Genomic DNA, 115,343 nt, shown 5'->3' with positions numbered 1-115,343 from the left:
GCGGCTGCTGTTCTTCCCCCACGTCAAGCCGCAGACCCGCTACGTCGTGCGCGTGATGGCCGGCCTGCCGGCGAAGAACGGCAGCACGCTCGACGCCGAAGCACGCTTCTCGATCCGCATGGGCACGGTCGCCCCGGCGTTCTACTTCGCCAGCCGCGGCATGGTCCTTCCCGCGGGGCAGAACGGCGGCCTGCCGGTCACGACGGTGAACGTGCCCGAGGTCGACATCCAGTTCCTCAAGGTCAAGGCGGAGCGCCTGTCCGAATTCCTCGACCAGGTCGTGGCCGGCCAGGCGACCCGCGATACCTCCGCCGACACCGAGGACGGCGAGTCCTACGCCGAGGAAGCCTACTACTACGGCGATTCGCGCACGCGGCTCAAGGGGGCCGTCGACGGCTGGCAGCTCGACCAGCTGCACCGCCTCACGACCAGCGCCTTCATCGGCCGCTTCGTCACCGAACAGAAGCCCGACCGCCGCCGCGTGACCTTCATTCCCGTCGAGGACATCCCCGCGCTGCGCGAACCCGGCGTGTACGTCGCGGTGATGTCGCAGCCGAACCGCTTCCGCCACGAGTTCCAGACCACCTACTTCTACGTCAGCGATCTCGGCCTGCACGTGCGCCAGTACGCCGCCGGCGCCGATGCCTGGGTGAGTTCGCTGGCCAGCGGCAAGGCCGTGAGCGGCGCCGAGCTGAGCTGGATCGACGGCGAAGGCAAGACCCTGGCGCGCGGCGAGACCGACGGTGACGGGCGCGCGCACTTCGCCGAACGCCCGAAGGGCGCACGCGTGCTCACTGCACGCAAGGACGGGCACCTGTCGCTGATCGCCCTGAAGGAGCCGGCGCTCGACCTCGGCGAATTCGACGTCGCCGGCACGCCCTTCGTCCCGGTGCGCCTGTTCGCCTACAGCGGACGCAACCTGTACCGCCCGGGCGAGCGCTTCGACGTGTCGGTGATCGCACGCGATGCCGACGGCCGCGTCGTGCCGCCGCAACCCATCCAGGCCGCGCTGCGCCGGCCGGACGGCAAGCTGCAATGGACGCGGACGTGGAAGCCGGTGGAACTCGACCCCGGCTACTACACGCAGGCGATCGAACTGCCGGTCGACGCGGCAACCGGCTCGTGGGCGCTCGAGCTGCGCACCGACCCGGCGGCGAGCACGGCCGCGGCGGTGATGCGCTTCGGCGTCGAGGAATTCCTACCGGAACGGATGAAGCTCGAGCTCACGAGCAGCGCGGAAATCCTCGCCGACGACGCGAGCTGGCGCATCGACGTGAGCGGGCGTTACCTGTACGGCGCCCCCGCTGCGGGCAACAGCCTGGTCGGCGTCGTCAACACCGAGCGCAACCGCAATCCGCTGGCGCAGAAACTGCCCGGCTTCGTGTTTGGCGATGCCGACGAGGACACGGTCAAGTCGCGCACCGAACTGTCGGAGAACACACTCGACGACGCCGGCAAGACGAACATAGCCGTGGATCTCGAGGCGGTCGCGGGGCGGCGCTCGCCCTTCACCGTACGCGCCACCATCGGTCTGCTCGAGAGCGGCGGCCGTCCGGTCATCCGCAGCATCGAGCGCGTGCATTGGCCCGCGCCGGTGCTGGTCGGCGTGCGACCGATGTTCGTCGGCGCCTACGCGCGCGAAGGCGCCGCGGCGGAGTTCGAAGTGGTGCGGACCGATATCGCCGGCACCCTCAAGGCGGGCACCGCGCTGCCGGTGCGGCTGTTCCGCGAGAACCGCAACTACTACTGGCGCTTCGACGACCAGCGCGGCTGGAACTCGGGCTTTACCGAGACCGACGAACTGGTCTCGACCACGCAGGTTTCCATGCCCGCCGGCGGCCGCGGCAAGCTCGCGCTGCCGGTCAAGTACGGCCGCTACCGGCTCGAAGTGTTCGACCCGGAAACGCAGCAGACCGCACGCTACCGCTTCTACGCCGGCTGGAATGCACAGGACGACGAAACCCAGGGCGTGCGCCCGGACCTCGTCGCGCTGAAACTGGACAAGTCGGGCTACGCGGACGGTGAGACGGCGCACCTGACGATCACGCCGCCGCACGCCGGCGAGGCGCTGGTCACCGTCGAAGGCGACAAGGCGCTGTGGGTGCGCCGCCTGTCGATCGGCGCCGACGGCACGACGATCGACATCCCCGTGGACAAGGACTGGAAGCGCCACGACCTGTACGTGTCGGTCATGGTGCTGCGTCCGGGCAGCAGCGGCGAGATGATCACGCCGGCACGCGCACTCGGCCTGATCCACCTGCCGCTCGACCGCAGCCAGCGCAAGCTCGCCGTCGCGCTCGAAGCGCCGCAGAAGATGAAACCCGAGCAGCCGCTGAAGGTGCGCGTGAAGGTGCCGGAGGCCAGGGGCCAGAAAGCCATGGTCACGCTGTCCGCGGTCGATGCCGGCATCCTCAACATCACCGCATTCAAGAGCCCCGACCCGTTCGCCTTCTTCTTCGCCAGGCTGCGCTACGGCGCCGACGCGCACGACGTGTACGGGCGCCTGATCGAGAAGATGGCCGGCGACAAGGGACGGCTCAAGTTCGGCGGCGACGCGGCCCCCAAGCCGACCAAGAGCCTGCCGAAGAAGGTGCGCCTGGTCGATCTCTTCAGCGGCCCGGTGGCGCTCGACGACAAGGGCGAGGCGGAAATCTCGCTGCCGGTGCCGGACTTCAACGGCAGCCTGCGGCTGATGGCCGTCGCGACCAGCGGCGAGCGCTTCGGCATGCAGGAGGCCGAGGTCGTCGTGGCGGCGCCGCTCGTCGTCGAACTCGCGACGCCGCGCTTCCTGTCGGTGGGCGACAGCGCGGTGCTCGCGATGGACGTGCAGAACCTCTCCGGCGCCGCCCAGGACGTGCGCATCAGCGTGACGAACGGCGACGGCCTCGCCATCGGGGCGGGCGAGCAGCGGGTCGCCCTCAAGGACCAGCAGAAGCGCATCCTGCGCATCCCCATCGAAGCGGGGACGGCGCTGGGACTCACCGAGGTGCGCGTGCATGTCGAGAGCGAGGCGGTGAAACTAGACCGCAGCTTCCCGCTGCAGGTGCAGGCGCCGACGCCGCGCCAGTCGGTGCTGAAGCGCGTCGTGCTCGCGCCGGGCGAAACAGTGGAAGTGCGCGACGCCGAGCTGGGCGGATTCCTGAAGTCCAGCGTCGTGGCGACGCTGGCAGTGTCCGACAAGGCGCCGATCGACGTGCGCAGCGCGGTGCGCGGCCTGCTGACCTACCCCTACGGCTGCGCGGAGCAGACGACCAGCACCGCCTACCCGCACGTGTTCATCGACGACATCGCCGCGAAGCAGTTCGGCCTCAAGCCCTACACGCAGGCCCAGCGCGCCGAGATGCTGGAGAAGGCGATCGGGCGGCTCGCGGGGATGCAGGCGCCGAACGGCGGCTTCAGCCTGTGGGGCAACGTCGGCAACTACGAGTACTGGCTGTCGGCCTACGTCACGAACTTCCTGCTCGACGCGCGCGAGCAGGGCTTCAACGTCCCGGCCGAGATGGAAAAGCGTGCCGTCGAGTTCCTGTTGAAGGGCCTGCAGGAAGGCATCGCCGGCCTGCCGCGCGAAGCGGTGAAATACAGCGCGGATTCGGTGTGGACCGACCACCGCTACGCCGGATCGGGCCGCTTCGCGGTGCTCGCCTACGGCGCCTACGTGCTCGCGCGCCAGGGCAAGGCGCCGCTCGCGACGCTGCGGCAATTGCATGAATCGCAGGACGCGGCGCATTCCGGACTCGGGCTGGTGCAGCTCGGCATCGCGCTGAAGCTGATGGGCGACGAGGCACGCGCGACCAGCGCGCTCGAGGCCGGCATCCGCAAGAACCGTCCGGACAATTACTGGTGGGGCGACTACGGCAGCAAGCTGCGCGACTGGGCACTGATGTACGTGCTGCTCGAGAAGCACGGGCTCAGGCCGGAAGGCCGCGAGAACCTCGTGAACCTCGTCGCCGCCGAGCTGGACCACGGCCGCCATTACCACAGCACCCAGGAGAAGCTCGCGCTGTTCCTGCTCGGGCGCAGTTTCGTCACCGGAGAAGGCGGCAGCTGGACGGCCGACACCGCCAGCGCCGGCAGGACGCAGGCGATCGGCGGCAAGGGCACGCAGTTCCTGTCGCTGTCCGCCGAGGACGTCGCCGGCGGCGTGCGCCTCACCAACACCCATCAGGAAAGGCTCTTCGCCGAACTCAATCTCGCGGGCAACCCTGCGACGATGCCCGCGGCACGGCGCGATGCCTTCGACCTCAGGCGCGAGTGGTACACGCCGGACGGACAGCCGCTCGGCAAGCGGCCGCTGCGCGTCGGCGAGACGCTGATCGTGCGCCTGCGCGTGCTCACCACCGGCCGCCACAGCAACGGCCTGGTCGTCGACTACGTGCCGGCAGGCGTCGAGATCGAGAACGCCAACATCGTGCAGGGCGAGCAGTCGGCGATCAGCATCGCCGGCATCGATCCGCGCCAGGCAATGCAGGACGCCGCGATCCAGCACGTCGAGTTCCGCGACGACCGCTTCGTCGTCGCCGCGAAACTGCGCGGCGAGATGAACTTCTTCTACCGCGTGCGCGTCGTCACGCCGGGACGCTTCGTCGTGCCGCCGACCTACGCCGAGGACATGTACCAGCCGCACATCTATGGCATCGCCGGAGGCGATGAAACGCTGCAGATCACCGAGGGAAGTCGTGGCGGAAGCAGCGACGGGGCCGACGGCGGGCAATGAGCCGCCGCATGCGCCTCGCGCTCGCCGCGGTGCTGGCGCTGCTGCTTGTCGCCGACCAGCTCTTCCCGCCACCCCTGCCGGGGCGCGCAGCGCCGCATGCCCAGGTGGTGCTGGCGCGCGACGGCACGCCCTTGCGCGCCTTTCCCGACCGCACGCACATCTGGCGCCATCCCGTCCGCGCCGACGAGGTGTCGCCGCGCTACGTCGAGGCGCTGATCGCCTACGAGGACCGCTTCTTCCGCTGGCATCCCGGCGTGAATCCGCTCGCGCTGCTGCGCGCCGCGGGGCAGTGGGCGATGAGCGGCCGCGTCGTGTCGGGCGGCTCCACGCTGACCATGCAGGTCGCGCGCATCCTCGATCCGACCCCGCGCACGCTGCGCGGCAAGCTGCGTCAGATGGTGCGCGCGCTGCAGCTGGAATTGCGCCTGTCCAAGCGCGAGATCCTCGAGCTCTACCTCGGCTACGCGCCGATGGGCGGCGTGCTGGAGGGGGTCGAGGCGGCCAGCCGCGCCTATCTCGGCAAGCCCGCGGCGCGCCTCACGGAAGCCGAGGCCGCGCTGCTGACGGTGCTGCCGCAGGCCCCGTCGCTGCTGCGTCCGGACCGCTACCCCGAGCGCGCACGGGCTGCGCGCGACAAGGTGCTGGCGCGCATGACGACGTACTGGGGGGCGGAACGCGTGCGCGACGCACGCGAGGAGCCGGTGATCGCGCAGACGGTGCGCGAACCGCTGCTCGCGCCGCTGTTCGCCGAACGCGTGCGCCGCGAGCATCCCCGCCGGCCGCGCTTGGAGACCACGCTGGACGCGGGCATGCAGGGCATGGTCGAACAGCTCCTCGCGTCGCGGCTGTCGGTGCTGCCGCCGCGCGTGTCGATGGCGGCGCTGGTCGTCGACAACGCGACGCTGGAAGTGCTCGCCTACGCGGGCTCGGCCGACTTCGGCGACGAGAGCCGCTTCGCGCACGTGGACATGGTGCGCGCGGCACGCTCGCCGGGCTCGACGCTGAAGCCCTTCCTCTACGGGCTGGCGCTCGACGAAGGCCTGATCCATTCGGAATCGCTGCTGGCCGACGTGCCGCAGTCCTTCTCGGGCTACCAGCCGGGCAACTTCCAGGCAAACTTCAGCGGCCCGGTGAGCGTGTCGCACGCGCTGCAGAAATCGCTGAACGTGCCGGCCGTGGAGGTGCTGGACCGTCTCGGGCCGCAGCGCTTCGTCGCCCAGCTGCGCCGCGGCGGCCTCCGGCTGGAGCTGCCGCGCGGCGCGGCGCCCAACCTCAGCGTCATCCTGGGCGGCGCCGCGACGAGCCTGGAGAACCTGGTCGGGGCCTATTCATCGTTCGCGCGCGGCGGCATCGCCGCCCGGCCGCGCTACACGCGGGAGGCGCCGCTCGAGGAGGCCCGCATGATGAGCGCGGGCGCGGCCTTCATCGTGCGCGACATCCTCGAATCGGGCGGGCCGCTCGCGCGCGCGGTCGAAGGCGGCGTCGGCGTGCGGCGGGGCATCGCCTTCAAGACCGGCACGAGCTTCGGCTTCCGCGACGCGTGGTCGGTCGGCGTCAGCGACCGCCTGACGGTGGGCGTGTGGGTCGGCCGGCCCGACGGCACGCCCAACCCCGGCTTCTTCGGCGCGAACATCGCCGCGCCGCTGCTGATCGACGTGTTTGCCGCGGTCGACGGCGCGCAGCCCGGGCCACGCTTCCCGCCCGAGGGCGTATCGCAGGCGAAGATCTGCTGGCCGCTGGGCACCCGCGGCGACGAACTGCCGCCCGGGCTGTGCCACGAGCAGCGCACCGCATGGATCCTCAACGACGCCGCGCCGCCGACCTTTCCCGACCGCCTGCGCGGCGGCGCGGCACGCTACACGGATCACCGCGACGCGGACAGCGGCCTGCGCGTGCGTGCCGCCTGCGCGCCGGGCGAGATGCGCGCCGTCGAGATGGCGCGCTGGCCCGCCGCGCTCGAGCCCTGGCTGGATGCCGCAACCCGTCGGCACGCGCTGCCGCCCGCGTGGGCGCCCACGTGCAAGGACGCAGTCGCTCCCGAGGCGGGACTGAAGATCGTCGGCGTCACCGACGGCGGGACGATACGCCGCGCCGGCACCGGCCCTGCCCCCGAGCTGCGGCTGGAGGCCCGCGGCGGGCAGGATGCCCTGACCTGGCTCGTGAACGGGGTGCAGGTCGGGCGCGCGGCGGCCGGCCGGGCGTTGCTGTGGAAATTTCCCGTCGCCGGCCCATACCGGATCACGGCGATGGACGACGCGGGCCGCTTCGACAGCGTGGAAATCAGCGTCCGCTAGTGCCGAATCAGCCGTGCGCGCGCTGCGCGAAGTACGCGAGGTTCATGCGCGGGTTGAGGTAATCGACGATTTCGCGCGGCAGTGCGCGCGGCTTGAGCACCGCGTCGATCACGACCTCGTCGGAGTCGGCCAGGTTGAGCACCAGCGCGTCGCGGCGCGGCACGCCCGGTTCGTATACCAGCACCGTCGGCTTGAGCGTGTTGCCGCGCGTGACCGCGACGACGATGGCGATCGAGCCGGTCGACAGGCGCACGAAGGAGCCGGGCGGATACACCCCGAGCTCCTTGATGAAGGTCGACAGCATGAAGGCGTCGAAATGCGCCGACTCGCGCGCGAACATCTGCGACAGCGCTTCGGCGGGCGTCATGGCTTCCGCCAGCGAATGCGGATTGCACAGGTTGTCGTAGCGGTTCGCGATTGCGACCATGCGCGCGAGCGGATTGATGTCCGGGCCCTTGCGGCCGGCGGGAAAACCGCTGCCATCCACGCATTCGTGATGCTCGCGGATGATTGCGCACACCGAGGGCGAGACGTGCTTGCCGACGATCTGCAGCCCGTACTCGCAATGCATGCGATAGAGGGATTCCTCCGGGCGGCTGCGTTCCTTGGTGCGCAACACGATGGGGTTGATGCGCTTGGCGCCGATGTCGTGCAGCAGCGCGCCCATGCCGGCGGCCTCGAAGACTTCGCGCTTCAGCCCTAGCGCTTTCGCGAGGATCATCGTCAGGATCATCACGTTGAGCGCGTGCTGGTGCGTGGCATCGTCGCGCTTGCGCGAGGCGACCAGCATCACGGTCGCACCGGGGTCGTCGAGGAAGGTCGACACGAGCTCCCCGACCATGGCGCCGGCCAGTGCGGTGGCCGCCGCCGGTTCGCGCATGAGGTCGGCGATCAGGTTCTTCGTCGAGTCGACGCATTCCCCGTAGGCCTTCTCGCAGCTGCGGATGAGCTCGCGCTGTTCGGCCATGCGTGTCGCTTCGCGGCGCTTGGCCTCGATGCGGTGCTCGTCCGCGGGCTGGGGTGCGGCTGCAGGAGGCACGGGCGGGGCGCTTTCGCATTCGCGTGGCCCGACCGCCGAGCGCGCGGGGTCGTACGCGATGCGGGGCAGACCGAGTTCGCGCAATGCCCGCAGCTGCTTCTCGCTGCTGATGCGGAAGGAGTTGACCAGGAAGGGGTGGTCGAGCCAGGGCATGTCCAGCGACACGAACATGCCCACCTGCAGTTGTTCGACGCCGACTTTCGGCAGTGCGTCCGGCATCTCGTTACATCGGGTGACGGAGGGGAGGCGGCTGAATCCGCCAGCCGGATGCGGGAGCGGCGGCGACCGCAAGCCGGCCGCGCGCCCGGCCCGCATGATAAACCCATTCCATGGAACGGGCTTTGCTGACGGTTTACTTCAGCGCCGCGAGCGCCGCCGCGTAGTCGGGCTCGTCCTTGATCTCGCCGACGAGCTGCGAATGCAGCACCTTGTTGTCGGCATCGAGCACGACGACGGCGCGCGCGGTGACGCCGGCGAGCGGGCCTGAGACGATCTCGACGCCGTAGTCGTTCAGGAAGTTGCGCCCGCGCATCGTCGACAGCGTGACGACGTTTTCCAGACCTTCGGCGACGCAGAAGCGCTTGGCGGCGAAGGGCAGGTCGGCGGAGATGACCAGGACGACGGTGTCGGCGAGCTTGCTCGCCTCGGCGTTGAACTTGCGCGTGGAGGTCGCGCAGGTGGGCGTGTCGAGGCTGGGGACGATGTTGAGGACCTTGCGCTTGCCGGCGTAGTCGGCGAGCGTGACGTCCTTGAGGTCGGCGCCGACCAGCGACAGCGGCGGGACGGTGTCGCCCTTGTGCGGGAACTTGCCGGCGACTTCGATCGGGTTGCCACCCAGGGTCACGGTGCTCATCTGCTTGTCTCCTCTGTTGGTGCTCGTGCACAGGCCGGTGGGGCACCGGCTTTATCCGATCAGTCTAGTCGGGATCGCGCGGCAGGGGAACCGCGGCGCCATCAGGGACAAGGCAGGGTGCCGCGGAGGGCCGAAGCCCCCGCGGCGGGCAGGGCGCGGCGGATCAGGGGTGGCCCGAGCGCCCGGCCTTGACCTCGTCGTACCAGTGCTCGTGGTGCTCCTTCGCCCAGGTCTCGTCCACGTAGCCGGTCTTCATCGACTGGTAGGCGCCTTCGACGCCTATCGTGCCCATGTAGATGTGGCCCAGCGACAGGGCGATCAGGACGATCGCGCCGACGCCGTGGATGATGTTGGCGAGCTGCATGTCCGCGCGCGTCTGGCCGAAGTTGGGGAAGTCCATCACGAGGCCGGAGCCGGCGACGATCAGGCCGAGGAAGGTCACGCCGATCCAGAACCAGGTCTTCTCGCCGAAGTTGAAGCGCCCCGAAGGCACGTGCTCGCCGCTGGCGATGCCGCCGGCCTTGCGGATCCACACGCTGTCGATCGCCTGCCACACGTTGTCGCGCAGGAAGGCGAGGATCATCAGCAGCGTGAACACCGCGAACACCGGCCCGAGGTAGTTGTGGATGCCCTTGCCGGCCCACAGCAGGCCGCCGAGCGCGGCGTTGCCGAAGATCGGCTCGATGACGTGCTTGCCGAACAGGATGCATACGCCGGTGATGCCCAGCACGACGAAGCTGATCGCGGTGCCCCAATGCACGACGCGCTCGAACAGGTTGAAGCGCTGCATCCTGCGCCCGGTCGGCGCGCCGTGCAGCTTGACCGCGCCCTTGACCGCATAGAACAGCCCGATCGCGGTCGGCACGACCAGCAGCAGGATGCCGCCGTAGAAGGTGATCGGGCCGTTGCGCCACTGCCGCCAGGTCTGGCCTTCGCTCTGGATCAGCACGCCGGTCTCCGGGCCGCGCACGGTGGTGAAGTGCGACTTGCCCGAATCCACCTCGCGCCACACCGGGGCGTTGTTGAGCGGCTGCGTGTGCTGGCGCTCGACCTGCGCCGCAGCCGGGTCGGCCTGCGCCAGCGCCGCCCCGCTGCCCAGCATGAACAGCCACAGCACCAGCGCCAGCAGCAGGGCGAGCCCGCCGCGTTGTCCGAGGGTTGTGCTCATCGCCGACTCCTCACTCGACACGCTTGTACTCGTTCTGGCTGCGGATGCGGGTGCGCAGCGCCTGCTCCCACGCCCCCTTGTCGCCCTTGAAGGTGCCGCCCTCCCAAGGCCGCGTGTCGGGCTTGCCGGAGTACTTGCCATCCTTGTAGCTGGCGACCTGCGGCTGCTCGCCGCAGCCGGCCAGCAGCGCGGCCGCGAGCGTGGCGGCGATCACGTACGGAATGCGCGTTTTCATTTCGCTTCCTCCTTGTCCTTGCCGTAGGCGGTCATCCAGCCCCAGGCCTCGACGCCCTTGCCGCGGCGCAGGACGCGGTCGCGGAAGATGTCCGAAATCTCCGCCGAATCGCCGGCGAGCAACGCCTTGGTCGAGCACATCTCGGCGCACAGCGGCAGCTTGCCTTCGGCGATGCGGTTGCGGCCGTACTTGTCGAACTCGGCCTGCGAGCCGTTCTCCTCCGGGCCGCCGGCGCAGAAGGTGCACTTGTCCATCTTGCCGCGCGCGCCGAAGGCCGCCGGGCCGTTGGGGAACTGCGGTGCGCCGAAGGGACAGGCGTAGAAGCAGTAGCCGCAGCCGATGCAGCCGTCCTTGTCGTGCAGGACGATGCCTTCCTCGGTCTTGTAGAACACGTTGGTCGGACACACCGCCATGCACGGCGCGTCCGAGCAGTGCATGCAGGCGACGGAGATCGAACGTTCGCCCGGCACGCCGTCGTTCATCGTGACGACGCGCCGGCGGTTCACGCCCCAGGGCACCTCGTGCTCGTTCTTGCACGCGGTGACGCAACCGTTGCACTCGATGCAGCGCTCGGCGTCACACAGGAATTTCATGCGTCCCATTTAGTCTCTCCTCCCCTTATGCTTTCGAAACCCGGCACAGGGTCGTCTTGGTTTCCTGCATCATCGTCACGACGTCGTAGCCATAGGTGGTCGCATGGTTGACCGATTCCCCGCGCACGATCGGCGCCGCGCCTTCCGGATAGAACTCGAGCATGTCCTTGCCCGACCACCAGCCGGAGAAGTGGAAGGGCAGGAACACCGTGCCCGGCGCGACGCGCTGCGTGACCTGGGCGCGCACCTTGAGCTTCGCCTTGGTCGGCGACTCGACCCAGATGTAGTCGCCGTTGCGGAAACCGGCGTCGTTGGCGTCCTTGGGGTTCACCTCGGCGAACATCTCCTGCTGCAGCTCGGCGAGCCACGGGTTGGAGCGCGTCTCCTCGCCGCCGCCCTCGTACTCGACGAGGCGCCCGGAGGTCATGATGAGCGGATACTCACTGGAGATGTCCTTGACCTTCTCCTGCAGCGACTTGTAGAGCGTCGGCAGGCGCCAGAACTTCATCTTGTCGTCGTGCGTGGGGTACTTCTCGACGAGGTCCGGGCGCGGCGAATAGATCGGCTCACGGTGCAGCGGCACCGGGTCGGGGAAGTTCCACACCAGCGCGCGCGCCTTGGCGTTGCCGAAGGGATGCATGCCGTGGTTCTTCATCGCGACGCGGATGATGCCGCCCGAGAGGTCGGTCTTCCAGTTCTTGCCCTCGGCGGCGGCCTTCTCCGCGTCGGTGAGCTCGTCCCACCAGCCGAGCTTCTTCAAGAGCACGTCGTCGAACTCGGGGTAGCCCATCTGCAGTTCGGCGCCCTTGGAGGCGGAGCCTTCCTCGGCGAGCAGCGACACGCCGTCCTTCTCGACGCCGAAGTTGGCGCGGAAGTTGCCGCCGCCGTCCATGACGTGCTTGGACGTGTCGTACAGGTTGGGCGTGCCGGGGTGCTTCAACTCGGGCGTGCCGTAGCACGGCCAGGGCAGGCCAAAGTATTCGCCGTCGCACGGGCCGCCGGTGGCCTTCAGCGTCTTCACGTCGAAGGTTTGCATGTTCTGCATGTGCAGCTTGAGGCGCTCGGGCGACTGGCCGGAGTAGCCGATCGTGAAGGTGCCGCGGTTGATCTCGCGCAGGATGTCCTCGGGCACCGGCTCGTCCCAGCCCTGCTTGTCCTTCACCAGCGGGATGTTCTTCACGAGCTCGTCGGCGAAGCCGAACTTCTTCGCGAAGGCATACATGATGGTGTGATCGGGCTTGGACTCGAACAGCGGCTCGATGACCTTCTCGCGCCACTGCAGCGAGCGGTTCGATGCGGTGGCCGAGCCGGAGGTCTCGAACTGCGTGCACGCGGGCAGCAGATAGACGCCGTCCTTCCTCACCATCGCCGCCATCGACGCGGTCGCCGACGGGTAGGGGTCGATGACGACCAGGGTGTCGAGCTTCTTCATCGCCTCGACCATCTCGGCGCCGCGCGTCTGCGAGTTCGGCGCGTGACCCCAGTACACCACCGCACGCAGGTTGCCGTTGGGCTGATCGATGAGTTCCGGGTTCTCGAGCACGCCGTCGATCCAGCGCGACACGGTGATGCCGGACTTGGTCATAAGCTCCTCGGACTTGTAGCGCGCCTTGACCCACTCGTAATCCACGCCCCACACCTTGCACCAGTGCTTCCACGAGCCCGCCGCGAGGCCGTAGTAGCCGGGCAGGGAATCGGGGTTGGGGCCGACGTCGGTGGCGCCCTGCACGTTGTCATGGCCGCGGAAGATGTTGGTGCCGCCACCCGCGACGCCGACGTTGCCGAGCACCAGCTGCAGGATGCACATCGCGCGCACGTTGGCGTTGCCGACGGTGTGCTGGGTCTGGCCCATGCACCACACCACGGTCGAGGGCCGGTTCTTGGCCATCGTCTCGGCGACCGTGCGCACCTGCTCCTCGGGCACGCCGGTGACTTCCTGCACCTTGTCCGGCGTCCACTTCATGATCTCGTCCTTGACCTTGTCGAGGCCGTAGACGCGCTGGCGGATGTATTCCTGGTCCTCCCAGCCGTTCTGGAAGATGTGGTACAGCAGGCCCCAGATGAAGGGGATGTCGGTGCCCGAGCGCAGGCGCACGTAGTAGTCGGCCTTGGCCGCCGTACGCGTGAAGCGCGGGTCGATGACGATCATCTTCGAGCCGTTCTCCTTGGCATGCAGGATGTGCAGCAGCGACACCGGGTGCGCCTCGGCCGCGTTGGAGCCGATGAACATCATCGCCTTCGCGTTCTGCATGTCGTTGTAGGAGTTCGTCATCGCACCGTAGCCCCAGGTGTTGGCGACGCCGGCGACGGTGGTCGAGTGGCAGATGCGCGCCTGGTGGTCCATGTTGTTCGTGCCGAAGAAGGACACGAACTTGCGCATCAGGTAGGCCTGCTCGTTGCTGTGTTTCGACGAGCCGATCCAGTAGACGGCGTCGGGGCCGGACTCCTCGCGGATCTTCAGCAGGCGGTCGCCCACCTCCTGGATCGCCTGCTCCCAGGTGATCTTCTGGTACTTGCCGTCGACGAGCTTCATCGGGTACTTCAGGCGGTGCTCGCCGTGGCCGTGCTCGCGGATCGAGGCACCCTTGGCGCAGTGCGCGCCGAGGTTGATCGGCGAATCGAACACCGGCTCCTGGCGGATCCACACGCCGTTCTTGACCACGGCGTCGATCGCGCAGCCGACCGAACAGTGCGTGCACACGGTGCGGTGCACGCTCGCGTCGCCCGCGGCACCTGCCGCTTCGGGGCTGGCCGCGTCGGCGCTGCCGATCAGGTTGTAGGGCAGCTGCGCCGCCAGCGCGCCGGCGCCCACGCCGAGGCCCGAGCGCTTGAGGAAGGTGCGCCGGTCCATGGTCTGGCCGAAGTGCCGCGCCGCCGAGCTGCGCAGCTGACGGGCGGCGCCCGTCGCCTGGGTGGATTTCCTCGTAAGCATCGCCTGTCCCCCGCCTAGATGCGCGCAGTGCGGTAGTAATTGCGGGCGTGCTCGCTGACGCCACGCTCCGTCCCGGCTTCGCCCGCCGCCGCTGCCGACGGCACCGCGACCGCGGCGGGCTTGCCGGCGACCGTCGCGACGGCCGCCGCGGCTGCGGCGCCGCCGGCGCCCAGCGTCAGCAGGAAATGACGGCGCTGCAGGCCGGATTTCTTGTCTTCCATGGTCCTTCTCCCGTATCGGATCACTTGGCCGGCCCCAGGGACCGGATGCGACCTACTCCATTGCGAAAGCTTCGCTCTCGATGTCGAAAAACGCCCGCATCAGCGCACCGGTGCGGGCATAGAACCGTGCCTGCGGCGTCACGGCGAGCGCGTCGGCGAGACGCGCGTACCAGGGCTGCAGATGACGGATGAAAAAGCGGCGCTGCCTTGCGAGGCCGGCCTCGTCGGGGCCGGTGAGCACGAGGTGGCGCATGACCTCGGCGAGCGCGGCGATATGGTCCTCGGTCTCGGCCACCCCCGGGCGGCGCGCGAGGCCCAGCTCGGCGAGGTCGTCGCGCAGCTCGGCGAGCGGCTCCTCCATGAGGAAGCCGGCGAGGTAGAAGGAACCGAAGAGCATCACCTCGGGCCGGCCGACGCCGTAGAACAGGGCGTGGTATTCGTCATGCACCGCCGCCGCGTCGCTGTCCGCGGCGATCTCGCCGAGCCCGGCCCATGCGGCCGCGAATGGCGTGTCGCCGCTGCCCAGCACGCGCGCGGAAGCCACCAGCGCGGCGAGCAGCGGCGCTTCGGGCGCGCTGAAGAAAAGGTTGCCCAGCAGCGCGTAATGGTGCGCGCGCGCCCGGTCCTCGTCGGTGAGCACCGGCACGTCGCCGGGCGCCGGGTGCTGCGGCTGGAAGATCGTGGCAGGTGCGTTCATTCGGTCATGTTCCAGGCTTTGGTGCCGTTCTCGTTTTCCATCAGGTCGATCACGCGGCAGTCGGCGCACATGTGCAGGCGCCGTTGCTGCGCCTCGCTGGCGAACATCGAATGGCCGGCAAGGCGCGCGAACATCGCGTCGATCATCGGCTTGGCGCCCATCGCCGCGCCGCAGCGCACGCAATGGAAGATCTCGGCTTCCTTCAGCGGCACCACGCGGCGCGCAGCGTCGTCGAGCAGCAGGCGCGGCGTGAGCGCGACGGCGTTCTCCGGACAGGCGTTCGCGCACAGCCCGCACTGCACGCAACTCTTCTCGAGGAAACCGAGCCGCATCGCGTCGGTGGCGGCGCTGAGCGCGCCGGTCGGACAGGTGCCGACGCAGGACATGCACAAGGTGCAGGCGTCGCTCACTGCGACGGCACCGAAGGGGGCGCCGGCCTGCAGCGCGATTTCAGTGGCCGGCGCGGGCGCGAGCGCGTGCAGGTGGCGCAGCGCGAGGTCCAGCGTGTCGCGCTTCCGCGGCACGAGGCGGAAGCTCGCCGGGCGGCTCACTCCCTGCGCGGGCGCCCAGTCCCACAACGCCGCTTCGAGGGCCGGCCAGTCCTCGGCCTCGATCACGCGCAGGTGCTCGCCGGCGTAGCCCAGGCCGGCGAGAATGGTCTGCGCATGGGCGGCCTGCGCCCGCAGCGGCGCCGCGTCGTGCGTGCCGGCCGCGAGCACCGCGACCTGGCAGGCCCCGAGCGCGAGGCTGCCGAGCATCAGGTCGAGGCCCGCCGCATCGGCGCTCCAGAGCTCGAGCGGAATCACCCGCGCCGGCAGGCCCTTGCCGCGGCGTGCGAGGCGCTCGATCAGCGCGTGGCCGGCCTCGGCCGAATGGAACAGCAGGCAGGCATCCTCGCCGCCGGCCTCACGGTAACGCGCCAGCACCGTCTTCACGCGCAGGCCGAGGTCCTCGACGCGCGGATACTGCGACGCGAGCGCGCCGGTCGGGCACACCGTGGAACAGGTGCCACAGCCCTGGCAGAGATAGGGGTCGACGCGCACCACGTCGCCGGCGGAGGCGATCGCCTCGGCCGAACAGGCCTCGATGCAGTTGGAACAGCCCGCCTTGCGCGAGCGGCTGTGCGCGCACAGCCTCGCGTCCAGCGCGACGTAGCGCGGCTTCTCGAATTCGCCGACGAACTCGTCCAGCGTCTGCACCGCGAGCGCCTGATCGAGCGGGTCGCGGCCCGGCGCCGCATAGCCCTGTGGCGGCTCCACGCGCCTGAGCAGCGGTTCGGGCGAGAGATCCAGCACGAGGTCGAAGCGCCCCTCGCGCCGCGTGTCGGCGCGCGCGAAATCGATCGCGCCGACCGTGCCGCAGGCGCTCACGCAGGCGCGATGCGTGCGGCAGCGGGCGGCATCGACCTGATAATCCCAGCCGATCGCCCCTTCCGGACAGGCGCGGATGCAGGCGTTGCAGCGCACGCACAGGTCGAGGTCGATCGCGTTCTGCTGCGCCCAGACGGCGTCGAAGGCACCGAGGTGGCCGGAGAGCGTCACGTCCGCGCCGGACCACACCGGATAGCGCCGCTCCAGCGGCAGCTCGGCATCGCGGCTCGAGCCGGTGAACAGGACGGACACCTCGAAGCGCCCCGCCAGGCGCTCGGCCCAGCCCAGCGCGGCACCGGCCTCGCCGACGATCAGCAGGTTCCTGCCCGCCGCCAGCGTCACGCCCACGACCGGATCCGGCTCGGGCAGCGTCGCGGCGGCGATCAGCGCGGCCATCTTGGGTGTCGCGCCGCTGCCTTCGGCCGACCAGCCGGCGTTCTCGCGCAGGTTGAAGAAATCGATGCGCACCGCCGGACGCTCCGCTGCCACCTCGGCGAACAGCGCAGCCTCCTGCGTACAGCCGACGACGACGTCGCCGCACGCGAGCGCAGACTCGAACTCGCCGATCTCCCGCCGGCACAGTTCGTGATGGACTTTCAGCGGCCCGGGGATGCCCGCCGCAAGGGCTTTTTCATCGACTGCGAAACTGCGGTTGCAGTCGCACAGCCTGATCTGTCTCTCCACTTGGATGGTCTGCCTGCCTGATTAGTGTGATGCAGCCAAGCAGACGACGTACCAAAGAACAGGTAATAAAAGGGAGCAGAAATCCTCGATTTACCGTAGAAGAACACCACGAACGGGATCCGTCGGGACTAAAAGTCCCAGCGCCCCCAAAATGTCGCATTTCCTACGCGCGATGTGCGGGCGTGGCCGCGCCGGCATCCGGCGCCCAGGACGCGTGACCGTCGTCGTCGTCCTCGCCTGCGGACGTCGCCGTGGCGGGCGACGGACCAGGCTCGGTATCGGCGCCCCCCTGCGGCGGGGGCGGCTGCACGGCGCTCTCCTCCGCCTCCTCATCCTTGAGCAGGGTCTCGAACTGCCGCAGCTTCTGCAGCACGTCCGCCGGGATCGGATCGCTGACCGAATAATCGTCGATGTAGATGTCGAGCTTGTCCATGCGCTCGAAATGGAAGTGCGGATCGCTGAAGAGCTTGCGCAAGGCCGCGCGGCGCAGCGCTTCGCTGACCTCCTCCTTCATGAAGGCGCTGAAGTCCGCCGCGAGGTCCAGGCTGTCGATGGGCGGCAGCGCCGCTTCCGCAGGGGATGGCGGGATTGCGGCATCGGCCGCGGGCGGCACTGCGGGGGAGGCCGCGCCTGCGGCGCTCGGGGCCGCCGGCACCACCGGCGCCGCAGAGACGGGGGCGCTCGCCTCGCCGCGCTTCAGCCGCGACCAGCGTTCGAGGAAACGGGTCATGCCTGCCCCCGGTCCTGCGCCAGCGGATCGTTGCGGCGGATCTTTTTCCGCGGCGCCGGCTTGTAGTGCAGGTTCACGAACTCGCCCACCCAGTCCGCGATCTCGCGCGGCATCGCCACCCCGTCAACCTGCTCGCCCGAATCGAGCAGGCGCGCCGCCTCGCCGTAGCTCACCGTGACGGCGAGCGGCCGCGCGACACCGTCCTCCTTGCGCCACATCACGAACACCTTGGGCACCGGCGAACTCAGGTTGAGGAAGTAGTTGTCCGCCTCGTCGCGGAACAGCTCGAGCGCGAAACCGCCGACGAGGTACTGGTCGCGGTCGGACTCTGCGACCAGCTGGCGCGTCGCCGCGGGGTTGTCGCCGAAGGCCGGCACCACGCCGACCGCCTCCCACGCCTCGTCCACCCAGCGGCTCTGCAGGCGACGGCGCTCCATGATGACGGCGAGGGGAAAACGATCCATGCGGCAAACTCCGGGTGACTCGATCCTTCTTAGGATAGGCGAAGCGGCCGCTGGCGGCGAACCGCACACCGCCGACCATGTTCCCGTGGGAGCGGCTTCGGCCGCGAATGGGCGCTTCAGACTGCTGGCCGATGTCCGATTTTCCCCGTGGGAGCGGCTTCAGCCGCGAATGGGCCGCAATGCATGCGAAACCGCCGATTCGCGGCTGAAGCCGCTCCCACTCGCCCATCCCCTCCGTTACACGCACCGCGGTCCTTGGCGAATTTCCCGCGCGCCGCACTAGAATACCCCTTCGAAGCCACCCGCCCAATCCCATGCCCCTCGCCCCCGACACGCCGCGCCGACCGCTGCTCAGCCACGCCAGCCACCCGCTGACGGTGACGATCCCGGCCGTCGACGAGAACGGCGACAACGTGCCGACGCAGATCGCCGGCGAGTTCCCGCTGACGATCTATGTGGACAAACGCGAGATCGTCACGCTGATGACCCTGGGCGCCGCACCCGAGGCGCTGACGATAGGCTGGCTGCGCAATCAGCGCCTGGTCGCGAGCCTCGACGACATCGAGGCGGTACAGGTCGACTGGGAGGTCAACGCCGTCGCCGTGAAGACGCGCAACGGCCTCATCGACGTCGAAGAGCGCCTCGGCAGCCGCACCGTCACCACCGGCTGCGGCCAGGGTACGGTGTTCGGCGGCCTGATGGACGAGATCGAGGCGATCCATCTGCCGGCCGACCGCAGGCTCACGCAGGCGACCCTCTACGCGCTGATGGACGCGGTGCGCCACCACGAGTCGATCTACAAGCAGGCCGGCGCCGTGCACGGCTGCGCGCTCGCGCGGCCCACCGCCGACGGCTGCGAGATCCTGATGTTCGTCGAGGACGTCGGCCGCCACAACGCCGTCGACGCGATCGCCGGGCAGATGTGGCTGGACGGCCTCGACGGCGGCGACAAGATCTTCTACACGACCGGCCGGCTCACCTCCGAGATGGTCATCAAGACCGCGCAGATGGGCATCCCCTTCCTCGTCTCGCGCTCCGGCCTCACGCAGATGGGCTGGGAGATCGCGCGCAAGATCGGCCTGACGATGATCGGTCGCGCCCAGGGCAAGCACTACCTACTATTCACCGGCGAGGAGCGATTCACGCGATGAGCACGCGCGAAAGCATCACCGGCGTCATCCTCGCCGGCGGGCAGGGACGGCGCATGGGCAGCGTCGACAAGGGCCTGGTCGAGCTGCGCGGGCGGCCGATGGTGGCGCACGTGATCGAGCGCTTCGGCCCCCAGGTCGACGAGCTGATCATCAACGCCAACCAGAACGCCGGGCGCTACGCCGACTTCGGCTACCCCGTGTTCCCCGACGACATCGGCGGTTTCGCCGGGCCGCTCGCGGGGCTGCACGCGGCGCTCGCACGCGCGCAGCACCCGCTGGTCGCGACCGCGCCGTGCGATTCCCCCTTCCTCCCCGCCGACCTCGTCGCGCGCCTCCACGGCGGCCTCGCGGCAGCCGGCGCGCAGCTCGCCGTCGCGCGCACCTTCGACCAGCCCCACCCGGTGTTCTGCCTGTGCCGGCGCGACGTGCTCCCGCACCTCGACGCCTTCCTCGCCGGCGGCGGGCGCAAGATCGACTTCTGGTACGCGACGCTGAAGATCGTCGAGGTGCGCTTCGACGACGAGGAAGACGCCTTCCGCAACATCAACACGCGCGACGAACTCGACGGCGTGCAGCAATGAGCGCGCCCGAGCCGCCCGGCACGCCGGAGAGCCCCTGCCTCACCGCGAAGCAGGCGGCGGCCTACCTGCACCTCAACGAGAAGAAACTGTACGAGCTCGCCAACAGCGGCGAGATCCCGGCCGCGCGCGTCGGCGGCAAGTGGCTGTTCCCGCGCCGGCTGCTCGACGAGTGGCTGCTCGAACAGGCGCACGGCGGCGTGTTCACCGACCGCCTGCTGATCGCCGGGGGCGACGACGCGCTGCTCGCCGCCGCGGTGCGCCAACTCGCCGCCGAACTCGGCGCCGAGGCCTTCGTCGCCTATAGCCCGACCGCGACCCTGCCCGGCCTGGAACAGCTCGCCCGCCGCCGCGCCGACCTCAGCGTGGTGCACTGGGGCGACGTCGAGCACAGCGCCACCCTCCACGCGACGCTGCTGCGCGCCCATCCCGGCCACGCCCGCTGGACGCTGGTGCGCATCGGCCAGCGCGAGCAGGGCGTGCTGCTGCGCCCCGGCCTCGGCATCGACCAGCTCGACACGCTGGCCGCCTTCGACGTGCGCTGGGCGATGCGCGAAGCAGGGTCGGGCGCCGCGCACTTCCTCGCCTCGTCACTCAAGGCCCGTGGCCTGCGCGCGGACGACTGCAGCGCCGTCGCGACCGTGCATGGCGAACGCGAAGCCGCCGCCTTGCTCGTGCGCGACGCCGCCGACTGCACCCCTGGCACGCGCGCGACCGCCACGGAATTCGGTCTCGACTTCCTGCCGCTCGGCTGGGAAGCGCTGGACCTCGCACTGCCCAAGGAAATCTACTTCCGCCACCTCTTCCAGCGTCTGCTCGCGCGCCTCGGCAGCGCCGAGCTGCACGATCTCGCGCAGCAGCTCGGCGGCTACGATCTCACGGCGCTGGGACGGTTACTACCGCTGGGTTGAGCACTGCCCCGCCTGCAATCGCCGGACGCCCACCACCGATCATGTCGGTGTATGCGTCTCGAGCCAGTCGCGCAGCGCCGCATTCATGCGAGTCTGCCAGCCGGGCCCGCTGGCGCGGAACGCCGCGAGGATGTCGCGGTCGAGACGTATCGTCGTCGACTCCTTGTCGCTGCCCGCCGGCCGCCCGCGTCGTCTGCGGTCCGCCGCGATACCCGCCTGCATCTCTTCGCGCGTCAACGGCCTTTCGTCTTCGCTCTCGCCGTCCCACACGTAGGGCGCCACTGCGCGAACCTTCACCGCATCAGTCCTGCTCTCGCCCCGCGCGCGCGCAGCCCGCATCCGGTCGAGCGTCGTCGAAGTCGTTTTCGAGCCAGTCATGATATGCGCTCCTTTCTACCTCACTTGCCGGGCGGAAACTGACGATCCGCCGGGCATCGTCGCGTTGCACATGCACCACCGTGAGAACCGCCAGGACATCGAATACATAGGCGAACGATTGTGTCCTGCTCTCGCCGCTGCGCACACATTCCACGTCCAGGCGATAGGGGCTGTCCAGCACCAGAACCGCATCGAGGAAATCGAGGCCGTGCTTGTCGAGGTTGCCCTGCCGCTTGGCCTCGTCCCAGACGATGTGCGCTTTCATGTTTATTGTAGTAACAACAATTCCCGGCGTCAATATTTTTCGTTACTACGCAAATTTGCTGTACTTCATGTCAAGCAAGATAAAACAATAATGCGTATAACATATAAATACTCATTCCGGCCGGAAAATCCATGATGCTTTCCGCACTCGCCACCATCTGGATCCTGCACCTCGTCGCAACGGTGACGCCGGGCGCGAACACCGTCCTCGTGATGCAGGTCGCCGCCACCGGAATGCGCAGTGCCGCGGCGCGCGCTGCCGCAGGGATCGCCGCGGGTTCCACCCTCTGGGCGGCACTCGCGGTATCCGGTGTCGGTGCCTTGTTCGACGCATTTCCGGACGTGCGCACGGCGATACAGGCGGCGGGAGGTGCCTACCTGACATGGTTGGGCGGGAAGTTCTGCCTGTCCGCGCGCACGGCGCCGGATTGCGGCATCGGCCGGCACGACCGTGCCTTTCGCGTCGGCCTGCTGACCAATCTCACGAATCCGAAAGCCGTCGTATTCTTCGGCAGCATCTTCGCGGCGGCGTTTCCCGCCGATCCCCCGGACTGGCTGTCCGGCGCAGCGATCCTGATCGTCCTGCTGAACGCGCTGAGTTGGTACGGGCTGGTCGCCTACCTGTTCTCGCGCGAGGCGGTGCGGAGCTGGTACTCCGCGCACTCGCACCGGCTGTCCGCCGCGGTCGGCGTGATCCTGGGCGGCGCGGGCCTGAAGCTCGTCCAGCAAGCCTGCAGCGAGATGCGGCCCTGACCGGCCGCCCGCGCCATGACTAGGCCTGCACCATCCTGAACGCGTAATCGACGACGAAGTCCGCGACCGCCTGCGGGTCGTTGATGTCGAGCTGCGGCAACGCGGTGTCGAGCTCGACGTCGGTCGCGACCGCGACGATGTGCGGGTCCTGCAGGTAGAACGGCGCCTCGCGCACCTCGGTGCGGCGCACCTCGATCTTGGGAATCTGCGCGCGCTTGAAGCCCTCGACCAGCACGAGGTCGCAGGGCGAGAGTTTCTGCAGCAGCTCGTCCAACGGCAGCTCCGGATCGCCGCGCAGCTCGTGCATCAGCGACCAGCGCCGCCCCGAGCTGATCAGCACCTCGCGGCAACCGGCATTGCGGTGGCGCCACGAGTCCTTGCCTTCGTGGTCGATGTCGAAACTGTGGTGCGCGTGCTTGATCAGCGACACGTCGAGGCCGCGCCCGCTCAGCACCGCGACGACCTTCTCGATCAGCGAAGTCTTGCCGCTGCCGGACCAGCCGGCAAATCCGATCACTTTCAATGCTCTGTCCTGTCTCACAAGCGCCGGCGCGCACTCACGCGACCGACTCGCCCCACTCCGCGCACTTGCGCTCCAGCGTCTTGCGCGACACCCCCAGGCGCCGCGCCGCTTCCGACTTGTTCCCGCCACATGCATCCAGCATGCGCAGGATGTGGCGCTTCTCGACCTCGTCGAGCGGCAGATCCGTGCCGCCCGCAAGCACGTCGCCACGCGCGCCCAGCGCCTCCACCGGGAAGCCGCCGAGGATCAGCGAGCGCTCGATGAAGTTGCGCAGCTCCCTCACGTTGCCCGGCCAGCCGTAGGCCTCGAGGCGCGCGAACAGCGCGTTCGACAATGCTAGCGGCGGCACCCCCAGCTGCGCCGTCAGCTGCTGCATGAAGTGGCGCACCAGGTCCGGGATGTCCTCGACACGCTCGCGCAGCGGCGGGATCACGACCTCGACCACCGCCAGACGGAAGTACAGGTCCTGGCGGAAGCGCCCCGCGGCGACCTCCGCAGCAAGGTCGCGGTTCGATGCCGCGATGATGCGCACATCCACCGGCACCTCGCGCTCCGAGCCGACCGGGCGCAGCCTGCGCTCCTCCAGAACGCGCAGCAGGCGCGTCTGCAGCGCCAGCGGCAGCTCGCTGATCTCGTCGAGGAAGAGCGTGCCGCCGTGAGCATAGTAGAAAAGCCCGTTGCGCGTCTCGGTCGCGCCGGTGAAGGCGCCCTTCACGTGGCCGAAGAGTTCGCTCTCGATCAGCCCGGCGGCGATCGCCGGGCAATTCACCGGCACGAAGGGGCGCTGCGCGCGCGGACTCATGCGGTGCAGCGCGCGCGCCGCGACCTCCTTGCCGGTGCCCGATTCGCCCAGCAGCAGCACCGTGCTGGGCATCTGCGCGACGCGCCGCAGCACCGTGCGCAGCTCCTCCATCGCCGTCGAGTGCCCGACCAGGCCTTCGACGTCGGCCGAAAGGCCCGCGAGCTCGCGCCGCAGGATGAAGTTTTCGCGCGCGAGGTGGGCGCGCTGGAAGCAGTTCTTGATCGAATTCAGGATCTGGTCGACACGGAAGGGCTTGAGGATGAAATCCGAAGCCCCACCGCGCAGCGCATTGATCGCGGTGTCGAGGTCGGCGAAGGCGGTGATCAGGATCACGTCGCCGACGAAGCCCGACTCGCGCAGCTCGTGCAGCCAGTCGAGACCGGACTTGCCCGGCAGCGCGATGTCGAGGATCAGCAGGTCGAAGTGCAGGCGCGCCATCAGGCGCATCGCGTGCTCGGCGTCCGGCGCGGTCTCCACCAGGCCGCAGCGCGGCTTGAGCGCACGCTCGAGGAAGCTGCGCATGCCCTCCTCGTCATCGACGATAAGGATCGAATGCGCCTGCCAGTTGAATTCCGGAGTTCCGCCGTGGCCCGGCGCGCCCCCGTCCCGCTCATGCTGCATCGCTGTCCTTTTCACGAGTCGCTCGTCTCTGCGAATGCCCGGCCTGCAGTTACATTTTGATAATAACCGAGCATCCGCCGCCTGCGCCCCAACTTCGGCTCACCAGCGCCGCAAAAACCCCGGAGCGCTCGGGGTTTCGTCATAGCGCGCGTCGCGCCGCAGCCACAGCGCGAACTCCGTGCCCTCGCCGGGCCGGCTGTCGACGTCGATGCGGCCGCCGTAGCGCTCGACGATCGTATAGCTGATCGACAGGCCCAGACCGGTGCCGCTGCCCTTCTTGGTCGTGAAGAAGGGGTCGAAGATGTGCGTCAGGTCCTCCGGCGCGATGCCCTGGCCGGTGTCGCGCACGCGGATCACCGCACCCACCGCCGTGCCGTCCTCGCGCCAGTCCGTCGTCGCGAGACTCAGGCGGCCGCCCTCGGGCATCGCCTGCACGGCGTTCACGATCAGGTTGATCAGCACCTGCTGCAGCTCGCTACGGTTGATCTCGATGCGCTCGCCGGCGCCGAAGTCGGTCGCGACCTCGATCGCGCGGCGGTCGAAGTTGTGCTGCGTGAGGAACAGGCAGTCGGCCACGACCTCGTTCACATCCACCGCCTCCGCGTACCCCGCAAACTCGCCCGGGCGCGCGAACTGCAGCAGCTTGGTGACGATCTGGCGGATGCGGTCGGTCTGCTCGTGGATCAGGCGGATCTCCTGACGCACGGGCTCGGCGGCCGGCCCCAGCACATCGCGCATCACGTCCAGGTTGCCCTGGATCACCGCCACCGGATTGTTGATCTCGTGCGCGACGCCCGCCGTCAATTCGCCGATCGCCGCCAGCTTCTCGCTCATCACCAGCTGCTGCTGCGCGCGCCGCAAGGTTTCGTTCGCCTCGCTCAGCTCCGCGGTGCGCTCGGCGACCTTGCAGTCGAGCTCCTCGGCCCAGCGCTGCAATTCCTCGCGCTTGGCCGACAGCGTGTCGAGCAGGTGGTCGAACTCGCCCGCCAGCCGCCCCAGCTCGTCGCGGCTCGCCACGGCGCCGACACGCGCGTCCGCTTCACCCTGCTCGACGCGCTGGATCACCGCGTTCATGCGCTCGATCGGCCGGAACACGCTGCGCGCCCAGCGCAGGCTGAGGACCGCGCCGGCCGCGCTGATGGCGATGAACAGTGCGAACAGCGCCCCCATCGCCATGCGCCCCGCGCTGCGAAAGGGCTCCTCGAGGAAACCCACGTACAGCATCCCGACCCGCTCGCCGCGGCCGTCCGCGATCGGCTCGTAGCCCGAGACGTAATCGTCGTTCACGACGAAGGCCGTGCCCAGCCAGGTCTCGCCGCGCCCCAGCACGCGCTCGCGCACCGCCTGCGACACGCGCGTGCCGAGCGCCCGCGTGTCGCCGAACAGGCGCACGTTGGTGGCGATGCGCGTGTCGTCGAGGAACAGGGTGGCGGTCCCGCGACTGCCGAGCGGCAGCGAGCCGTCGCGATAGACGATGGCGTTGATGCGGTCGACCATTTCCAGATTGCCGTTGAGCAGCACGCCGCCCTCGAGCACGCCCACGAGGTTGCGCTTTTCGTCATACACCGGTGCGGCGGCGTGAATCACCAGTCCCCGGTCCTCTGCGGTGCGCGCATCGGGTGCGGCCGCACGCGTTTCCACCAGCGGCAGCCACGCGCGCTCGCGCAGCGCCGGGGACAAATATTGGAGCGCCTCGGGCGCGAATCGTTCTACCGTCGTCAACGCGGAGCCATTCAGCGCCGACGCCACCGCCGGCCAGACGAGGCGCGGGGTTGCCGCGCCCGCGAGCGGCTGCGACGCCGCCAGCGGACGGCCCTCGCGGTCGAGCAGCAGCAGGAAGTCCAGGCGCCGCGCCGGGGCGAGCTCCGCGAGCAGTGCCGGCAGCGCGGACGGTTGCGCGGCGAGCAGCCCGACCAGGCGGTGCGACTCGGCGAGCGCCTGCACGTCGCTCCCGACGCCGATGCGCACGCGATCGAAATACTCGTGCGCGGTGACGAGGTCGGAACTGATCTTGAAGTTCAGCAGGCGCTCGTAGCCCTCGCTGCCCCAGGTCCATACCAGCCCCAGCAGCACCGGCACCCCGGCCACCAACGGGGCCAGCACCAGCGCGAGCAGCTTGGCGCGGACCGAGCCGCGCAGCCGGTCGGTCCAGCGCGGACGCTGCGGCGCTTCACGATCCGCAGCGCGACCCGTCTGCGTGGGAGCGGCTTCAGCCGCGAACGGGACCGTTGCGCGGCTGAAGCCGCTCCCACCGGACAAGGATGGGAAGCCTAGCGACGCACCATCATCTCGCGCAGGCGGGCGACACGCTCCTGCGTGGACGGGTGGGTCGAGAACAGCCCGCGCAGGCCGCCGCCCGACAGCGGGTTCATGATCATCATCTGCGCGGTCTCGGGATGCGCCTCGGCGGCGTGCATCGGGATGCCACGCGCGTAGGCGTCGATCTTCGCCAGCGCGCTCGCGAGCGCCTCGGGGTCGCCCGAGATTTCCGCGCCGCCGCGGTCCGCGCCGAACTCGCGGGTGCGCGAGATCGCCATCTGGATGATCATCGCCGCCAGCGGGGCGAGGATCATCACGAGGATGGACAGCACCGGATTGGGGCGCTCGTCGTCGCGGCTGCCGCCGAAGAACATACCGAACTGCGCCAGCATCGAGATCGCGCCGGCCACCGTCGCCGAGATCGTCGAGATCAGGATGTCGCGGTTCTTCACGTGCGCCAGCTCGTGCGCCATCACGCCGCGCAGCTCGCGCTCGGACAGCATGCGGATGATGCCGCTGGTCGCCGCGACCGCCGCGTGGTCCGGGTTGCGCCCGGTGGCGAAGGCGTTGGGCTGGTCCTCGTCGATGATGTACACCTTGGGCATCGGCAGGCCGCCGCGCTGCGCGAGCCCGCGCACCATGTTGTACAGGTAGGGCGAGCTGGTCTCGTCGACTTCGCGCGCGTTGTACATGCGCAGCACCATCTTGTCGGAGAACCAGTAGGCCCACACGTTCATCGCGCCGCCGAACAGCAGCGCGATCAGCATGCCCTGCTTGCCGCCGAGCATGCCACCCACGGCACCGAACAGGGCGACGATACCTGCCATCAGGATCGAGGTCTTGAGCCAGTTGCCGAACATGTGCGTATTTCCTTCCTCAGTGATTGGGCTTGTATGACCCCATGTGGGGCCGAACGCCGCGGCTTCAATGCGGGGCGGGGATTTCTCCCCGCGCGCCCTCAGGCTCCGCTGCCGAAGCGTTCGCCTGCACTGACCGGGAATCCGCGCAGAAATTCCCCGACGGGCATGCGCCGGCTGCCCGGCTTCTGCAATTCGACGAGGCGCAGCGCGCCTTCGCCGCAGGCGACGACGACGCCGGAGTCGTCCGCCGACAGCACCGTACCCGGCTCGCCGGTTCCGGCGACGGGCTCTGCGCGCCAGACCTTCACGGCAACCTCGCGCAGCGTGCCGACCGCGCCCGGGAAGGGATTGAAAGCCCGCACCGCGCGGCCGATCTCGACCGCCGGACGGCACCAGTCGATCGCCGCCTCGGCCTTGCCGATCTTTGCCGCGTAGGTCACGCCGGCCTCGGGCTGGGGCTCGGCCTTGAGCGTGCCCTGCGGCAGCGCGCGCAACGCCTCCACCACCATCTCGGCGCCCAGCGCGGCGAGGCGGTCGTGCAGCGTCGCCGTCGTCTCGTCGGGGCCGATCGCCAGCGCACGCCTCATCAGCATCGCGCCGGTATCGAGGCCCTCGTCCATCTGCATGATCGTAATGCCCGTCTCGGCATCGCCCGCCTCGATCGCGCGATGGATCGGCGCCGCGCCGCGCCAGCGCGGCAGCAGCGAGGCGTGGATGTTGATGCAGCCCAGGCGCGGCAGCTCCAGCACCGCCGGCGGCAGCAACAGGCCGTAGGCCGCGACGACGAGGATGTCCGGCGCGCAGGCGGCGAGCGCCGCGCGCTGCTCCTCGGTGCGCAGCTTCTCGGGCTGGTCGACGGCGATGCCGTGCGCCAGCGCGACCTGCTTGACCGGGCTCGCGGTGAGTTTCATACCCCGCCCGGCCGGGCGGTCCGGCTGGGTCAGCACCAGCGGCACCTCGAAACCCGCGGCGAGGATCGCCTCCAGCGCCGCGGCGGCGAATTCGGGCGTGCCCGCGAAGGCAACGCGCAGCGGAGCGGCCGCGCTCACGCGGTGATCCGCGCTTTCTTCGCCAGCCGCGTCTTGATGCGGCCGAGCTTCAACGGCGACAGGTATTCGACGAAGACCTTGCCTTCGAGGTGATCGAGCTCGTGCTGGATGCACACCGCCAGCAGGCCGTCGGCCTCCAGCTCGAAGGGCTTGCCGTCGGCGTCGAGCGCCTTCACGCGCACGCGCTCGGCGCGACGCACACTCTCGTAGATGCCGGGCACGGACAGGCAGCCTTCCTCGCCGATGTGCTCGCCGGATTTCTCGAGGATCTCGGCGTTGATGAACACGCGCAGGTCGGAGCGATCCTCGCTGACGTCGATCACCACCACCCGCTTGTGCACATCGACCTGGGTCGCCGCGAGCCCGATGCCGGGCGCCTCGTACATCGTCTCGGCCATGTCCTTGACGAGCTGACGGATCGAATCGTCCACCTGCGCGACCGGGGCGGCGCGCGTGTGCAAACGGGGGTCGGGATAGCGAAGGATCGGTAGTAGCGCCATAAATGCTTGCCGGGTTAAGTCATTACGTGCAGAATTTCAAGTGCTTTGGCATGCTGTCGGGGTCGCCCCGGCATTCGAATCGAGTCTGCGGATTGGATCCTCGACCGGCGGAACGCGTTCCGGTAGCGGAAAATCCGGTCCGTTCCAATCGGAAGCGAGCGATGACCCGCATTATATTCCCTCTCCTCTTCAGCGTAGCGACCCTTCTCGGCGCGCCCGCGCTCGCGGCACCGGCCACGATCGCCGACGACGCCCCCGACAGCCACACGGTCGTGCGCGGCGACACGCTGTGGGGAATCTCGGGCAAGTTCCTCAAGGAACCCTGGCGCTGGCCCGAAGTGTGGCGGCTCAACCGCGACCAGATCCGCAACCCGCACCTGATCTACCCCGGCCAGATCATCGTGCTCGACCGCAGCGGCCCCTACCTGTCGATCGGCCGTCGCGTCGGCGACCAGAAACTGCAGCCGCAGGCCTATCACGAAGACCTCAGGGACGCCGTGGCCAGCATCCCGATGCAGGACATCGAGCCCTTCCTGACCAAGCCGCTGGTCGTTGACGAAGCACGCCTGGCCGACGCGGGCACCGTGGTCGCGACCGAGACGAGCCGCGTCTACATGGGCCCCGGCGACACGATCTTCGCCAAGAACATCAAGGAAGACCAGAAGGTCTGGCAGGTGCTGCGCCCGGCCAAGCCGCTCGTCGACCCGGTCACCAAGGAAGTCCTCGGTTACGAGGCCATGTACCTCGGCGCCGCGCGCGTCACCGAGAACGGCACGCCGGCCACGCTCGAGATCCTCAGCGCGGTCGAGGAGATCGGCACCGGCGACCGCCTGCTGGTCAGCGACAAGCCCGAGATCTTCTCGTACATGCCGCACGCGCCTGAGAGCCAGGTTGCCGGCCGCCTGATCGGCATCTACCGCGGCGTCGCCGAAACCGGCCGCAATCATGTGGTGACGCTCAACGTCGGCGCACGCGAAGGCATCGAGCGCGGCCACGTGCTGGCACTGCACCGCAATCGCGGCTCGGTCGTGTACAAGGACGACGACGGCAACAAGGAAACCTACAACCTGCCGGAGAAGCGCTACGGCCTCGCCTTCGTGTTCCGCGTGTTCGACCGCGTGTCCTACGCCCTGGTGATGGAAACCGACGGCCAGGTTTCGGTCGGCGACAGCGTGCGCAAGCCCTGACGTTCCAGCCGTGGAGGACGATCTCGCCGCCTGGCTGCGGCTGACCCTCCTCCCCGGCATCGGCCCCGAACGCCAGCGCAGCCTGCTCGCGGCGTTCGGACTGCCCGCGCAGGTCTTCGCCGCCGGGCGCAGCGCGGTCGCCGCGGTGGCCGGCGCGGACACCGCCGATCTCCTCCTCGCCGCGCCCGACGAGGCGCGCATCGCCGCGGCCCTCGCGTGGGCCGCGGAACCGGGCAACCACATCCTCACCCTCGGCGACACCGCCTATCCGCGCGGCCTGCTCGAGATCCCCGACCCGCCGGTGCTGCTGTACGTGAAGGGCGATCCGGCCCTGCTGTCGTCGAACGCGCTCGCCATCGTCGGCGCCCGCTCGGCGACGCCGGGCGGCGTCGCGAACGCCCAGGCCTTTGCCCAACACCTCGCCGGCGCCGGCCTCACGATCGTCAGCGGCCTTGCGCTCGGCATCGACGCCGCGGCCCACCGCGGGGCGCTCGAGCAGGCCGACGGCAAGACCGTCGCGGTCATCGGCACCGGTGCAGACCGCGTCTATCCCGCCCGCCACCAGGCGCTCGCGCGCGAAATCGCCCTGCGCGGCGCCATCGTCAGCGAACTGCCGCTCGGGACGCCCGCGCTGCCGCACAACTTCCCGCGCCGCAACCGCCTCATCGCCGGCCTTGCGCGCGGCGTGCTGGTCGTCGAGGCGGCCGTCGGCAGCGGCTCGCTGATCACCGCACGGCTCGCATCCGAATGCGGGCGCGAAGTGCTCGCGATCCCCGGCTCGATCCATTCGCCGCTCGCGCGCGGCTGCCACCGCCTGATCCGCGACGGCGCCAAGCTGGTCGAGACGGCCGCCGACGTGCTCGACGAACTCGCCTGGGGCGAGAGCGCGAGGCCACCCGTGCAGCCGTCCCCGCGCAGCGCGGCACGGGGACGCAAGCGCGCCGCGGAGGACGCTTCGCAAGCCCTGTTCCCCCCGCCTGCGCCAGAGGCAGGCCTGCCGCCGGAGCAGGCCGCGGTGCTCGACGCCCTGGGGCACGACCCGCTCGATGTCGACACCCTGGCCGCACGCAGCGGCTTGACGCTCGATGCGCTCTACGCCATTCTGCTGTCACTGGAGCTCGACGGGCGGATCAGCCGACTCCCCGGCGGGCGCTTCCAGCGCCAATGACTGACGGTGTGCCGCCATGTTCGACATCCTTGTATACCTCTTCGAGAACTACGTTCACGCCGCCGCCTGCCCCGAAATCGACCAGCTCGCCCGCAAGCTTTCGGCGGCCGGTTTCGAGGAGGACGAGATCACCGAAGCCCTCGACTGGCTTTCGGGCCTGCGCAGCATCTCCGATGCCTCGCCGCTCGCGACGACCCCCGCCGCGGGCGCCTTCCGCGTGTATGCGGCCGAGGAAGAGGCGCGGCTCGGCCCCGAGTGCCGCGGCTTCCTCGCCTTCCTGGAGAATGCTGGTGCCCTCGACGCCGGAACGCGCGAGATCATCATCGAGCGTACCCTAGCGCTGAACGGTGTCACGGCCAGCCTCGCCCGCCTGAAGGTGATCGTGCTGATGGTGCTGTGGCAGCGCGAGCTGCCGCTCGACAGCCTGATCGTCGATGAATTGCTCGGCGAAGAAGCCGAAGAAGGCGGGCTGTTGCTGCACTGAGCGAGCCGGCGGCGCTTGCACCCTTGACGGCGGCCTGCTTATCATGCGCCGCTCGATCACCCCATACATGAAAACCGGCAGGGTTTTCCAAGGCGGCCAAGCGGCATGAGCAAGCAACTGATCATCGCGGAGAAACCTTCGGTCGCGCAGGACATCGCCCGCGCGCTGGGCGGCTTCACCAAGGAAAAGGACTACTTCGAGTCCGACGAGTACGTGCTCTCATCGGCCGTCGGCCACCTGCTCGAGCTGGTGGTGCCCGACGAGTACGAGGTCAAGCGCGGCAAATGGACCTTCGCCCACCTGCCGGTGATCCCGCCGCAGTTCGCGCTGAAACCCATCGAGAAGACCGACGACCGCCTCAAGCTGCTGACGCGGCTGATCAAGCGCAAGGACGTCACCGGCCTGATCAACGCCTGTGACGCGGGCCGCGAGGGCGAGCTGATCTTCAACTTCATCGTGCAGCACGCCAAGAGCGACAAGCCGGTGCGCCGCCTGTGGCTGCAGTCGATGACGGCGAACGCGATCCGCGACGGTTTCGCCCAGCTGCGCTCGGCGCAGGAGGTCGAGGGCCTGCGCCAGGCCGCGGTGTGCCGCGCCGAGAGCGACTGGCTGATCGGCATCAACGGCACGCGCGCAATGACCGCGTTCAACTCCAAGACCGGCGGCTTCCACCTCACCACGGTCGGGCGCGTGCAGACGCCGACGCTGGCGATCGTCGTCGAGCGCGAGCAGAAGATCCGCCAGTTCAAGCCGCGCGACTACTGGGAACTGGAGGCCTCCTTCGGCTGCCAGGCCGGCAGCTATGCGGGGCGCTGGTTCGACGAGAAGTTCAGGAAGCCCGAGGGCGACGAGCACGCGACCGCATTCCGCCTGTGGGACAAGGCCCAGGCCGAGGCCATCAAGGCGAAGTGCGACGGCAAGCCCGGCACGGTCACGGAGGAATCCAAGCCCTCGACCCAGCTGTCGCCGCTGCTCTTCGACCTCACCAGCCTGCAGCGCGAGGCCAACGGCCGCTTCGGCTTCTCGGCGCGCGTGACGCTGCAGATCGCGCAGGCGCTGTACGAGAAGCACAAGGTGCTGACCTACCCGCGTACCGATTCGCGCGCGCTGCCGGAGGACTACCTCGGCTCGGTCAAGGACGTGATGCGTGCGCTGCCGATCGAGTACGCGCCCTTCGCGAACGAGATCGCGAAGCAGGGCTGGGTGAAGCCGAACAAGCGCATCTTCAACAACGCCAAGATCTCCGACCACTTCGCGATCATCCCGACCGGCACCGTGCCGAAGAGCCTGTCGGAAGCCGAGCACAAGATCTACGACCTGGTGACGCGGCGCTTCCTGTCGGTGTTCTACCCGGCGGCCGAGTACCGCGTGACGACGCGCATCACGCGCGTCGCGGGCGAGGCCTTCAAGACCGAGGGCAAGGTGCTGGTGAATGCGGGCTGGCTCGCGGTGTACGGCAAGGAAGGCGTCAAGGACGACGAGGACGGCGGCGGCGGCGCGCAGCTGTGCGCGGTGCAGCCGAACGAGACGGTGTCGACCGACGACATCCTCGTGAAATCGCTCGTGACCAAGCCGCCCGCGCGCTACAACGAAGCGACCCTGCTCTCGGCGATGGAGGGCGCGGGCAAGATGGTCGACGACGAGGAGCTGCGCGCGGCGATGGCCGAACGCGGCCTCGGCACCCCGGCCACGCGCGCGCAGATCATCGAGGGCCTGATCGCCGAGCAGTACATCCACCGCGAGGGCCGCGAGCTGATCCCGAGCGCCAAGGCCTTCTCGCTCATCACGCTGCTGAAGGGCCTGGACGTGTCGGCGCTGACTTCGCCGGAGCTCACCGGCGAATGGGAGCACAAGCTCGCGCAGATGGAGCGCGGCCAGCTGTCGCGCCCCGAGTTCATGCGCGAGATCGCCGAGATGGCGCGCGAGGTCGTCGAGCGTGCCAAGCGCTACGAATCCGACACGGTGCCGGGCGACTTCGTCACGCTGGCGACGCCGTGCCCGAAGTGCGGCGGCGTGGTGAAGGAGAACTACAAGAAGTTCGCCTGTCAGGGCTGCGACTGGAGCGCGTGGAAGATCGTCGCCGGGCGGCAGTTCGAGATCGACGAGATCGAGACCCTGCTGCGCGAGGGCAAGGTCGGGCCGTTGATGGGCTTCCGCAGCAAGATGGGGCGGCTCTTCAACGCCGAGATCCGCCTCAACGACGACAAGCAGCCGGAGTTCGACTTCGGCCAGCCGAAGGACGACGGCGAGGGCGCCGAGCCGGTCGATTTCTCCGGCCAGGAGGCGCTGGGCGCGTGCCCGAAGTGCGCCTCGCCGGTGTACGAGCACGGCATGGCCTACGTGTGCGCGAAATCGGTGGGGCCGGAGAAGGCCTGCGACTTTCGCTCGGGCAAGGTGATCCTGCAGCAACCGGTCGAGCGCGAGCAGATGACCAAGCTGCTTGCCGACGGCCGCACCGACCTGCTCAAGGGCTTCGTGTCGACGCGCACCAAGCGCAAGTTCTCGGCCTTCCTCGTGCGTGGAGCGGACGGCAAGGTGGGCTTCGAGTTCGAGCCGAAGACCCCCAAGGCCGGAGCGAAGGCCAAGGCGGGCGACGGAGCCGGCAAGGAAGGCGCGGCGGCCGATTCGGCCGCGAAGGCCAAGCCCGCCGCACGCAAGGCCAGCCCGCGGGCGCGCAAGGAAGCCTGAACCCGGTCGCGCGCGTCAGCGCGCGACGCGTCCGAGCAGGCTGCCGCTTTCGCCGACCGGCTCCCCCACCAGCGCGAAGCCGCGCAGCGCCCCTGCGCGGTCATGGAACAGCGCGCGCACGCCGCGGGCGGTGGCCGATTCGTGCCATTCGCCGGCGACCGGCGGCGGTTCGCACAGCGCCACCGGGCAGCACTCCAGGTTCAGGCGCCGCACGCGCGCCTTCCAGCGCATGCGTGCAGCGTGTCCCGCGAGCACGTCGGCAAGCACCTGCGCACCGGTTTCGATGTCTTCCCCGAGCTCGAACACGCGTCCCTCGAATTCCGCGCAGCCGCCCAGCGCGTGGATGCCCTCGGCCGAACTGCGCATGAGCGCATCGACGACGATGCCCGCTGCGACATCCAGCCCCGCGGCCCTTGCGAGCTGCACGCGCGGGCGCGAGCCCAGCGCGGCGACGACGACGTCGACGGCGAGCGACTGGCCGCCCAGGGTCGTGACCTCGAGCTCGTGCATGCCCTGGTCGATGCGCTGCACGCCGTCCTCGATGCGGATGCGGACGCCGGCCGCCGCGAGCGCGTCGGCGATGCGTTGCGCACACAAGGCGGGAACCCGTCCTCCGAGCAGGTTCGGGCCCGCGTCCAGCAGGCTCACGTCGCAGCCGCCGCGCTTGAGGCTTTCCGCCAGCTCGCAGCCGCGAATGCCGCCGCCGAGGACGGCGACGCGCCCGCGCCCGGCGAGTTCGGAACGCAGGTAGGCGTACTCGGCGAGGCTGCCGACGGTGAGGACGGCCGCTGCGGCGCTGCCGCGCACGTTCGCCGGCCGGACCGATTCCGCGCCCGTCGCGAGCACCAGTTGCGACCAGGGCTGCTCCGGTTGTGCGGGGTTGTCGGTGCGCAGCACGCGGCCGGCGAGGTCGATCGCCAGCGCACGGCGGCGCGGGGTGATGGTGGCCTCGAAGCGGTAGGCCATCTGCTCCGCGGTCGCGATCACCAGTTCGTCAGCGTCGCGCCGATGCGCGAGTCCCGCGGGGAGCTGGTCCTTGGAGTAGGCCGAGGCGTCGTCGGCGCCGATCATGTGGATCGCGCAGTGGCGGTCGCGCTGGCGCAAGGCACGCAACAGCGCGTAGCCGGCGAAGCCGGTGCCGACGATCATGAGCGGTGCAGCCACGGCGCTCCCCCGGGGAAGGCATGGTTTCAACCTAGCCCCCAATGCGAGCGAGGGCGAGGCAATCGTTCACGCCCGCGAGGGCGATCGCGTGAATGCGCGTGTCGTCAGCTTGGTTCGGAAATTGTTCGTGAAGGCACGGATCGTAGGGTGGGAGGAGCGCAGCGCATCCCACCACGCGGCGTTCGTGCCGCCTCCTGGCGCTGGATTGGCGGGATACGCTGCGCTCCTCCCGCCCTACGCAGGCTTGGGGCGCACGGATGTTTCCGCTTCGTCAGGCGAGCTCCAGCGGCACCGCACGACCGATCGGGCGCACGCCGGGCAGCTCGCTCTCGAGGATGGCGGTTCGCAGGACGTCGATCGCACCGCTGCGCGGGTAGGTGACGCGCCACGCGAGCACGACCCGTCGCGAGGGCTCGGGGTCGGAGAAGGGCCGCACGGCGACCAGTGCGTTCTGCGCCGGCAGGTCGTCGGCGGCGGTGCTGGGCAGCACGGTGACGCCGAGGCCGGTAGCGACCATGTGGCGGATCGTCTCCAGCGAGCTGCCTTCCAGCGTGCGCTGCAGACCGCTGACGCTGCGGCAGTGCGGGCACACTTCGAGCACCTGGTCGCGGAAGCAGTTGCCCGCCCCGAGCAGCAGCAGCTGGTCGTCGGCGAGCTTGTCGGGGTCGATGTGCTCCAGCGCCGTCCAGGGGTGGGTCGCGGGCATCAGCACGCGGAAGGGTTCGTCATACACCGGCTGGGCGACCACGCCCGCCTCGTCGAAGGGCAGCGACAGCACGATGACGTCGAGTTCGCCGCGCTTGAGCGCCTCGAGGAGCCGCGTGGTGTAGTTTTCGTGGATGATCAGCGGCATGCGCGGCGCGAGCTTGTGCACGCGTGGAATCAGCCGCGGCAGCAGGTAGGGCGCGATGGTGTAGATCACGCCGAGGCGCAGCGGCCCGGACAGCGGATCCTTGCCGGCGGCGGCGATCTCGGGGATCTGCGCCGCCTCCATCAGCACCTTCTCGGCCTGGGCGACGATGCGCTGGCCGGTGGAGGTGATCTTGACCTCGGTCGCGCTGCGCTCGAACAGCTGCACGCCGAGCTCGTCCTCGACTTTCTTGATCGCGACCGAGAGCGTGGGCTGGCTGACATGGCACTTCTCGGCGGCGCGGCCGAAGTGGCGCTCGTGGGCGAGGGCGATGAGATAGCGGAGATCGGTGAGGGTCATGGGGGTGCGCTGGGCGTTGGCTTGCGCCGAAGATGTTACTCCGCATGGGCAGATCGGGACACCTCCCGCAACCGCGACGACTCGCCGCAGCTTATACTCCGGTTTGCGTCAATGCCCCGCGCCGCGGGGCTTCGAACAATAACAATCTATGTCTTTCTGCTTATATTCACGCGCCGTCGCTGCGGCTTCGATCGCCGCGTGCTCCTGCATCGCGGCCGCCCAGTCCGGCGTCGGGCCGGAAACCTCGCCGGATCCGCTGATTCCGGAATCGAGCTATTTCGACTCGCTCCCGGTGGTGCTCACCGTGTCGCGCATGCCACGGCCGCAGAACGAGGTGCCCGCGGCACTGACCGTGCTCGACCGCGAGACGATCCGCGCGACCGGTTACCGCAGCCTGGACCGCCTGCTGCGCCTGGTGCCGGGCATGCTGGTGGCGAAGGAACGCGGCAGCGAGCAGTGGGTGAGCTACCACGGGCCGAATCGTGACGTGCCGCAGGAGCTGCAGATCCTCATCGACGGACGCTCGGTGAGCGCGGCCTATTTCGGCAGCTTCGGGCGCAATTCCTTCCCGCTGGCGATCGAGGACATCGAGCGCATCGAGGTGGTGCGCGGCACCGATGCGGCCTCCTATGGCACCAACGCCTACATGGGGGTCGTGAACATCATCACGCGCCACACGGCGGAGGAGAGCGGCGCGACGGTCTCGGTCGCGGGCGGCACGGGGGAATATTCCGAGGTCAGCGGCCGCGTGGTCACGCATTCGGGGCCCCTGGGCCTGCGCATCACGGCGCAGCACCTGCGCGACGAGGGCGTGCACGACCTCAACGACAGCCGTGACCGCCACCGCGTGACCCTGCGCAGCGACCTGCAGCTGGGCGAACACGACGAGCTGAGCCTGCTCGCCGGCCTCACCGACATCGCGCGCGGAACGGGTTATCCGAACACGCCGTTCAACTCCCACCCCGAGCGCGACATGGACACGCGCGAGCACTTCGGCCACCTGCGCTGGCGCCATGCCGTCAGCCCGGACGAGGAGTTCCTGCTGTCGGGTTACTACGCGTACGAGCACACCAGCAACGAGTGGGCGGTCAACACGGGACCGTTGCAGGCGATCCTTGGCCCCGCCTCGATTCCGGTGAACGACAACTTCACGACACGGCGCCAGAACCTCGAATTCCAGCACAACCTCTCGCCCCTGCAGGGCTTGCGGCTGAGCTGGGGCGCGGAGTGGCGGCGCGACCAGGTCCATGCACCGTTCATCTTCTTCGGCCGCTCCGATCCGGCCGAGGAAAGCCGGCGCGTATACGCGAACCTCGAATGGCGGGCGGCACCGCAGTGGCAATGGAACTTCGGCGCGATGGCGGAGCGCTTCCAACACGACCGGACCCGCCTGTCGCCGCGCGTGTTCCTCAACTGGCTGCCGAACGAAGCCGAAACCTGGCGCGCCGGATACGCGCGCGCGTGGCGCAACCCGGGGGTGTTCGGCCGCTATAGCGACGTGCGCATCTTCGCGCCGGCCGGCACGCCAATCGCCGGCCTGCTGTTGCAGCACCGCTTCGTACCCAACCCGGGAATCGACCCGGCGCGCCTCGACACCTTCGAGATCGGCCATGCGCGCCGCTTCCCCGCTGTGCAGGGCAGCCTCGACGTGCGCGTGTTCCAGGAGCGCATCCGCGATCAGCTCGTGCGCGAGCAGGCCGAGGTTCCGATCGATAATCCGTTCCAGGGGCTCGTGCAGCGCTTCCTGCCGCCTTCGCAGTGGGGAAACAGCCATGGCACGGTGAAGATCGAAGGCATCGAGACGCAGTTCGACTTCAAGCCGTGGAACGACGGCACGCTGCTGCTGCGCCACACGATGATGCGCGTGCGCACCGACGACGACGGCACCGCCGACAGCGTCGCGCCGTATTCGGCGAGCATCACCTGGCTGCAGCGCATGGGCGCATGGCAGAGCGCGCTGACCCTGCTGCGCGTCGGGCCGGTGCGCGCCGGCAATGGCTTCTCGCCGAGCTTCCATTACACCGTACCGGACTACACGACGCTGGACGCCAGCATCGCGCGCGAGTTCCGTCTGGACGGCGGACAGACGCTGGAAGTGCGGCTGACCGGCCTCAACCTGCTCGGCCGCCACCAGGAACTGGCGAATTTCCCGGTGCAGCAGGCCTCCGGGGACGACGACCCGGTCAATCGCCTCGAACCGATCGTGATGTTGAGCGTCTCGGCGAGCTTCTGACGCATTTCGCTACACGCCGGACTTGAGTCCGGTGCGCTTCGCCCCCAATCTGTGTTGCATGCCGCGGCCGGGAACACCGGCCGCCGCTGTGCGTCTACGCGACGGATTGATGACAACTCTGGGGAAAAGCACAACATGCGCAAGACGATCCTTGTCACCGCCCTGGCGCTGGGCCTCGGCTCCGCCTTCATCGACGGCCTCGCTGTGCCGTCGGCGCTCGCCGCGAGCCCGGTGCCGACGGCCCAGGCGGCACAGCTCAACCGCTTCGGCCTGCCCGATTTCGGCGATCTGGTCGAGCAGGTCGGCCCCGCCGTGGTGAATATCGCGGTGACGCAGAAGGAAAAGGCGCGCCCGATGGGCGAGGACGTGCCGGGCCTGTCGCCCGACGACCCGTTCTACGACTTCCTGCGCCGCTTCGGCGTGCCGATGCCGGGCATGCCCGGGCAGCCGGGGCATGGCAACCGCGGGCCGCGCACCCAGCGCGGCGTGGGTTCGGGCTTCATCGTCAGCAGCGACGGCTACGTGCTGACGAACGCGCACGTGGTCGGCGAAGGCGAGTCGGAGGTGACGGTGAAGCTGATCGACAAGCGCGAGTTCAAGGCCAAGGTGGTGGGCACCGACAAGCGCACCGACATCGCGCTGCTGAAGATCGACGCGACCGGCCTGCCGACCGTGCGCACGGGCGACGCCGAACGGGCGCGGGTGGGCGAGTGGGTGGTCGCCGTGGGTTCGCCCTTCGGTTTCGACAACACGGTGACGGCGGGCATCATCTCGGCCAAGGCACGACGCCTGCCGGACGAGAACTACGTGCCCTTCATCCAGACCGACGTCGCGATCAACCCCGGCAACTCGGGCGGGCCGCTGTTCAACCTCGGCGGCGAGGTGATCGGTATCAATTCGCAGATCTATTCGCGCTCCGGCGGCTTCATGGGCATCTCGTTCGCGATCCCGATCGACGTCGCGCTGAAGGTCAAGGACCAGATCGTGAAGTACGGCCGCGTGCAGCGCGGCAAGCTCGGCATCGCGATCCAGGGGCTGGACAAGGAGCTGGCGCAGTCCTTCGGGCTGACCGAGCCGCGCGGCGCGCTGATCGCGAGCGTGGAGCCCGACAGCGCCGGCGACAAGGCGGGCCTGAAGCCGGGCGACGTGGTGCTGGGCGTGGACGGCACCAGCGTCGGCGAGTCGGCCGACCTGCCGCGCATCATCGGCGACAAGCGCCCCGGCACGAGCGTGAAGCTGGAGATCTGGCGCGAGGGCAAGAGCCGCACGGTGAGCGCGACCCTGGGCGAGATGAATCCCGAGACCCTGGCCGAGGTGCAGGGCGGTGGCGACAAGCCGCGCGGCGAGGATGCGGGCGGCAAGCTGGGTCTGGCGGGCCGGGCGCTGACCAACGAGGAGGCGGCGCAGCTGGGCGTGCGCGGCGGCCTGCTGGTCGAGCGCGTGAATGGTCCGGCGGCGCAGGCGGGCCTGCAGCAGGGCGACGTCGTGCTGGCCGTGAACAACCAGCCGGTGACCACGGTGCAGGCCTTCCGCCAGATGATGGAGAAGGTCGGCAACCGCTTCGCGCTGCTGGTGCAACGCGGCGGCACGCGCATCTTCGTGCCGATCCGCACGGGCAGCTGAAGCCCGCCGCAGCGGGTCCGCGCCGCACACGTGGCGGCGGCGGACCCCGCTGCAGCCAGCCGACGGCCCCGACAGCGGCCCTGTGTGACCTGGGTCACACGCGTCTTGGCCGTGGAATAAATCCCGATAGACTGCTGTTCATATTCGCGCAGGATCATTGCGAGCCGGCACGCATGCGGCCGCTCGCGCCTTACGGCTTTTTTCCAACCACCTGAATGAGAGAACGAACAATGAAGAAGCTCCTCACCCATGCCGCCACCGGCCTCCTCGCCCTGTCCCTCGCCGGCCTCGCCGCCGCGCAGATGAAGCCCGAGGACGCGATCAAGAACCGCCAGTCCGGCTACACCTTCATGGCGTGGAACATGGGCAAGATCAAGGCGCAGGTCGTCGACGGCACGACGCCGTACAACAAGGACCAGGTGATCGCCGCCGCGAACGTGATCGCGGCGACGGCCAACTCCGGCATGGGCGCCCTGTACCTGCCCGGCACCGACAAGGGCAAGGGCTGGAAGGACACGCGCGTGAAGGCGGAGTTCTTCAAGGAGCAGGAGGAAGTCGGCAAGATCGCGAAGAACTTCATCGAGCAGGCCAACACGCTGCAGAAGGTCGCGATGACCGGCGACCAGGCCGCGATCAAGGCCCAGTTCGGCGAGATGGGCAAGGCGTGCAAGGCCTGTCACGACAAGTACCGCGTCGAGGAGTGAGGCGCGCCGCGCCGGTCCAGCGGATTCGGTGAACGGCAAGATGGCCACCCTGCGGGGTGGCCATCTTCATTTCGGGGACGGCATTCAGGCCGGCTGCGCCGCGGGCCGCAGCACCGGCGCCTCGCGGATGGGCAGGTTCACCACTGCTGCCATCGCGGCAAGCGCCATGTCCGCGTACCACATCCACGAGAAGTCGCCGAACTCGGTGATCGCGATGCCGCCCAGCCACGCGCCGAGGAAGCCGCCGATCTGGTGCGACAGCAGCGTGAGGCCGAACAGCGTGCCGAGGTAGCGGATGCCGAAGAGCTTGCCGACGATCGCCGCGGTCGGCGGCACGGTCGCGAGCCAGGTGAAGCCGAGGCCGGCGGCGAAGAGGTAGAAGGTCAGGGCGGTCTTCGGCGCCATCAGGTAGACCGCGACGAGCAGCGCGCGCGAACCGTACATCGCCGCAAGGATGTGCTTGCTGCGGTAGCGCGACACGCAGGATCCCGCATACAGGCTGCCGACGATGTTGGACAGGCCGATGATCGCCAGCGACCAGCTCGCGACCGTCGGCGGCAGGCCGCACAGGTCCACTTCGCCCGGCAGATGGGTGACGAGGAAGGCGATATGGAAGCCGCAGGTGAAGAAGCCGGCGTGCAGCAGCAGGTAGCTGCGGTCGCCCATCGCCTGGCGCACCGTGCGCCACAGGCCCGCGTCCTCGTGCGCGCCGTGGTGGTGCGTCGCGTGCTTGGGATCGACGAGCACGCGCACCAGCGGCAAGGCGGCGAGCGTCATCAGCGCCATCGACCACATCGCGCCCATCCAGCCGATCGACTGGATCAGCTTCTGCAGCACCGGCGCGAACACGAACTGGCCGAAGGAGCCGCCGGCGTTGATCACGCCCGACGCGGTGCCGCGCGCCTCCAGCGGCAGGCGCTGCGCCGCGGCGCCGATCAGCACCGAGAAGCTGCCCGCGCCCGCGCCCATCGCCGAGAGCAGGCCCAGCGACACGACCAGGCCGAAGCCCGAGCCCATGAAGGGCGTGAGGGCGCTGCCGAACGCGAGGACGATCAGGCCGGCGACGAGTACTTTCGCGGCGCCGTAGCGGTCCGCGAAGGCGCCGGCGACCGGCTGGATCGCGCCCCACATGAACTGGCCGACCGCGAGCGCGAAGCTGATCGTCGCGATGCCCAGCCCGGTGGAGGTGTTGAGCGGGGACACGAACAGGCCCAGCGACTGGCGGGCGCCCATCGTCACCATGAGGATGCCGGCGGCGGAGAGGGTGACGATCAGCGCGGCGCGGCTGTTGAGGGATCGCAGCATGAGGGCCTTCTTTCTTTATCGTTATGGTCGGATTGGGGTCGGGGACGTGCTTCCCGGCTACTTCTTGCGCACGAACAGCGTGTGCAGGCTGCGGCCGAGCGCGCCGTCGCGGTCGAACACCGCCGTCGTCACGGTGCCTATGCCGCCCGGGTCGATGATGGTGCGCGCGGACATGCCGAACCATTCGCCGGTCGGATGACGATGCATGTTGAGGGTGAGATCCACCGGCACGAAGGTCCAATGGCGGATGTCGAGTTCGGCGCTGATGCCGTTGGCGGAGTCGAGGATCAGCAGCAGGGCCTCGATGCCGTCGGTCGGCTGGCCGGCGACGAGCGGGATGCGCGGGCGTGCCCACACCGCCGCCGGGCCGGGTTCGCGGAAGCTGCCGTCGGCGAAGCGCCATTCGAGCGCGTCGGCATAGGGGAAGTAGTCGACGCCCTGAAAGAACACCTGCGCCTGCGCCTCGGGCAGCGGCGGCACCGCAAAGGGGTCGGCGACGGCGACGGCGCTCTCGGGCTTGCGCTCGACGCGCCAGGCGTGGGCGAGCAGGACCGGCTTGCCGTGGACGAGCATCTCGCCCTGGATCAGCTCGATGCGCCGGCCCGGACGCAGCACGCGCACGCGCAGCTCGCACGGCTCGACCGGCACCGGGCCGAGGATCTCGAAGGTGATGCGCGCGATGTCGAGCCCGAACTCGGACGGAAAACGCCGCAGCGCCTGCGCCAGCAATGCGATCGGCGGCCCGCCGTGCTGGCTCTCCACCGACCACGGGCCGATCGTGGCCTCGGTGGGCTGGTAGGCGTCGTCGCCGAGCGGCAGGAAGAAGGCTTCGGGAAGCGTGATGCTCGTGTGCATGTTCAATACCCTAGCGTATGTCACGGGAAATTTAACCGACTATTACGGAAACAAAAAGCCGATAATAGTTGCCGTTACGTCAACGATATGTTGACACTTGAGATTGACACATGAGCTGGCTGGCAAGCTGGGACACCTTCGTGAAAGTCGTCGAGAGCGGCAGCATGGCGGGAGCAGCCCGCCGCCTGGACTGCACGCGCGCACAGGTCAGCAAGCAGATCGGCGAGCTCGAGCGACGCTTCGGCGTGCGCCTGTTCGACCGTTCGACGCGCAAGCTCTTCCTGACCCCGTCGGGCGAAGTGTTCTACCAGCATGCGCTGCGCGCGCTCGAGTCGGTGGAGCTGACGGAGGTCGCGGTGCGCAACCTCGGCGACGTGCCGAGCGGACTGCTGCGCATCAGCGCGAGCGTGGTGTTCGGCCGTATCTGGGTCGCGCCGCTGCTGCCGCGCCTGACCGCCCGCTACCCCGAGCTGGGGTGCGAGCTGATCCTCACCAACTCGCTGGTCGACCTCGCCGAGGACCGCATCGACCTCGCGCTGCGCTTCTGCAAGACGCCGCCCGAGGACGTCGTCGCGAAGCGGATCTTCACGATGCAGACGGTGATCTGCGCGGCGCCCGCCTACCTTGCGCGGCACGGCATGCCGCGGCATCCGCGCGAGCTGGTCGATCACCAGTGCTTCAGCTTCCTGCTCTCCGACAACCGCATCTGGCACCTGATCGACCGCGCCGGCGCCGAAGTCGCGATCCCGGTGCGCGGCCGCGTCCAGTTCAACGAGCCGGCGAGCATCCTCGATGCGACGCTGGCCGGGCATGGGCTGGCGATCCTGCCGACCTACCTGTGCTGCAATGAGCTGGGCGACGGACGGCTCGTGCGCGTGCTGACGGATTACACGCCGCGCATCGACTTCGGTCGACACCTGTACGCGTGCTACATGCCGAGCCGGGCGCGCCTGCCGAAGGTGAAGGTGCTGATCGACGAGCTGGAGGCGATGCTGAAGCCGGTGCCGCCGTGGCAGGCCTAGGAGCCTGTCGGACTTGAAGAATCGAAGCGAAAATTCGGCTGTGCGAGGACAGATTTTGTCGATTTTGCAGGTCAATAGTCATTCTATTGACCAAAAAAGCGGCGAAATATGGACCGCCCAGGCGGATTTGCAGCCGATTTCCTTTAAGTCCGACAGGCTCCTAGACACGCGCAGAAGGTAGTCGCCCGCCGGCATTTCCGCTACGCTGCCACACCTTTCCGCCTGGCCGGACCCGCAATCAGGACATGTTCGCCGCCGACTTGCGATGAAATCCCTGCTCCATCCCACCCGCGCCGTGGCGCTGAGCTTCCTGTTCGCGATCCTCGCCGGCACCGCGCTGCTGATGCTGCCGGTCGCGCACGCGGAAGGCGTCGGCGCGCCTTTCCTGCCCGCCTTCTTCACGGCGGTGTCGGCGGTGTGCGTGACCGGTCTCGTGATCGTGGACACCGGCACCTACTGGTCGGGCTTCGGCCAGTTCGTCGTGATGATGCTGTTCCAGTTCGGCGGCTTCGGCATGATGACCGCCGCGACCCTGCTGGGGCTGATGGTGAACCGCTCGCTGCGCCTGCGCACCAAGCTCATCACGCAAGTCGAGACCCATACGCTGGGCATCGGCGACGTGTCCGGCGTCGCACGCCTCGTGCTGCTCGTGACCTTCCTGTTCGAGAGCTCGATCGCGGCCGTGCTGACCCTGCGCCTGCACTACGCCTACGAGCTGCCGTGGGCCGAGGCGGCGTGGAGCGGGCTGTTCCACTCGGTGTCGGCGTTCAACAACGCGGGCTTCTCGATCCATGCCGACAGCCTGGTGCGCTATGCGTCGGACGCCGCGATGCTGCTGCCGGTGATGGTGGCGATCGTCGTCGGCGGGATCGGCTTCCCGGTGCTGCACGACCTGCGCATGCGCGTGCGCGATCCCCGCCACTGGTCGCTGCATACGAAGCTGACGCTGGTCGGCACGACGGTGCTGCTGGCCGGCGGCTTCCTGATGCTGCTCGCCGCCGAGTGGTCCAACCCAGGCACGCTGGGGCCGATGGCGATCCCGCACAAGCTGCTCAACGCGGCCTTCGCGTCGGTGTCGGCGCGCACCGCCGGCTTCAACGCGCTCGACATCGGCGCGATGACGCACGAGAGCTGGGCGCTGCATTACTTCCTGATGTTCGTCGGCGGCGGCAGCGCCGGCACCGCGGGCGGCGTGAAGGTCGGCACCGCGGCGATCCTCGTGCTGCTGGTGGTTGCCGAGGTGCGCGGCCATACGGACAGCGAGGCTTTCGGCCGCCGCGTCAGCAGCTCCGCGCAGCGCCAGGCGATCACGGTGCTGGTGCTCGGGAGCGCGATGATCGTGCTCGGCACCCTGTTCCTGCTGCGCAGCACCCAGTTCGCGACCGACAAGATCATCTTCGAAGTCATCTCGGCGTTCGGCACGGTGGGGCTGTCGACCGGGATCACGGCCGACCTGCCGCCGTCTAGCCAGCTGATGCTGACCGCGCTGATGTACGTCGGCCGCGTCGGCACGATCACGCTCGCAGCCTCGCTCGCACTGGGCGAGCGGCGCATGCCCTTCCGCTATCCTGAGGAGCATCCCATTGTTGGCTAGGCTATTTACCGAACAGTTCTCGTTCTCGAAAGGCGACAGCGTCGTCGTGATCGGCCTCGGGCGCTTCGGCAGCGCGGTCGCGCAGTCGCTGATGCGCCTCGGGCACGACGTGATGGGCATAGACCGGGACGGCGAGCCGGTCCAGGCCTGGGCCGACCTGCTCACGCACACGGTGCAGGCCGATTCGACCAATGTCTCGGTGATGCGCCAGCTCGGCGTGGCCGACTTCGCGCACGGCATCGTCGGCATCGGCACCGACCTCGCGTCCAGCCTGATGACCGTGATGGCGCTCACCGAACTCGGCATCAAGGACATCTGGGTCAAGGCGATGACGCCCGAGCACGGCCAGATCGCGCAGCGCATCGGCGCGCACCACGTCGTGTATCCGGAAGCCGACATGGGTCAGCGCGTCGCGCACCTGATCTCCGGGCGGATGATCGACTACATCGAGTTCGACGACGGCTTCGCGATCGCGAAGGTGCATGCGCCCGCAGCGACCCACCAGCTCTCGCTGGCCGAATCCGGGGTGCGCGAGAAGTTCGGGGTCACGGTGGTCGGCATCAAGCGCGCCAACGAGGACTTCCAGCACGCCACACCGCACTCGCGGATCGTGGCCGACGATCTGCTGATCGTGTCGGGGCCGACGCGCAAGGTGGAGGCTTTCGCAAGCCAGAAGTGAGCGACGCGGGGTTCGGGTCAGTCGCCGCCCTGCGCAGCCTTCCCCAGCTCTTCCAGCAGGCGCAGCCGTAGCAGCCCGCCGCGCGCGGCAGCGACCTTGCCGTCACGGTCGATCGCGTAGGCGAGGGGGGTGTCGAACAACAGGCGGCGGGTCGGCGCGTCGAGGACGTCCTCGGCGACCGCGAGGTGCAGGACGATGCCGCGGTCCGCGAGCATCCACCGTGCCGCCTCGTATTCGTCGGCGGGGACCAGGGTGCGCAGCACGACCCCTTCGCGCGTCGCGCCTGCGGCGAATCGCTCGAGTTCGCCCAGCGATTTCCGGCAAGCGAGACAACCGGGCGTCCACAGCACGACAACCGCAGGACGGGTGTCCGCGGCGCTCACCGCGGCCGGCGCGGCGGACAGGGCGGCGAGGTCCTCTGCGCGCGCAGGCGCAGCCGCGAAGAGCGCGAGCGCCAGTGCCGGCCACGCGAGCCGGCGCACCCACGCGTGCGTGGCGATACCGAATCCCGCAGCGATCCCCGCTGCCGCCCGTCCTTTCATGTCGTCCGCTCCATCGCCGTGCGCTCTTCGTACCAGTTGGAAAAGGATCGCCTGCCGCGCACCCGCGCTCATTGACAGGCGTCAAGCGCCGCCCCGCGCGTGGCTTGGACGCGCTCGCGCCCAGGGCTAAGATTCCACGCTTTGCGCCCCCGTACCGCCATGAAACCCGCCCAGCATCCGACCGCCCTGCGCACCGCACAACTCCTGGCTGAAGCCGGCGTCGACACGCGCGTCGTCGAGTTCGAACAGCCGACCCGCACCAGCGCGGAGGCCGCCGCGGCGATCGGCTGCACCGTCGCCGAGATCGCGAAATCCATCGTCTTCCGCGGCAAGGAAAGCGGACAGGCGGTCGTCGTCGTCGCGAGCGGGGACAACCGTGTCAGCGAGGCGAAGGTCGCCGCGCAGGTGGGCGAGGCGCTCGCACACGCAGACGCCGATTTCGTGCGCAGCGCGACCGGCTATGCGATCGGCGGCGTCGCCCCGCTCGGCCATGCGCAGCCGGTGAGGCTGCTGCTGGACGAGGACCTGCAGCGCTTCGACACCCTGTGGGCCGCCGCGGGCACGCCGTTCTCGGTGTTCCCGCTGACGCCGGCACAGTTGCAGGCGCTCACCGGCGCCGCATGGAGCGACGTGCGGCAGTAAGGCCGCGCCTACCAGGCGGGCGTCGTCGCGGCGGGAACCGGGGCGGGCGGCGGCAACAGGCCGCCCGACGCGGCCCACACCGCCAAGCCGGCGATCGCGAGGGCGAAAGCCAGCGCAACCGGACCGCCGCCGCGCGCCGGCGGAATCGCGGGATCGTCCACCGCCTTCACGCCGGTGATCATCGGACGGATCAGATTGTCCTTCTTCACGTGCGTGTGCCACATCACTGCACCGACGTGCAATGCGACCAGGCCGTACACGATCCATTCGGCCTGGCGGTGAAGGCCGCTGATCCAGGTAGACAACTCGCTCGAGATCGCCTGGTAGAGGGGGCCGTAGAAGGCGATGTCATCGTTGGAAAAGGCGCCCGCCAGCGCCTGTCCCGCCATCAGCGACAGCAGCGCGACCGTCGACAGCGCGCCGAGCGGGTTGTGCCCGACGCCGCGCCAGTGGCCCTTCAGGTAGGCGCGGATCGTGGCGGGCGTCGGCAGGAACTGGGTGAAGCGCGCATAGGTGGAGCCGACGACGCCCCAGACGACGCGGAACACGACGACGCCGAGGATCGCCAGTCCGATGCTGCCATGCCATTCCATGGCGTTGCCGCCGATCTTCACGCTGAGGATCGCGCTCGCGACCAGCGCGACGAGCAGCCAGTGCGCGAGACGGGTGGGGAGGTCCCACAGCAGGATGGGGTGCTTCACGATTTTCTTCCTTTCTTCGTCTTGCCCGAGGCGGGGATTACCGAGGCGGCAGCGCCCTCCCCGTTAACAGCGCGCGACGCGAGAAATTCCCCGAGGATGCGCGCGGTATGCGAGCCGCTGCCCGCGCACACGTCCGCGACCGGCCCCTGCGCAACGATCCTGCCGCCGCCGTCGCCCCCTTCGGGACCGAGGTCGATCAGCCAGTCGGCCTCGGCCATCACGTCGAGGTCGTGCTCGATCGCGAGCACGGTGTGGCCGGCATCCGCGAGGCGGTGCAGCACGCGGATCAGCTTGTCGACGTCGGCCATGTGCAGGCCCACGGTCGGCTCGTCGAGCACGTAGAGGGTATGTTTTTCGGCCGGCAGCGGACGGCCGCCGGTCTTGGCGCTCTCCCCTGCGCGGCCGCGCACTTTCGCGAGCTCGGTGACCAGCTTGATGCGCTGCGCCTCGCCGCCCGACAGCGTCGGGCTGGGCTGGCCCAGCGTGAGGTAGCCGAGACCGACGTCCTGCAGCAGCGCCAGGGGATGCGCTATCGACGGATGTGCAGCGAAGAAGTCGACCGCCTCGTCGACCGGCATCGCCAGCACCTCGGCGACCGTCCTTTCGCGCCAGCGCACGGTGAGCGTCTCGGGGTTGAAGCGCGCGCCGCCGCAGGCATCGCACGGCAGCTTCACGTCGGGCAGGAAGCTCATCTCGACGGTGGTCTGGCCCTGGCCCTCGCATACCGGGCAACGGCCGGCGCCGGTGTTGAACGAAAAGCGCGATGCGTTCCAGCCGCGCGTCTTCGCCTCGAAAGTCTCGGCGAAGAGCTTGCGGATCGCGTCCCAGAAGCCGACGTAGGTCGCAGGACAGGAACGCGGCGTCTTGCCGATCGGGGTCTGGTCGACTTCGAGCACGCGGCCGACGGCCTGCCAGCCTTCGATGCGTTCGCAGCCGACCGGCTCGGCGGCGCTGGTCTGCGCCTCGCCGCGGCGGCGGGCGCGCTGCGCGTCGGGATCGCCGAGCAGCGCGTGCAGGCTCGCGTGGATCACGTCGCGCGCGAGCGTGGATTTGCCCGAGCCGGACACGCCGGTGACGACGGTGAGGCGGCCGAGGGGCAGGCGCGCTTCGACGGACTGCAGGTTGTGCAGCGTTGCGTTCTTCACGACGAGGAAGGGGTGGTCGTCGCCGATCGCCAGCGGCGGGCGCATCGGGTGCTGCAGAGGCGCGCGGAAGCAGGCGCCGGTCGCCGAGGCGGGCGCCGCCATCAGGTCGGCGAGCCGGCCTTCGGCGACGACTTCGCCGCCGCGCACGCCGGCGCCGGGGCCGAGGTCGATGACGTGGTCGGCACGCCGTATCGTGTCCTCGTCGTGCTCGACGACGAGCAACGTGTTGCCGCGGTCGCGCAAGGCTTCGAGGGTGTCGAGCAGCATGCGGTTGTCGCGCGGGTGCAGGCCGATGGTCGGCTCATCGAGGATATAGCACACGCCGCGCAGGTTGGAGCCGAGCTGGGCGGCCAGCCGGATGCGCTGCGCTTCGCCGCCGGAGAGCGTCGGCGCGCCGCGATCGAGCGCGAGGTAGGCGAGGCCGACCTGCTGCAGGAAGTCGAGCCGGCCGCGGATCTCGGTGACCAGGTCGCGCGCGATGTCGGTCTCGCGGCCTTCCAGGCTGAGGGTCTCGAAGAAGCCGGCGACCTTGGCGACCGGCTGCGCGGAGAGTTCATGGATGCCGAGCTCGCGGAAGCGCACGGCGCGCGCGACCGGGTTCAGGCGCGCGCCGTCGCAGCTCGGGCAGACTTCTTCCGTGACCTGTTCGGTCTCGGCGAGATCCAGCTCGTTGGCGTCCTCGACGCGGCCGATGGTGCGCTGGCCGGTGCCGTAGCAGCTTTCGCACCAGCCATGCTTGGCGTTGTACGAGAACAGGCGCGGATCCGGCTCCGGGAAGCTGTCGCCGCAGGACGGGCAGGCCCGCAGCGTCGAGAAGGTGTGCGGCTGGGCGCCGACCTTGCCGAGCTGCAGCACCTTGACGACGCCCTTGCCGTGCTCGAGCGCCTCGGCCAGTTGGGTGCGCAACGCCGCCTCGTGCTCGGGGCCGACGACGACGAGGCCGACTGGCAGCTCGATGGTGTGCTCGACGTAGCGGTCCAGTCTGGGCCATTTCGCCGTCGGCAGGTAGTCGCCATCGACGCGCAGTTGGGCGTAGCCCTTGCCCTTGGCCCATTTCGCGAGCGCGGTGTACAGGCCCTTGCGGTTCGTCACCAGGGGCGCGAGCAGTTCGACCGATGCGCCGCGGTAGTCGCGCAGGATCTGCGCCGCGATCGCGTCGAAGCTCTGTGGCGACACCGGGACGTCGCACTTCGGGCAGAACTGGGTGCCGAGCTTGACGTACAGCAGGCGCAGGAAGGGCTGGATCTCGGTCAGCGTGCCGACCGTGCTCTTGCGGCCACCACGGGAGACGCGCTGCTCGATCGCGACCGTCGGCGGGATGCCGAACAGCGCATCGACGTCGGGGCGCGCGGCGGGCTGCACGAACTGGCGCGCGTAGGCGTTGAGCGATTCGAGGTAGCGGCGCTGGCCTTCGCCGAACACGATGTCGAAGGCGAGCGTGGACTTGCCGGAACCGGACAGGCCGGTGATGACGGTGAAACGGTCGCGCGGGATCGTCAGGCTGACGTTCTTCAGGTTGTGCTCGCGCGCATGGCGGATCTCGATCGCCGGCGCGGCGACCGGGCGGTAGCGCGCGACGGGCTCGGCCACCGCGGTCGTCGGCTTGCCCAGCGATTGGGCGTAGGCGCGCATCGCAACCCCGGTATGGGAGCTGGCGCAGGCCATGACCGTTTGCGGCGTGCCGGCGACGACCAGTTCGCCGCCGTCCTCGCCCCCTTCGGGGCCGAGGTCGATGAGCCAGTCGGCGGCGAGCAGCACGTCGAGGTTGTGTTCGATGACGACCAGCGCGTGGCCGGCGTCGAGGAGCTTTTCGAAGGCGCGCAGCAGCGTCGCGACGTCCTCGAAGTGCAGGCCGGTCGTCGGTTCGTCGAAGAGGAAGAGCAGGCGACCGGGCTGCGATTTCGCCTTCGACTTCTTGCCGGATAGTTTCGCCGCTTCCGCGAGATGGCCGGCGAGCTTGAGGCGCTGCGCCTCGCCGCCGGACAGCGTCGGCACCGGTTGGCCGAGCTTCAGGTATTCGAGGCCGACGTCCGCGAGCGGCGCGAGCGCGGCCTGCACCGCGGCCTGGTCGGCGAAGAAGGCGAGCGCTTCCGACACGGTCATCTCGAGCACGTCGGACACCGATTTTTCGCGCCATGTCAGTTCCAGCACTTCGGGCCGGTAGCGCTTGCCGTCGCAGTCCGGGCAGCGCAGATAGACGTCGGACAGGAACTGCATTTCGACGTGTTCGAAGCCCGAGCCGGTGCAGGTCGGGCAGCGGCCGGTGCCGGAGTTGAAGCTGAAGGTACCGGGGGTGTAGCCGCGGCTCTTGGCCTCGGGCAGCGCCGCGAACAGCGCGCGGATCGCGTCCCAGGCGCCGACGTAGCTGACCGGGTTGGAGCGCGCGCTCTTGCCGATCGCAGACTGGTCGACCATCACGACACCGGCGAGCTGGTCCAGCCCTTCGAGGCGCTCGTAGGCGCCGGGCGCCTCGGTCGCCTGGCCGAAATGCTTCGCCAGCGCGGGGTGGAGCACGTCCTGGATCAGCGTGGACTTGCCCGAGCCCGACACGCCGGACACGCACACCAGCTTGCCGAGCGGAATCTCGATGTCGACGCTGCGCAGGTTGTGCTCACGCGCGCCGACGAGGCGCAGCACGGGGTCGTGCTTGCCGACCGGGCGCAGCTTGCGGCCGGCATCGACGCGTTTCCGGCCGGCAAGGTAGGCGCCGGTGAGTGACGTGGGGTCGGCGGCGAGCTCGGCCGGCGGGGCGTAGGCGACGATCTCGCCACCGCGTTCGCCGGGGCCGGGGCCGATGTCGAGCAGGCGATCGGCGGCGGACATCAGCTGCGGGTCGTGTTCGACGACGACCAGCGTGTTGCCGGCATCGCGCAATCTCGTCATCACCGCGAGGATGCGGTCGATGTCGCGCGGATGCAGGCCGATCGAAGGTTCGTCGAGGACGAACAGGGTGTTCACGAGCGAGGTGCCGAGCGCGGTCGTGAGGTTGATGCGCTGCACTTCGCCGCCCGACAGCGTGCGCGACTGGCGGTCGAGCGTGAGGTAGGCGAGGCCGACGTTGGCGAGGTAGTCGAGGCGGCTGCGGATCTCGCCGAGCAGCAGTTCGGTGGCTTCATCGAGGCCGGAGGGGAGTTCGACGCGGGCGATGAAGTCGCGCACGCGGTTGACCGGTTGGGCCATCAGTTCGTGGATCGCGAGGCCGGGGCGATGCTGTGGGAGCGGCTTCAGCCGCGAATCGGCGTCAAACGGAGCCAAGCCGGTGGATTCGCGGCTAAAGCCGCTCCCACGAAAGTCGTTCAAGGGCTCCGTACCCAGCCGCCACAGCAGCGCCTCCGGCTTCAGCCTGGCCCCCTTGCACGCCGGGCATTCCGTGTAGCTGCGGTAGCGCGACAGCAGCACGCGGATGTGCATCTTGTAGGCTTTTGTCTCCAGCCAGTCGAAGAAGTGGCGCACGCCGTACCACTTGCGCGGCCACGAGGCCTCCCAGCTCTTCCACTCGGGGTCGCCTTCGAGCAGCCATGCGCGGTGTTCCGGCGGCAGCTCGCGCACCGGCACGTCCATCGCGACGCCGTACTTCTTCGCCATCTTCGCAAGGTCGTCCTGGCATTCGCGGTAGCTCGCGGTCTGCCAGGGTTTCACGGCGCCTTCGGCGAGCGTCTTCGATTCGTCCGGTATCACCAGCGAGAAATCGACGCCGATCACGCGCCCGAAGCCGCGACAGGTGTCGCAGGCGCCGATCGGCGAGTTGAAGGAGAACAGGCCCGGGGTCGGATCTGAATAGTGGATGTCGCAGTCGGCGCAGTGCAGGTCGCGCGAGAAGCGCCACACCGTCTCGCCTTCGTCATGCTGCGCGCGCACCGCGAGGCGGCCATGGCCATGGGTCATCGCCGTCTCGATCGCTTCGCTGACGCGGCTGCGTTCGGCATTCGAGAAACGGAAGCGGTCCTGCACGACGTGCAGCAGGTCGCCACTATCCGTCGTTTCGCGCGCATGGATGCGCGTGTAGCCCTGCTGGTTCAGCAGCTGCGTGACTTCGTCTTCGCTGAAATTCTTCGGCACCGGCACCGCGAAGGTCAGCACCAGGCGCGGGTCCTCCGCCGCGCAGCGTTCGGCGAGCGCCGCATGCACGCTGTCGGGGTCGTCACGCCGCACCGGCTTGCCGCAGCCGCGGCAATACAACTTCGACGCGCGGGCGTACAGCAGCTTGAAGTGGTCGGTCAGCTCGGTCATCGTGCCGACCGTGGAGCGCGAGGTGCGCACCGGGTTGGTCTGGTCGATCGCGATCGCCGGCGGCACGCCCTCAATGCGGTCGACCTGCGGCTTGTCCATGCGGTCGAGGAACTGCCGCGCGTAGGGCGAGAAGGTCTCGACGTAGCGGCGCTGGCCTTCGGCGTACAAGGTGTCGAAGACCAGCGAGGATTTGCCGGAGCCCGAGACTCCGGTAACGACCGTCAGCTCGTTCAGCGCGATGTCGAGCGAGAGGTTCTTGAGGTTGTTCTGGCGCGCGCCGAAGATGCGGATGCGGTCGGACATCGTTTATTTTTCTTCCTTGCGCGTCGCATCCTTTGCGGCATCGACCGCTTCCTTGCCGGCCTCCTTGATTTTCGTCGCGGTATCGCGCGCAAGCTCCGAGGCCTTCTGCGCAGCCTCGGTGGTCGCTTCCTTGACTTCGACGGCCTTCTCCTTCGCGGCCTCGCCGACTTCACCGGCGACTTCCTTGCCCTTCTCGACGCCCTCCTTCGCGGACTCGGTCACGGCCTGGGCTGCTGCCGTCGCCGCTTCGCCGGCTTTCTGGGCCGCCTCGCCGGCCTTGGCGGCGGACTCCTTCGCGGCCTCGATCGCCTGGCTGCCGGCGGTTTCGGCCTTCTCGGCGGGGGCTTCGCGGTTGCAGGCGGCCAGTCCGGCAGACAGGGCCGCGATCAGCACGACAAACAGGGTCTTCTTCATTCTTGTACTCCTTGCAGGCATGGTGCTCTCAAGATATCGCCGGATGCCGAAAGTTCAAGGCGAACGGGCGCCGCAAAAGACGAAGGGCCCGCACTTGGCGGGCCCTTCCTGTCGCGACGCGGAACGCGCGGATTACTTCACGCGGTTCTTGTACTCGTCGGTGCGGGTGTCGATCTCGATCTTGTCACCGATTTCGACGAAGGCCGGCACCGGCAGTTCGAAGCCGGTCGCGAGCTTGGCGGGCTTCATGACCTTGCCCGAGGTATCGCCCTTCACGGCGGGTTCCGTGTAGACCACTTCACGCACCACCGAGTTCGGCAGTTCGACCGAGATCGCCTTGCCGTTGTAGAACACGACTTCGCACTGCAGGCCGTCTTCGAGGTACTTCAGCGCGTCGGTCATGTTCTCGGATTCGACTTCGTACTGCTCGTAGTCGGCGTCCATGAACACGTACATCGGATCGGCGAAGTAGGAGAAGGTCACTTCCTTGCGATCGAGCTGGACGACTTCGAACTTGTCGTCGGCCTTGTACACCGACTCCGAGGGAGCGCCGGTGAGCAGGTTCTTGAGCTTCATCTTCACGACCGCAGCGTTGCGGCCGGACTTGTTGTATTCGGCTTTCTGCACGACCAGCGGGTCGCTGCCAACCATGATGACGTTGCCGGAGCGGAGTTCCTGTGCGGTTTTCATGCTGTTTCCTGATGTAGATCGGGCGCGGACATTTTGGCCGCACAATGTAAAAAACCGGTTATTTTACCGTGAGTTCGGAAAATTGCACCAGGGTCGACGCGAGATCCTGCAGCGCCGCGAGCCCGTCCGACCAGCGACGCGCGTGCGGCACAAGCTGCGGCAGCGCATCGGCGAACGCGGGCCACGCGGCGGCAAGGCTGCCCTCCCCGTTCCACGCCCTCCAGAACGCACGGGTCGCGTCGGATGCAGCCTCGTCGAGTCCGGCCAGGTAACGCGCGAGGAAGGCGTCGAGCTTGTCGTGATGCACAGCCTCGTCCTGCTCGTAGATGTGCCACACGAAGGGCCGCGCGGCCCACTGCGCACGCACGAAGGAATCCTCGCCGCGCACGAAGTTGAGCTCGCAGGCCCACAGCAGGCGGTCGTAGTCGGCGGTGTCGAGGAAGGGCAGGACGACCGTGCTCAGAGCGCCCGCGGCAAGGATCGCGCCGGCCCGTGCTTCCGCGCGCCCGAAGAAGCGCAGCACGTCGCCCAGCACGCGGCCTTCCGGCACCAGCAGCAGGGTCGGGCGCGGGGCGCCGGCCCACAGGCGCAGGAGTTCCGGCAGCTGCGGCTGCTCGTAGGCGAACAGCGACACGAGGCGAGCGCCCTCCGCGGGCACGGGAATGCCGCGGCCGGCGAGCCAGTCGCGCCGCGCTATCGCATCGGCCTGGAAACGGTCACGCGCGTCGAGCAGCCCGCGTTCGCGCAGCAGACCACCGCTGCGCGCCGTGAAACCGGGGAAGCAGAACCGTTTCGCCAGCGGCAGGCGCGGGTGCGGCGAAGCCAGCCCGTGGCAGCCCTCGATCCAGTCCTCGGCCGACAGGTATTCGAGGTTGATCCAGTGCGGCCGCGGCGTCGCGGCGGCCATCGCCTCGACGTAGGAGGCGGGCGGCTCGCAGGCGAAGGCCTCGACGACCGCACGTGCCGGCAGCACCTCGGGAAAGGGCTCGCGCCAGCGACGCACCTCGACCCCCTCCGCCCGCACGGCGTCACCCGCATCGGCCGCCGCCGGGCACAGGCGCGCGAAGGTCCCCCAGTCGTCCACCCACAACCTGACCGCGCACCCGTGATCGTGCGCCAATGCCTTGGCCAGCCGCCAGCAGACGCCGATATCCCCGAAGTTATCCACAACGCGGCAGAAGATGTCCCAGTCGAAGGCGGGCGCGGCGTCGGCAAGGCTCATGGCGGTGGACAAGTGCGGGAAAAGGAGGGGAATGCTTTGTGGGAAAAGGGCTGGATCGGCATCGACCGGAAAACGGGCCACAATCGCCACACAGGTGAACCGGGGGTTTATCTACGGAGTTCTACCGTCCCGGAGTGCCTGCGGGCGCTGGCGAAGACGGACTTATCCACAGAAAACGCGACACTATATATATCTTTATCTTTTAATTAAAACAAACTACTAAAAGGAAAACCTCCACGGCACGGCGCCAGGGGAATCGCATGCGCTCTCGCAGGGCGGGGGCAGCAAAGCGTCTCCCGCCAGAGGTCCGTGCAAGCAAGGCGCCTTCGGTGCAGTGGCTGTGAAGTCGCCCCATTCGGCCTTCGGCTACACCGTCCTATGGCCTTGCACAGCTCGCAGCCGAATCGGTCGCAAGACCGGCGTCAGCCGCAGCTCGCGTTCGGGCTCGGCATCGCGATGCCGGACAGGTGTCCGATCTGGCGTCAACTGCATCGCGCAGCGGCCTTCCCGTTCCTGAACGGCTCCTCCAGTGGATAAGTCGGTGGAGGAGCACAGGGAGACTTTGTGGGGAAGGAGCGGAAATTCGTGAACAGCCAAAACGAGCCACAATCGCCACACAGGTGAACCGGGCACTTGTCTACGGGGTTCTACCGCGACGAAAGGCTTGCAGGCATTGCTGGATCTGGACTTATCCACAGAAAATGGCCGCCTATATTCTTCTTTATCTTTTAAATTTAAAGAAATACAGAAGAACAAAACCTGAAACTGCGGGAAGCGGCCGGGGCAAGCCCCGGAACGGGGACCTGCCCTCATTCGAGGGGAGCGTGGTCTGCAGGGAGAGGCAGGAAGACACGGTCCGAAAGCCGGGCTGCGGACCATGCAGGCGGGGCGTTCAAGGACATCGGGCGGGAGGAGCCGAAGGCGGATCCCGCCGCTTCACGCTCCGTAAATCGCCCGCAGGAAGTCGTGGCGGGATTCGCTGCGCAGCGCCCGCCCGACGGGAAAACCGCGCGCTCAGGCGGTCTCGTCGTAATCAGCGAGGCGTGCGAGATCGGCTTCCTCGAGCCAGCACCATTCGCCCGGTGCGAGGTCGTCGGGAAGGGCAAGGCCGCCCACGATGCTGCGATGCAGGGCCTCGACGCGGTTGCCCGCCGCAGCCAGCATGCGCTTCACCTGATGGTACTTGCCTTCGGTGATCGTGAGCCTTAGACTCCGCTCCCCCGTTTTCAGGCACGCCGACGCGGCGATCGGGGCCGGCTCGTCGAGCAGCTCGACGCCGGCGAGCAAGGCGGCGATCAGGACGTCGTCCACCGCGTGCTTGGTCGTGACCTCATACACCTTGGGCGTGCGCTTCTTGCCCGAGCTCCAGCGGTGGATGAACTGGCCGTCGTCGGAGAGCAGCAGCAGGCCGGTGGTGTCCTGGTCCAGCCGCCCGACGCACTGCACGTCGCGGTTCGCCAGCATGTCGGGCAGCAGCGCGAACACCGAGGGGTGGAACTGGGGCCGGCGCGAGCACTCGTAGCCGGCGGGCTTGTGCAGCATCAGGTAGGCCTTTTCGCGATAGACCCAGGTTTCGTCGTCTACGCTGAATTCGAGGCCCTCGGGCGCGAAGTCTTCGGCGGGGTTGTCGAGGATCCGGCCTGCGACAGCGACCAGGCCGGCACGGATCAGGGCGCGGCATTCCTTGCGGCTGCCGAACCCCTGGGAATGGAGTAGTCGTTCGATGTGCATGGGCGGATGCTAACCGAAACATGTGGGACACTATCGCCCCGCTACCATGGTCGAACCCGTACTTGGAGCCTGCTGGTGAATTTTGAACATCTGCTGGTCGTCAACGACCCGGACAACCCGCTCGTGGCGCCGCTCACGCGTGAGGAGCTGTGGTTCGGCCTGCTGTGCCGCGCCGAGGATTCGCGCCCCTTCCTGCCCGGCCTGGAGGCGTGCACGATCCTGTCGCGCAGCGACACCGAGCTGGTGCGCGAGCTCAGGTTCGGCAGTGCCGTGATCCGCGACCGCGTGACGTTGCAGCCGATGGAATGGGTGCGTTTCGACACCGAGCGCACCGCGGCGCATGCGGGCGGCAGCCTCACGATCGGCATCGAGGAGCCGGCCCGGGACACCATGGTGCTGCGCTTCCAGTACCGCACGACGCTGACCGAGCAGGGCATCGGCGACGATGTCGCCTATGTCGAATACATCAAGTCGGCCTACCATCAGTCGGATGTCGACACCCTGCGCGTGATCCGCATGATCGCCGAGTCGGGGCGCGTCCAGTAGCGCTCCGCCCGCATTTCTCGCGCATTTTCCGCGAGTTTTCCATTTAACCCCCCGCAACACGGACGAATTTCCCCATGTGGTTCAAGAACTTGCAGATCTATCGCGTTCCCGCCGGCTGGACGATGACGGCCGAGACGCTGGAGGAACAACTCGCGCGCAAGCGCTTCCAGCCCTGCGGCAGCCAGGACCAGGAAACCCGCGGCTGGCTCTCGCCCACCGGTGACGAATTCCTAGTGCATCAGGTCGGCGGCCAGTGGCTGATCGCGCTGGGCGTGGAGAACCGTCTGCTGCCCTCGTCGGTGGTCAAGCAGGAGGCCGAGGAACGCGCCGAGGCGCTGGCCGAGCAGCAGGGCTACAAACCCGGGCGCAAGCAGATGAAGGATCTGCGCGAGCAGGTTTTGCAGGAATTGCTGCCGCGCGCGTTTACACGGCGCAGGAAGGCCTTTGCATGGATCGACCCGGTCGGGGGGTGGTTGGGCATCGATGCGCCCAGCCAGGCCCGTGCGGAGGACGTCCTGGAGGTATTGCGCCAGACGCTGGACACCCTGCCGCTCGCGCTGGTGCGCACGGAGCTGTCGCCGACCAGCGCGATGGCCGACTGGCTCGCGGGCAATGAGGCGCCCGCCGGCTTCACGATCGACCAGGATTGCGAACTGCGTTCGGTCAGCGAGGACAAGGCCGCGGTGCGCTACGTGCGCCATCCGCTCGAAGGCGACGAGGTGCGCGCTCACCTCACGGCGGGCAAGCTGCCGACCCGCCTCGCGCTGACCTTCGACGACCGCGTGAGCTTCGTGCTCACCGAGAAGTTCGAGATCAAGCGCCTCGACTTCCTCGACGTGGTGAAGGAAAACCTCGACCAGGCCGGCGCCGAGGACGCGCGCGCGCTGTTCGACGCGGGCTTCGCGCTGATGACCGGCGAGCTGCAGCGCCTGCTGCCGGCCGTCGTCGCGGCGCTGGGCGGGGAACTGAAGGGCGGCGAGGTGCCGGCCGCAGCGGAGGGGGTCGCGTTCGCGACCGCGTCGGCGAGCGACGCGCCGTTCTGAGGCGGTGCGCCTGCAGGCCGCAAGCACCGGAGCCGCAGGCGGCCCCGGTGAGCGGCTTCAGGGCACCCACCAGTAGCGCACGATGTGAAAGAAGATCGGCGCCGAGAAGCTGATCGAGTCGACGCGATCGAGCATGCCGCCGTGGCCCTCGATCAGGGTGCCCCAGTCCTTGATGCCGCGGTCGCGCTTGATCGCGGACAGCACGAAGCCGCCGAAGAAGCCCATCACATTCACGGTAAAGGCGATCAGGCCGGCCTGCAGCGGCGTGAATGGGGTGATCTGCCACAGCGCGGCGCCCACGGCGGTCGAGGTCAGCACGCCGCCGATCAGCCCCTCGACGGTTTTCGACGGCGAGATCGCCGGCGCGAGCTTGCGCCGGCCGAGCAGTTTTCCCCACACGTACTGGAACACGTCGCTCGACTGCACCGTGAGGATGAGGAACAGGATCAGCAGCGGGCTGCGTCCGGCGTGGCCGGGAATGTCCAGCGTCAGCAGCGCGGGCACGTGCGACAGGCAGTAGACGCAGATCATGAGCCCCCACTGCACCTTCGCCGCGCGCTCCAGGAAGCGCGTCGCGTCCTGGCCCAGCGAGGCCGAGATCGGCAGCAGCAGGAAGGCATAGACGGGGATCAGGATGGAGAACAGCCCGTACCAGTCGATCGCGACCAGGTAGTACTGCAGCGGCAGGAACAGGAAGAAACACCACAGCAGTGCGCGATGGTCGCCGCGGCGCGTCTGCGTGATCGACATGAACTCGCGCAGGCAGTGGAAGGAGATGAAGGCGAAGAGCAAGACGATGCCCGTGTCGCCGACGAGGAAGGCGCCGGCGAGCACGCCGATCATCACCCACCACGCGTTGATGCGCGTGACGAGGTTGTCCACGAGCGCGTGCTGCCCTTCCGGCGCCAGGCGCAGGCGGAGGATGGCGGCGACGAGGCTGGCGACCAGCAGCAGCGCGAAGGCGCCGCCGAACACGGTCAGTTGCAGGTTTCCGGGTGTCATCGTCGGGCGTCCGTCAGCAGTGGAGCGAGGCGGTGGCCTGCAGGGCTTCGCGCGAGCGGTGCAGGAAGGCATCCTTCGTCTCGCCCGGCTCGAGCCGCAGTGGCGTGCCGAAGGTCAGCGTGCATAGCAGCGGCACCGGGAGGTAACTGCCCTTGGGCATCACGCGGCCGAGGTTCTCGATCCAGACCGGCACCAGTTCGACCTCCGGGTGGCTGCGCGCGAGGTGGAACAGGCCGCTCTTGAAGGGCAGCAGCTCCTCGCCCGTGTTGCGGGTGCCCTCGGGAAAGAAGATCAGCGAGTCGCCCGCCGCGAGCGCTTCGCCGATCCGCGCCACGGCGTCGCCGCCACTGCCGGGGCGGCGGTCGACCAGCACACTGCGGAACACGCGACAGGCAATGAAGCGCCGCAGCGGCGACGCCAGCCAGTAGTCGGACCCTGCTACGGGCCGGGTCACCGCGCGCACCACCGGCGGGAGCGCAGCCCAGGTGAGCAGGAAGTCGATGTGGCTGGAATGGTTGGCGAAGTAGATGCGGCGGCGCCTGTCGGGCGGGCAGCCTTGCCAGATCGCGCGGGCGCCGGTGATCGTGCGGGCCAGCGCGCACAGGATTGCGGCACAGAGTCGTTCGAGTTTCATCGGGCGGTGTGACGGGGGCGGGCAGGGGTGAAGATCACGCTCAGGCGGCTGCGGCGACCAGCAACACGGTGCCCAGCAAGCTCGCGGCCTGGAGCGAGAGCCACAGCGCCTGCCGTGCGAGCAGGCGGCTTGCGCCGTGCAGGCGGGCACCGAGCGGACGGCAGTCGCCGCTTGCCGAGCCTGACTGCGTCCAGTCCGTGAGCGCGCGGTCGAAATGTCGCAGGTCGTCGGTGGGCGGGAGGGCGGACGGAGGGCTCCAGGCGCTCGCCCAGCCGGCGAAGATCGCCGTGTCCAGGCGCGTGCGCCAGGCGCAGAAGGCCTGCGCCGCGGCTGCGCAGAGGGATAGTGCGAACGTGGCGAGCACCATCCCGGCCGGCCGTTCGATGGCCGGCCACAGCAGCGCCGGCAGCACCAGCGCCCGGCTCCATGCGTCGAGGACGCTGCCGGTGGACAACATCGCGGCCGCCAGCCGTGCGCGCGCCGCGTCGTGCAGGCGATCGGCGGAATCAGGCGGCATGGACATCCTGGTGTGCGTCGGCGCAGGCCTGCAAGGCGGCCCGGTGCGCGGGGCCGAGGACGACCTGTGGACGTTGGCGGCGCAAGGTGGCGATGGCGTGGTCGACGGTCGGGCTGCGTCGCGTCAGCACCAGCCAGGCTGCCACGGCGCAGGCGCTGCGCGAGTAGCCGAGTGCGCAGCACACCAGGAGCGGGCCGTGGCGCCGTCCCTGTTCGATGGCGTGTGCCGCGTCGTGCAGCTGGTGCGGTGTCGGCGCCACCAGGTCGAGCATGGGCAGGCCGGTGTACTGCCACGGGCCGCGCGGTGCGGGCAGTTCGGCGCACAGGTCGACCAGGCCGGCGAATCCGCCGGTGCGCATGCTGCCGGCGTCGGGTAGCCGTCCTGCGTGCACGCCGTCGGCGATGTGGTCGGGGGTGGGGTGACGCCGCGTCCACAGGCGCGCGTTCAGCCATGCGCCGGCGATATACGGGGCGAGCAGCAGGGCTGCGCCGACCGACGGCCGTCCGCGCGTCTTCTGCAGGCCGGCGGCGCCCAGGCCGAGGTAGCACAGCCCGGTGAGGGACAGCGCGACGCTTCCCCATAGCAGCCACAGCGCGCTACCGCCGCAGCCGAACGCGACTGCGCCGAGGGCGATTGCGGCAGTCAGGTAGCGTACCGCCAGTTGCCGGCGGCGCGGGTCGCGCGTCAGGTGCCAGGCCGCAAGCGGAGGCGTTTCCTCGTCCGGCCACAGCCACAGGCACAGCGCGCCGACCAGCGCCCCGGTCGGGACGTCGATGAAATGGTGCTGGTAGGTGGTGAGCACGGACAGGCCGATCAGCAGGGCCCACGCATGCACACACAGCAGGGCCGGGCCGCGGCGTCCGGCGGCGAAGCGCGCCCACAGGATGACGAGCAGGCCGATGTGCAGCGAGGGCGCCTGGTTGTAGGGTTTGTCGAAGCCCGCGAGGAGGTCGAAGAGCCCGCCGAAGGTCCCGTCGATCGGCGGCCGCTCGAAGGCGAAACGCAGCGGAAAGAGCAGGAAGCAGGCGACCGAGACGAGCTGAGCGGTGAGCAGGCGCAGCGCGAGGCGATCGACCTGGCGGGCGCTGGCGCACAGGAGGAAGGCCAGGCCGTACAGCAGGTCGATCGACCAGTAGGGAACGATGGTCCAGGGTAGCAGGGGGATCGCCGTTTCCCACGCGAACACCACCGAGGTGGCGACGCCCGACAGGGCGGCGCGGGAATTGGCGTAGCCGTAGCTGAGGAAGAAGAACGGCCCGAGGAACAGCAGCCACAGCAGGCTGCGCTTCCACAGGCCCGTGTCCGCCGCCGCGGCGACGGGCAGGGCCGCTTCGGCGGTGTCGCTCATGCCGCGACCCGGCGCGCCAGCGAGACCGTGAAGATGCCCCATTCGTCGATGCGCTGCTCGATCTTCTCGAAGCCGGCGGCCGCGACCAGCTGGTCCATCTCGGCCTGCGTGCGGCGGCGCATGACCCAGGCCTTGCCCTGGCGATGGCTGGTCAGTGCGCGCGCGATCAGTTCGAGCTGGGGATGCCAGGGCTGCCCGGTGTACAGCAGGTAGCCGCCGGGTTCGATGGCGTCGGCGAGTCCGGACAGGGAGCGAGTAACCGCGTCGTTCTCGGGGAAGAGCTCGTACAGGCCCGACACGATGCCGACCGAGGGGCGCGGGGCCACGCTGGCGAGCGAGCTGCGGTCGAAGGCGTCGCCCTGTTCGAAGCGGGCGACCGTCGCGAGGCCCTTCTCCATGATCAGCTTGCGGCCGTCGCGCACGTTGATGTCGCTGTAATCCCTGAGGAGGACGGAGGCCGGCTTGCGGGGCGACCGCTGCAAGGCTTCGAGCACGTAGCGGCCGTGGCCGGCGGCGATGTCCATGATGTGCACGGCGCGTCCGGTGGCGTGCAGCGCGTCCATCGCCTTGTGCAGCAGTTCCTCGAGGTGCAGCTTGCGCTGGCGGATGCCCTTCCAGCCGATTGCATCGAGGTAGTTGCGGTCCATGAGGCGGCCGAGGGGGCCGCGCCCGGAGGGAGTGTTGCGGTACACGTAGTCGAGCGTGCTGCCCGAGTCGAAGCCGGTGCGGTGTCCCAACCGAACGCCGTCGGCGAGCAGCCCGCCCAGTTTCATGGCTTGCCGGTACAGCGCCCAGTAGGCGCCGCGCGGGCTGAAGGGCGAGAGCGGGCGCGCCAGGGCCGTGGCCTCGTCGTGCGTCGGGCCGCTGCGGTCGGCCTGGCGCAGGTCGGCCGTGACGGGGGCGGCGGCGAAGCGCTCGCCGATGAAGCGGCGCAGCTCGGCGACGGCCTCGGCGCGTCCGGCTTCGCCGAGGGTGTCGTGGAAGAAGCCGTCGAGGACGTGCTTTTCCTTCACCTGCGCACCCAGGCGGGCGAAGAATTCATGCTGCGGGCGGTGGTGCACGACCCAATCGGCGCCCGAGATGAGTAATTGCGTCGGCACGGTGATCGCCTGCGCATCCGCGACCACACGTTCGGCCGCGTCGTACAGGCCGAGCAGGATATTCACCGAGATCGGGCGCGTGATCAGCGGATCGTGGTCGTAGGAGCGCTGCCGTTCGCGGTCGTGGGTGAGGAATCTGGACTTGACGTAGCTGTTGACGAAGAAGTTGCCGCGCAGGGCCTGCAGCCAGCGCAGGCCGGTGCGGGCGAAGGGCACGTAGAGCTTGACCTTGAAGGCAGGCGAGGCGAGCGCGAGGCAGCGGATGCAGGGGGCATAGTCGTGCACCCAGGTGGCGACCGTGACCGCGCCGACGCTCTGCGCCACCACGCCGATGTCTTCGGGCCGCAGCGCGTAGCCGGCGCACAGGTGGTCGATGAAGGTCTGCACGTCGCGCACCGAGGTGCCGAAGCTCGGCGAGAATCCGCGCACGCCGGGCGACAGCCCGTGGCCGCGCGCATCCCAGGCATAGAAGTCGAAATCGGGCAGATCGAGCTCATCGACCAGATGCGCCATGCGGCCGGAGTGCTCGTGGCCGCGATGGAACAGGACGATGGCGCCGCGGCGTGCCGTCGTCGCCGGCCAGCGGCGATAGAAGAGGCTGGTGCCGTCGTGCGTGAGGAAGCTGCACTCGTGGGCCTGACGTGCCGGGGTCATTTACAGGGGTGCTCCTTGCAGGGTGAGTTCGCGCAGGCCGCCGCGCACGCGATTGACGATGTTGAGGGCGGTGGCGAAGGCCACGAGGGGCATGAGCCAGAACGCCCAGTGCGGCAGCGTGCCGGCGATGCCCAGCCACAGGCCGAGGGCGCCGAACACGGCGGCGCGGTCGCTCTTGCCCATGGGGCCGTCGTAGCGGCGAGCGGCGCCGACGGCGGACGCGAGGGCGCCGGCCATCTCCGACAGCGCGGCGAGGAAGATCACGGCGCCGACGCTGCTCCAGCCGAACGGCGCGACGGCGACGAAAGGCAGATACAGGGCGGCGTCGGAGACGACGTCGGTCAGTTCATTGAGGTAGGCGCCGAGTGCCGAGCGTTGGCCGAATTCCCGCGCGAGCATGCCGTCGATGGCGTTGAGCGCCATGCGCAGCAGCATGAACGGCGCCAGCAGCAGGAAGTACGCCGGCGTCGGGGCGAGGAGCAGTGCGGCCCCCAGCAGGCAGGACAGCGTGGCGGCGAGCAGGGTGACCGCATTGGCTGTGACGCCCGCGCGCGCCAGGCGTGTGACGAGGGGGCGCAGGATGTCCTGGAAGCGCGCCTTCGCCTGGTAGATGCTGAACATGCGAATGGAATAATGCAAAAGGCATTGATTATTCCATTATTAATGCCAATTGGAAAATTCCGCGTGCCGTGCATGGACCGCGGCACAGGGGGCGGCGAGCCCCGTTCACTGCCGGGCGCGCAGCAGCTTCTCGAACTCCCCGGCCGGCAGCGGGCGGCTGAACAGGTAGCCCTGGTACTTGTCGCAGCCCTGCCCGGCGAGGAAGGCGAGCTGGGCGGCGGTCTCGACGCCTTCGGCGGTCACGGCGAGGTTGAGCTTGCGCGCGAGCGCGATGATGCCGCCGGCGATCTCCATGTCGTTGCGGTCCTGCGGGATGTTGCGCACGAAGCTCTGGTCGATCTTGAGTACCTCGATCGGCAGGTTCTTCAGGTAGGACAGCGAGGAATAGCCGGTACCGAAGTCGTCGATCGCGAGCCGCAGGCCCATGCTGCGCAGCTGGCCGAGGCGTTCGACGGCCTGCGCCTCGTGGCCCATGATCATGCTCTCGGTGAGCTCGAGTTCCAGCGCCTGCGGCGGCAGGCCGGTGTCCTTCAGGATCGCGGCGATGCGGTCGGGCAGCTCGGCCTGCCACAGCTGGCGCGCCGACAGGTTCACCGACACCTGCAGCGGCGGCAGACCGGCGTCGGCCCAGCGGCGCGCCTGCAGGCAGGCCGAATGCAGTGCCCACTCCCCGATCGGCACGATCAGGCCGCTCTCCTCGGCGAAGGGAATGAAGCGTCCCGGCGGCACCAGGCCTTCGTCGGCATCGTTCCAGCGCAGCAAGGCCTCGCAGCCGACGATGCGCCCGCTGGCGATGTCGACCTGCGGCTGGTAGTGCAGCACGAAACGCTCGTGTTCGAGGGCATGGCGCAGCCGCCGCTCGAGGTTCAGGTGGCGTTGCGCCTCGACGCTCATCGCGTCGGTGAAGAAGCGGTAGGTGTTGCGTCCCTGCGCCTTGGCCTGGTTCAGTGCGGTATCCGCGTGCTGGATCAGCACGGCCGCGGTGCGCGCATCCTGCGGATACATGCTCACGCCGATGCTGGCGCCGACGTACACCGGCTGGCCGTCGGCGAGCTGCAGCGGCTCGCGCAATTGGTCGATCAGCGTCTGTGCCGCGTGGGCCGCCTCGTCCGGCTTGGTGAGGTTTTCGAGGATGACGAGGAATTCGTCGCCGCCCCAGCGCGCCAGCGTGTCGTCCTGCTGCAGGCAGCCGCGCAGGCGCTGCGCGATCGCGATCAGCGCCTCGTCGCCGGCGCGGTGGCCGAGGCTGTCGTTGATGGTCTTGAAGCGGTCGAGGTCGATGAACAGCACGCCGATGTGCCCGTCCTGGCGCGCGGCGCGCTCGATGCCGTGCTCCAGGCGCGATTGCACGAGCAGGCGGTTGGGCAGTTCGGTGAGCGGGTCGTGGTGCGCGAGGTGTTCGAGCTGGGCCTCGGACTGCTTGAGCTTGCTGATGTCGGTCGTGACCCCGACGTAGTGCGTCGGGCGGCGCTCCTCGTCATAGACGGTGCTGATGCTGAGCCACTGCGGGTACAGCTCGCCGTTCCTGCGCCGGTTCCACAGTTCCCCCTGCCAGTCGCCGGTGCGCATGATCTGTTCCCACATGCCGCGGTAGAAGGCGTCGTTCTGCAGGCCGGACTTGAGCATCTGCGGCGCACGGCCGATCGCCTGGTCGCGCGAGAAGCCCGTCATCTCGCACCAGGCGCGGTTGACGCTGACGATGCGCCGCTCGAGGTCCGTGATCATGACGCCGTCGCGGGTGCTCTCGATCACCGCGGCGGCCTGGCGGAGCGAATCGTCAGCGCGCACCTTCTGCACCGCCAGTGCCGTGATCGCGGTGAATTCGTCGATGATCGCGACAAGATCGGCATCCGCGTCGCGAGGGCTGTCAAAGTAGACGGCGAAGGTGCCGAGCACGCTGCCCCCCGCATCGCGGAAGGGAAAGGACCAGCAGGCACGGAAGCCGACACGCGCGGCGATGTCGCGGAATGGTACCCAGTTGGCGTCGGTCGTCACGTCGGCGGCGAACACGGCCTCGCCCCGCGCCGCGGCCGTGCCGCAGGAGCCCATGCCCTCGCGGGGTGGCAGCTGCTCGATCGCTTCGCGGTAGTAATCGGGCATGCGCGGTGCGGCGCTCTGCGTGAAGCGGCCGCTAACCGGGTCGAGCAGCAGGATGGAGGCGCGCATCTCCGGTTCGAGCTGTTCGAGGCGTTGCGCGACGTCTTCGAGGATCACCGCCAGCGGATCTCCCGCGACCAGGCGGTTGAGCACGGAACCGCGCGCGGCCTTGAGCTGTTCGGCCTTCTTGGAGGCGGTGATGTCGGTCCAGGTGCCTACCACTTCTAGCGGCCCCTCGTCTTCCGTGCGCATCACGCGCATCTGGTCGCGGATCCAGATCACGCGCCCGTCGTCGGCGACGAAGCGGTATTCGTGGTCGAGCCATCCGTCGCGCAGCAGGCCGGCCTGCGCATCGAGCACGGCCTTGCGGTCGGCGGGGTGCAGGTGGGCGAGCCACCATCCCGGGGCCATGACCTCGTCGAGGGGGCTGCCGGCGATGCGCTCCACGTTCGCGCTGACCCAGGTCGCGACAAGGCTGCCATCGTGCATGCCCAGGGTGTACAGGACGACCGGGCTGGCCGACATGAGATGGGAGAGGTGCGCGCTGGTGGCGCGCAATTCGGCGCGTTCGCGCAGCAGCTCGGCCTGCTCGCGCACTTTTTCCAGGGTGGCGGGCAAGGCGTTGAGATAACCCTCGTAGCGCGCGATGCAGTCGCTCACACCGCTGTTCAGGGCCTGGGCCGCGACCTCTTCGCCGCTGCCGCCGGTCAGCAGCACGATGGGGCGCGCAAGGCCGCGCTGCTCGCGCAGCACGCGCACCAGCTCGAGGCCGTCCATGCCGCCGATGCCGGTGTCGAGCAGCAGGACGTCGAAGTCGGGCGGCTGTGCCGGGTCCGGCGGCACGGCGGCGAGGATCGCGGCCGCATCGGGAACGACGTCGAGACGGATGTGCGGCACGTGGCGGGCCAGGTGCTGCCGTGTCAGCGTCGCGCGGCGGTTGTCGTGTTCGCCGTACAGGACGCGCAAGGGCGGCAGCCGCCGCCCCGGTTCGGCGAGGAAACGCGCGAAGGCGGTGCGCAGCGTCGTCGGCAGCTGTGCGAGGTAGTCGCCGCGTTTGACCACGTAGCCGTCGGCACCGGCCTTCAGCGCCGCCAGCGCGGCGACCTGGTCGCCCGAGCCGGTGAGCATCACGACGGCCAGTGGCAGCTGGCGCCGGCGCACCTCGGCGAGCAGCTCCAGGCCCGATCCGCCGGCCAGCCGCAGGTCCGACAGCAACACGTCATAAGGCAGCGGCCCGGACAGCCGGGCGAGCGCCGCGTCCTGTGCGGGCACGACATCGAGCACGATGTCCGGGGCGACGCGTGCGAGCATGCGCTGCGCGAGGTCGGCGTCGGCGGCATTGTCCTCGACGTAGAGGACGCGCAGCCCGCCTAGTTCGGAAGGGCGTTCAGCAGGCACCAGTATTGCTCGATCTGTTCGGTCACTTCGATGAAGCGCGCGAAATTGACCGGTTTGATGATGTAGGAATTGGCGCCGAGCTCGTAGGCCTGGCCGAGGTCGGCGTCCTCGCCCGAAGTCGTGAGCATCACCACCGGGATGTAGCCGAAGTGCGGGTGCGACTTCAGCTGGCGCAGCACTTCCAGGCCATTCACGCGCGGCAGCTTGATGTCCAGCAGCACCAGGGCCGGCGGCGCGTGTCCCTGTTCCCAGCGGCGGATGAAGGCGAGCGCCTCTTCGCCGTCGCGTGCGACCTCGATTGCGCAGCAGTCCGGGCCGCGGCGGGCGAAGGCGCGCAGCGCGAGGTCCAGGTCGACGGGATTGTCCTCGACCAGCAGGATGCTGCGTGGGGCATGCTCGCCTGTCATTGCCGAAGCTCCACGTGGAAGGTCGCGCCCTGGCCGGGTTCGCTGACCGCCCACACCGTTCCACCGATGCGCTGCAGCGCCTTGCGTACCAGCGCCAGCCCGATGCCGGTGCCGGGGTAGTCCTCGGCGCGATGCAGACGCTGGAATATCTCGAAGATGCGATCATGATACTTCATGTCGAAACCGACGCCATTGTCGGCCACCGTCAGGACGATGTGACGGTCTTGACGGTACGCATCTATCGTGATGCGCGGGGTCGGCGTGTCGCGCGTGAATTTGAGCGCGTTGCTGACGAGGTTGCGCAGCACCAGGGTGAGCCCGCTCGGGTCGGTGCGGATCTGCGGCGGCAGTTCCCTGATGACGACCTCGACGCCGCGCGTCTGGATCTCGTGCGCGAAGCCGTCGAGCACGCCGCGCACGGCGGCGGGCAGGTCCACGCTGCGCACATCCAGCGCCTGGCGTTCGATGCGCGAGTAGGCGAGCAGATCCTCGATCAACTCGTGCATGTGCAGCGCGCCGCGGCGGATGCTCGTGAGGAAGTGGCGGCCGTCCTCGTCGAGGCGGTCGCGGTACTGCTCGAGCAGCAGTTGGCTGTAGCCCTCGATGCCGCGCAACGGTGCCTTGAGGTCGTGCGACACGGTGTAGGAAAACGACCTCAGTTCCTGGTTGGCGGCCTGCAGCTGGGCGGTGCGTTCGGCGACGCGGTCTTCCAGCGTCGCGTTGAGGCGGCGCACCTCGGCCTCGGCCGCCTTGGTTGCGGTGATATCGAGCAGCACGCCGTGGATGTCGGTGACTTCGCCGCGTTCGTTGCGCGTGAGCCAGGTGCGGTCGTCCAGCCACACCCAGGTGCCGGAGGCGGTGCGGATGCGGTATTCCTGGCGGTAGTCGTCGGGCCCGTTGGCGAGATGTTCGGCGACGTCGTGCTCGATGCGCGGGCGGTCGTCGGCATGGATCAGATCTGCGTACTGGATCCTGCCGGAGATGAAGTCATCGCGGTCATAGCCCCACTGCGCGATGCCGTCGCTGACGAAGGCGACGGGCCAGCCGGGCTGGTTGCGCCACTCGATCGCCACCACCGGCGAGCGGTTGATCAGCGCGGTGACGCGAGCGGCGTCGGTGGTGTTGCACGCGGCGGTCGCATCCGTGGGTTTTTCCATCGTGTTCCTCCGGCCTGGCGCGTCGCGGGACCGCCAATGCGGGGCGCCCGGGCTGCTCGTCGGAAGATTCTACCGCCCTGCGCGGCGGAAGCTGTGGAGTGTTCCGCGCCAATGACGCCGGAGTGCCGGTATTGGGCAAAGAGGGGGCGGCGATATGCGGCCGGAGTGCAGCGCGGATGCGTGGCAGTCAGCGGCGGAGGTATGAGCCGCGACCGGCGGGTGCTGCCCGGTCGCGTCCCGGAGGAAGAAGGAAGCCCGGAGGCCGGGCTTGTCGCCGTCGCCCGGGCGCCCGACCCGTGCGAGGGCGGTGCCGGGCGGGCAGGCTCGCCGAACTCAGTTGGCGAACGCGGCGATGCCGGTGATTGCGCGGCCGAGGATCAGCGCATGGATGTCGTGCGTGCCTTCGTAGGTGTTAACCACTTCGAGGTTCACGAGGTGGCGCGCGATGCAGAACTCGTCCGAGATGCCGTTGCCGCCGAGCATGTCGCGCGCGACGCGGGCGATCTCCAGCGACTTGCCGCAGGAGTTGCGCTTCATGATCGACGTGAGCTCGACCGGCGCGTTGCCCTCGTCCTTGAGGCGACCCAGGCGCAGGCAGCCCTGCAGGCCCAGCGTGATCTCGGTGAGCATGTCGGCGAGCTTCTTCTGGATCAGCTGATTGGCGGCGAGCGGGCGACCGAACTGCTTGCGGTCCATCGTGTACTGGCGCGCGGTCTCGTAGCAGGCTTCCGCCGCGCCGAGCGCGCCCCAGGCGATGCCGTAGCGGGCCGAGTTCAGGCAGGTGAAGGGGCCCTTGAGGCCGCGCACGGTCGGGAAGGCGTTCTCTTCCGGCACGAACACCTCGTCCATGACGATCTCGCCGGTGATCGAGGCGCGCAGGCCGACCTTGCCGTGGATCGCGGGAGCCGACAGGCCCTTCCAGCCCTTCTCGAGCACGAAGCCGCGGATGTCGCCGGCGTCGTCCTTCGCCCACACGACGAACACGTCGGCGATCGGGCTGTTGGTGATCCACATCTTGGCGCCCGACAGGCTGTAGCCGCCGTCGACCTTCTTGGCGCGCGTGACCATGCTGCCGGGGTCGGAGCCGTGGTTCGGCTCGGTCAGGCCGAAGCAGCCGATCCACTCGCCGGTCGCGAGCTTAGGCAGGTATTTCTGTTTCTGCGCCTCGGTGCCGAATTCGTTGATAGGCACCATCACCAGCGAGGACTGCACGCTCATCATCGAACGGTAGCCGGAATCCACGCGCTCGACTTCACGCGCGATGAGGCCGTAGGCGACGTAGTTCATGCCGGCGCCGCCGTACTGCTCGGGGATGGTCGGCCCGAGCAGGCCCAGTTCGCCCATCTCGCGGAAGATCGCGGGGTCGGTCTTCTCGTGGCGGAAGGCCTCCTGCACGCGCGGCAGCAGGCGCTCCTGGCAGTAGGCGCGGGCGCTGTCGCGCACCAGGCGCTCGGTCTCGGTGAGCTGGCTGTCGAGATACAGGGGGTCGGCCCAGTCGAAAGTCACGCGGTTGCTTGCCATGGCGAATCTCCTCAATGCGGCGTTTGGTCGTGGGCCGGGACTACCCGGCTCTGGTCGGTGACTGCACTATAGTTCCGCATCGAGCGCTGCGACAAACGAAAATTTCGTGATAGCTTGTGCGGAAAACGCACTTGGTGAAGGGCGTGACCGGTGCGGAACGAGTAGGGCGGGAGCAGCGCAGCGTATCCCGCCGTGCGGCGTGCGAGACGCTGAGACATCGATTGCGCGGGACGAAAGTTGCGTTTACCGCGAGTTGGTCGACCATTCCCTGTGCGATGGTGGCGGGATGCGCTGCGCTCCTCCCGCCCTACGTTACACGCTGTCATGCGCATTGCGCACTTTATGGAGGCCCCATGCGCCGCAAGATCCCCAGCACCGCCGCCCTGCTCGCCTTCGAGCGCGCCGCGCGGCATGAGAGCTTCACGCGTGCGGCGGAGGAACTCGCCCTCACGCAGAGTGCGATCTGCCGCCAGATCGCCGCGCTCGAGGACTTCCTCGGCTTGCGCCTGTTCCGCCGCACCAAGCGCGGGGTCACGCTCACCGAGGCGGGCCTGTCGTACAGCCGCCAGATCAGCGCGCGCCTCGATGCGATGGAGCGCGACACGCTCTCGGTGATGGCCCACCACGGCCGCGGCGCGACCATCGAGCTCGCGGTCATGCCCACCTTCGCGACGCGCTGGCTGCTGCCGCGGCTGGGGGAATTCCTCGCCCGCCATCCCGACGTCACCGTGAACATGAACAACCGCACGCGCCCCTTCCTGTTCGCCGACACCGAGTTCGATGCCGCCTTGTACTTCGGCGACGCCGGCTGGCCGGGGACCGAGGCGCACTTCCTGATGCGCGAGAGCGCCACCCCGGTGTGCAGTCCGCGCAGGCTGCAGGGCAGGGCCTCGCTCACGCCCGAGGAGATCGCGGCGTTGCCGCTGCTGCAGCAATCCACCCGCCCCTATGCGTGGCGCGAGTGGTTCGGTTCGCTGGGGATGCAGGTCGCGCACGACATGACGGGCACGCGCTACGAGCTGTTCTCGATGCTGGCGCAGGCGGCGATGCAGGACATGGGGATCGCGCTGATCCCGCCCTTCCTGATCCGCGAGGAACTCGACAGCGGACGCCTCGTGATGCCGTGCGAACACGTGTATCTCAGCACCAAGGCCTACTACCTGATCATCCCCGAGCGCAAGGCCGAGACGGCGTCGCTGGCGGCCTTCCGCGACTGGCTGGTGGAGGAGGCGGCGATATACCGCAGCGCCGCGGGTCTGGGGTGAGCGCGGACGTCTTCAGGCCGGGTCGGTGTCGCAGCACACGCGGTCGCGGCCGGCCTCCTTGGCGCAGTACATCAGGTCGTCGGCTCGCTTGAGCAGGGTGTCGGCGTCGTCCTCGGGGCGCAGCGTGACCACGCCGATGCTCGCGGTGACCACACCCGCGGGCGGCGTCGGGTGCTCGCGCAGCGCCTGCTGCACGCGCTCGCCGAGCACCTTCGCTTCGCTGGCGGAGGTGCGCGGGCACAGCACCATGAACTCCTCGCCGCCCCAGCGCGCCAGCGTGTCGGTGCGGCGTATCGTCTCGCGCACCACCGCCGCGCCTTGCGCCAGTACCGCGTCGCCCACGCCGTGGCCCCAGGTGTCGTTGATGGTCTTGAAGTGGTCGAGGTCGTACATCAGCAGCGACAGCACGTCGCCGTGGCGCCGCGCGCGCTCGATCTCCAGTTCCAGCATGCGCTGCAGGTAGCCGCGGTTGTAGCAGCCGGTCAGCACGTCCGTGGTCGCCAGGCGCAGCAGCTCCTGCTCGTTGCGCTTGCGCTCGGTGACGTCGCGATTGACGCCGATCATCCTTACCGGCTGGTGGCCGTTGCCCGGCACCAGCACCGCCTGGGCGTCCAGGTGGCGGATCTCGGTGCCGTGGCGCAGGATGCGGAAGGTCGTGACAAAGTCGCCGCCGGTGCGCAGGGCCTCGTCGACCAGCTTCGTGAGGTGCGGGACGTCTTCGGGCAGGACCAGCGTCAACACGTCTTCGAAGCGCCCGCTGAACTCGTCCGGGCTCAGGCCGAAGAGTTCGTGCATGGTGCTGTCCCACACCACCTTGCCGCTGTGCGGTTCGTATTCCCATATGCCGATGTGGGCGGCGCGCGTCGCCAGCGTCAGGCGCTGCGTGAGGTGGCGCACCTCGAGTTCGGCCTCGCGGCGCGCGGTGATGTCCACCATCAGACCGCGCAGCAGCCTGGGTTCGCCGTCCTCTGCGACCACCGTGACGATGTCCTCGAGCCACACGACGCGCCCGTCCCTGGCGACGAAGCGGTATTCGAAGCGATGGGGTTCCAGCCGGCCGGTGCACGACGCGCAGTATTGCGGCGCCCATTCGCGGTCCTCCGGATGCAGGTGCGCGACCCAGAAACCGGGCGTCTGCCAGTCCTCGACCGGGTAGCCGAGCAGGCTCTCGGCCTTGCGGCTGACGAAGCTGAACACGAAGGTCCGGGCATCGGCTTCCCACACGATGCCGTCGGTGGTGTTCACGAGGTCGAGGAAGCGCTGGTGGTGCTCCCGCGCCGCCTGCTCGCTGGCGCGGTGCGCGGCGCTTTCCTCCTCCAGGCGGGCGGTGCGCTCGCGCACGCGGTCCTCGAGCGTCGCGGTGAGATTCTTGAGGTTGTTCCACTGCAGGCGATACTGCCGCAGGTAGATCAGCAGCATCAGCGCGACGAGTGCCCACACGCCGACGTGCGTGATGACGAGCTGGCGGCGCGACGCATCGACGCGGGTGACGAAATCCGCCGCCGGGATCGACACGCTGATGCCACCGCGCACGTCGCCGATCTTGTAATGCTGTTGCTGGTGGCAATCCAGGCATTCCTTGCGCACGAACAGCGGCGCCATGTAGCGGATCAGCGGTTCCGTGCCGGCATGGAGGATTTCGCTGCGTTCCTTCTCGCCAGCCTTCTCGAAGGCCAGCAGCGCCTGCGCCTCCCACGGGTCGGCGACGTTGCCCGGATTGATCGGGCGCAGGCTGGTGATGTGGATGCGGATCCCGCTCTCGCTCTCGATGACGCCGGCCATCTGGCGCGTCATGTAGGCCGGATTGACGGTGGTGAGGTGGATGCCGGAGGTGGTGACGGGGTCGCGCTCGGGCAGTTCCAGATACTTGTTCGGCGGCGTCGACTCGCTCTGGCGCACGAAAACGCCGCCGGCGCGGGAATTCCACAGGCGCATGGCCTCGATCATGTGGAAGATGTCGCGCCCCTGCTGGCGGGCCGTCGCGAACGCGGCATTCTGGCTCTGCTGCAGCGTCAGGCCGAGGGACAGCAGGATCAGCAGCGTCCATGCCCCGAGCGGAAGCACCCAGTAGAAGCGGTCAGGGATGCGGAGCATGGCGATAGGAACCGCGCAAGGGTCGGGTCAGCGGCTCATTCTAGTCCGCCCGCGATCAAATTGTCATGAGATCGCGGGTCTGCCGATCTCCTGGCATTACCCGCTTTGGGCGCTCGCGGTCGCGTGCGCCGTCGCGGTTTCAGCGTGCCGCCACGAGCCAGGGCACGTATTCCTTGTCCGTGCCGCAGATGTGATGGATCAGCCATTCGCCATAGAGGAAGGGCATCAGCGCCTGCAGCGCCGCGGGGTCGCCGCTTTCGAACACGCGCTCGAATTCCTGCACCTGGCGCAGGATCGTGTTGTGCTCCGCCTGGTGCTCGGCGATCCGGTCATCGGGGTAGCCGGCGCGTGCGATGAGTTCTTCCTCGTACGCGAAATGCGTCGTCACGTAATGCGCGAGGTGGTCGAACACGCGCCGCGCCCCGTCGGACGGGCCCTCGCCGTGCAGCTGGTCGGCAAGCTCGTTGATGATCGCGATCAGTTCCGCATGCTGGCGGTCGATCTCGGCATCGTCCACGGAGTATTCGGGCTTCCATTCGAAGCGGTTCATCGTGCTCGTCCTCAGTTGCGGTGCCACAGGCCGCGCAGCACCACGACGGAGCCGCGGTGGCTGGAAAACGGCACCATGCCCTCGATGCGGCAGCCCTCGTGCGCGGTCTCGCGCTGCACCGGCGTCAGCATCGGCATGCCGTCGGCGCGGACGAAGGAAAATACCAGCGGACAGGCGGTGTTCGTCGTGCGCTTCTTCACGACGGCGATCTCGCCGTTGGCCAGCCGCACGGTCGCCCCCGGCGGGAAGACGCCGATCTCCTTGATCATCATGCCGATCAGGCGGCTGTCGGTGGCCGAGCCCTGCTCCAGCATCAGCTTGCGCATCGCCTCGGTCGACACCATCGCCTTGCGGTAGGGGCGGTCGCGCACCATTGCGCTGTAGATGTCGGCGATCGCCAGCACCCGCGTCGGCAGGCTGATCGCCTCGCCCGCGCTGCCGTCCGGGTAGCCCGTGCCGTCGAGGCGCTCGTGGTGGTGGCGCACCGGATCGAGCCAGGTCTTCTCGCGCACGCCCAGGCCCGCGAGGATGGTTTCGCTGTCGATCGGGTGGCGATTGATGCGCTCGCGCTGCAAGGGCGTCAGGGGTTCGACCTGCCGGTCGAGCGTGTCCTGGATGTCGAGCAGGCCGATGTCGTGCGTGAGGCCGGCCTTGATCAGTGGCAGGCGCGATTCGTCCGGCACCCCCAGCTTCTTGCCGATCAGCTCGCACAGCATCGCCGCCTGCAGATGGTGGATCACCGCGTAGGAACTGTCGTAGTCGAGATGCAGGTTCGCCAGCGCCGAGTCGGTGTCGTGCGTGCATGCCTCCTGGATCGTTAGCGCGATGCCCTCGATGCGCGGCACGAACTCGTCGCCCAGGTGGCCGTGCTTGTACAGGTCGAAGGTGCGCTTGAGGCGCAGCTTGAGGAGATCGAACATCTCGAAGGAGCTGTGCTCCTCGCTCACCGACGCCACCGGCAGCGGAGGATGCGCCGGCTTCGGGTGCGCAGCGTTGCTGATGAAGCAGCCGTTGGCGATCAGCACGTCGCGCTGCTTCGCGGTATTGATGACAAAGCCGGCCTGCAGCAACAGCATCCCGGAACCGTCATACACCGCATAGGGCAGCGGTTCGCCGAGGCGGATGTCGGTGGGTGATACGCGTTCGAAACCTTGCCGAGGTGTCATGGTCTTCGAGGGGGCTGCGTGTGGTCGATCGGATTTTTCCTGCGATGCCGACAGGCTAGCAGGCAATCCGGTGGAAGGAAAACAAAAAACCGCAAATCACGCCGTGGTGCGCCGCGGCGGGCCTATTAATAAGACTTTGGTAATACTTCTTCGGATACCCCGGGGCGGGCGTTCGCGTGCATGTTGTAATGCAGCATGACAGACGGGCGTTGGCGCGTTCATCATCCACGGTTGCCGCCGCCGCGCATTTCACCGGCACGGACCCCGCAGGCGGGCTGCCTGCCTTCCCACGGACCATCGATCATGCAAATCGGCATCCCGAAGGAAATCAAGACCCACGAATACCGCGTCGGTGCGACGCCGCACAGCGTGCGCGAACTGGTCGCCCACGGTCATCGCGTGCTGGTGCAGGGCGGTGCGGGCACGGCGATCGGCCTCGCGGACGAGCACTACCGTGCCGAAGGGGCGGAAATCGTCGACACCGCCGAAGAGGTCTTTTCCCGTGCGGAACTCATCGTCAAGGTCAAGGAACCGCAGCCGCAGGAATGCGCGCTGCTGCGGCCCGGCCAGGTGCTGTTCACCTACCTGCACCTCGCCGCCGATGCGCAACAGACGCGCCTGCTGCTCGCATCCGGAACGACCGCCATCGCCTACGAAACCGTCACCAGCCCCGCGGGCGGGCTGCCGCTGCTCGCACCGATGAGCGAGGTCGCGGGACGCATGGCGATCCAGGCCGGCGCGAGCTGCCTCGAAAAACCGCACGGCGGCTCCGGCGTGCTGCTCGGCGGCGTTCCCGGTGTTGCGCCGGCGCGCGTGGTGATCCTCGGCGGCGGGGTGGTCGGCTACAACGCCGCGCGCATGGCCGTCGGCCTGGGCGCCGACGTCACCGTCGCCGACCCTTCGCTGGACCGCCTGCGCCGTCTCGATGAACTCTTCGCCGGGCGCATCCGCACCCGCCACGCGACCGGCGGCGCGATCGAGTCCCTAGTGCTCAAGGCCGACCTCACGATCGGTGCCGCGCTCCTGCCCGGGGCACGCACGCCGCGGCTCGTGCCGCGCGAGTGGCTGGCGCGCATGCAGCCCGGCTCGGTGCTGGTCGACGTCTCGATCGACCAGGGCGGCTGCTTCGAGAGCAGCCACCCGACCACGCACGCCGACCCGACCTACGTCGTCGACGGCATCGTGCATTACTGCGTCGCCAACATGCCCGGTGCGGTCGCGCGCACCTCCACCTTCGCCCTCAACAGCGCCACCCTGCCCTTCGTGCTGGCGCTCGCCGACAAGGGCTGGCAGCTGGCGACCGCTGAGGATCCGCACCTCGCCGCGGGCGTGAATATCGACGCCGGGCGCATCGTCTGCCCGGCCGTCGCGGAGGCCTTCGCGGCCGCGTGAGCGCGGGGGATGGGGGCATCGGGCGGGCGCGGAACTCAGGATGCCCCCGCGCATGCCCCCGCATGTGTCGGGCCAGGGGGCAGCGCGCGGCGGCGGCGCGTGGACGTGAAAAAGGCCAGAACCCTTGTGCTGCTTAGGATTGCTGGCCTAGATCGGACTACTTGGGACTGCTGAATGGTGCCTTGGGCGAGACTCGAACTCGCACGTCTTGCGACACTACCCCCTCAAGATAGCGTGTCTACCGCTGCCCCTTGCCGGTGAAGTTGAAGAATTAACACGAGATTACCACCATACAGGGCCTGCCTGTCACGCAGCGGATTCAGCACCCAGAAACTGGCCGCATTTGCCTGCAGGCCGCTGGTGTATGCTATCGGTCTTCAGAACACCCCTGTGCTTGAGTATGCCGAAGCCCCTTCCCCTCGCGGTGCTGGCTCTCGCCGTTGTTGTATCGAACGGGGGTGCCGCCGCATCTCCACCGGACGGGGCTCTAATGTGCGAAGACACTCGGACGAAACTCGTACGTGCATTCAAGACATGCCCGCAGGGGACTATCGAAGTCTTCCCGCTTATCAAGTCAACGGGTGGCGGGTACTGGTCGCCCGGCGGGTACTGGGTAGGACAGGTCGCACCTCGCGTGGATCGTTCGCCCCCAGATCGGCACACCGAGCAGGACGAACGGGCGTTGCAGAACCTGCTAGGTCGCACACCCCCTGCGCGTATGAGATAGCGAACTCACGAATGTTGACAAACGAACGTATAAGCGCAGGGTTGCAAAGGATACGTTTCGGTTGCCCCTTGACAGAACAGTGGAACATTCAACCTCGCGTTGACTATCCCCCAACTCAAAACGTACTCTTCGGTTTGGTAGCTTGACTACCAAAAAAAAGCCCCCGACCGTCAGGCCGAGGGCGAACTTCGTGAGTGAAGTAACTACCTGATGCCGGAGAGGTGCGCCAACACCTCAAGCACATGCTGAAGAATCTTCAGTGTGTGCTCGGCAATCAGGAGCCAGTCCTTCCAGTCCATCAAGAGCAGTGTTTTCAATGCTCGGGCTCCTTCTTTACCACTTCTCCCCTGCGGTTAACCGGTCACGCCTTGTCGGCCTACCGATCGCTTACCGCTCCTGATCTCCGCAGTGATCACAGGATGGCTTGATTCTAAGCACTACCTCACTCTGGAAGGAATCGTCCACTGCTGTGCTACAATTCTCCGGTTTACCTAGAGGCCAACCCGTTTGGCTTCAGCTCCTTTGTTAGTTGGGGTCGTTACTGCGAATCAGCGTAACGGAGGAGCCGGGGGAATGACAACGGCTGCGTGATCAGGGTGTCCGCGCGCGTTGAATTTTGACCCCCCGTGTGCACCGAATTCTGACCCCGGGGGTTTAGCCGTTCATCATTGATTGGCTGGAGTGAAGTGTAGTCGTATCGACCGAGGGGGAGGAAGCGGCGAAGGGCGTAGCCCGCAGCCGCTTCCTCCCCCTCGGGGCTCAGAATGGCGCGTCCGGCTCCGCGGTCACATCCAGGGACTCGACGGGCCGCGCCGCTCGGCTCACCTCGCGCGCCCGGACGCGCGCCTTGGCCGTCTGACTGCTTTGCTGGAAACGGAAGGATTCGTTGCCCGTTTCCACGATGTGGCAGTGGTGCGTGAGACGGTCGAGCAGCGCAGTGGTCATCTTCGCGTCGCCGAACACGGCGGGCCATTCGGCAAAGGTCAGGTTCGTCGTGATGATCACGCTGGTGCGCTCGTAGAGCTTGGAGATCAGGTGGAAGAGCAAGGCTCCCCCGGCCTGGCTGAAGGGTAGATAGCCCAGTTCGTCGAGGATCACGAGATCGACGTGCATCAGCGCGTGCGCGAGCCGCCCCTGTTTGCCTGCGGCCTTCTCCAGTTCCAGACTGTTGGCGAGCTCGACGGTGGAGAAGAAGCGTACCCGCTTGCCGTGCTCAGTGATCGCCTTGACGCCCAGTGCGGTCGCCAGATGAGTCTTGCCGGTCCCGGTGCCGCCGATGAACACGACGTTGGCGGCGGCATCGGTGAAGGCGGCGGTGGCGAGTTCATCGATCAACTTCGCATCGACTTTCGACTTGCCGAAGTCGAAGCCGGACAGATCGCGGTGCATGGGGAAACGCGCCGCCCCCATCTGATAGCGGATTGAACGCACATGCCGGTCGGTGACCTCGGCCTCGAGCAGACACTGAATGAGCCAGCCGGCGCTCTGGATGCCGACCCCGCCTTCCGCGAGCAATTCATCGTAACGCTGGGCCATGCCGTGCAGACGCAGCGATTTCAGTTCGGCGACAATCTCACGCATGATCGTTCTCCGCGTGCAGACGGTCATAGCGGCCGGCGTCGGCAAGCGGTGCCTCGGTCACCGCGAGTACCGTGTCGAGTGGTGTCGGTGGGGGCGCCTGGCGCAGGCGGGCGAGCACATTCTTGACGTGCTCCGCGCTGGGCGTGCCGGATTCGAGGATCAGTTCGACCGCCACCAGCACGTTCTCCAGGCCGTGTCGGGGGACGTGCGCCAGAATGTCGGCCATCAGCCGATCGCCGCCCGGGCGTTTGACGAGCAGCGCCCGCAGTCGCTGTAGCGGCGCCGGCAAGCCCTCGAAGGGCGCACCGTTACGCAAGGCACCCGGCTTGCGTTCGAGCAGCGGCAGGTAGTGCTGCCAGTCGTAGATGACCTGGCCGCGCTCGAAGCTGCGCGCATGGGTGGCGACCAGGCCGTCCTCGGCATGGATCTCGATCCGCTCGGGGTACAGCCGCAGGCTCACCTTCTGGTTGGCGAAGGCGCACGGGACCGAGTAGCGATTGCGCTCGTTCGTCACGAGACTGGTACTGGACACCGGCACGATCGCCTCCACGTAGCCATCGAAGCTCGGCACCATTGGCATCAAGGCATCGCGCTCAAGCGTGAGGGCGTCGGCGATGGTGAGGTGCTCGGCGTCCGGGTACGCCAGTTCCGACCACAGCGCCTGGCAGCGCACCTCGAGCCAGGCGTTCAGTTCGGTGAAGCTGCCGAAGCGCCGTTGCAGCGCCTCCTGCCACAGGCGCCGCCGGCTGTCCTGCACGTTCTTCTCGACGACCCCTTTCTCCCAGCCGCTGGCGACGTTGCAGAAGTCCGGATCGAACAGGTAGTGCGACGCCATCGCCGCGAACCGCGTATTGACGATGCGCCGCTTGCCCACGCCAACCTTATCGACGGCGGTCTTCATGTTGTCGTAGATGCCGCGTCGGGGAATGCCGCCGAACACCCGGAACGCACGCGTGTGCGCATCGAACAGCATCTCATGGCTCTGCGTCGGGTAGGCCGCGAGCATGAAGGCGCGGCTCGCACAGAGCTTCGTGTGCGCGAGCAGCACCTTGCGATGGAAGCCGCCGATCACCAGCGACTCCTCGCTCCAGTCAAACTGGAAGGCCTCGCCGAATTCGAATTTGAGCGGGATGAAGCTCGATTTCGCCGGCTTCCCACCGGCCTCGCGCCAGCGTCGCACGTACTCGCTCACCCGCGAGTAGCTGCCCGTGAAGCCCAACTCCTGCAACTGCCGAAACAGCACCAGCGCCGTGCGCCGCTCCCGCTTCGCCCGGCGGGCGTCCGCCTCGAGCCACTGAACGAGGCGCGTCTCGAAGGGCGCCAGCACCGTCTCCCGCGCCGTTCGCCGGTACTTCGGTTCGGCCCCTTCGCCCGCCCTCAGCCATTGCCGCACCGTGTTGCGCGACAGCCCCGTGCGCCGGCAGATCTCCTTGATCGACAGCCCGTCGCGAAAGTGCAACCGCCGAATCTTGCCCAGCATGTTCATGGTGATCATCTCCTCGAACCCTGCTCAAACATCGAGCAGGCAGGTTAATCACCGGGGTCAATTTTCAGCGCGCATAACCCGCGAAAGGGGGTCAATTTTCAATGCGTAGCAACATTCCATCTCTTCAATGGTAGTCAGTACCTTGTCCTCTTCGGACTCATTCTCGGGTTTCACGATGTCGCCACTATCGGCAACTGTTGGAGCAGGTTGAACTGCGCCATTCATTGCCGATTTCAGACGGTCATTCACTTGGTCGCTAAGGAACTGAACTGAAGCCTTGCGAGTGAGTTCCTTGAATTGCTCGCGCACCTTTTGCGTGATCATTCCGTCGTAGACGCGAGATGCGATGAACTTTATGAAGTCGTCGTCGGGAGCGCTGAACTGGGTCGCGATTACTTTCTTGATCTGCCCGATGAACTTCAGTTCTCCTGCAGCACTGATGATTGACTCGACATCAAAGGCTGACTTTGTGAGCTTCACTAGCTCGGGCACGGCGTGCTCGTCGATATCGAGAAGGTCGAGTTCGAGGAACGGTTTCTCATCCATCTTATTCGGTGCGTCGAGGTCGGTGAAGAACTTATAGACCTGACCGTTGGTGAGGATGGAAATCCGTGCGTTCGTGACGTGGAAGTACCGGAACAGCTGGCCGGCATGATTGATGCAGAGAGGTTCGCCGATCTTCTTGCACTCGACGAGAATTTGGACTTCGCCGTTCTTCAGAATCGCGTAGTCGATCTTCTCGCCCTTCTTGGTGCCGATGTCGCAAACATACTCGGGAGTCACTTCGGTGGGGTCGAAAACGTCATACCCGAGGACGGAATTAATGAACGGCATAACGAAGGCGTTCTTTGTCGCCTCCTCCGTCTGGATGGCTCCGGCCTGCTGCCGGATCTTTGCTGCCAGACTGTTCAGCTTTTCGATGAATTCCATGTTGTCCTCGTATGCGCAGCGACTGTGGCATCGTATTTCGAGACGGCTGCGTGCGGCAAGAGGAGGATCGGACTAGTCGTGATGCAGTAAGGACCGATGGTCGGCGATCTTGGCTAACCACTCGTGCATGACCTTCAGGCTGTAGCCGCTCCCATACCCCTGACCTACGGACTTCAACGCCCAGCCCCCGATAGCATCCGTAATGGACTCCGGGCACTGCACTTCACGCAGCCGATCCCGCATCGTGTGTCGAAGCTCATGTGGTGTGTGATCCATTCCAGTTGTCCTGATCCACTTGGCAAGAGCAGCCGAGGCCGCTGTGGCGTTGCAGGCCACTTTGGTGGTGTAGCGAGGAAAGGCAAACCGTTGATCCTCCTTGGCCGATTTCCTAACCCGCCGAGCGGCCCATAGCGAAACTCCAACGAGTGGAACAGTCCTCTCGGATTCCTTGTTTTTCAGGGATCGCCAAGGATGGGGCCTGATTACGACGTGGGGGATCTCGGCGTCTGTCTTGAGATCATCGAGCGCAAGCCCTGTTATCTCGGCAAGACGTGCCCCTGTGTCGGAGAGCAAGGCCACAAGCCACCTGAGATCGTCATCAGCCTCTCTGCACTTCGTCTGCACGGTCTTGAGTTCGTCAACGGTGAGCGGCAGTCGCTTTTTCCCATCATCTCCCTCGCCCGCGATCTTGTGACCGGAGAACGGACTCTTTCGCTCTAGCTCCCTCTCCTGCGAATAGGCGTTGAAGATGGCGTTCAAGGCAGTCAGCCGTCTGCGCACGGTCGCCGTGGTCACCCCGCGGGTAAGCTCGGTATTGATGTACGCCCGTGCATCGGCTCGGCTAAGGCTGCGGATGGGCTTATCGCCTCTCACCGCAACGAACCCATTTACCGCGATCGTCGAGGCCTTCCTGAGGCTCTCTGAGTCGCCTTTGTGATGGGACGCCAAGTAGATCCGCAAAGCGTCGCTCATAAGGTCCGTATTCGGATCCGTGTGGGAGCCAGCTACAGGAGCCTCAGCAGGGTAGGTATCGCCTGTCCCGAATGTTGAGTCTTCACGAGGGAAGCCCCCGTATCGTGGATCCGCGTGGGTTACGAAGTGCGAAAGGAGAGGGGCGATGTCGGTGTTGAGGTCCGAGAGCTTTTCCGGACACCTTGGGGGTTTCGAGGGGAAGGAACGGGGATCGGTCCGCAAGCGCTCCCACTCGGACTCGTAAAGGCGGTCAAGTTCGGCAACCTTGTGAGCCGCTGTAAGGGGATCTGCAGTGCGAAGGTTTCGCTTGATGAGTCTGGCCGGATACCTGTTGGCTAGATCATGCGGAATGGAGCGCTGATAGTAGAACCGTCCCTGACGGAGGTACGTATGTCGGACGGAGACTTTCAGGACGTTCCCGATGGTGATTTGCATGGTCGACTACCACGAAATTACCACCGACAAGAGGTGCTGCAGGGCTGAATCCCAGTGCTGACGCGGGATTCATCCGAAGAAATGGTGCCTTGGGCGAGACTCGAACTCGCACGTCTTTCGACACTACCCCCTCAAGATAGCGTGTCTACCAATTTCACCACCAAGGCTTCGTCGCGTTACTGCGCCTGCGCGGGGCAAACAGCAGTGACTGCGGAAGGGCGCGGATTATAGCCCGGGATGCCCGGGTCTCGTCAATCCTTGTCGCATGGACTATCGACAAGGCCGGTCGTGAGGGATTACCGCGTGCCGCGCACGGACGTTCCCTACAATGCCCCATGGATATACGAGGGACATTTCATGGGAACGCTTCATGCATATCTGGCCGGTCTTGGCGTTCTCGCGTGCGGCGTCGGCGCATCCGGCCGGGCCGCGGCAGACGATGCCGAAACGGTGTGGGCGTGCTGGTATGACCGTTCGACGTCCGTGCTCTGCAGGCTCCTCACCGCACCGGCGTCCCCGATCGAAACCGCCGTCGAATCCCCGCTGCCCCTCGTCGTGCCAGCGAGTTCACGCCCTGGCGCGGTGCTTCCGCCCCTCGCCCACGTGATCAGCGAAGCCCCCGCCCGGCTCGGCGGCCGCACCGTGCGCATCCCTCTCCTCAATCACGCGCACAACATGGACGCGGTCGAGCAGCTTGCCGAGGCGGTGATGTGCGGCGCGCGCAGCGACTGCCGCGTGCTGTTCGAGCGCGGGTAGGGACGAAGAGCAGGGCCGTTCGCCGGGGTCGGTCAGGGATGTCGCTAAGGCGAGCGCGTTAGGGGGTCAGTCGTCCTCGGCACGGTAGGCGGCGTAGGCAAGCATCAGCCCGAAGCCGAAAGCGAGCAGCCACTTCAGCGACGACGCAGCACCCGATGCCGCGTACAGCGGCGCCACACCGAAGCGCGGCATCTCCGTGAGCCACCAGTGCAGCGCATTCTCGATCGCGTCGAAGCAGGCTGCGACCGGCAGGAGCCAGCTCAGGACGCGACGAAACGCCGGCGCCCGCGCGGCCGCCACGTCCGTGCGCGTCGCCAACAGATAGCCGAAGAGGCCGTAGGCGAACAGAAAAGCGAAGTCCGCGGGCAGGTGGCTGCGGTAACGCGCGAGATCGGCCGGTGACCAGAAGTGGACGATCTGCCCGAAGCTCCTGGGCGTGAAGGCGAACTGCAGCGCCAGCACGCCCGGATCGAGGGGCGCGAGATAGCAGAAAAGACCGACGCCCAGCGCCAGCGTGCTCAGTGCGGAGATCCATACGGCGCGCATCGCGCTCCCCCTTGTCGAAGCCGGACAGGCGGCCGGGAAGGTGAATCGTGGTCTGGCGCGGTGTTGCCGGCCATGCTGGTCAGTCTGCCGGTACGCAGCGCTCGGCCGCCCAGGCGCGCAGGGCCTCGATCTTCTCGCCCATGACCTGCGCGAGCGGACGCGTCGCCGCGGCTTCACGCAGGAGGTGTTCATTCGAGAGCGTCGCCTCGCCGGCGAGCGTCTCGTACAGGGCCGCGACGACGAGCTGCTCGAGCTCTGCGCCCGAGAAGCCTTCGGTGGCGGCGGCGATGGCCGCGAGGTCGAACGCTTCGGGAGCCAGCCCGCGCCGGGCGAGATGGATGCGCAGGATGTCCTGGCGCACATCGGGCGCGGGGAGATCGACGAAGAAGATCTCGTCGAAGCGCCCCTTGCGCATCAGCTCGGGCGGCAGGGCCGAGATGTCGTTGGCGGTGGCGACGAGGAAGACGCGCGACTTGCGCTCGGCCATCCAGGTGAGCAGGCTGCCGAGGAGTCTGCGCGAGATCCCGCCGTCGCTTTCCGAATCGCCCGTCGACAGGCCCTTCTCGATTTCGTCGATCCACAGCACGGCCGGCGCCATCGCCTCGGCCGCGCGCAATGCCTCGCGCAGCTTGCGCTCGGTCTCGCCGGTGAACTTGTCATAGAGGCCGGCGAAGTCGAGGCGCAGCAGGGGCACGCGCCAGCTTCCCGCCGTGACGCGCGCCGCCATGCTCTTGCCGGCGCCCTGAACGCCCAGCAGCAGCGCCCCCTTGGGCGCGGGCAGGCCGGGCACGCTGCGCTCGCCGGTGAACACCGGCCGGCGCAACTCCAGCCAGCGCTTGAGGCGTGCGAGCCCGCCGATGTCCTGCGGCCCGAGCGCGCTCATCTCGACCTCCAGGGCACTCCCGCCGAGCATGTCCTGCTTGTAGCGGGCGATGCGCTCGAGATCGCCCGCCGTGATCAGGCCGTCGTCGCGCACGGCGTTGCGGATGAGACGGCGCACGTCTTCCTCCGGCAGCCCCACCACCTGATGGAGGAGGCTCGTCATGACCTCCGGCTCGCCGCGCACCGGCTGGCCGCTCGCCTGCTTCTGCAGGGCGATCTCGTCGCGCAGGATCTCGCGCACGCGCGGCAGATCGGGGATCGCGAGCGACATGCGCACTGCGTGGCGCGCCAGCTCGGCGGGCAAGTCCATGCGCGGCGCGACGAGCACGATCGTCCGCTCGGCGACCGGGTGATCGAGCACGATCTCGCGCAGCAGGCGCGCAACCACCGGGTCCTCGAGGAAGGGGTGCGGGTCGAAGAGCACATACAGACCCCTCCCCGCGCGCTTGTCGATGAAATGCAGGGCGGACTGCAGCGTCTGGGTGTCGGGGATCGCCTGGCGGTGGTCGTTCGCCTCGCGATCGGGCCCGTCGACCTGCTCCACCATCGCGAAAAGCCCCGTCGGGCGCGCCGAACCGTAGCGGAAGTTGGTGTGCGCCAAGCCGTCCGCGACGGTCCAGCAGAAGCACTGGGCGTCCAGTTCGCGCGCGGCCCGGTCGAGAAGGCGCATCGCCTTCGCTTCTTCGACCGTCTCGATGGCGATGAGCGGCATGCGGGAGCGCAGGAGGGTGGAGAGCTCGCGGAAATCGGGCATGGCAATTGGATAGGGAGGGCGACGCGCGATTGTAGCCCGGACGCCGAGCGATTCAGGGATCGGCGCCAGGGTGAGCGGGATCCGGTGAGCACGAGGCGCGACGGTTTTCGCCGCCTGCTAATGCGTCATCGGCAGGCTCGCTCCGATTGCCGCGAAGAAGGTCCCGCAGACGCGATTGAACCGCTTGCCGCCGCGTTCCAGCCACGGCCGGATGCGGTGCGCGAGGCGTGCCAGGCTGAGTTCGACGAGGAACTCCACCGCCGCGAAGCTCAGCGCCATGACCAGGAACTGTGTCGGCAGGGCGCGCTCGGGGTCGATGAACTGCGGGAGGAAGGCGCCGTAGAAGAGCAGCACCTTCGGGTTCGAGATCGCCGCAAGCAGTCCCTGGCGGAAGAGGGTCGCGCCGCGCGGCGTGTCTTGGGCAGCGACGGCGTCCGGATGCAGGGCCGGCGCCCGCCATAGTTGCACGCCGAGCCACACGAGATAGCACCCGCCAACCCATTTCAGCACCAGGAGCGCGTCCGCGGATACTTGCAGGAGCGCACCGAGGCCGAACATGGCCAGCGCGATCAGGCCGATGAAGCCGGTGACGCCGCCCAGGATCGTGAACAGCGCCATCCGCGGGCCATGCAGTGCACCATGCGTCAGGGCCAGCAGGCCGTTGGGACCGGGGGTGATCGAGAGCCCCAAGACCGCCACGAGATAGATGAACCAGGTTTGCAGCGCCATCGGCATTCCTCCTTCCGTCACGAGGCACAGTCTAGGCGGGTGTCGGGCGAATCGATGGTAATATCTGGACGGATTGATGGAGAATATGGACATGCCGGACACGAACGCCCGGACTCCCGTCCCGGATATTCGCTTCCTGCTCTTGCCGCTGCCCGAGTTCGCCATGCTTCCCTTCGGCGGTTTCCTCGACAAGCTGCGCTTCGCCGCCGACGACGAGGACTACAGCCGGCAACGCTATTGCAGCTGGCGGGTGCTCGGCCTCGAGCACGGCCATGTGGAGTCGAGCAGCGGCGTGGCCGTGCGGGTCGAGCTCACCCCTGCGGAGCTCAGTTACGCGGATTACGACTATCTGGTCGTGTTCGGGGGCCGCAGCGCGGCGGCCACCGAGGCGCTGGCGCCGCGTTACCGCAGCGTCCTGCGCGGTGCCGCGGCGCGGGGGGTTCGGCTCGTCGCGATCGACAACGCCAGCTTCCTGTTTGCGGCCTGCGGCCTGCTCGCCGGACACCGTGTCGCCGTCCATTGGCGGCATGAGGTCGAATTCCGCGCGTCCTATCCGCGCATCGAGGTTGTGAACGAGCAGCTGTACTGTTTTGACGGCGACCGCATTTCCTGCGCGGGTGGGAGTGCGGCGATCGACCTTGCCGTCGAGATTCTCGCGCGCGCCTGCGGGCGAGCCCGCGCGCTGAAGGGGCTGGCGGACATGCTGGTGGATGAAGCACGCAGCAGCCGTCACCCGCTCCGATCGCTCGACGAGGAGGCGGCGAGCGGGCGTCATGTCGGGCGGGCGATCGCGCTGATGCGCACGCTGCTCGCCTCGGACAAGTCGTCGGACGAACTCGCGCGCGCGATCGGCATCAGCCGGCGGCAACTGGACCGCCTGTTCGTCGACGCCCACGGCGTCACTGCGTCCGAATACTGGCGCGAGATGCGCCTGCAGCACCTGCAATGGCGCCTGCTGAACTCCGACCACAGCCTTGCTGTGCTCGCCGACGAGGTCGGCATTGCCGACGTCAGCTACCTCGGGAAAATGTTCAGGCGGCGCTTCGGACAAACCCCGGCCGCGTTCCGGCGCGATGCGCGGGAACGCCGCCGCCCTGCGTGAACCTCGCTTGAAGGAGCGGGTCAGCTGCGCGTCGCGCGCCGCCGCACCGCCATTGGAAGTGCGGCGACCCGGCCGTGCGTCAGAGGATGACCGAGATTTCCTCGCGGCGCACCAGATCCTGCCCCAACTGAAGCCCATCGATGTCGAGCGCGTCGTGGGCAGCGAGCAGGCCGACCGGCGTCCCGCGGCCGTCCACCACCGGCATGTGGCGGAATCCGCCTTCGTACATCAGGTGCAGGGCATGCCCGAACGGCTTGTCCTTGTGGATCGTCTGCACCTTCGTCGTCATGATGCTCTCGACCGGCGTGGCGGCCGGATCGAGTCCCAGGGCGACGAGCCGGAACACGATGTCCCGCTCCGTCAGGATACCGAGCAGCTTCCCCTTATCCACGACCAGAACGGCCGAGGACTTCATCTCACGCATGATGATCGACGAATGGCGGATCGTGGTGCCCGGCGAGACCGTGGGAAATGGGCGTTGGCCGATGACTTCGCGAATGGGGCGGTGTGGCATGGCATGTCTCCTCTTGAAAGAAGGGAGAAGACCGGGAGGTCTTCCTTTCAGCCGTCCTGGAATACAAACAGGCTTTCACCGGGTCGGCGCTGGCGGGTTGATGTCGCCAATCGTCGACGGCCGCCCTGCGCCGCCCGGTGAGCATCCGATATCGCTCAGCGCGGTAATCGACGCTCGACAGAGGTCATGCATAATCCGGGCCGCCGCCCAGTGGATAAACAACTCAATAAAAACAATTAACTGCGCGGTGCCTGGTTTCCGACGGGCGTGCCGGCCGCACCACATTGGTGACAATGTGGCCGTGTCGTGAGCCAAATCCGTGCGTCCGGGCGGGACGCGGCGCCTCAGGCCGGCGGCAGGATGTCCAGCACCCGCTCCGGCGGTCGGCACAGCCGCGTGCCCAGCGGCGTCACGACGATCGGGCGGTTGATCAGGACCGGATGGGCAAGCATCGCGTCGATCAATTCCTCGTCGCTGCGCTCCGGGGAGCCGAGGCCGAGTTCGGCGAACACGGCCTCCTTGTCGCGCATGATCGCGCGCACCTTGAGTCCGCTGGCCGCGATCAGTCCGACGAGCTCGTCGCGGCCCGGCGGCGTCTTCAGGTACTCGACGACACGCGGCTCGATGCCGCGCTCGCGCAGGATCTGCAGTGCGCCGCGCGAGTTGCCGCAGCGCGGGTTGTGGTAGATGGTTACGTCGGTCATGGAAGATGTGCTCATGGAAACGTGATGGGAGGTGCGGCGCCCACCGTCTTCAGAAGATTCCCAGCGCCAGACCAGCTGCAATGCCTGCGCCCAGCTCTTCGCAACGGCCGAGCTCCTCCGCCTCGATGCGCTTCGGCCGAAGGATCTCGTCGGTCGTCTGCGCATGGGTGCACACGATCACGGCCGGCGCGACCGGCTTCAGCCGCCACCCGGTCGTGATGCGCTCGATCTGCCTGACCGCGTTGCTGCCGTCGCTGCCCGCGCACACGAGCGTCGCGTAGGGGCGGCCATTGATGCGGTCCAGCGCCGCATAGTAGGTGCGATCGAAGAAGTCCTTCATCTGGCCCGAGATCGCCGCCAGGTTCTCCGGCGTGGCGAAGATGTAGCCATCCGCGGCCAGGACGTCGTCGGCGCCCGCCTCGTGCGCATGCAACAGCCGCACCGCGACCGAGCCGTCCGCGGCGGCGCCTGCGGCAGCGGCGTGCGCCATCTGCAGCGTGCCGCCGGTCATGGTGTGATAGACGATCAGCAGGGTCTTCATGCGGAGAGCCTGTCCGACACGGCCGCGCCCAGGTAGGGGAAATAGGCGCGGTCCTGGTTGACGATGTGCTTGGCGACCATGTCGTGGGCGAGGAAGGAGAAGAGCGCGCCGAAGTCCGCGCCGCCGCGTTGGAAGTCCGCGATCAAGGCCTCCGCCTTCTCGGTGAGCGCCTCGTGCATCCGGACATGCGCGGCGAGGTCGGGGTAGCCGATGCGCTGCAGGAGCCGTTCTTCGTCGCGGAAATGGTGCACCATCGTGCGGTACAGCGCGTCGATGCGCGCGCGAATCTCCTCGATGGGCCGCTCCGCGACGATCAGCGCCCAGAGCGCGTTGATTTCGTCGAACAGCTCGCGGTGTTCGGCGTCCAGTTCGGCGTCGCCGCTCTGGTAGGAAGTGTGCCAGGCGAGCTTGACCAGTCCGTCCTGCTCGGCCGTGCTGCCCGCCACCGAATGGTCGGCCTCGACGCGGTTGCGCCCGCCCTGCTTGGCGCGGTATAGCGCCGCATCGGCGCGCGCGATCCATTCGTCGCGGGACTCGGCATCGCCCAGCTCGGCCACCCCGAAACTCGCCGTGACGCGGCCGACGCCTGCGATCGGGTGCGCGGCGACGCAGGCCCGTGCGCGCTCGGCCAGCACCGCCGCGCTCGCAAGATCGGTCTCGGGCAGGAGCACGAGAAACTCCTCGCCGCCCCAGCGGGTCAGCGAATCCGGCTTGCGCAGCGCGCTGCGGATGCAGCCCGCGACCGTCTGCAGGACCTCGTCGCCCCTGACGTGGCCGTGGCGGTCGTTGATTCCCTTGAACAGATCGACGTCGAGCAGGATCAGCGCAAGGGGATGACGATAGCGGCGGGAACGCTCGACTTCCTGCGCCACGACGTCGTAGAACTGGCGCCGATTCCACGCCCCGGTCAGCGCATCCGTTCCCGCGAGCTGGTCGAGCTGCTTCAGGGTCTGCAGCAGGGCCTGCTCCTTGTCGTGCAGCCTGGTCACCAGGCGGTTGAATCCGAGCAGGAGGTCGCCGACCTCGTCCTGGCGCGTCACGGCCAGGGGGGCGAGTTCCCGTCTGCCTTCGGCCATCTCGCGAATCGAACGGGCCGCGTCCGTCAGCGAACGCAGCAGGCGCGGCATCACCACCAACAGGATGAGGCTCAAGCCGATCATCGTCCCGAACGAATTGCGCCACAGCAGGCGACGCAGCTCCGCGACCGGCTGCGACACGTCGGCCGCCGGCATGCGCGCGACGACGAGCCATCCGCTGTCCGGCACGGCCGCGATGGCCGCGAGTTCTTGCTCGCCCTGCGCGTCGACCATCATGCCGGTGCCCCGGTAGCCCGCCATCGCGCGATCGAGCAGCGGATTGACGCCCGGCGCCGGGGTGGGCTGGAGCACCATCGCCGGGTCGTTCGAGGCGACGAACAGCTTGTCTGCGGGCGACACCACCAGGAATCCGCCGCTTGCGCCCAGCCGCGTCTGCTGCAGATCGTCGAGAAAGCCCCCCTTGTCGAGCCGCAGCTCGCCCGCCAGCACGCCCAGCACGCGCCCGCCGCCATCGCGCAGCGCTGCCGCCATGACGATGATCGCCGCGCCGTCGGCCCCGACCCGGTGGGGCCTGCCGATCACCGGACCCTCCGCGCCGAGTGCAGCATGGAACCAGTCGGCCCCGGAAACGGCGGACAGGGACGATGCATCGCCGGCAATGGCCCTGGGACTGCCCGTCACGGGCTCGCCGTCGGGCCGCAGCACCCGCAGCCCGCGGTCAAAGAGCGGGCTCAGGCGTTCGCGCTCGCCGAGCCACGCCGCGAGCTGCGCGGGCTCGCGCACCAGCGCAGGGGGCAGCGTGGCCGCCAGTTCGCCGATCAAGGTGCGCCGCATCTGGAGGCTGTCAGCGAGATCCTGCGCGACGAGGGCCGCGATCGACAACTGAGCGTCCGCCACGACTTCATGCACGCGGTCCCGCACCGCCGGCAGCATGACGAACTGACGTACCAGGACCCCGACGACGATCAGCACGATGCCGAGTCCGATCAGGCGGAATTTCACGGTGCGGAAGAACGACATGGGCAGGGGCGGGGCCTCGCGGGCAGAGCACGCAGTGTACCCACGTCCTGCGTGCAATGGCATGAACGAGTCGACGATCAGGAGCGACCCGACGCATCGAATCGCGCGCCGCGTTTCTTACGCTGTCCTGAGATGAAGCAGTGCGGGATTGGCAAAGGCACTTGCCCGAACGGCCCCTGATTGCCGAGTTGATAAAGCCGCGACGTAACATATACTTCGATAAAGCGGCTTCGCAGATAAAGTCTATGTAATGTCAAAATCCTCCCTCGCCCTCGACTCCCTGCCTCCGGAAGTGACGGCTTCGCTGCAGACGCTGGGCGAGCAGCTTGCACTGGCACGTCTGCGCCGCAAGGAATCCCAGAAGCAATGGGCCGGCCGCCTGGGGGTGTCGGTCCCGACGCTGATCCGCCTCGAACAAGGCGATCCCACCGTCAGGATGGGGGTCTATGCGACTGCGCTCTGGCTGCTCGGGCTGTCCGGCGGTCTTGCCGAGCTCGCCGAGCCGGGCAAGGACCTGCGGGCGCTGGAGTCCGACGTCCGTCAGGCGAGCCGCCTGCGTGCGACCAGGACGCGAACCGCGCGCACGGCCCTTCGCGGCAAGAAGGAAGGGAGCTGATGAGCCCGACCGCCCCTCCGCCCGACACGCTTCATCTTTGGTATCTGGGCAATCCGGAAGTCCCCGTCCTGGTCGGGGAGCTCAATCTGGTCATGGGCCGCCGCGCCGTCTCCCTGCGCTACGCGGAGTCCTGGCTCAGGCACGGCTTCGCGCTCAGCGAAGACCTTCCGCTCAGCGACATCGAGCACTTCCCGAAGGAAAAGGACACCGCTGCCGGCGCCGTCGACGATGCCCGTCCGGATCGCTGGGGCGAACGCGTGATCCGCCTCCTCGACCGCCCACCGAGGCTGTCCCTCCTGGAGTTCCTGTACTACGCCGGCGACGACCGCTTCGGCGCGCTGGGCGTGTCGAGCTCCCGATCCGCCTATCTCCCCCGCCAGATCGGCCCCTTGCCGAGACTCGCCGATGTCGATGCCGTTCACGAGGTCGTCCGTCGCGTGCTGGCCAGGGAGCCGATCGACGAAGGACAACGAAAACTGCTCGCGCCCGGCGTCACGATGGGCGGCGCACGCCCGAAGGCCTTGCTTCAGATGGAAGGCGTGGAGTGGGTGCTCAAGTTCGCCGAGGACGACCGGCCGGACGAAGCCCTGATCGAGCACGCGGCGATGACGCTGGCCGCGAAAGCCGGGATCACCGTCGCCGAGACAAGGCCTGTCCGGTTCAGGAATGGCGCCGCCGTCGCGATCCGTCGTTTCGACCGCGAATCAGGACGCCGTGTGCACGCCCTGTCCGCGAACGTCGCCCTGAAGGCGGCAGGCGTCGAAGCTTCCTACCCCAACCTCGCCCTTCTGCTCCGCCGGCGCGGCGTGGCCGAGCTCAATCGCGCCCAGATGCACGAGCTTTTCCGGCGCCTGGTATTCAACATCCTCATCGACAACACCGACGACCACGAGAAGAACCACGTACTGCTGGTCCGGGCGAACCAGCAATACGTCCTGGCGCCGGCGTTCGACGTCCTGCCGATCGGCCATTCGCTGGGCTACCAGGCGATGGCCGTCGGAAAGCAGGGCGCGGAATCGTCGATCGACAATGCGCTGAGCGCGGCTGCGCATTACTGGCTGACGCCACAGGGCGCACTCGCGGAAGCACGCAGGGTGGCGCAGGTCGTCGACGACTGGCGTGCGCATTTTGTCGCGCAGGGGATTTCTGATCCCGTTATTGACGAATTGGCCGACCATATCGACCGGCCATTCCTGCTGGAGCAGCGGCGAGCGTTGTAGGTTGCGCCCGGAACAGCTTTGCAGCCGTTCAGCCGTTCGGGCAGTGCCCTGAGTCCGCCGGGCCCGTCATCCCTGCGGATGGCCGTGCCTCGGTTTCCGTTGATCTATATTCAAATTCCGGGATCCACCTGTGAGTGTTGGTGATCTCCGGCGAGGGGGAAGCCCGACAGAGACAGGAGACGAAAAATGATGATCGCGCGATGGAGCATCGACGCCCGCTTCGGCTACAAGGCGCAAGTGGTCGAGGCGATGCAGAAGTGGATGATGGACATCGGCAGCCAGATCGGCTGGACGAAGGAGAAGACGAGCCTGCTGACCGGTTCGATCGGGGCGGGCGAGGCCACGGTCCAATCCGAGATCCGGATCAAGGACCTCGCCGAACTCAACGCCGCATGGGACAAGCTGGGCACCATCGAGGCCCACCGGCAGTGGAGCAAGGAGCTCGAACCCTACGTGGTGTCCGGCTCGCCGCGGTGGGAGATATTCCGGGTGGTTGATTGAGGCGCCGACGCGCGACCCGGTTCGGCGACGGGGGAATCGGAAGCATGCCGTCAACTTTATGAGGTGGACTAATGTGCACGAATAGTTAAACTACACATTAACTATTTAAGATACAGATGCCGTTTTCCCCTCATGAAGGTATCTCAAGACGAACTCATCTCCATACTCTCCCAGTTCAATCCGTGGTGGCGCGGGGAGACCATCACCGATCTGCCGGAGTGGCGCCGGGCGGCATTCCGGGAGTTGTACGAGTGGGTGGATAGCCCGCCCGCCCCGAGAGCCGTGCTGCTGTCGGGGGCGCGCCAGATCGGCAAGACCACGCTGATGCTGCAGGCCGTGGATGCGCTGCTCGAGCGGGGTGTGCCTCCCGGCAACATCCTCTATGCGACCTTCGACCATCCGCTGCTGAAGCTCGCCGGCATCGACGCCGTGCTGGAAGCCTGGCGCGAGCGCGAGCCGCGGGTTGATGGCAACGAGTATCTGTTTCTCGACGAGGCCCAGTTCATTCGCGACTGGGGAACCTGGGTCAAGCATCAGGTCGACTTCGCCAGGCATCGGCGGATCGCCTTCACGGGCTCGGCGATGCCGCTCACCGAGGCCGAGCAGGAGTCCGGCGTGGGACGCTGGCACACGATCCGGCTGACGACGCTTTCCTTTTACGAATACCTGCAGATCAAGAAACTGTCCTTGCCCGCCCTGCCCCGGATCGGCACGCTCCGCGACCTCTTCGACTGGACGCAGCCCGAGCTGTATCGGGTCGGCGAGTCCGCCACGCATTACGTCGGGCACTTCCACGAATACCTCGTGCGCGGAGGATTTCCGCAGACGGCCCAAGTCGAGAGCGTGACGCAGGCCCAGCGCCTGCTGCGGGAAGACATCATCGACAAGGTGCTGAAACGCGACATGACCGCGCTTTTCGGCGTGCGCCGCGTGCTCGACCTGGAGCACACGTTCCTGTATCTGTGCATGCACGACGGCGGGCTCCTCGACATGCCCGACCTGTGCGCGAACCTGGAGGTGAAGCGACCGACGGCCCAGAACTTCCTCGAACTGCTGCAGGCGGCCCACCTGATCTACCGCCTGCCGCCCTTCGGTTACGGCAAGGACGTGCTGCGTGCGCGCTTCAAGGTCTACCTGGCCGACGCCGCCATCGCCCCCGCCGTGATGCTCAAGGGCAAAGCGATCCTCGAGGACGCCGCCGCCCTCGGCATCGCCACCGAAACCGCCGTCTTCAAGCACCTGTTCGCCCGCTACTACCCGCAAAACGTCCGCTTCAGCTACTGGCGCGGAAGGAAGGACCAAGAAGTCGACCTCGTGGCGGAAGTCGGCGGGCAACTGATCCCTTTCGAGGTCAAATACCGTGCCCAGCACACCGGCGTGCGCGAACTCAAGGGCCTGGTAGAACTGTGCCGGCAGAAGGCCATCGACCGCGGCTACGTGGTGACGAAATCGCTGGATGACTTCGGGGTGATCAGGGAGCTGCCGGAAACGGAAGCGCGCGTCATGCGAGTGCCGGCGGCCTTGCTTTGCTACTGGATGGGGGAGTCGGAGGTAGGGCGGGGAAGGGCATAAGTCAGGGACCTCATCCAGCGCGTCACGACTGAGCAAATCGTGGTCTGTCCCCGTTTTCCCCTACCTCGATTTGCTTACGGGACCGAGACAGGTGTTTGTGATGCCGTAACGCAGGCCACGGCCATCGCGGGTCAGGCGCAGCGCTTCAATTCGCCGCGGAAAAGCTGTGTGAGGTTTTCGTTGACCCACTAACGGGACAGTATCTTCGCCCCCGGGGTGTTACTACGCAGCTGACCCATTCGCGCTTAGGGATTTGTCGCTCAATTACCTGTTTGGGTCGGCGGGACCCGGCGCCGTCAGAGGAGCGCCGGGTCGACTTTCGCGATTTCGGGCGCCATGCGCGCCTGGCGCTCGCATTCGGTGACGACAATCGCGTGCAGCAGCTCGACGAGGGCCGGCGCCACGCCGGCCTCCCGCGCATCCTCGAGGGTCCCGGGCAGGCTCTCGGCGACGCGCTTGGCCATGCGGGCGAGCTCGATGCTCACCTGGCGCAGCGGCAGGCCGCAGGCGTGGGCGAAGCTTGCCCACTCGAAGGGCGAGAGCTCCTGCGCGTGAAACGCATCGCCAATGGCCATGGCGTAGGTGGTGTCGAGCAGCTGGACCCCGTCGAAGGCGAACCCGCACACGAGGTCGTACGCGGGCGCCAGCGTGAGCCCTTCCCGCCCGGCGTAGAACGAGAGGTTCTTGGCATGGGCGTCGGTGTTGCCGATGAGCACCTGGAAGAGGGTCCAGCGCAACAGGGCGAGGCGTTCGGCGGCCGGCCGCGGGCAGTGCTCGAGGAGCGCGAAGAGCATCGGCAGCGACGCCCCCTCGCGCAGGTCGCGCACGTCCCGAGTGTCGCCGTACGGACGCTCGTACTTGAGCGCGGACGAGAGGCCCAGCGCCTGGCAGCCGTCGATGATGTGCCGGCGCACCACGCGTCCGCCGCTAAGCTCGCGGTCGAAGCGCTTCACCGCCAACACCGGCTCGGGCACACGCACCAGCGCAACTTCTGCAACCGGCAGCTTGGCCCGGTGTGCGAGCCGCATACAGAAAAACTCGTTGCCGGTGAGCCCCGCCAGCTGCGCGGCAACCGGCTCGGGCTTCAGGATGTGGGTCGAGGCGAGATGCCCCCCCTCGACGAGTGCCCACTGCCCATCGGCCTCCTCGAAGACGGCAATCTTGTCCTGGTACCCGGCAATTGACAGGCGCACCCGCCCATCCCACACGGAGAAGGGATGAAACGGGCGCGCGCGGATGCGCTCCGAGAGCTCGGCGTGCGACAACGGCCGGCGCGCCTCGGGCACCGGCGTCGCCACCGTCCCGGGCAGGCGCAGCTGCAGCGCTCCGGCGGTCTCGCCGCCCAGCGCCGCCAGGAGCCCCATCAGGTTGCCCTTCGAGAGCTTGTGCGTGCTCGCCGCATCATCGAGCGCCTGCCCCTCGGGCAACAGGTTCTCGAAGAACTGGCGCACCGCGGCACTGTGCTGCTCCTCGGTGGTGTCCGCCCCGGTTTCGAGCGGCAAGGTCGGCCCGAGCGCATAGCGCTCCTTGCGCGAGAGCCACACCGGGCTGTAGCGAAACACGTAGCGGTGGGTCGCCGCCGTGTAGCCGAGCGTGCCGGCAAGCTCCCCATTCATCAGGACGTCGAGTTCCATCACGCACGCGCCTCACGGATGAGCTGCGAAATCGAACTGGCCTCGGTCGCCGGCGCCATGAAGAGACTCACCCCCAGCTCCTTGGCCACGCGCAAGGCTATCCCCAGCCCGACCGTCGGCTTGCCTGCCTCCAGGTCACCGAGCGTCTGCTTGGCAATACTCACCGCCAGCGCCGCCTCCTCGAGCGTGAGGCCGCTGGCGGTGCGAGCCGCACGGATGGCCAGCCCGAGGTCCTCGCTGGTGGTGAGCTGCGGGTCGACAGGGAAGACGGTGGGAACGACGCGACGTGCCATGGACAATACTCCTATTTTGATAGGAGTATAACTCGGCATGCCCTTCGATTCAAAAATAAGCCTAGCAAAATAGGCGGCTATCTCTGTGTGCCGCGATTCCAGAGATTGCGCCTGCTATAGCAGGCATAATCGCCCGCAACTGCGAGTCCGCGTCCCTTTGGTGGCATTGCTACGCGCCCAGCACAGAATGTAGAAAGGGCGGAGAGTCCGTTGGATTCTCCGCCCTTCGCGCTTGTGCTAGTTTGCGCTTAGCAAACTGTCAATTTATGACCCCCGCTACAAAAAATCTGTCGGGTGACATGGAAAATGAAATTCTGAGCTTTGATTTTATTATGGTTTTTCGCTTTCCGTGTCACCGCATCAAGGGGTAGTGTCAAAGTTCATGAAAAATCCGTGCGTTCGTGCCACAGATAGTGAGAAATTCGTGCGGGACGTCTTCTCCCTCTAGCATTCGGTCGTGACCAGCCCGATTACCACTGAGTGCGAGTCGAGCGCCCTGTCATTGTAGTTCCTCTTCGGACCGTCCCTGCCAGGCATCCGTTCTGGCAGTTGACTGTGATAGTGCACGGCATATGGACAAGGTTTCGGTGCTCCCGCTACTATGCGAGGCGGTGCCCACCTTACTTGCACACGAGTAGAAAAAGGCTTCTTCCTGCTGTCATCGAAAACCTCTCTTTGAGCCTCGCCGTCGGGGACTTAAACGTGTGCGCTTGACCCGAAATCGGCGTGGTGTTGAGGAAAGGTTTGTCATGACGATCAAAGAACTTGCGTTCTCGGCGCAACAGCGCCTCCAAGCCAGCGTGGGTATTCCCGTCAAGCGGGGACACGTGTATGAGCTTCTGGCTGCTTCCTTCGGTTTCAAGTCGTACGCTGCCTTCAGCGCGGTCGCCTTGCTGAGCGATTCAGGGCTCGGCACGTCCGTCCCGACCCTCCGTCCCGAAGTGATTGGCCGGAGCGTGCAACTTGGCTACCTGCAAAACGAAGGGGAGGCGATCGCGACCGAGCTTGTCAGCTACGCGGCGGGGCGCGCCCTTTCGTATGTTGAGTGGCGCGACATTCGTGCGGCCCTGGCCCCTTCAACGCCGGTTGAGGAAGACGAGGATGATGACGACATCGACGACTGGGAAGATGAAATCGATTCTGATGATGGGGCTGAAGAACGATCCGAGCATTCAGGCTTACTACAGCTAAGCAGCTTGCACGCATCGACCCTGTTGATCGACGGTCTGGAGCGGGCTGCTGCCGGGAATGACGCATTGGCGCATTTCGCGCTGGCCGCGGTGAACCGATGCGAGCTTCCGAGCAGCTACCTTTACGAGGAATCGCTCAAGGGGCGAAAGCTCACTGCGACTGAACAGCGATGGGCTGACGAGTACATCCAGAACAAGCCGCGATTCGAGAAGTACGTACATCATCTGAGGCACGCTGCGACGACTGGGGTGCGCGCTGCGGCGTTGGAGTTTGCCGAAGTCTTTCGCGATCCGCAGTTCTTTGCGGTTGCCGAGGCGAGCCAAGGCGCGGTGGATGCAAGGCGGATGGTCAAGGTCGCCGCGAGGCTGGGCGATCGAGACGCAGAGCATAGATGGTTGCGTGTTGCGGCTGAAGAGGGTTCATCCCGGGCGCTCGAGGAACTCGCCGATTTTGGCGATGCCTGGGCACTTCGGACATTGGCGGAGTCGGGAGACGTCGATGCGATCCGGGAACTCGCGGAGAGGGCACGGAAAACCGACCTCCGCGAGGCCTGGATGTGGCAGTACGTCGCCAAGCGAATGGGAACTGACCTGACCAGATCCTCGCTGCGGGCCTACCATGATGGAGGCCTCTACGATGGGCAGGACTATGACGACGACCAGGGTGGCCCTCTTTACGTGGCCGGTGACGAGGGGCTGCAACTGACGCCGCTAAGCCCTCCGGAAGATCGGGCAGCGCGAAAAATGGCGCATGAATTCTTCAGCGCAATGAGAAACGGGCGTCGATAATCTGCCCATGACGGCCCATCGCATTGCCTGCTGCGATGGGCTTGAGTGTCGCTCGCTTGGGCAGAGGTCGGAAACGACACCTCGCCTCCGCTTCACGTCACCGATTCAACAGCAACTCGGCCATGCCGTCGAGTTCCGTCTTTCTCGCTTCCCAGTCAGGCAACAGGGCTTCGAGCAAGCGGTAGAAGTTGGCGCTGTGGTTGTGCTCTTTCAGATGACACAGTTCGTGGACTACGACGTACTCGACGCAGGCGCGGGGGGCCTTCACCAGTTGCGGGTTGAGCAGGAGCTCGCCCTTCGGCGAACAGCTGCCCCACTGCGTACGCATGTTCAGCAGTCGCCATGGCGGTTGTTGCTCCAGCCAGGTCGCCTTCGCCGCGCATCCGGCAATGATCCGTGCAAACACGTCCAGGCCGCGGCCGCGATACCACTTCTCCAATAGGTGACGAATCGTCGTTGCCTCGCGCGTCGGGGTCGTCACTTCCAGCCGGCCGCGCAGGAGCTTCACGCCTGGTTCGGCCGCCGGTTCAACATTGACCTTCAACATGTAGCGGCGGCCGAGGTAGAAGTGGCTTTCGCCGCTTACGTATTCGCGCGGAAGCACATGCCGCCTGCGTTCGCGTTGACCTTCAAGCTGCAGCCATACCCAACGGGCGCGCTTGCGTACGGCTGTCATCACTTCGGATAGCTCGGTTTCCTCGGGCGCGTCGACGCGCACCGCGCCATCCGGCATCACATGAATGCTCACCCGCCGTTGCGGGCGTGACACAAAACGGATCGTAAAGGCGATCTTCGCGTCGCCGTAGGGAATCGTCCGTACCACCTCAATAATTTCCTCGCGACAGGCCGATGCGTGTCACCTGGATCACTTGCTCGATAGCCTCCTTGGCCCGCTCCAGTCCCATCAGCGAAAAGAGGCGTGGCAGCAGGGTCTTGCGAATTGCCGCCTCGATGTTCTGCGGGTTGAGGGAATTTTCGGCCACGGCGTCACGTACCACCTTGTCGATCGCCACGGACTCATTCACCAGTCTGGATGCATCGCTGCCCGCAAACTCCGTTTCACCCAGCACCAACCGGCAAATGCCGAAGTAGGCCCGGGCGTGAGCGTTGTCGCCAAACGCGTCGGGCATACCCGCGAGATCGCGTTGCTCGACTTGCTCTTCAAACTTCTTGAAAAGAGCGTACTGCTTGAGCGGATGGTCAAACATCGCTTCGGCTTCGGCAATCGCCTGCTTCAGCAACTCGGCAAAGACCTTTTGGGCATAGGGATCGTTGGCGAGATCCTGCTCGATGGTTCTCTTCAAGCGGGTGCGAATGAGGTCCGTTTCATTTCGGGTCTTCTCCTCGCTCCATTGCTCAGGCTCGTCGGCCGTGCCCAGTTTGTGGACCAGATATACGCCCTCGGGCTCGCGGACCTCCTGGCCGATGACCTGCTTATCCACCATGCGACGGATCTGGTCTTCATACACGCTGTAGTCCACCGTCTCCATCGCATCCTGGCGCGCGATCTTGCGCAGGCTGGAGAAGAACTGGAGATCTTCTTTGTACCGGGCCACGTCGACCTCGGAAAAGCTGTGATCCTCGAAGAAGCTTCGCGACGACAAGGCGGTTTGCAGGCACAAGCCGAATTGGGTCAGGGCATCGTAGAAGTCGTCGCGCACCTTCTGGCGGGTGTCGTAACTCGCGCCATCATCATCCTCGGCGTAACGCGGCATCAGCACCTGGCGGTACTGTTCCAGGTCCTGCCGGTTCCTAACCTCCGCAAAGATGGCCCATAAGGCCTCGTGCAAGCCGGGCAGCCGTTTGTACTCGGTGCTGAACTGGTGATAAAGGCCCTCGATGTCTGCCAGCTCGTAGCCGCCTTGCGTGCGGGATTCCAGGTCCTGATAGGCGCGCACGGCCGTATCCAGCTCTTTCAGGATGCCGCGGTAATCCACCAGCACGCCATAGCGTTTGGCCTCATGCAGGCGGTTCACGCGGGCAATGGCCTGGATCAGGTTGTGTTCCTTGAGCGGCTTGTCGATATAGAGGACCGTATTGCGCGGCTCGTCAAAGCCGGTCAGCAAGCGGTCCACGACGATCAGCAGGTCGGGGTCGCCGTCGCCGGCAAAGCCCTCCAGCACCGCGCGTTCGTAGGTGTCCTGCTGGTGGCCCACGTTCGCATTCCACCATTTCTGTACCTCGGGCAGCTTGCTTTCGTCCACTTCGGTGTTGCCTTCCCGGCTGTCCGGGGCGGAGATGACGATGGCGCTGGTCACCAGGCCGGTGTCGTCGAGGTATTGCTTGTAGCGGATCGCATCCAGCTTGCTGCCCGTAGCCACCTGCCCCTTCAGCCCCAGGCCCAGCTTCTTGATGTTCTCGTTGAAGTGCGTCGCAATGTCCCAGGCAATCAGCTCGATGCGATTGGCCGCACCGTAGATGGCCTGCTTGTTGGCGAACTTCTTCTTCAGGTCGGCGCTCTGCGCGTCCGACAGGCCCGCGGTAATCTTGTCGAACCAGCGGTTCACCGCTTCTTCGTTGATCGTCAGTTCAGGCACCCGCTCTTCGTACAGCAGTGGCGAGACGGTGCCGTCTTCCACCGCACGCTGCATCGTGTAGGCATGCACGATCGGGCCGAACTTGTTGGCGGTCTTTTCCTTCTTCAATAGCGGTGTGCCGGTGAAGGCCACATAGGCTGCGCGCGGCAGCGCCTTGCGCATGCGCTCGTGCGTCTCGCCGCCGTGACTGCGGTGACCTTCATCCACCAGCACAATCAGATTGGCCGAGGGGTTGTGGCACTCAGGCAGTCTGGAGGCGGTGGCGAACTTGTGGATGAGCGTGAAGATGATCCGCTCCGTGCCCTGGCCGATGCGTTTGGCGAGCTCCCGGCCCGAACCCACCTTGGCCTTCTCGCCTTCCTTCCTGGTCGCGATGGCCGAGCCAAAGGCACCGCTGCTCATGAAGTTGCGCGCCAGCTGGTCTTCCAGGTCCAGCCGGTCAGTCACCACCACGACGCGGCAGGCCTTGATGTGCTCATGCTGCACCAGCGCCTTGGTGAGGAAGACCATCGTGAAACTCTTGCCCGAGCCGGTGGTGTGCCACACGATGCCACCCTGCCGGCCGCCATCCGGCCGGCGCTCGCCAATGCGGGCGATCAGGGCGCGGATGCCGAAGAACTGCTGATATCGCGCCACCACCTTCCCCACCTTGCGGTCGAACAGCACGAAGAAGCGCAGGAACTCCAGCAAGCGTGCCGGCTGCAGTAGCGCGGCCAGCAGTCGATCCTGGTCGGTGGGCAGCACGGGCTGAGACCAGAGTTGTTCGAAGTAAGCCTTCAGCCTGGCCGGCTTGCCCGCAAGCAGTGCCGTCCGCGTATCGGGTGCCAGGGGCTGGTTCTTCCATTTGGCGAGGAGCGCATCCGAAAACTCCTCCTCGCGCCACCGTGCCCAGAATTTGGCGGCGGTATGGGTGGTGCCGTAGCGCCCCTCGGTGTGGCTCACGGCCACCAGCAACTGAGCGTAGGCGAAGAGTGGCGGAATTTCGTCCGGCCGCTGGTTGCGCAGGTGCTGGCTTACACCCTCGTCCACCATCGCCTTCGCGGTGTGGCCACTGTCCGGCCGCTTGGCCTCGATCACTGCCAGCGGAATGCCGTTCACGTAGCACACCACATCCGGAACGCGGCTGTGCGTGCCGTGGGTGGAGATCAACTCCAGCTCTTCGGTCACGTCCCAGCGGTTGGCGGCGGAGTCGTTCCACTCGATCACCGCGATGGTGGGCTGGTGCTTCTTGCCGTCGGGCATGAACTCGGTAACGGTCACCCCCAGTGCCAGCTTGGTGTACAGCCGCTCATTGGCCGACAGCAGGCCCTCGGCCAGGTTGAGGGACGAAACCTCGCGCACGATCTGGTCGATGGCGCTGGGCGACAGCGGGTACCACTCCCCCTTGTACTCGAAGCGCCGCGTCTGCAGCACTTCGACCAGCCGCGGCTTCATCAGCACCTCGCGCGTACTGCCGCGCAGGGCCAGGCAAGCCTCGGTGCTCAGGAACGTCCAGCCCAGGTTGCACAGCAGATGCAGGGCGGGGATGTGGGCGCTGTATTGCTCCCGGGTCTGGGGGACGGGGCTCATGACGCGCTCGTTTCCTCTTCGCACACGGAAACGCGGACGCGGCGCTTGCCGGTGAGGAGTTGCTGCATGAGCGCGCGCTTTTCTTCCCGCAACACGGCAAGCTGCTTCTCAAGACTCGAAATCTCCTGCTCTGCGACATCGATCACAGCAGAGATGGCCGCCTGTTCTTGGAGCGAGGGTAGTGGAATTTCGATCTTCTTGAAGTCGCCCCAACGCAGGCTGCCACGACGATCCACGGAGGCATTCGTGTTGGCCGCGAATATTTGCCTGTAGTGTTCGGTCTTCAGAAGTTTGAAGAGAAAGCCGTCATCGATAGCTCCGCTGGTCTTGAAGACCGTGTACATCGGACTGATCAGCGCCTTGTCGTAAAGATTCTGATAGCCGATAGACCCTTCGTCGATGTGATTGGTGGCGTAGGCGAAGCAGTTCCGCTCAACGATCTTGTAGGTCGTTGTATCTTCACTGAATATTCGCTTATTGAAATATGCCAGCGAGTCAACAAGGCCCGCGTGTTTCGTGCAGGAAAGAACAGGGAGCGGTTCATCAGCCACGTTCTTGGCGCTGAATTCATTGGCCACACGTTCAATAGCAACGTGCTCCCAATCGACGGGAAGACTGCCGAATCGAGTAGCCACTCTTCGATCACTACGAGCAAACTGCTTCAACCGCCTCTTTCCGCTAAGGAGTTGCTGCATCAGCGCCCGTTTCTGCTGACGTGTGTTGGCGACGAGTTTTTGGGTAGCGGCTATCGCGTCATCCCAAGTAGCAAGCACAGTAATGATTTGCTCTTGCTCCGCGATAGACGGAAGTATTATTTTGAGGTTTTCCAAACCGGACTTAGTAAGTTTGTACCGCCCAACCCCTTGTCGTGATAGCACTGGCGTCAAGTCACAGTGCATAAACGTGTAGTGAAACCACTTTGCCAAGCACGCTGATGAGTTTCCGACGATATGCGCATGGTTATTTACATTCGCTTTTCCGGAAAAGTAGAGCGTCATTTCACGCTCCTTGAATTTCAGAAAATGATCGCCATCCTCACCGATTAGCGCAAATTCCTCATTAATCCTGTAATGGTCTAGGTAGCCAAGGACTCCGGTGGGTCCGAAGTAAGGATAGGGGCCATGCATCCCTGACCGCTGCTCCGTACTTATGGGAAGACGGAGGTTGTTCTTGATTGCGCATGCATTGCCAACCGTCGTTTGCTTCCATCCCTCAGGCAACATCGTTGCCTCCTTTGGCAGAATTCGTCACCGGCTTGGTTTTCTCCACTGCCTCCAACTCTGCGATGTCTTCCGCGTCCGCCTGCAAAGCCTCCGCCTTACGCCGCTGCGCGTCGAAGAGGTCATAGCGCTCGTGCACAAGCTTGACCATGCGCTCGTGGCTGATCTTGCCCGTGCCCTTGAGCAGCGGGCGCTCGTTGAAGGCGAGGAAGTTATCGACGTACTGGCGCCAGTCGGCCATGGTGATCTTTTCGCGCTTTTTGGCGCGGTCTTCGGCGTAGTCGAGGAACATCGTGGCGAGACGGTCGAGTTCCTCGATCTCGTCCGCCTTGAGGTAGTTCTTGGCGACGATGACGTCAGCTTTGCGCACCCGAGTCTTCGACCAGGTCTGCAGTGCCATGTTGGGCTGGGTGGGGTCGGCACGGCCGACGATGATTTCGGCAGCGGTGTGCTCGGTGACGGCGAAGAGCATCTTGTTCTGCACTTCGGCGAAGAACAGGCCGGCGGCTTCGGCGTCGTCACGATAGTCGGTCGCCAGCGCGAAGAGGTCGCGGATCTTCTGGTAGAAGCGCTTTTCCGAGGCGCGAATATCCCGGATGCGCTGCAGCAGTTCGTCGAAGTAATCCCAGCCACCGGGGTTCTTGAGCCGCTCGTCGTCGAGCACGAAGCCCTTGATCAGGTATTCGCGCAGGTGCTGCGTGGCCCACTGGCGGAACTGCGTGCCGCGCGGCGAGCGCACTCGGTACCCGACAGCAAGGATGAGGTCCAGGTTGTAGAGCTTCAGGGTGCGGCGGACGAGGCGAGCCCCTTCGGATTGAACTTGTAAGTCCTGCTTACACGTTGCCTCAGGTTGGAGTTCCCCGTCGGCGTAGATGGCACGGATGTGCTGTGTGATGTTCTGTGAGGTCGTCTGGAACAGGCTTGCCAATTCGGCCTGTGACAGCCAGACCGATCCGCCCTCCGCACGAAGGTAGAACTGCGCGGCGCCGTCTTCGGTGGCGTAGATGACGAGTTCGCCCCGGCCTTGATCATTGGTTTCACTCATAGCCGAGTTCCTTCAGATAGCCGGCCATCTTTTCTTCCAGCACGGCCAGCTCGGCCTTGAGCTTTTCGCGCTCGGCGCGCACGGCCATCAGGTCGATCTCTTCCTCTTCTTCGAAGGTATCGACGTATCGCGGAATATTGAGGTTGTAATCGTTCTCGGCGATCTCGGCGGGGCTGGCGAGATAGGCGTACTTGTCCACGTTTTGCCGCTCGGTTGCGGCGGCGATGATGCGGTCGAGGTCCTGCGCGCGCAGGAAGTTCTGATTCTTGCCGTCCTGGTAGTCCCGGCTGGCGTCGATGAAGAGCACCTTGTCGTCGAGCTTTTTCTTGCGGAAGACGAGGATCGCCGCCGGGATGCCGGTACCGTAGAAGAGCTTCTCGGGCAGGCCGATCACGGTGTCGAGCAGGTTCTCCTCGATGAGCTTGCTGCGGATCCTGCCTTCCGCTGCGCCGCGGAACAGCACGCCGTGGGGAACGACGACGGCCATGCGCCCGGTGCCGGGCTTCATGGTCTCCACCATGTGCAGGATGAAGGCATAGTCGGCTTTGGTGCGGGGTGGCACGCCCCGGCGAAAGCGTTTGTATTTGTCGTCGGCGGCGGACTCAAAGCCCCATTTTTCGAGCGAGAAGGGCGGATTGGCGACGACGACGTCGAAGTGCTTGAGCAGGCCATCCCCATCGAGCAACTTGGGGTTGCGCAGGGTGTCACCCCATTCGATGCGGTGGTTGTCCTCGGCATGGAGGAACATGTTCATCTTGGCCAGCGCCCAGGTGCTGCCGATCGCCTCCTGCCCATAGAGCGCGTACTTCTTGCTCCCCGCGAGACTGCGGATGAGCTGGCCGCACTTCATCAGTAGCGAGCCCGAGCCGCAGGTGGGATCGCAGATTTCGTCGCCTTCTTGGGGGGCGACCAAGCGGGCCATCAGCTGCGAGACCTCGGGCGGCGTGTAGAACTCGCCGGCCTTCTTGCCGCTGGTGGAGGCAAAGTTCTTGATGAGGAACTCGTAGGCGTTGCCGATCACGTCGAGCGTGCCGACTCGGCTGGGCCGCAGGTTGAGTTCCGGCTTGGCGAAGTCTTCGAGCAGGTGGCGAAGGATGTCGTTCTTCTGGGCCTCGTCGCCGAGCTTCGTGGAGTTGAAGCTTATGTCCTGGAAGACGTCTCGCAGCTTGGTGAGGTTGGTCTCCTCGATGGCGTGCAAGGCCTTGTCGATACGCTCGCCGTTACCCGGTTCATGACGGGCCCGGTGCAGTGCATAGAAATTGGCCTTCTTCGGCAGCACGAAGCGCTCGTTCTTGAGCAGCTCCTCGATCAGTTCCGGATGGTCGCCATGCTCGGTCTTGTACTGCTCGTAGTGGTCCTGCCAGACATCGGAGATGTACTTCAGGAAGAGCATGGTCAGGACATAGTCCTTGTAAATGCTCGGGTCCACGGTGCCGCGGAAGGTGTCGCAGGCGCCCCAGACGGCGGCGTTGATGGTGTCCTGATTGATGGGGGTAGCAGTCATGGTGGCTTCAGTCGTGGCTGGGGTCGTTCGAGAAGAGCTCAAGCGCCAAGGCGTCGAGTTGGCGCTGGCGGTTGCGGATCAATGCTTCGAGCTGCTGTTGCTCATGCACCGCCGTTTCGGCGAGCGCAACGATCAACTGTTGTTGGTGAATCGTCGGAACTGCGACGGGCAGCGCTTCCAGTACCGGCCTACGGATGCTCAGCTGGTCCGACCCTTCTGCGTTGCTGGCCAGATATCGCTGGGCCGGTGCGCGGTTGATCTGCCACGCCAGGAATTCCGGCAGCAGCGTCGGTGATTTGATCCGCAAGAGGAAGAAGTACTGGGAGCACACCGACGGTTTCGGGACTTCCCGCAGACAGACCGCGTAGTTGCGTGCGCCGCGCGCGACAAATACCACGTCGCCCGGCTCAAGCCACTGGACTGCCTTGGTGTTGTCGACCTGCGTCTGCACGAGCCCGTCCCACGCGACTTCTCCGTGCGGGTTGACGTCACGCATCTGCAATGCAAAGGCGTTTCCGCCTTTCACCTGGGGCACGCGGCCGCGAAACGGGTGTCCCGCCTGGACGCTAACGAGACGCTTCAGTGTCGAGTTCATGCTGCACCAATCGAATTGATGCGAAAGTATGAGCGTGTCGCCGTGGTACCGCAACTATTAGCAGGCAAGGCCCGTATCTTCGGACACATGCGGATGGAAAATGGAACAACAACCTGCTGGCTCAGGCAGAGTGCGCCTTTGACTGCATGATCGTCTTCGGCGGCTCGTTAGGCGCAGCCACGTTTCCGCCAACGATCGCGATGCGGGAAAGTGAAAAGAGCCCTTGAACGGGCTCTCTTCGTTAGCTGTGCCACCAAATCTCACTTACTTGACACAGTATTGACCTTCGGTGGAATCCGACAAAATCACACGTCGATATTCCGCGCAAACAGCGCGTTGCCCTCGATGAACGCCCGGCGCGGTTCCACGTCGTCGCCCATCAGCGTCGTGAAGATCTCGTCGGCGGCGATGGCGTCGTCGATCTGCACCTTGAGCAGGCGGCGCACGGCCGGATCCATGGTCGTTTCCCACAGCTGCTCGGGGTTCATCTCGCCCAGACCCTTGTAGCGCTGCTTGCTGAGGCCGCGTTCGACTTCGGCGAGTAGCCAGCGGATGGCGTCGGCGAAGCGGGTGACCGGCTGGCTCTTCTCGCCGCGGCGGATCTCGGCGCCCTCGCCCATCAGGTCGGCGATGGCGGCGGCGGCGGTGCGGATGCTGCGGTAGTCGCCGGAGACGATGAATTCCTCGTCGATCCAGCCGCGCTTGCGGTTGCCGTGCAGCATGCGCTCGATGGCGATGCGCCAGGTTTCCGAGCCCTCATGGTATTCGGGACGGATCTGGACCTCGTCGGGCAGGTGCGGGCGGATGCGCGCGGCGGCGGCGGCGGTGGCGGCTTCGTCGGCGAGGCTGACTTCGATGTCGTGCGCGAGCATCGCGTGCAGCACCGCGCCGTCGATGTAGCCGGAGAGGCGGTTGATGACCGCTTCGGCGAGCAGGTAGCTGCGGGCGAGGCCGCCCAGGGTCTCGTCGACGATGGGGGCGGCGCCGGTGCGCGGCACGAGCGCGGCGCCGTCGAGGGCGAGCTTCAGCAGGTGCTGGTTGAGCGCCGCTTCGTCCTTGATGTACATCTCGTTCTTGCCGTGCTTGATCTTGTACAGCGGCGGCTGGGCGATGTAGATGTGGCCGCGCTCGACCAGCTCGGGCATCTGGCGGTAGAAGAAGGTCAGCAGCAGGGTGCGGATGTGCGCGCCGTCGACGTCCGCGTCGGTCATGATGATGATGCGGTGGTAGCGCAGCTTCTCGGGCTTGTAGTCTTCCTTGCCGATGCCGGTGCCGAGCGCGGTGATCATGGTGGCGATCTCCTGGCTCTGCAGCAGCTTGTCGAAGCGCGCCTTCTCGACGTTGAGGATCTTGCCCTTGAGCGGCAGGATCGCCTGGAACTTGCGGTCGCGGCCCTGCTTGGCGGAGCCGCCTGCGGAGTCACCCTCGACGAGGTAGATCTCGCACAGCGCGGGATCCTTCTCCTGGCAGTCGGCGAGCTTGCCGGGCAGGCCGACGCCGTCCAGCAGGCCCTTGCGGCGCGTCATCTCGCGCGCCTTGCGGGCGGCGTCGCGGGCGCGCGCGGCCTCGACGATCTTGGCGCAGATGGTCTTGGCGTCGATGGGGTTTTCCTGCAGGAAATCGGTGAGCTTGCCGGCGACGACTTCCTCGACCGCGGGGCGGGCTTCCGACGACACCAGCTTCATCTTGGTCTGGCTGGCGAACTTGGGGTCGGGCATCTTCACCGAGAGCACGCAGGCGAGGCCTTCGCGCATGTCGTCGCCGGTGATGTCGACCTTGGCCTTCTTGGCGATCTCGTTTTCTTCGATGTACTTGTTGATGACGCGCGTCATCGCCGCGCGCAGGCCGGTGAGGTGGGTGCCGCCGTCGGCCTGCGGGATGTTGTTGGTGTAGCACAGCACCTGTTCGGCGTAGCTGTCATTCCACTGCATGGCGACTTCGACGCCCAGTTCGGCGTCGTGGCCGTGGCCGGTCGGGATGCGCGTGGTGCCGGCGGCGTAGAACACGTTGGGGTGCAGCACCGATTTCGTGCGGTTGATGTACTCGACGAAGCCCTTCACGCCGCCGGCGAAGGCGAAGTCCTCTTCCTTGCCGGTGCGCTGGTCGATGAGGCGGATCTTCACGCCGTTGTTGAGGAAGGACAGCTCGCGCAGGCGCTTGGCGAGGATCTCGTAGTGGTATTCGACGGTGCCGAAGATGTCGTCGTCGGCGAGGTAATGGACCTCGGTGCCGCGCTTCGTCGTCTCGCCGATGACTTTCAGCGGGCTGACCTCGACGCCGTCGACGTGCTCGAGCACGCGGTCCTGCGGCACGCCGCGGTGGAATTCCATGAAGTGCTTCTTGCCGTCGCGGCGCACGGTGAGGCGCAGCCACTTAGACAGCGCGTTCACGCACGAGACGCCCACGCCGTGCAGGCCGCCGGACACCTTGTAGCTGTTCTGGTTGAACTTGCCGCCGGCGTGCAGCACGCACATGACGATCTCGGCCGCCGAGCGCTTGGGCTCGTGCTTGTCGTCCATCTTCACGCCGACCGGGATGCCGCGGCCGTTGTCGGCCACCGAGATCGAGTTGTCGGCGTGAATGGTGATCACGATGTCGTCGCAGTGGCCGGCCAGCGCCTCGTCGATGGAGTTATCCACGACCTCGAACACCATGTGGTGCAGGCCGGTGCCGTCGGAGGTGTCGCCGATGTACATGCCGGGACGCTTCCTCACGGCTTCCAGGCCTTCGAGCTGCTGGATGCTGGATTCGTCGTAATCGCCGGACGGGGCGGGCGCGGGGACGGGGGCGGGCTGAGGCAGGTTTTGCGGATCGGACATGCTCATCTCAAAGGCTTGGCCACGGTGCGGAAACGGGGTCACGCTATCGGTGGGAATTGCGGTGTGGGAGCGTCTGTGTGGGAGCGGCTTCAGCCGCGAATCGGCGCTGTCGCTCCCGGGGCGGCCCATTCGAGGCTGAAGCCGCTCCCACAGGGACATCGGCTCCGACCGCGGCTGAAGCCGCTCGTACAGGGAGGGGTTAGATGCGCATCGGCATGACTACGTACTTGAAGCGATCGTTGCCCGGCAGGGTTACCAGCGCGCTGGAGTTGCCGTCGTTGAAGCGCCACTCGACCTGGTCGTCGTGGATGTTGGTGAGCACGTCGAGCAGGTAGGTGACGTTGAAGCCGATGTCGAGCGGGTCGCCGTGGTAATCGACTTCGAGCTCTTCCTGCGCTTCTTCCTGTTCGGCGTTGGTCGAGGCGATCTTCAGCGTGCCGTCGCCGAGCACGAGGCGCACGCCGCGGAACTTGTCGTTGGTGAGGATGGCGACGCGCGACAGGGTCGCGAGCAGCGGCACGCGCTCGAAGGTGATCAGCTTCTGGTGGTTCTGCGGGATCACGCGCTCGTAGTCGGGGAACTTGCCATCGATGAGCTTGGAGACGAGCTCGATCGGGCCGAAGCGGAACACGACCTGGTTGCCGGCGAGGACGATTTCGAGCGGATCCTCGCTGTCGGCGAGTTGGCGCGCGAGTTCCATGACCGTCTTGCGCGGCAGGATCACCTCGGTACGCGGCACTTCGGCCTCGAGCGGGCTGGACGCGAAGGCGAGGCGGTGGCCGTCGGTGGCGACCATGCGCAGTTCCTTGCCGTCGGCGATCAGCAGCAGGCCGTTGAGGTAGTAGCGGATGTCCTGCTGCGCCATCGAGTAGGCGACCTGCGCGAGCTGGCGCTTGAAGCTCTTCTGGCTGATGCTGAAGCGCGTGGCGTCGCCGTCCGGCAGGTTCATGCGCGGGTAGTCGGCGGCGGGCAGGGTCTGCAGCGCGAAGCGGCTGCGGCCGGCCTTGACGGTGAGGCGCTTGTCGTCGAGCGTGAGCACCACCTCGCCCTCGTTGGGCAGCGCGCGCAGGATGTCCTGCAGCTTCTTCGCCGCGACGGTGATGTTGGCGTCCTCGCCGCCGATGTGCCCGCCCGTGGTCGTGCGGATCTGGATCTCGATGTCGGTGGCGAGCAGCGTGAGCTGGTCGCCGTGCTTCTCGATCAGCACGTTCGACAGGATCGGCAGGGTGTGGCGCTTTTCGACGATGCCGGCGACCGACTGCAGCGGGGCGAGGAGCGCATCGCGGGTGGTGGTGAGCAGAAGCATGGCGTCAGGATCTTCCGTTTGAGGTTATTCCGTTTGTCCGGGCAGGGAAGCGGTGCTGCGGGGAAGGTGCATGCGGGGAGCGCTCATCCGCGCAGCACCTGCGTCAGCACGTGCACGTCGTGGTTGAGCTGCTGGTCGGCGAGGCGCAGGTCGGCGATGGTGCGGCAGGCGTGCAGCACGGTGGTGTGGTCGCGCCCGCCGAAGGCCTCGCCGATCGCCGGCAGCGACATCGGCGTGAGGTCCTTGGCGAGCCACATCGCGACCTGGCGCGGGCGCGCGATGACGCGCGTGCGCTTCTTCGAGTGCATGTCGGCGACCTTGATCTTGTAGTAGTCGGCGACCGTCTTCTGGATGTGCTCGATGGTGAGCTGGCGGTTGTGCGCGTTGAGCAGGTCCTTCAGCGCATCCTTGGCGACTTCGAGCGAGATGCCGCGGCCGTGGAAGCGCGCGAAGGCGACGACCTTGTTGAGCGCGCCTTCGAGCTCGCGCACGTTGGAGCGCAGGTTCTTGGCGATGAGGAAGGCGACGTCGTCGTGCAGGTCGACGCGCAGCGCCTCGGCCTTCTTCTGCAGGATCGCGACGCGCATCTCGAGCTCGGGCGGCTCGATCTGCACCGTCAGGCCCCAGTCGAAGCGCGAGATCAGGCGGTCCTCGAGGCCCTGGATGTCCTTCGGGTAGGTGTCGCAGGTGATGACGATCTGCTTGCGCGCCTCGGTGAGGGCGTTGAAGGCGTGGAAGAACTCTTCCTGCGTGCGGTTCTTGTTGTTGAAGAACTGGATGTCGTCGATCAGCAGCAGGTCGAGCGAGCGGTAATAGCGCTTGAAGGCGTCGAAGCTCTTCTGCTGGTAGGCGCGCACGACGTCGGCGTAGTAGTCCTCGACGTGTACATAGCGGATCACCGCGCGCGGGTTGCGCTGGTAGACGGCGTTGCCGATGGCGTGCACGAGGTGGGTCTTGCCGAGGCCGACGCCGCCATACACGAACAGCGGGTTGTAGGAGGTGCCGGGGTTCTGCGCGACCTGCATCGCCGCGGCGCGGGCGAGGTCGTTGGCGCGGCCGGTGACCAGGGTGTCGAAGGTGAAGTCCGGGTTGAGGCGCGTCTTCTCGTAGGCGAGGTCGGCCGCGCTCGACGCGATTTCCGGTTCGGGGCGCGTGATGATGGCGGGAGCGGCGATCGGCGCGGGCGTGGCGTTTGCCGCCGGGGCTGCGCCTTCCGTTGCCACCGGCACGCTTGTGGCGACCGGAACGACGGTGCGCGCGGCCGTGCGCGTGCTGCCGGCTTCGGACATCACGAGTTCGAGCAGCAGCGGGCCGCCGTGGAACTCCTCGCCCAGCTCGGCGATGCGCTTGAGATAGCGTTCGCGCACCCACTGCATGACGAAGCGGTTGGGGGCGAACAGGCGCAGTGATGGTTCGTCGCTCGTCCCGGTCTCGGCTTGCAGCGGCTTGATCCAGGTGTTGAACTGCTGCGGCGGCAGTTCGCTTTCAAGGCGCGACAGGCAGAAGGACCAGAAATCTTGACTCAC

At 67.2% G+C, this 115,343-nt stretch carries 94 protein-coding genes and 1 tRNA gene (1 of these 95 running past the window's edge); 29 read left to right on the top strand and 66 right to left on the bottom strand.

Annotated elements, in window-relative coordinates:
- On the top strand, positions 1 to 4,714 hold the 3' portion of the coding sequence (locus U5817_RS00475; protein WP_407279333.1) for an alpha-2-macroglobulin family protein. Its footprint begins 431 nt before the window's first position; 4,714 of the gene's 5,145 nt are visible here — the last part of the coding sequence; the start codon falls outside the window, past its left edge; it ends in the stop codon at positions 4,712 to 4,714.
- Positions 4,711 to 7,008: a penicillin-binding protein 1C gene (gene pbpC, locus U5817_RS00470; RefSeq protein WP_407279332.1), complete on the top strand. Its 2,298-nt coding sequence runs from the start codon at positions 4,711 to 4,713 to the stop codon at positions 7,006 to 7,008. The genes U5817_RS00475 and pbpC overlap by 4 nt, the downstream gene beginning before the upstream one ends.
- A gap of 7 nt (positions 7,009 to 7,015) precedes the next feature.
- Here the strand turns inward: pbpC and U5817_RS00465 are convergent, their stop codons facing one another.
- From U5817_RS00465 to U5817_RS00415, 11 genes are all read right to left on the bottom strand, one after another.
- On the bottom strand, positions 7,016 to 8,266 hold the full coding sequence (locus U5817_RS00465; RefSeq protein ID WP_407279331.1) for an HD-GYP domain-containing protein: 1,251 nt from the start codon (positions 8,264 to 8,266) through the stop codon (positions 7,016 to 7,018).
- 133 nt (positions 8,267 to 8,399) lie between these two features.
- A complete protein-coding gene (tpx, locus tag U5817_RS00460; RefSeq protein ID WP_407279330.1) occupies positions 8,400 to 8,900 on the bottom strand; it encodes a thiol peroxidase in 501 nt (166 codons plus the stop codon).
- 163 nt (positions 8,901 to 9,063) lie between these two features.
- Positions 9,064 to 10,068, bottom strand: coding sequence for a formate dehydrogenase subunit gamma (locus tag U5817_RS00455; protein ID WP_169125734.1), 1,005 nt, complete (start codon positions 10,066 to 10,068; stop codon positions 9,064 to 9,066).
- Between the two features lie 10 nt (positions 10,069 to 10,078).
- Positions 10,079 to 10,303 (bottom strand): hypothetical protein, encoded by a 225-nt coding sequence (locus tag U5817_RS00450; protein ID WP_407279329.1) that lies wholly within the window; start codon positions 10,301 to 10,303, stop codon positions 10,079 to 10,081.
- Positions 10,300 to 10,905, bottom strand: coding sequence for a formate dehydrogenase FDH3 subunit beta (gene fdh3B, locus U5817_RS00445; protein WP_169125736.1), 606 nt, complete (start codon positions 10,903 to 10,905; stop codon positions 10,300 to 10,302). The genes U5817_RS00450 and fdh3B overlap by 4 nt, the downstream gene beginning before the upstream one ends.
- A gap of 16 nt (positions 10,906 to 10,921) precedes the next feature.
- Positions 10,922 to 13,828 carry a molybdopterin-dependent oxidoreductase gene (locus U5817_RS00440; RefSeq protein ID WP_169125737.1) on the bottom strand — a complete coding sequence of 969 codons (2,907 nt, stop codon included), beginning with the start codon at positions 13,826 to 13,828 and terminating at the stop codon, positions 10,922 to 10,924.
- A 14-nt stretch (positions 13,829 to 13,842) separates the two neighbouring features.
- Positions 13,843 to 14,049: a hypothetical protein gene (locus U5817_RS00435; RefSeq protein WP_407279328.1), complete on the bottom strand. Its 207-nt coding sequence runs from the start codon at positions 14,047 to 14,049 to the stop codon at positions 13,843 to 13,845.
- A gap of 52 nt (positions 14,050 to 14,101) precedes the next feature.
- Complete coding sequence (locus tag U5817_RS00430; RefSeq protein ID WP_407279326.1) at positions 14,102 to 14,746, bottom strand: molecular chaperone; 645 nt, start codon at positions 14,744 to 14,746, stop codon at positions 14,102 to 14,104.
- The gene (locus U5817_RS00425; protein WP_407279325.1) at positions 14,743 to 16,800 is read right to left on the bottom strand and encodes a 4Fe-4S binding protein; all 2,058 of its coding nucleotides are present in this window, start codon (positions 16,798 to 16,800) and stop codon (positions 14,743 to 14,745) included. The genes U5817_RS00430 and U5817_RS00425 overlap by 4 nt, the downstream gene beginning before the upstream one ends.
- 163 nt (positions 16,801 to 16,963) lie before the next feature.
- Positions 16,964 to 17,530 (bottom strand): DUF3306 domain-containing protein, encoded by a 567-nt coding sequence (locus U5817_RS00420; RefSeq protein ID WP_407279324.1) that lies wholly within the window; start codon positions 17,528 to 17,530, stop codon positions 16,964 to 16,966.
- Entirely contained in the window at positions 17,527 to 17,994 is a 468-nt protein-coding gene (locus U5817_RS00415) for a DUF3305 domain-containing protein (RefSeq protein WP_407279323.1), read from the bottom strand. Before U5817_RS00415 ends, U5817_RS00420 begins: the two co-directional genes overlap by 4 nt.
- Positions 17,995 to 18,308: 314 nt before the next feature.
- On the opposite strand from U5817_RS00415, the gene U5817_RS00410 reads away from it, so the two are divergent.
- Genes U5817_RS00410 through U5817_RS00400 form a run of 3 tightly spaced genes read left to right on the top strand, consistent with a single transcriptional unit; the run spans position 18,309 to position 20,634 of the window.
- The gene (locus tag U5817_RS00410) at positions 18,309 to 19,145 is read left to right on the top strand and encodes a formate dehydrogenase accessory sulfurtransferase FdhD (RefSeq protein WP_407279322.1); all 837 of its coding nucleotides are present in this window, start codon (positions 18,309 to 18,311) and stop codon (positions 19,143 to 19,145) included.
- The gene (gene mobA, locus U5817_RS00405) at positions 19,142 to 19,726 is read left to right on the top strand and encodes a molybdenum cofactor guanylyltransferase MobA (protein ID WP_169131385.1); all 585 of its coding nucleotides are present in this window, start codon (positions 19,142 to 19,144) and stop codon (positions 19,724 to 19,726) included. Before U5817_RS00410 ends, mobA begins: the two co-directional genes overlap by 4 nt.
- Positions 19,723 to 20,634, top strand: a complete 912-nt coding sequence (locus U5817_RS00400; RefSeq protein ID WP_407279321.1) for a substrate-binding domain-containing protein — start codon at positions 19,723 to 19,725, stop codon at positions 20,632 to 20,634. The genes mobA and U5817_RS00400 overlap by 4 nt, the downstream gene beginning before the upstream one ends.
- A gap of 39 nt (positions 20,635 to 20,673) precedes the next feature.
- Here the strand turns inward: U5817_RS00400 and U5817_RS00395 are convergent, their stop codons facing one another.
- Together U5817_RS00395 and U5817_RS00390 are read right to left on the bottom strand one after the other, a co-directional pair.
- Positions 20,674 to 20,931 (bottom strand): BrnA antitoxin family protein, encoded by a 258-nt coding sequence (locus U5817_RS00395; RefSeq protein ID WP_339380092.1) that lies wholly within the window; start codon positions 20,929 to 20,931, stop codon positions 20,674 to 20,676.
- Between the two features lie 4 nt (positions 20,932 to 20,935).
- Positions 20,936 to 21,277, bottom strand: a complete 342-nt coding sequence (locus tag U5817_RS00390) for a BrnT family toxin (protein WP_169131391.1) — start codon at positions 21,275 to 21,277, stop codon at positions 20,936 to 20,938.
- A 131-nt stretch (positions 21,278 to 21,408) separates the two neighbouring features.
- Between U5817_RS00390 and U5817_RS00385 the strand changes: the two genes are divergently transcribed.
- Positions 21,409 to 22,029, top strand: coding sequence for a LysE family translocator (locus tag U5817_RS00385; RefSeq protein WP_407279320.1), 621 nt, complete (start codon positions 21,409 to 21,411; stop codon positions 22,027 to 22,029).
- A 19-nt stretch (positions 22,030 to 22,048) separates the two neighbouring features.
- Here U5817_RS00385 and mobB read toward each other — a convergent pair whose 3' ends face one another.
- The 6 genes from mobB to def all read right to left on the bottom strand — a co-directional run bounded on the left by mobB (position 22,049) and on the right by def (position 28,643).
- Positions 22,049 to 22,552, bottom strand: coding sequence for a molybdopterin-guanine dinucleotide biosynthesis protein B (mobB, locus tag U5817_RS00380; RefSeq protein ID WP_407279319.1), 504 nt, complete (start codon positions 22,550 to 22,552; stop codon positions 22,049 to 22,051).
- A 34-nt stretch (positions 22,553 to 22,586) separates the two neighbouring features.
- Complete coding sequence (locus U5817_RS00375; RefSeq protein WP_169131453.1) at positions 22,587 to 23,975, bottom strand: sigma-54 dependent transcriptional regulator; 1,389 nt, start codon at positions 23,973 to 23,975, stop codon at positions 22,587 to 22,589.
- Positions 23,976 to 24,074: 99 nt separating this feature from the next.
- Positions 24,075 to 26,114 carry a cache domain-containing protein gene (locus tag U5817_RS00370; RefSeq protein ID WP_407281136.1) on the bottom strand — a complete coding sequence of 680 codons (2,040 nt, stop codon included), beginning with the start codon at positions 26,112 to 26,114 and terminating at the stop codon, positions 24,075 to 24,077.
- Positions 26,115 to 26,245: 131 nt separating this feature from the next.
- Positions 26,246 to 27,094, bottom strand: a complete 849-nt coding sequence (gene htpX / locus U5817_RS00365; protein ID WP_169131397.1) for a zinc metalloprotease HtpX — start codon at positions 27,092 to 27,094, stop codon at positions 26,246 to 26,248.
- 98 nt (positions 27,095 to 27,192) lie between these two features.
- The gene (gene fmt, locus U5817_RS00360) at positions 27,193 to 28,143 is read right to left on the bottom strand and encodes a methionyl-tRNA formyltransferase (protein ID WP_407279318.1); all 951 of its coding nucleotides are present in this window, start codon (positions 28,141 to 28,143) and stop codon (positions 27,193 to 27,195) included.
- On the bottom strand, positions 28,140 to 28,643 hold the full coding sequence (def, locus tag U5817_RS00355; protein ID WP_169131401.1) for a peptide deformylase: 504 nt from the start codon (positions 28,641 to 28,643) through the stop codon (positions 28,140 to 28,142). Before def ends, fmt begins: the two co-directional genes overlap by 4 nt.
- A gap of 161 nt (positions 28,644 to 28,804) precedes the next feature.
- Here def and U5817_RS00350 point away from each other — a divergent pair, with 161 nt between their 5' ends.
- From U5817_RS00350 to U5817_RS00335, 4 genes are all read left to right on the top strand, one after another.
- Positions 28,805 to 29,830, top strand: a complete 1,026-nt coding sequence (locus U5817_RS00350; protein WP_169131403.1) for a LysM peptidoglycan-binding domain-containing protein — start codon at positions 28,805 to 28,807, stop codon at positions 29,828 to 29,830.
- A gap of 10 nt (positions 29,831 to 29,840) precedes the next feature.
- Positions 29,841 to 30,998, top strand: a complete 1,158-nt coding sequence (dprA, locus tag U5817_RS00345) for a DNA-processing protein DprA (protein WP_407279317.1) — start codon at positions 29,841 to 29,843, stop codon at positions 30,996 to 30,998.
- Between the two features lie 16 nt (positions 30,999 to 31,014).
- Positions 31,015 to 31,482, top strand: coding sequence for a DUF494 family protein (locus U5817_RS00340; protein WP_407279316.1), 468 nt, complete (start codon positions 31,015 to 31,017; stop codon positions 31,480 to 31,482).
- A gap of 105 nt (positions 31,483 to 31,587) precedes the next feature.
- On the top strand, positions 31,588 to 34,170 hold the full coding sequence (locus U5817_RS00335) for a DNA topoisomerase III (RefSeq protein ID WP_407279314.1): 2,583 nt from the start codon (positions 31,588 to 31,590) through the stop codon (positions 34,168 to 34,170).
- 15 nt (positions 34,171 to 34,185) lie between these two features.
- On the opposite strand, the gene U5817_RS00330 is transcribed toward U5817_RS00335, so the two are convergent.
- On the bottom strand, positions 34,186 to 35,334 hold the full coding sequence (locus U5817_RS00330; RefSeq protein ID WP_407279313.1) for an NAD(P)/FAD-dependent oxidoreductase: 1,149 nt from the start codon (positions 35,332 to 35,334) through the stop codon (positions 34,186 to 34,188).
- A gap of 271 nt (positions 35,335 to 35,605) precedes the next feature.
- Positions 35,606 to 36,544 (bottom strand): hydrogen peroxide-inducible genes activator, encoded by a 939-nt coding sequence (locus U5817_RS00325; RefSeq protein WP_407279312.1) that lies wholly within the window; start codon positions 36,542 to 36,544, stop codon positions 35,606 to 35,608.
- Between the two features lie 148 nt (positions 36,545 to 36,692).
- Between U5817_RS00325 and U5817_RS00320 the strand changes: the two genes are divergently transcribed.
- From U5817_RS00320 to U5817_RS00310, 3 genes are all read left to right on the top strand, one after another.
- A complete protein-coding gene (locus tag U5817_RS00320) occupies positions 36,693 to 38,777 on the top strand; it encodes a TonB-dependent receptor plug domain-containing protein (RefSeq protein ID WP_407279311.1) in 2,085 nt (694 codons plus the stop codon).
- Between the two features lie 135 nt (positions 38,778 to 38,912).
- Positions 38,913 to 40,400: a DegQ family serine endoprotease gene (locus tag U5817_RS00315; RefSeq protein WP_169131417.1), complete on the top strand. Its 1,488-nt coding sequence runs from the start codon at positions 38,913 to 38,915 to the stop codon at positions 40,398 to 40,400.
- A 230-nt stretch (positions 40,401 to 40,630) separates the two neighbouring features.
- Positions 40,631 to 41,104 carry a cytochrome c gene (locus U5817_RS00310; RefSeq protein WP_169131419.1) on the top strand — a complete coding sequence of 158 codons (474 nt, stop codon included), beginning with the start codon at positions 40,631 to 40,633 and terminating at the stop codon, positions 41,102 to 41,104.
- A gap of 84 nt (positions 41,105 to 41,188) precedes the next feature.
- Here U5817_RS00310 and U5817_RS00305 read toward each other — a convergent pair whose 3' ends face one another.
- A complete protein-coding gene (locus tag U5817_RS00305; protein ID WP_407279310.1) occupies positions 41,189 to 42,409 on the bottom strand; it encodes an MFS transporter in 1,221 nt (406 codons plus the stop codon).
- A gap of 57 nt (positions 42,410 to 42,466) precedes the next feature.
- Positions 42,467 to 43,264, bottom strand: a complete 798-nt coding sequence (locus U5817_RS00300) for a thioesterase family protein (protein WP_407279309.1) — start codon at positions 43,262 to 43,264, stop codon at positions 42,467 to 42,469.
- A gap of 110 nt (positions 43,265 to 43,374) precedes the next feature.
- Here U5817_RS00300 and U5817_RS00295 point away from each other — a divergent pair, with 110 nt between their 5' ends.
- From U5817_RS00295 to U5817_RS00285, 3 genes are all read left to right on the top strand, one after another.
- A complete protein-coding gene (locus U5817_RS00295) occupies positions 43,375 to 44,286 on the top strand; it encodes a LysR family transcriptional regulator (RefSeq protein ID WP_407279308.1) in 912 nt (303 codons plus the stop codon).
- Positions 44,287 to 44,551: 265 nt separating this feature from the next.
- Positions 44,552 to 45,880: a TrkH family potassium uptake protein gene (locus tag U5817_RS00290; RefSeq protein ID WP_169131427.1), complete on the top strand. Its 1,329-nt coding sequence runs from the start codon at positions 44,552 to 44,554 to the stop codon at positions 45,878 to 45,880.
- A complete protein-coding gene (locus U5817_RS00285) occupies positions 45,873 to 46,559 on the top strand; it encodes a potassium channel family protein (RefSeq protein ID WP_407279307.1) in 687 nt (228 codons plus the stop codon). Before U5817_RS00290 ends, U5817_RS00285 begins: the two co-directional genes overlap by 8 nt.
- Before the next feature lie 17 nt (positions 46,560 to 46,576).
- On the opposite strand, the gene U5817_RS00280 is transcribed toward U5817_RS00285, so the two are convergent.
- Positions 46,577 to 47,101: a hypothetical protein gene (locus tag U5817_RS00280; protein WP_407279306.1), complete on the bottom strand. Its 525-nt coding sequence runs from the start codon at positions 47,099 to 47,101 to the stop codon at positions 46,577 to 46,579.
- 159 nt (positions 47,102 to 47,260) lie between these two features.
- Between U5817_RS00280 and U5817_RS00275 the strand changes: the two genes are divergently transcribed.
- Positions 47,261 to 47,743, top strand: a complete 483-nt coding sequence (locus U5817_RS00275; protein ID WP_407279305.1) for a YbaK/EbsC family protein — start codon at positions 47,261 to 47,263, stop codon at positions 47,741 to 47,743.
- 8 nt (positions 47,744 to 47,751) lie between these two features.
- Here the strand turns inward: U5817_RS00275 and U5817_RS00270 are convergent, their stop codons facing one another.
- From U5817_RS00270 to U5817_RS00245, 6 genes are all read right to left on the bottom strand, one after another.
- Positions 47,752 to 48,447: a cytochrome b/b6 domain-containing protein gene (locus U5817_RS00270; protein ID WP_407281134.1), complete on the bottom strand. Its 696-nt coding sequence runs from the start codon at positions 48,445 to 48,447 to the stop codon at positions 47,752 to 47,754.
- Positions 48,441 to 54,122 carry an excinuclease ABC subunit UvrA gene (gene uvrA, locus U5817_RS00265; RefSeq protein ID WP_407279304.1) on the bottom strand — a complete coding sequence of 1,894 codons (5,682 nt, stop codon included), beginning with the start codon at positions 54,120 to 54,122 and terminating at the stop codon, positions 48,441 to 48,443. Before uvrA ends, U5817_RS00270 begins: the two co-directional genes overlap by 7 nt.
- Positions 54,123 to 54,125: 3 nt before the next feature.
- Positions 54,126 to 54,536, bottom strand: a complete 411-nt coding sequence (locus U5817_RS00260; protein ID WP_169131437.1) for a hypothetical protein — start codon at positions 54,534 to 54,536, stop codon at positions 54,126 to 54,128.
- Positions 54,537 to 54,668: 132 nt separating this feature from the next.
- A complete protein-coding gene (gene efp / locus U5817_RS00255) occupies positions 54,669 to 55,226 on the bottom strand; it encodes an elongation factor P (RefSeq protein ID WP_169131439.1) in 558 nt (185 codons plus the stop codon).
- Positions 55,227 to 55,284: 58 nt separating this feature from the next.
- A complete protein-coding gene (gene earP, locus U5817_RS00250; RefSeq protein ID WP_407279303.1) occupies positions 55,285 to 56,448 on the bottom strand; it encodes an elongation factor P maturation arginine rhamnosyltransferase EarP in 1,164 nt (387 codons plus the stop codon).
- Positions 56,449 to 57,462: 1,014 nt separating this feature from the next.
- Entirely contained in the window at positions 57,463 to 58,179 is a 717-nt protein-coding gene (locus U5817_RS00245) for a 16S rRNA pseudouridine(516) synthase (RefSeq protein ID WP_407279302.1), read from the bottom strand.
- 75 nt (positions 58,180 to 58,254) lie between these two features.
- Between U5817_RS00245 and U5817_RS00240 the strand changes: the two genes are divergently transcribed.
- Positions 58,255 to 58,725: an SRPBCC family protein gene (locus tag U5817_RS00240; RefSeq protein ID WP_169131445.1), complete on the top strand. Its 471-nt coding sequence runs from the start codon at positions 58,255 to 58,257 to the stop codon at positions 58,723 to 58,725.
- A gap of 74 nt (positions 58,726 to 58,799) precedes the next feature.
- Positions 58,800 to 59,768, top strand: coding sequence for a recombination-associated protein RdgC (locus tag U5817_RS00235; RefSeq protein WP_169131447.1), 969 nt, complete (start codon positions 58,800 to 58,802; stop codon positions 59,766 to 59,768).
- 57 nt (positions 59,769 to 59,825) lie between these two features.
- On the opposite strand, the gene U5817_RS00230 is transcribed toward U5817_RS00235, so the two are convergent.
- The 10 genes from U5817_RS00230 to U5817_RS00185 all read right to left on the bottom strand — a co-directional run bounded on the left by U5817_RS00230 (position 59,826) and on the right by U5817_RS00185 (position 72,224).
- Positions 59,826 to 60,770: a phosphatidate cytidylyltransferase gene (locus U5817_RS00230; RefSeq protein WP_407279301.1), complete on the bottom strand. Its 945-nt coding sequence runs from the start codon at positions 60,768 to 60,770 to the stop codon at positions 59,826 to 59,828.
- Positions 60,771 to 60,783: 13 nt separating this feature from the next.
- Positions 60,784 to 61,404: a lysophospholipid acyltransferase family protein gene (locus tag U5817_RS00225; RefSeq protein ID WP_407279300.1), complete on the bottom strand. Its 621-nt coding sequence runs from the start codon at positions 61,402 to 61,404 to the stop codon at positions 60,784 to 60,786.
- Positions 61,405 to 61,444: 40 nt separating this feature from the next.
- Positions 61,445 to 61,921, bottom strand: a complete 477-nt coding sequence (locus U5817_RS00220; protein WP_407279299.1) for a hypothetical protein — start codon at positions 61,919 to 61,921, stop codon at positions 61,445 to 61,447.
- Positions 61,911 to 63,269, bottom strand: a complete 1,359-nt coding sequence (locus tag U5817_RS00215) for a phosphatase PAP2/dual specificity phosphatase family protein (protein WP_407279298.1) — start codon at positions 63,267 to 63,269, stop codon at positions 61,911 to 61,913. Before U5817_RS00215 ends, U5817_RS00220 begins: the two co-directional genes overlap by 11 nt.
- The gene (locus tag U5817_RS00210) at positions 63,266 to 65,023 is read right to left on the bottom strand and encodes a bifunctional alpha/beta hydrolase/class I SAM-dependent methyltransferase (RefSeq protein WP_169132146.1); all 1,758 of its coding nucleotides are present in this window, start codon (positions 65,021 to 65,023) and stop codon (positions 63,266 to 63,268) included. The genes U5817_RS00215 and U5817_RS00210 overlap by 4 nt, the downstream gene beginning before the upstream one ends.
- The gene (locus U5817_RS00205) at positions 65,024 to 65,644 is read right to left on the bottom strand and encodes a CDP-alcohol phosphatidyltransferase family protein (protein WP_169132145.1); all 621 of its coding nucleotides are present in this window, start codon (positions 65,642 to 65,644) and stop codon (positions 65,024 to 65,026) included.
- A gap of 105 nt (positions 65,645 to 65,749) precedes the next feature.
- The gene (locus tag U5817_RS00200) at positions 65,750 to 69,139 is read right to left on the bottom strand and encodes an EAL domain-containing protein (protein WP_407279297.1); all 3,390 of its coding nucleotides are present in this window, start codon (positions 69,137 to 69,139) and stop codon (positions 65,750 to 65,752) included.
- On the bottom strand, positions 69,112 to 69,546 hold the full coding sequence (locus tag U5817_RS00195) for a response regulator (protein WP_169132144.1): 435 nt from the start codon (positions 69,544 to 69,546) through the stop codon (positions 69,112 to 69,114). Before U5817_RS00195 ends, U5817_RS00200 begins: the two co-directional genes overlap by 28 nt.
- The gene (locus U5817_RS00190; protein ID WP_169132143.1) at positions 69,543 to 70,703 is read right to left on the bottom strand and encodes an ATP-binding protein; all 1,161 of its coding nucleotides are present in this window, start codon (positions 70,701 to 70,703) and stop codon (positions 69,543 to 69,545) included. Before U5817_RS00190 ends, U5817_RS00195 begins: the two co-directional genes overlap by 4 nt.
- A 333-nt stretch (positions 70,704 to 71,036) precedes the next feature.
- Positions 71,037 to 72,224, bottom strand: coding sequence for an acyl-CoA dehydrogenase (locus tag U5817_RS00185; protein ID WP_169132142.1), 1,188 nt, complete (start codon positions 72,222 to 72,224; stop codon positions 71,037 to 71,039).
- A 353-nt stretch (positions 72,225 to 72,577) separates the two neighbouring features.
- On the opposite strand from U5817_RS00185, the gene U5817_RS00180 reads away from it, so the two are divergent.
- Positions 72,578 to 73,489, top strand: a complete 912-nt coding sequence (locus U5817_RS00180) for a LysR family transcriptional regulator (protein WP_407279296.1) — start codon at positions 72,578 to 72,580, stop codon at positions 73,487 to 73,489.
- A 12-nt stretch (positions 73,490 to 73,501) separates the two neighbouring features.
- Here U5817_RS00180 and U5817_RS00175 read toward each other — a convergent pair whose 3' ends face one another.
- The 3 genes from U5817_RS00175 to U5817_RS00165 all read right to left on the bottom strand — a co-directional run bounded on the left by U5817_RS00175 (position 73,502) and on the right by U5817_RS00165 (position 77,299).
- Positions 73,502 to 75,583, bottom strand: coding sequence for a diguanylate cyclase (locus U5817_RS00175; protein ID WP_407279295.1), 2,082 nt, complete (start codon positions 75,581 to 75,583; stop codon positions 73,502 to 73,504).
- Between the two features lie 139 nt (positions 75,584 to 75,722).
- Positions 75,723 to 76,133, bottom strand: coding sequence for a bacteriohemerythrin (locus U5817_RS00170; protein WP_169132139.1), 411 nt, complete (start codon positions 76,131 to 76,133; stop codon positions 75,723 to 75,725).
- An 11-nt stretch (positions 76,134 to 76,144) separates the two neighbouring features.
- Entirely contained in the window at positions 76,145 to 77,299 is a 1,155-nt protein-coding gene (locus tag U5817_RS00165; protein ID WP_169132138.1) for an HD-GYP domain-containing protein, read from the bottom strand.
- A 303-nt stretch (positions 77,300 to 77,602) separates the two neighbouring features.
- On the opposite strand from U5817_RS00165, the gene ald reads away from it, so the two are divergent.
- Positions 77,603 to 78,691 (top strand): alanine dehydrogenase, encoded by a 1,089-nt coding sequence (ald, locus tag U5817_RS00160; RefSeq protein WP_407279294.1) that lies wholly within the window; start codon positions 77,603 to 77,605, stop codon positions 78,689 to 78,691.
- A gap of 1,486 nt (positions 78,692 to 80,177) precedes the next feature.
- On the opposite strand, the gene istB is transcribed toward ald, so the two are convergent.
- From istB to U5817_RS00135, 5 genes are all read right to left on the bottom strand, one after another.
- Positions 80,178 to 81,002 (bottom strand): IS21-like element helper ATPase IstB, encoded by an 825-nt coding sequence (istB, locus tag U5817_RS00155; protein ID WP_407281012.1) that lies wholly within the window; start codon positions 81,000 to 81,002, stop codon positions 80,178 to 80,180.
- A complete protein-coding gene (gene istA / locus U5817_RS00150) occupies positions 80,992 to 82,485 on the bottom strand; it encodes an IS21 family transposase (RefSeq protein ID WP_407278191.1) in 1,494 nt (497 codons plus the stop codon). Before istA ends, istB begins: the two co-directional genes overlap by 11 nt.
- Positions 82,486 to 82,542: 57 nt before the next feature.
- On the bottom strand, positions 82,543 to 83,415 hold the full coding sequence (locus tag U5817_RS00145; RefSeq protein ID WP_407279293.1) for a type I restriction endonuclease: 873 nt from the start codon (positions 83,413 to 83,415) through the stop codon (positions 82,543 to 82,545).
- Positions 83,416 to 83,487: 72 nt separating this feature from the next.
- The gene (locus U5817_RS00140) at positions 83,488 to 84,822 is read right to left on the bottom strand and encodes a DUF6538 domain-containing protein (RefSeq protein ID WP_407279292.1); all 1,335 of its coding nucleotides are present in this window, start codon (positions 84,820 to 84,822) and stop codon (positions 83,488 to 83,490) included.
- Positions 84,823 to 84,904: 82 nt separating this feature from the next.
- Positions 84,905 to 84,989: transfer RNA gene (locus tag U5817_RS00135), tRNA-Leu, on the bottom strand.
- A gap of 190 nt (positions 84,990 to 85,179) precedes the next feature.
- Here U5817_RS00135 and U5817_RS00130 point away from each other — a divergent pair.
- Positions 85,180 to 85,578 (top strand): hypothetical protein, encoded by a 399-nt coding sequence (locus U5817_RS00130; protein WP_407279291.1) that lies wholly within the window; start codon positions 85,180 to 85,182, stop codon positions 85,576 to 85,578.
- Between the two features lie 66 nt (positions 85,579 to 85,644).
- On the opposite strand, the gene U5817_RS00125 is transcribed toward U5817_RS00130, so the two are convergent.
- From U5817_RS00125 to U5817_RS00115, 3 genes are all read right to left on the bottom strand, one after another.
- Positions 85,645 to 86,124 carry a hypothetical protein gene (locus U5817_RS00125; protein WP_407279290.1) on the bottom strand — a complete coding sequence of 160 codons (480 nt, stop codon included), beginning with the start codon at positions 86,122 to 86,124 and terminating at the stop codon, positions 85,645 to 85,647.
- Between the two features lie 79 nt (positions 86,125 to 86,203).
- Complete coding sequence (locus U5817_RS00120) at positions 86,204 to 87,760, bottom strand: AAA family ATPase (RefSeq protein WP_407279289.1); 1,557 nt, start codon at positions 87,758 to 87,760, stop codon at positions 86,204 to 86,206.
- 117 nt (positions 87,761 to 87,877) lie between these two features.
- Positions 87,878 to 88,489, bottom strand: a complete 612-nt coding sequence (locus U5817_RS00115; protein WP_407279288.1) for a LysE family translocator — start codon at positions 88,487 to 88,489, stop codon at positions 87,878 to 87,880.
- A gap of 91 nt (positions 88,490 to 88,580) precedes the next feature.
- Between U5817_RS00115 and U5817_RS00110 the strand changes: the two genes are divergently transcribed.
- Positions 88,581 to 89,591, top strand: coding sequence for a GlxA family transcriptional regulator (locus U5817_RS00110; RefSeq protein WP_407279287.1), 1,011 nt, complete (start codon positions 88,581 to 88,583; stop codon positions 89,589 to 89,591).
- Between the two features lie 79 nt (positions 89,592 to 89,670).
- On the opposite strand, the gene U5817_RS00105 is transcribed toward U5817_RS00110, so the two are convergent.
- The 4 genes from U5817_RS00105 to U5817_RS00090 all read right to left on the bottom strand — a co-directional run bounded on the left by U5817_RS00105 (position 89,671) and on the right by U5817_RS00090 (position 93,407).
- The gene (locus tag U5817_RS00105) at positions 89,671 to 90,105 is read right to left on the bottom strand and encodes a cyclic nucleotide-binding/CBS domain-containing protein (protein ID WP_407279286.1); all 435 of its coding nucleotides are present in this window, start codon (positions 90,103 to 90,105) and stop codon (positions 89,671 to 89,673) included.
- A gap of 344 nt (positions 90,106 to 90,449) precedes the next feature.
- On the bottom strand, positions 90,450 to 90,809 hold the full coding sequence (gene arsC / locus U5817_RS00100) for an arsenate reductase (glutaredoxin) (protein ID WP_169132130.1): 360 nt from the start codon (positions 90,807 to 90,809) through the stop codon (positions 90,450 to 90,452).
- Between the two features lie 49 nt (positions 90,810 to 90,858).
- Complete coding sequence (locus tag U5817_RS00095; RefSeq protein WP_407279285.1) at positions 90,859 to 91,350, bottom strand: NAD(P)H-dependent oxidoreductase; 492 nt, start codon at positions 91,348 to 91,350, stop codon at positions 90,859 to 90,861.
- A complete protein-coding gene (locus U5817_RS00090) occupies positions 91,347 to 93,407 on the bottom strand; it encodes a diguanylate cyclase (protein ID WP_407279284.1) in 2,061 nt (686 codons plus the stop codon). The genes U5817_RS00095 and U5817_RS00090 overlap by 4 nt, the downstream gene beginning before the upstream one ends.
- Before the next feature lie 250 nt (positions 93,408 to 93,657).
- Here U5817_RS00090 and U5817_RS00085 point away from each other — a divergent pair, with 250 nt between their 5' ends.
- The 4 genes from U5817_RS00085 to U5817_RS00070 all read left to right on the top strand — a co-directional run bounded on the left by U5817_RS00085 (position 93,658) and on the right by U5817_RS00070 (position 97,316).
- Positions 93,658 to 94,023, top strand: a complete 366-nt coding sequence (locus U5817_RS00085; protein ID WP_169132127.1) for a RodZ family helix-turn-helix domain-containing protein — start codon at positions 93,658 to 93,660, stop codon at positions 94,021 to 94,023.
- Positions 94,023 to 95,243, top strand: coding sequence for a type II toxin-antitoxin system HipA family toxin (locus tag U5817_RS00080; RefSeq protein ID WP_407279283.1), 1,221 nt, complete (start codon positions 94,023 to 94,025; stop codon positions 95,241 to 95,243). Before U5817_RS00085 ends, U5817_RS00080 begins: the two co-directional genes overlap by 1 nt.
- Before the next feature lie 186 nt (positions 95,244 to 95,429).
- Positions 95,430 to 95,744 (top strand): hypothetical protein, encoded by a 315-nt coding sequence (locus U5817_RS00075; protein ID WP_169132125.1) that lies wholly within the window; start codon positions 95,430 to 95,432, stop codon positions 95,742 to 95,744.
- Positions 95,745 to 95,876: 132 nt separating this feature from the next.
- Positions 95,877 to 97,316: an ATP-binding protein gene (locus tag U5817_RS00070; protein ID WP_407279282.1), complete on the top strand. Its 1,440-nt coding sequence runs from the start codon at positions 95,877 to 95,879 to the stop codon at positions 97,314 to 97,316.
- Positions 97,317 to 97,612: 296 nt separating this feature from the next.
- Here U5817_RS00070 and U5817_RS00065 read toward each other — a convergent pair whose 3' ends face one another.
- The gene (locus U5817_RS00065; RefSeq protein ID WP_169132123.1) at positions 97,613 to 98,950 is read right to left on the bottom strand and encodes a HipA domain-containing protein; all 1,338 of its coding nucleotides are present in this window, start codon (positions 98,948 to 98,950) and stop codon (positions 97,613 to 97,615) included.
- Positions 98,950 to 99,243 carry a helix-turn-helix transcriptional regulator gene (locus tag U5817_RS00060; protein ID WP_169132122.1) on the bottom strand — a complete coding sequence of 98 codons (294 nt, stop codon included), beginning with the start codon at positions 99,241 to 99,243 and terminating at the stop codon, positions 98,950 to 98,952. The genes U5817_RS00065 and U5817_RS00060 overlap by 1 nt, the downstream gene beginning before the upstream one ends.
- A gap of 749 nt (positions 99,244 to 99,992) precedes the next feature.
- On the opposite strand from U5817_RS00060, the gene U5817_RS00055 reads away from it, so the two are divergent.
- Positions 99,993 to 101,222: a hypothetical protein gene (locus U5817_RS00055; RefSeq protein WP_407279281.1), complete on the top strand. Its 1,230-nt coding sequence runs from the start codon at positions 99,993 to 99,995 to the stop codon at positions 101,220 to 101,222.
- Between the two features lie 97 nt (positions 101,223 to 101,319).
- Here U5817_RS00055 and U5817_RS00050 read toward each other — a convergent pair whose 3' ends face one another.
- The 6 genes from U5817_RS00050 to U5817_RS00025 are packed head-to-tail and all read right to left on the bottom strand — an operon-like array spanning position 101,320 to position 109,692.
- Positions 101,320 to 102,045, bottom strand: a complete 726-nt coding sequence (locus U5817_RS00050) for a M48 family metallopeptidase (RefSeq protein WP_407279280.1) — start codon at positions 102,043 to 102,045, stop codon at positions 101,320 to 101,322.
- Position 102,046: 1 nt separating this feature from the next.
- Positions 102,047 to 105,328, bottom strand: a complete 3,282-nt coding sequence (locus U5817_RS00045; protein ID WP_407279279.1) for a type I restriction endonuclease subunit R — start codon at positions 105,326 to 105,328, stop codon at positions 102,047 to 102,049.
- Positions 105,325 to 106,551, bottom strand: a complete 1,227-nt coding sequence (locus U5817_RS00040) for a restriction endonuclease subunit S (protein WP_407279278.1) — start codon at positions 106,549 to 106,551, stop codon at positions 105,325 to 105,327. Before U5817_RS00040 ends, U5817_RS00045 begins: the two co-directional genes overlap by 4 nt.
- Complete coding sequence (locus tag U5817_RS00035; protein ID WP_407279276.1) at positions 106,541 to 107,593, bottom strand: virulence RhuM family protein; 1,053 nt, start codon at positions 107,591 to 107,593, stop codon at positions 106,541 to 106,543. Before U5817_RS00035 ends, U5817_RS00040 begins: the two co-directional genes overlap by 11 nt.
- Entirely contained in the window at positions 107,586 to 109,097 is a 1,512-nt protein-coding gene (locus U5817_RS00030) for a type I restriction-modification system subunit M (protein ID WP_407279275.1), read from the bottom strand. The genes U5817_RS00035 and U5817_RS00030 overlap by 8 nt, the downstream gene beginning before the upstream one ends.
- Positions 109,098 to 109,104: 7 nt before the next feature.
- Positions 109,105 to 109,692: a hypothetical protein gene (locus U5817_RS00025; RefSeq protein WP_407279274.1), complete on the bottom strand. Its 588-nt coding sequence runs from the start codon at positions 109,690 to 109,692 to the stop codon at positions 109,105 to 109,107.
- A 56-nt stretch (positions 109,693 to 109,748) separates the two neighbouring features.
- On the opposite strand from U5817_RS00025, the gene U5817_RS00020 reads away from it, so the two are divergent.
- Positions 109,749 to 109,919 (top strand): DUF3892 domain-containing protein, encoded by a 171-nt coding sequence (locus U5817_RS00020; protein WP_407281132.1) that lies wholly within the window; start codon positions 109,749 to 109,751, stop codon positions 109,917 to 109,919.
- 78 nt (positions 109,920 to 109,997) lie between these two features.
- Here the strand turns inward: U5817_RS00020 and gyrB are convergent, their stop codons facing one another.
- The 3 genes from gyrB to dnaA form a co-directional block, all read right to left on the bottom strand.
- Complete coding sequence (gene gyrB, locus U5817_RS00015) at positions 109,998 to 112,511, bottom strand: DNA topoisomerase (ATP-hydrolyzing) subunit B (protein WP_407279273.1); 2,514 nt, start codon at positions 112,509 to 112,511, stop codon at positions 109,998 to 110,000.
- Positions 112,512 to 112,710: 199 nt separating this feature from the next.
- Positions 112,711 to 113,817 (bottom strand): DNA polymerase III subunit beta, encoded by a 1,107-nt coding sequence (gene dnaN / locus U5817_RS00010; RefSeq protein WP_169132472.1) that lies wholly within the window; start codon positions 113,815 to 113,817, stop codon positions 112,711 to 112,713.
- 83 nt (positions 113,818 to 113,900) lie between these two features.
- Positions 113,901 to 115,343: a chromosomal replication initiator protein DnaA gene (gene dnaA, locus U5817_RS00005; protein ID WP_407279272.1), complete on the bottom strand. Its 1,443-nt coding sequence runs from the start codon at positions 115,341 to 115,343 to the stop codon at positions 113,901 to 113,903.

The sequence above is a fragment of the Aromatoleum evansii genome, assembly GCF_045689615.1.
Classification (GTDB): domain Bacteria; phylum Pseudomonadota; class Gammaproteobacteria; order Burkholderiales; family Rhodocyclaceae; genus Aromatoleum; species Aromatoleum evansii.
The sequence above is the reverse complement of the archived record's forward strand: the minus strand, read 5'-3'. Positions and strand labels throughout refer to the sequence as shown.

Coding starts and splice junctions, on each gene's coding strand:
- U5817_RS00070 (WP_407279282.1), top strand. CDS start 95,877: ATGAAGGTATCTCAAGACGAACTCATCTCCATACTCTCCCAGTTCAAT.
- U5817_RS00325 (WP_407279312.1), bottom strand. CDS start 36,544: ATGACCCTCACCGATCTCCGCTATCTCATCGCCCTCGCCCACGAGCGC.
- U5817_RS00440 (WP_169125737.1), bottom strand. CDS start 13,828: ATGCTTACGAGGAAATCCACCCAGGCGACGGGCGCCGCCCGTCAGCTG.
- U5817_RS00145 (WP_407279293.1), bottom strand. CDS start 83,415: ATGGAATTCATCGAAAAGCTGAACAGTCTGGCAGCAAAGATCCGGCAG.
- U5817_RS00245 (WP_407279302.1), bottom strand. CDS start 58,179: ATGCACATCGAACGACTACTCCATTCCCAGGGGTTCGGCAGCCGCAAG.
- U5817_RS00435 (WP_407279328.1), bottom strand. CDS start 14,049: ATGGAAGACAAGAAATCCGGCCTGCAGCGCCGTCATTTCCTGCTGACG.
- U5817_RS00095 (WP_407279285.1), bottom strand. CDS start 91,350: ATGAAGACCCTGCTGATCGTCTATCACACCATGACCGGCGGCACGCTG.
- U5817_RS00235 (WP_169131447.1), top strand. CDS start 58,800: ATGTGGTTCAAGAACTTGCAGATCTATCGCGTTCCCGCCGGCTGGACG.
- U5817_RS00300 (WP_407279309.1), bottom strand. CDS start 43,264: ATGCACACGAGCATCACGCTTCCCGAAGCCTTCTTCCTGCCGCTCGGC.
- U5817_RS00375 (WP_169131453.1), bottom strand. CDS start 23,975: ATGCAGCATGAGCGGGACGGGGGCGCGCCGGGCCACGGCGGAACTCCG.
- dnaN (WP_169132472.1), bottom strand. CDS start 113,817: ATGCTTCTGCTCACCACCACCCGCGATGCGCTCCTCGCCCCGCTGCAG.
- U5817_RS00065 (WP_169132123.1), bottom strand. CDS start 98,950: ATGGAACTCGACGTCCTGATGAATGGGGAGCTTGCCGGCACGCTCGGC.
- U5817_RS00390 (WP_169131391.1), bottom strand. CDS start 21,277: ATGAAAGCGCACATCGTCTGGGACGAGGCCAAGCGGCAGGGCAACCTC.
- U5817_RS00030 (WP_407279275.1), bottom strand. CDS start 109,097: ATGACTGCTACCCCCATCAATCAGGACACCATCAACGCCGCCGTCTGG.
- U5817_RS00115 (WP_407279288.1), bottom strand. CDS start 88,489: ATGGCGCTGCAAACCTGGTTCATCTATCTCGTGGCGGTCTTGGGGCTC.
- htpX (WP_169131397.1), bottom strand. CDS start 27,094: ATGTTCGGCAACTGGCTCAAGACCTCGATCCTGATGGCAGGTATCGTC.
- earP (WP_407279303.1), bottom strand. CDS start 56,448: ATGAGCCTTGCCGACGCCGCGCCCGCCTTCGACTGGGACATCTTCTGC.
- fdh3B (WP_169125736.1), bottom strand. CDS start 10,905: ATGGGACGCATGAAATTCCTGTGTGACGCCGAGCGCTGCATCGAGTGC.
- U5817_RS00080 (WP_407279283.1), top strand. CDS start 94,023: ATGAGCCCGACCGCCCCTCCGCCCGACACGCTTCATCTTTGGTATCTG.
- U5817_RS00320 (WP_407279311.1), top strand. CDS start 36,693: ATGTCTTTCTGCTTATATTCACGCGCCGTCGCTGCGGCTTCGATCGCC.
- U5817_RS00225 (WP_407279300.1), bottom strand. CDS start 61,404: ATGAAACTCGAACGACTCTGTGCCGCAATCCTGTGCGCGCTGGCCCGC.
- U5817_RS00180 (WP_407279296.1), top strand. CDS start 72,578: ATGCGCCGCAAGATCCCCAGCACCGCCGCCCTGCTCGCCTTCGAGCGC.
- U5817_RS00120 (WP_407279289.1), bottom strand. CDS start 87,760: ATGCCCGATTTCCGCGAGCTCTCCACCCTCCTGCGCTCCCGCATGCCG.
- U5817_RS00035 (WP_407279276.1), bottom strand. CDS start 107,593: ATGAGTGAAACCAATGATCAAGGCCGGGGCGAACTCGTCATCTACGCC.
- U5817_RS00455 (WP_169125734.1), bottom strand. CDS start 10,068: ATGAGCACAACCCTCGGACAACGCGGCGGGCTCGCCCTGCTGCTGGCG.
- U5817_RS00185 (WP_169132142.1), bottom strand. CDS start 72,224: ATGGCAAGCAACCGCGTGACTTTCGACTGGGCCGACCCCCTGTATCTC.
- U5817_RS00310 (WP_169131419.1), top strand. CDS start 40,631: ATGAAGAAGCTCCTCACCCATGCCGCCACCGGCCTCCTCGCCCTGTCC.
- U5817_RS00280 (WP_407279306.1), bottom strand. CDS start 47,101: ATGAAAGGACGGGCGGCAGCGGGGATCGCTGCGGGATTCGGTATCGCC.
- istA (WP_407278191.1), bottom strand. CDS start 82,485: ATGAACATGCTGGGCAAGATTCGGCGGTTGCACTTTCGCGACGGGCTG.
- ald (WP_407279294.1), top strand. CDS start 77,603: ATGCAAATCGGCATCCCGAAGGAAATCAAGACCCACGAATACCGCGTC.
- U5817_RS00090 (WP_407279284.1), bottom strand. CDS start 93,407: ATGTCGTTCTTCCGCACCGTGAAATTCCGCCTGATCGGACTCGGCATC.
- U5817_RS00385 (WP_407279320.1), top strand. CDS start 21,409: ATGATGCTTTCCGCACTCGCCACCATCTGGATCCTGCACCTCGTCGCA.
- U5817_RS00025 (WP_407279274.1), bottom strand. CDS start 109,692: ATGAACTCGACACTGAAGCGTCTCGTTAGCGTCCAGGCGGGACACCCG.
- U5817_RS00075 (WP_169132125.1), top strand. CDS start 95,430: ATGATGATCGCGCGATGGAGCATCGACGCCCGCTTCGGCTACAAGGCG.
- mobA (WP_169131385.1), top strand. CDS start 19,142: ATGAGCACGCGCGAAAGCATCACCGGCGTCATCCTCGCCGGCGGGCAG.
- gyrB (WP_407279273.1), bottom strand. CDS start 112,511: ATGTCCGATCCGCAAAACCTGCCTCAGCCCGCCCCCGTCCCCGCGCCC.
- U5817_RS00125 (WP_407279290.1), bottom strand. CDS start 86,124: ATGCGCGCCGTATGGATCTCCGCACTGAGCACGCTGGCGCTGGGCGTC.
- U5817_RS00230 (WP_407279301.1), bottom strand. CDS start 60,770: ATGACACCCGGAAACCTGCAACTGACCGTGTTCGGCGGCGCCTTCGCG.
- U5817_RS00220 (WP_407279299.1), bottom strand. CDS start 61,921: ATGCCGCCTGATTCCGCCGATCGCCTGCACGACGCGGCGCGCGCACGG.
- U5817_RS00045 (WP_407279279.1), bottom strand. CDS start 105,328: ATGAGCCCCGTCCCCCAGACCCGGGAGCAATACAGCGCCCACATCCCC.
- U5817_RS00210 (WP_169132146.1), bottom strand. CDS start 65,023: ATGACCCCGGCACGTCAGGCCCACGAGTGCAGCTTCCTCACGCACGAC.
- arsC (WP_169132130.1), bottom strand. CDS start 90,809: ATGACCGACGTAACCATCTACCACAACCCGCGCTGCGGCAACTCGCGC.
- U5817_RS00340 (WP_407279316.1), top strand. CDS start 31,015: ATGTTCGACATCCTTGTATACCTCTTCGAGAACTACGTTCACGCCGCC.
- U5817_RS00110 (WP_407279287.1), top strand. CDS start 88,581: ATGCCGGACACGAACGCCCGGACTCCCGTCCCGGATATTCGCTTCCTG.
- U5817_RS00450 (WP_407279329.1), bottom strand. CDS start 10,303: ATGAAAACGCGCATTCCGTACGTGATCGCCGCCACGCTCGCGGCCGCG.
- efp (WP_169131439.1), bottom strand. CDS start 55,226: ATGAAAACCGCACAGGAACTCCGCTCCGGCAACGTCATCATGGTTGGC.
- U5817_RS00295 (WP_407279308.1), top strand. CDS start 43,375: ATGAGCTGGCTGGCAAGCTGGGACACCTTCGTGAAAGTCGTCGAGAGC.
- U5817_RS00215 (WP_407279298.1), bottom strand. CDS start 63,269: ATGAGCGACACCGCCGAAGCGGCCCTGCCCGTCGCCGCGGCGGCGGAC.
- U5817_RS00305 (WP_407279310.1), bottom strand. CDS start 42,409: ATGCTGCGATCCCTCAACAGCCGCGCCGCGCTGATCGTCACCCTCTCC.
- U5817_RS00400 (WP_407279321.1), top strand. CDS start 19,723: ATGAGCGCGCCCGAGCCGCCCGGCACGCCGGAGAGCCCCTGCCTCACC.
- U5817_RS00105 (WP_407279286.1), bottom strand. CDS start 90,105: ATGCCACACCGCCCCATTCGCGAAGTCATCGGCCAACGCCCATTTCCC.
- U5817_RS00420 (WP_407279324.1), bottom strand. CDS start 17,530: ATGACCCGTTTCCTCGAACGCTGGTCGCGGCTGAAGCGCGGCGAGGCG.
- uvrA (WP_407279304.1), bottom strand. CDS start 54,122: ATGTCCGACCGCATCCGCATCTTCGGCGCGCGCCAGAACAACCTCAAG.
- tpx (WP_407279330.1), bottom strand. CDS start 8,900: ATGAGCACCGTGACCCTGGGTGGCAACCCGATCGAAGTCGCCGGCAAG.
- U5817_RS00465 (WP_407279331.1), bottom strand. CDS start 8,266: ATGCCGGACGCACTGCCGAAAGTCGGCGTCGAACAACTGCAGGTGGGC.
- U5817_RS00335 (WP_407279314.1), top strand. CDS start 31,588: ATGAGCAAGCAACTGATCATCGCGGAGAAACCTTCGGTCGCGCAGGAC.
- U5817_RS00060 (WP_169132122.1), bottom strand. CDS start 99,243: ATGGCACGTCGCGTCGTTCCCACCGTCTTCCCTGTCGACCCGCAGCTC.
- U5817_RS00290 (WP_169131427.1), top strand. CDS start 44,552: ATGAAATCCCTGCTCCATCCCACCCGCGCCGTGGCGCTGAGCTTCCTG.
- U5817_RS00315 (WP_169131417.1), top strand. CDS start 38,913: ATGCGCAAGACGATCCTTGTCACCGCCCTGGCGCTGGGCCTCGGCTCC.
- def (WP_169131401.1), bottom strand. CDS start 28,643: ATGGCGCTACTACCGATCCTTCGCTATCCCGACCCCCGTTTGCACACG.
- U5817_RS00190 (WP_169132143.1), bottom strand. CDS start 70,703: ATGGAAAAACCCACGGATGCGACCGCCGCGTGCAACACCACCGACGCC.
- U5817_RS00130 (WP_407279291.1), top strand. CDS start 85,180: ATGGGAACGCTTCATGCATATCTGGCCGGTCTTGGCGTTCTCGCGTGC.
- U5817_RS00350 (WP_169131403.1), top strand. CDS start 28,805: ATGACCCGCATTATATTCCCTCTCCTCTTCAGCGTAGCGACCCTTCTC.
- U5817_RS00165 (WP_169132138.1), bottom strand. CDS start 77,299: ATGACACCTCGGCAAGGTTTCGAACGCGTATCACCCACCGACATCCGC.
- U5817_RS00170 (WP_169132139.1), bottom strand. CDS start 76,133: ATGAACCGCTTCGAATGGAAGCCCGAATACTCCGTGGACGATGCCGAG.
- U5817_RS00260 (WP_169131437.1), bottom strand. CDS start 54,536: ATGAAGAAGACCCTGTTTGTCGTGCTGATCGCGGCCCTGTCTGCCGGA.
- pbpC (WP_407279332.1), top strand. CDS start 4,711: ATGAGCCGCCGCATGCGCCTCGCGCTCGCCGCGGTGCTGGCGCTGCTG.
- U5817_RS00410 (WP_407279322.1), top strand. CDS start 18,309: ATGCCCCTCGCCCCCGACACGCCGCGCCGACCGCTGCTCAGCCACGCC.
- U5817_RS00040 (WP_407279278.1), bottom strand. CDS start 106,551: ATGTTGCCTGAGGGATGGAAGCAAACGACGGTTGGCAATGCATGCGCA.
- U5817_RS00205 (WP_169132145.1), bottom strand. CDS start 65,644: ATGTTCAGCATCTACCAGGCGAAGGCGCGCTTCCAGGACATCCTGCGC.
- U5817_RS00415 (WP_407279323.1), bottom strand. CDS start 17,994: ATGGATCGTTTTCCCCTCGCCGTCATCATGGAGCGCCGTCGCCTGCAG.
- U5817_RS00175 (WP_407279295.1), bottom strand. CDS start 75,583: ATGCTCCGCATCCCTGACCGCTTCTACTGGGTGCTTCCGCTCGGGGCA.
- U5817_RS00430 (WP_407279326.1), bottom strand. CDS start 14,746: ATGAACGCACCTGCCACGATCTTCCAGCCGCAGCACCCGGCGCCCGGC.
- U5817_RS00275 (WP_407279305.1), top strand. CDS start 47,261: ATGAAACCCGCCCAGCATCCGACCGCCCTGCGCACCGCACAACTCCTG.
- U5817_RS00195 (WP_169132144.1), bottom strand. CDS start 69,546: ATGACAGGCGAGCATGCCCCACGCAGCATCCTGCTGGTCGAGGACAAT.
- U5817_RS00140 (WP_407279292.1), bottom strand. CDS start 84,822: ATGCAAATCACCATCGGGAACGTCCTGAAAGTCTCCGTCCGACATACG.
- U5817_RS00055 (WP_407279281.1), top strand. CDS start 99,993: ATGACGATCAAAGAACTTGCGTTCTCGGCGCAACAGCGCCTCCAAGCC.
- U5817_RS00085 (WP_169132127.1), top strand. CDS start 93,658: ATGTCAAAATCCTCCCTCGCCCTCGACTCCCTGCCTCCGGAAGTGACG.